Raw genomic sequence first — 115,343 nt, 5'->3', positions numbered from 1 at the left:
TAAAACTGGCCGTCACTATCCAGCATGACGTCTACGCGTCCCCAACCACTGCACCCCAAAACTTGCCAGGCTTGCAGCACTAAAGCCTGTAATTCTTGCTCGCGTTGTTCGATTAAACCGCCCGGGCAGAAATATTGTGTCTCATCAGAGAGATACTTCGCCTCATAATCATAGAAAATTCCAGCGGGTTGGATACGAATTGACGGTAATATTTCTTCGCCAACAATCGCAACCGTGTACTCAGGGCCACTGAGCCACTTCTCGATCAGAATTTCTTCGTCGTGTTCAAAGGCCAATTCAAGCGCTGCAGGCAGGGCTGAAACATTATCAACCTTAGACATACCCACGCTTGAGCCTTCACGGCTTGGCTTAACGATGACTGGCATCCCTAAGCCTGCAATTTGTTCTACTGTGGTTGCAGAAATACCGGCTTCGACATCACGGCGTGTGAGTGCAACCCACGGAGCGACAGGTAAATCTGCACCTTTCCACAACAATTTAGTGCGCAGTTTATCCATCGTGACGGCTGATGCCATGACGCCACTGCCGGTATAAGGCAGTTTCAGAAATTCGAGTAACCCTTGTAGGGTTCCGTCTTCCCCACCGCGACCGTGTAAGGCAATGAATACTTTGTCAAAACCCTGTGCTTTTAGCTCAGTGACTGGTGTGTCTTTCGGGTCAACTTCGTGCGCATCAATTCCAGCTTCACGCAGGCCTGCGAGTACCGCAGCCCCTGATTGCAATGACACCTCACGCTCAGCGGAAGCCCCGCCCAGCAGGACAGCGATTTTCTCAGCCATGTTGGTCTCCCTCCTTAGTGTGGGACTGCAATTTGCATTCAGCCAGGTTTCTGGCAACTTTCCCGACATTCCCCGCACCTTGCACCAGGATCAAGTCATTTCCTGACAAGATCGGAGACAACATATCAGCGATCTGGTTCGCATCCGGCACCAGAATGGGATCAACTTTTCCGCGTCCACGAATAGTACGGCACAATGAACGGCTGTCAGCGCCAGGAATAGCTGCTTCACCCGCAGCATAAACATCCAGCATCAACAATGAATCCACTTGTGACAACACGTTAGCAAAATCATCGTACAGATCACGAGTACGCGTGAAACGGTGCGGCTGGAATATCATCACCAGATTTTTATCCGGCCAACCTGCACGAGCGGCTTTAATCGTGGCATCAACTTCTGTCGGATGGTGACCGTAGTCATCCACCAGCATGGCACTGCCTTCTTTACCATTTACTGGCGCTAACGGATATTCACCGAGGAAATCAAAGCGACGCCCGGTTCCCTGGAAGCTCTCCAGCGCGCGCAGAATGTCCTCGTCATCAATGCCTTCTTCTGTTGCAACAGAGACCGCTGCCGCCGCGTTTAACGCGTTGTGGCGGCCCGGCGCATTCAGCGTCACATGCAGAGCAGGTTTATCCTGACGCACAATCGTGAAATGCCCTTGCGGCCCTTTCTGCTGGTAGTTTTCAATGCGAACATCTGCATCTTCGCTAAAACCGTAAGTGGTGATCTTGCGGCCCACACGTGGCAGCAATTCACGAATAACTGGATCGTCTACACACATCACAGCCAGGCCATAAAACGGCAGGTTGTGCAGGAAGTTAATAAACGTCTGCTTTAAATTCTCGAAGTCGCCCTGGTAGGTATCCATGTGGTCAGCTTCGATATTCGTTACCACTGAAACCATCGGTTGCAGATGAAGGAATGACGCATCACTTTCATCTGCTTCAGCAATCAGGTAACGGCTGTGACCCAGGCGAGCATGGGTTCCCGCGGCTTTAACCAGGCCACCGTTCACAAAAGTAGGATCAAGCCCTGCTTCTGCATAAATACTGGAAACCATCGCCGTAGTGGTTGTTTTGCCGTGCGTACCCGCAATAGCGATGCCGTGACGAAAACGCATCAACTCGGCCAGCATTTCAGCACGACGAATAACCGGGATACGCGCTTCATGAGCGGCAACAATTTCCGGGTTATCCATTGAGATTGCGGTGGATACCACCACAACGCTCGCATCCAACACATTTTCAGGGCGATGGTTGAAATAAATCGTGGCGCCCAGCGCCGACAACTGCTGAGTGACCGGGTTCGGTGCCAAATCAGACCCGCTGATTTGATAACCTTCATTAGCTAAAACTTCAGCAATACCGCCCATACCGGCGCCGCCGATGCCAACAAAGTGAATATGCCGGACGCGACGCATCTCGGGCACGATAGAACGCAGTTTCGCCAGTTGTTGTGTATTCATTCTCTAACCTGCAGCGTCAAACGCCATTACTTCAAATATTCATGGGCAACAGTCTGCCCACAATGATTACGCCAGTGCTGCGGCGCTCACTTCTTTTGCTACCCGCTCTGTGGCATCAGGAATGGATGCAGCGCGCGCACGCTCGGCCATTGCCAATAACGTCGCTCTGTCCCACCCGGCGAGAGTTTGGGTAACGGCATCCACGGTAAACTGCGGTTGCTCCAGTATTTTTGCCGCTCCAGCCTTTTCCAACGGCAGCGCATTCCAGTATTGCTGACGATCTTTGTGCTGGAAGGGAACAAACAATGCAGGTAAACCTGCGGCCGCGACTTCGCTGACGGTTAATGCGCCGGAGCGACAGACCACGACATCGGCCCACGCATACGCGGCAGCCATATCATCAATAAATTCGGTTACTTTGTGCTGAGGCTGTCCGGCGTCGGCATAACCTTGCTTAACAAACTCTTCGCCACCTTTACCTGACTGGTGCCAGATAGTAATGGCATCGCCCAAACGACCCGCCACTTGCGGCATTGTCTGGTTCAGCACACGAGCACCCTGCGAGCCACCTACCACTAAAACTCGCACTGGGCCTTCACGGCCAGCAAAACGTTCTTGTGGTAATGGCAGCGCTAATACATCAGTACGCACCGGATTACCCACTACGTCCGCATTCGGAAAGGCGCCAGGGAACGCCTGCATGACCTTTTTGGCAATTTTTGACAACCATTTATTGGTTAAACCAGCAATGCCATTTTGCTCATGCAATACCACCGGAATACCGAGTGACCATGCAGCAAGGCCGCCAGGGCCTGAAACATAACCACCCATTCCGAGTACCACATCCGGGCGATAGGCTTTCATGATGGCCCGCGCCTGACGCCAGGCGTTGAAAATACGCACCGGAGCCAACAACATTGCCTTCAGGCCTTTGCCACGCAAACCTGAAATACGAATAAAGTCGATCTCGATTCCATGCTTCGGAACTAAATCTGCTTCCATACGATCGGCGGTTCCGAGCCAGCGCACTTGCCAGCCCTGAGCCATTAAGTGATGCGCGACAGCAAGACCCGGGAACACATGCCCGCCAGTCCCGCCCGCCATCACCATTAACCGCCGGGTTTGATTACTCATCGCACACCCTTCGTAAACGCCTGAGCTTTAGCCAGACGTGTTTCATAGTCAATTCGCAGCAACATCATGATTGCTGTAGACATTATTAACAGGCTCGAACCACCGTAACTGATAAGCGGCAAAGTCAGGCCTTTGGTTGGCAACATACCTGCTGCCGCACCCACGTTTACCAGCGCCTGGAAACTAAACCAAACCCCAATTGAACAGCCCAAAAATCCCGCAAAACGCTGGTCCATTTCTAACGCGCGTTTACCAATGGACATCGCACGAAAAGCGACGAAGAATACCATCAATAAAGCCAGCACCACACCGATATATCCGAGCTCTTCTCCGATAATAGAGAAGATGAAGTCGGTATGTGCTTCCGGCAAATATTCGAGTTTTTGAACCGAATTACCTAACCCCTGCCCCCACAATTCCCCGCGACCGAATGCCATCAGAGATTGCGTCAACTGGTAGCCACTACCAAACGGGTCATCCCAAGGATTCCAGAAGGACGTTACGCGGCGGATACGATACGGTTCGGCAAGGATCAGCAGCACGACGGCAGAAATCCCCATGCCGATGATGGCAAGGAACTGCCAAAGCTTTGCCCCTGCCAGGAACAGCATTGCTAGTGTCGTCACAAACAACACAACAACCGTACCTAAGTCAGGCTGCGCCAGAAGCAGCACCGCTAATACCAGGATCACACCCATCGGTTTGAGGAAGCCGCGTAGGTTATTACGCACTTCATCTACCTTACGAACCAGGTAGTTGGCGAGATAACAGAACAGCGACAACTTGGTGAATTCTGCAGGCTGAATACGTAATGGGCCGAATGCAATCCAACGCGACGCACCGTTAACCGAGCTACCGACCACCAGTACAATCAATAACATCGCAATGGATAACAGCAGCATTGCAGTACTGTGGCGCTGCCAGAAATCCATCGGCAAACGCAGTGTGACCATCGCTAATGCAAACGCCAGGATGATGTACAAACCGTCACGTTTGGCAAACAGGAACGGATCATTCGCCAGACGCTGCCCTACAGGCATGGAAGCAGAAGTCACCATAATGAAACCAACAGCCGCCAGCCCGAAAGTCAGCCATAACATCGTGCGGTCATACATTACGATGTTATTTGAGTCGGCTTCTTTGGTGCCCATCACCCAGCCTTTAACTGCCGACGCCAGCCAGCTCAGGATGGCAAATCCTGGCACTCGGGGCATTCGCAGGCGAGGGAGAGATAAGCGCATCAGCCAAGCTCCTTCGCAAGTTGAGTAAACTGGTCGCCACGCTGTTCAAAGTTTTTGAACTGATCGAGGCTGGCGCATGCTGGTGATAACAGAACCATGTCACCGGGTTGAACACGGGCGGCAATCAATTTCATCGCCTCAGCCATGGTTTCAGTTTGTTCGGCAACATCAGGGCGCAGTGCCGCAAGTTCAGCTCCGTCGCGGCCAAAACAATACAGTCGAATTGCCGAGCCTTGCAGATACTGGCTGAGGGCCGAGAAATCAGCTGATTTACCATCGCCACCCAATAGCAGATGCAATGTACCTTCCACTTTCAAGCCGTTCAGCGCCGCCTCTGTGCTACCGACGTTGGTTGCTTTCGAGTCGTTAATCCAACGCACGCCGTTACGTTCCCATGCAAGCTGGAAGCGGTGCGCCAGACCTGTAAAGGTGGTTAATGCTTTTAGGCTGCTGGAGCGTGGGAGTTTCACGGCATCAGCCAGTGCCAGCGCTGCAAGTGCGTTGGTGTAGTTGTGTCGGCCCACGATTTTCATTTCTTTGGTGTTCAGCACTTTTTCGCCCTTCACACGCAGCCAGGTATCGCCTTGCTGATGATTCAGGTGGTAATCGCCGACATCCACACCAAAGCTAATGCAGCGTACATCTGCACCACGTACAGGCATCGTCAGTGCATCATCGGCATTCACCACGCAAACTGCGGCGTTTTCATACACGCGCAATTTAGCGGCACGATACTGTTGCAGCCCGAAAGGATATCTATCCATATGATCTTCGGTGACGTTAAGAATGGTCGCCGCAGCAGCTTTCAGGCTTGAGGTGGTTTCTAGCTGGAAGCTGGATAACTCAAGCACATAAAGCTCGCGAGCAGGATCAAGCAGCATCAACGCAGGCAGGCCGATGTTTCCACCTACGCCCACATTCACGCCTGCTGCTTTAGCCATTTCACCGACTAAAGTCGTGACGGTACTTTTACCGTTGGAACCGGTAATGGCCACAATCGGCGCTTGTGCTTCACGACAAAACAGTTCGATATCACCCACGATTTCAACGCCAGCGTCTGCCGCACGGCTAAGGGCTGGATGGGCGATAGCAATACCAGGGCTGGCAACAATCAAGTCAGCCGCTAACAACCAGTCTTCGTTGAGTGAGCCAGTATGTCGCTCGACCGATTCTGGCAATTTATCCAGTCCCGGTGGCGAGATGCGGGTGTCCATCACACGCGGTGTCACACCACGTGCGATGAAATAGTCAACACAGGACAGGCCGGTGAGGCCCAATCCAATAATGACGACTTTTTTACCCTGGTAATCAGTCATAGTTAACGCACCTTCAGGGTAGCCAGGCCGATCAGAACAAGCATCAGCGAAATAATCCAGAAGCGCACAATGACTCGCGGCTCCGGCCAACCTTTCAATTCATAATGGTGATGAATTGGGGCCATACGGAAAATGCGCTGTCCGCGCAATTTGAAGGAACCGACCTGCAAAATCACCGACAGCGTTTCAACCACAAACACGCCGCCCATGATCACTAACAGGAATTCCTGACGCAGCAGTACCGCGATGGTTCCGAGCGCGCCGCCCAGAGCCAGAGAGCCAACATCACCCATGAAAACTTGCGCCGGATAGGTGTTGAACCACAAGAAACCAAGCCCTGCGCCAACAATCGCCGTACAGACGATAACCAGCTCCCCTGCATGTCGAAGATAAGGAATATGCAAATATCCGGCGAACTTAATGTTACCCGTAGCCCAGGCGACCAGCGCAAAGCCCGCAGCCACCAACACGGTAGGCATAATCGCCAGGCCATCAAGGCCATCGGTCAGGTTAACCGCATTCCCGGTGCCAACGATGACGAAGTACGCCAGCAGCACATAAAACAGGCCAAGCTGCGGCATCACATCTTTAAAGAACGGCACAACCAGCTCGGTGGCTGGCGTTCCTTTTCCTGCGCTGTACATCGTGAAGGCTACCGCCAACGCGATAACGGACATCCAGAAATACTTCCAGCGAGCAATCAAACCTTTGGTGTCTTTACGTACGACTTTGCGATAGTCATCAACAAAGCCAATCGCACCGTAGCCGACCAGGACAAACAACACGCACCAGACGTACGGGTTTGACGGATAAGCCCACATCAATACGGAGATAACAATGGAGGTCAGGATCATAATCCCGCCCATGGTTGGCGTCCCGCGTTTGCTGAAATGGGATTCAGGACCGTCGTTACGCACAACCTGGCCGAAAGAAAGTTGCTGCAAACGAGCAATCATGCGCGGCCCCATCCATAACGAGATGAACAGAGCAGTCAGCAGGCTGACAATGGCGCGAAACGTCAGATACGAAAAGACGTTAAAGCCGGAATAATATTTGACCAAATGTTCGGCCAGCCAAACTAACATGTTCCATTCTCCTGTAATGCGCGTACTACCTGCTCCATAGCGGCACTACGTGAACCTTTCACTAAAATAGTTATCATTGAATGCTCGGCGATGAGCGCCTTCAGACGTACGATTAAAGAAGGCTTATCGGTAAAATGTTCGCCAACTTCAGAGGCTTGACTGATAATTTCACTCAGTGTGCCCACGCTTAAAACACAATCAATGCCTGATGCTTTTGCTGCCTCACCGACCTGGCGATGGCACTCAACAGATTCTTCACCTAATTCAGCCATATCGCCGACAACCATCACGCGAAAACCCGGCATTTCAGACAGCACCTGTGCGGCGGCAGTCATCGATCCCACGTTGGCGTTGTAGCTGTCATCAAGCAGAAGTTGGTTTTCAGAAAGTTGTATCGGGAACAGACGACCAGGAACCGCTTTAAGATCGGCAAGGCCAATTTTGACCGCTTCGAGCGTTGCACCCACAGCCATTGCAAGCGACGTCGCCGCCAGTGCGTTGGCGATGTTATGACGACCCGGTAGCGGTAAAGTCACGTCTATATCGCCAACCGGTGTTTTGATGGTGAACTCTGTGCCATGCACAGTGATATGCACGTTAGTCGCAGTAAAATCACTGCCCGTGGCATTGGGCGAGAAGCGCCAGGTTTTGCGTTCGCCAATCACTTCTTGCCAGTTCAGCCAGTCGTTATTGTCTGCATTGAGAATCGCGATACCGCTATCCGGCAGCCCTGCGAAAATCTCACCCTTTGCTTTCGCAACACCGGCAAGTGAACCAAATCCTTCCAGATGTGCCGCAGCGAGGTTATTGACCAAAGCCGCTTCCGGGCGGGTAAGATTCACCGTCCAGGCAATTTCGCCCTGGTGGTTAGCACCCAGCTCAATAACCGCAAATTCATATTCTGGCGTCAGACGTAACAACGTCATTGGCACGCCGATATCGTTATTGAGGTTGCCTGCGGTGTACAGCGTGTTGCCACACTGACGCAAAATTGCGGCGGTCATCTCTTTAACGGAGGTTTTGCCGGAAGAGCCTGTCAGCGCAACAATACGCGTTGGCACTTGCTGGCGAACCCATGCGGCCAGTTCGCCGAACGCCTGGTGCGTATCAGCAACCACAAGCTGTGGAACATTCACATCCAGCTTACGGCTAACCAACAACGCCCCTGCCCCACCGTTCACTGCATCTTGCGCAAAATCGTGAGCATCAAAACGTTCACCTTTCAGTGCAACGAACAGACACCCTGGCGTGAGTTTGCGCGTGTCCGTGGTGACATCAATAATGTCAGCATCTGCACCATGCAACTCTCCATTCAGGACAGTGGCAAGTTGGCTCAAGGAAACGCGAATCATGCCAAAACCCCCAACAAGCGAGCGGCGGTAATGCGGTCGGAGTAATCCAGGCGCTGCGTTCCAACAATCTGATAATCCTCGTGACCTTTGCCTGCCACCAGAACCACATCATTCTCTTTCGCCTGCATAATGGCGTTTGTTACCGCTTCAGCGCGCCCGGAAACCACATGAGCGCGGCCCGCATCCAGCATGCCAACCAGGATATCGGCAACAATGGCTTTCGGCTCTTCAGTACGCGGGTTGTCATCGGTAACGACCACTACATCCGCATATTGCTCGGCTATGCCACCCATAATTGGACGCTTGCCTTTATCGCGATCACCGCCGCATCCGAACACACACCACAGCTTGCCGCTGCAATGTAAACGAGCGGCTTGCAATGCTTTCTCAAGGGCATCCGGCGTGTGGGCATAATCCACCACCACTGTCGGTTTACCCGGAGCACTGAATACTTCCATTCGGCCGCAAACAGGCTGCAGGCTTGGTGCCGTTTTCAGCAATTCGTCGATTGGGTAATCAAGAACCAGCAGGGTCGCAAGCGCCAATAACAGGTTGCTGACGTTAAAAGCCCCCATCAGGCGGCTTTCAATTTCCCCGTCACCCCAGGAGGAACTGAACTGAACGGTCGCCCCGCCGTCGTGATAATGCACGTTGGTTGCTTTCAACCAGCGGCCACGACAGTCAGGCTGTAAATTATTTTCCATCGTAACGGCAACAGCGTCAGGCAAGCGCGCTAACCAATTGCGTCCGATTTCATCATCAGCATTAATAACGGCATGGCCGTAATCGTGTTCTGAAAACAGCAGCCATTTAGCCGCTTCATAGCCCGCCATATCGCCATGGTAATCAAGGTGATCGCGGCTCAGGTTAGTGAACACGCTAGCGGCAAATTTCAATGCAGCAACCCGGTGCTGAACCAGGCCATGGGAAGAAACTTCCATTGCGGCAAAGCTCGCCCCCTGTTCAGCCAGGTTAGCAAGTACTTGCTGTACATCGACGGCAGAGCCAGTGGTATTTTCGGTAGGTTTGACTTGACCCAGCAGGCCATTGCCCACGGTACCCATCACCGCACTGGTTTCGCCTAATAACTGGCTCCACTGCGCCAGCAATTGAGCCGTAGTGGTTTTGCCGTTAGTGCCAGTTACGCCAACCAGGCGCAACGCGCTCGAGGGCTGGTGGTAAAAACGCCCAGCCAGAGCAGAAAGACGTTGATGCAGTTGGCTCAGATAAATCACGGGCACACCGTGCATTTCACGGATTTCGCCGTCGGTTGCTTCGCCTTCAGCTTCAGCAACAACAGCGGCCACACCTTGCGCTATTGCCTGCGGGATATATCGACGCCCGTCCGCCTGATGACCGACTATAGCCACAAAAAGGTCGCCCGAAGCCGCCACGCGGCTATCGAGTGTCATTTCTCGCAGTACTCTCGAAGGCAACTCTGGCACCCACGGAGCGAGAAGGTCGCGCAAATTACGATCTGCCACCTGATCCCTCATTTTGATTAATTACAAATTCACTTTTTTCACCTGTCGCCAGAGCATCCGGTTCGATATTCATGGTGCGCAGAACGCCGCCCATGATGGCACCGAACACAGGTGCAGAGACGGCACCACCGTAATATTTCCCTGCTTGTGGGTCGTTGATCACCACAACCAATGCAAATCGAGGGTTACTCGCTGGCGCAACGCCTGCGGTGTAAGCAATGTATTTGTTAACGTATTTTCCATCCGGACCGACTTTTTTCGCCGTACCGGTTTTAATGGCGATGCGGTATCCCTTGATGGCTGCTTTCACGCCACCACCACCGGGTAATGCCACACTTTCCATCATATGGACGACGGTACGAACCAGCGATTCCGGGAAAATACGTTCACCAGGAACCGGTGGATCAACCTTCGTAATCGACAGAGGGCGATACACGCCGTAGCTGCCAATCGTTGCGTAGACTCGCGCTAACTGTAACGGGGTTACCATTAGCCCGTAGCCGAAAGAGAAGGTGGCCCTCTCTATGTCAGACCACCGTTGTTTTTGCGGATATAAGCCACTGCGTTCTCCGACCAGCCCCAAGTTGGTCGCTTTTCCCAATCCAAAACGTGAGTAAGTATCTACTAACGCTGAGGAGGGCATCGCTAACGCCAGTTTTGAAACCCCGACGTTACTCGACTTCTGTAGCACCCCGGTAAGGGTCAATTCGCTGTAGCGCGCCACATCTTTGATTTCATGACCATTGATGCGGTACGGTACGGTATTCAGAACGGTATTTTCACGTACTACGCCACGTTGCAGCGCGGTCATGACAACCATCGGTTTGACTGTCGAACCCGGCTCGAAAACGTCCGTGATGGTGCGGTTACGCATCACATCTTTTGGCGTGCCGCTCAGATTATTTGGGTTGTAAGACGGGCTATTTGCCATCGCCAGAACTTCACCGGTATTCACATCCACCAGCACCGCACTGCCCGACTCGGCTTTGTTAAAGGCCACGGCGTTGTTTAGCTCGCGGTAAACCAGCGCCTGCAAGCGTTCATCAATGCTCAACGCAAGGTTGTGAGCAGCCTGGCTGTCGGTTGAAGAGATGTCTTCAATCACGCGACCAAAGCGGTCTTTACGCACAATACGCTCACCCGGTTGCCCGGTTAGCCATTTATCAAAGCTCTTCTCAACGCCTTCAATCCCCTGACTATCGACGTTGGTGAAGCCAATGAGGTGAGCAGTTACTTCGCCTGAAGGATAGTAGCGACGAGATTCCTCACGAAGATGAATCCCCGGAAGTTTGAGTTTTTTGATGTAGTCGCCAATGTCCGGGTTTACCTGACGAGCCAGATAAATAAAGCGACCTTTCGGGTTGCTGTTAACGCGGGAGGCGAGCTGATCGAGAGGGATTTTCAGGGCATCCGCCAACGCTTTCCAGCGGTTATCCAGCGTAATGCCGCCTGCGTCGTGCAACTCTTTCGGGTCAGCCCAAATCGCCTTAACTGGCACACTGACGGCCAATGGGCGGCCTGCACGGTCACTAATCATGCCACGGGAAGTTGAGACTTCCTGCACACGCAAGGAACGCATATCGCCCTGGCGTACCAGCATGTCTGGCGCGATGATTTGCAGCCAGGCAACGCGCCCCAACAGGAAAACCAGCGCCAGCAAAATGCAACCGCAAAGCAACGCAAAACGCCAACTTACAAAGTTGGCCTGTTCTTCCTGGCGTTTCGGTTTAAGCGTTTTTGCCGCTGCTCTCATCTGCCACGCGATTCCTTATTGCTGAACTACAATGTTTTCCTGCGATGGGTCAACATGCTGCAATTGCAGCTTTTCCGTTGCGACCCGCTCCACCCGGCTATGATCGCCGAGTGCGTTTTCTTCCAGAATCAGGTTGCGCCATTCAATATCCAGCGCGTCACGCTCAACCACCATTTGCTCACGTTGCGCAGTAAGCAGGCGGGTATGGTGCGCGGTGGTAACGACAAAAATGGCGGTAACGATAATGGCGGTGAACAAAATCAGTGGCATTTTCCCATGACGCAATAAATCACCACCAATCACCGCAGGTAATGCATGGCGTTCGCCACTGCTCAATTGACCAGTAACTTTGCTTAGGGTTTCTGCCACTTTGTTAATCATGCGTTCGTCCTTTCAGCGATACGCAGTACCGAACTGCGTGCGCGTGGGTTTTCCGCCACTTCTTCATCACCTGGCATCATTTTGCCAATAGATTTTAAATATCTGCCGCCAAGCTTATTCAATTGAGCTTCAGTCATTGGCAAACCGGCCGGAACCTGTGGTCCACGGGTGTTTTCACGCATAAAGCGTTTAACAATTCGGTCTTCCAAAGAGTGGAAACTGATTATCGACAGGCGACCGCCTGGAGAAAGAGTGGGAATAGAGCCTTTCAGCGCCTTCTCAATCTCTTCAAGTTCGCTGTTGATCCAAATACGGATAGCCTGGAACGTGCGCGTTGCCGGGTGTTTGAACTTGTCTTTCACCGGCATTGCCGCTGCCACAACCGTCGCCAGCTCTTTGGTACGCGTCATGGGTTGTTCGCGGTTGCGCTCAATAATGGCGCGCGCGATACGCTTGCCGAATTTCTCTTCACCATAGGTTTTGATAACCCAGGCGATGTCCGCTTCGTCAGCGCTGAGCAACCATTGCGCGGCAGATTGACCACGAGTCGGGTCCATACGCATGTCCAGCGGGCCGTCACGCATAAACGAGAAACCGCGTTCGGCATCGTCAAGTTGCGGAGAAGAAACGCCAAGATCCAGCAGAATACCGTCAATTTTTCCCAGCAGATCGCGTTCACTGGCGTATTCGGCTAATTCAGAGAAAGGCCCGTGAATGATAGAGAAGCGCGGGTCATCGATGGCTTGGGCCGCTGCAATAGCTTGCGGATCGCGATCGATAGCCAGCAAGCGTCCTTCTGGTCCCAGTTGGGAAAGAATCAAGCGAGAATGGCCACCACGACCAAATGTGCCATCAATGTAGATGCCATCCTGACGAATGTTGAGACCATTCACGGCCTCATCAAGCAGCACCGAAGTATGTTTAAAATTTTCCATCATTATTTATAGTGACAAGTCCTGCAGCCTATCCGACAACGTAGTCGTCGTGGCCTGCTCAGCGTCGATGTCTTCCTTGACCTGTTGATGCCAGGTCGTTTCATCCCACAGTTCAAACTTATTGAACTGCCCAACCAGCATCACTTCTTTGGTTAGCCCGGCGTGTTGGCGCAAAACGGGTGCCAGCAACAATCGCCCGGCGCTATCCATCTGACATTCACTGGCATGCCCTAGTAACAGTCGCTGCACGCGACGCTCTACCGGGTTCATGCTCGACAGACGAGCTAGCTTTTGTTCAATAATTTCCCACTCGGGAAGGGTATAAAGCAGCAGGCATGGGTGATGGATGTCGATGGTACAAACCATCTGACCTTCAGAGGTTTCGACAAGCTTTTCCCGGTAACGGGTAGGTACGGCAAGCCGCCCTTTGCTGTCGAGATTGACTAATGTTGCCCCACGGAACATGCCAGCCTCACCCTTAAATTCCCCTTTCCACCACTTTGACCCACAAAATCCCACCTAAAGGAGTTTACGGAGCGGAGGAAAACCTTGTCAAGCAAGCTACAACGCTAATAGAAATAATTTCCATCTCCTAAGCGATTGATAAATGACTGGCGTGAAAAGGCGCTACATCCACGATGCAAAATTAACGTTATGAATATTTGAAAGAAAAAAGATCAATAAGCATAAATATCGTTAAATTGACTGAAAACCTGACAGGTAAAATATGAAGTGTTCAGTTTGCGACGCGGTCGGCATTTTAAGGTATTTCGCGGAAGGTTAACAGCGCCAGATGCAGGCGAAACGTGGGCTGGCGGGTTAGTTTGATTGGGGATGGTTAGCTATTGTTTAATTATCCGGCATTTTTACACTTTGCTGTGTAACAAAATAATTCAAGGGAGCGAAATTATATCGATTCCGTAATAAGAGTTCTTCAATTACTAATGAAAAATAATTACCTGTTTAAATAAGGGAATTAACACGGGAATAATCTTAATTAAGAATGGCAGCCGTAACTGCCATCACTTGTTAGCGGCGGCTCAAACTACCACGGCGATAAAGATTACGGCGAATACGCGTCAACCCGGCCTTCGGTTTGCGAGGCTCATCCAGACTTGCCAGAACCAGTTCAAGCACGCGCTCTGCGACATCACGGTGACGCTGGGCGACAGCCAGTACGGGGCATTGCAGGAAATCGAGCAGTTCATTATCGCCAAAGGTCGCTATCGCCAGTTCAGATGGCAGTTGCCCTTCACGACGCAATGTAACATCCATCACACCTTGTAATAATGCAAATGAAGTGGTGTACAACGCCTGCGGCATGGGGTGTGTTTCCAGCCATTTATCAAATAGCTGTGCTGCAGCTTCACGTTCGTAACTATTAGCGTATAAGAAATGCACTTCACGCGGGTCATCTTTCCACGCGGTACGGAAACCTTGTTCACGCAGGTAACTGACAGAAAGCTCCGGCAGCGCGCCGAGATAAAGTACGGTTTCCGCAGGGAAAGTACGCAGCTCGCTGGCCAGCATTTCTGCATCTTCCTGGTCTGCACCCACCACACTGATGAAGTTTTCACGGTCTAATGCTCTGTCGAGCGCAATAATGGGGAAAGGATCGTTTGCCCAACGTTGATAAAAAGGGTGTTCAGGCGGCAATGAGGTAGAAACGATGATCGCATCAACCTGTCGCTGCAAAAGATGCTCAATGCAACGCATTTCATTATCAGGCTGATCTTCGGAACAGGCTATCAGCAGTTGGTAGCCACGCTGGCGAGCCTGACGCTCAAGATAGTTAGCGATGCGGGTATAACTGGTGTTCTCAAGATCTGGAATCACTAATCCGATAGAACGCGTGCGCCCGGCACGTAGTCCTGCGGCCACCGCATTTGGGTGGTAGTTATGTTCGCGTACAACCGCCATGACTTTCTCAACGGTCTTATCGCTAACGCGATACTGCTTTGCCTTACCGTTGATGACGTAGCTCGCCGTGGTGCGCGAAACTCCAGCCAGGCGCGCGATTTCATCCAATTTCACAGTAGCCCCTTATTTAGGATTTCCATAACCATACCCTGGTCATGGTTTCATTTTTATCATCTAAGCGCAGAATAATACCTCGGGCAACCGCTTTTGCTGGCAGTTGCCGCGCAAATTGCAAAAAAAAACCCGGTTCAGGTTACCGGGTTAGTTTTTAGATGCCTTTCACAGGCTAGCGCATGATCTTATCGCCGCGGGATACGCCGACAATACCTGAGCGCGCCACTTCGACAATTTTGGCCACTTCACGGATGGTATTGAGGAAAGCATCCAGTTTGTCGCTGGTCCCCGCTAACTGAACGGTGTATAGCGTCGGCGTGACATCAATGATTTGCCCACGGAAGATTTCCGCATTGCGCTTCACTTCTTCACGCCCGTAGCCACTGGCCTGCACTTTCACTAGCATGATTTCACGTTCAACATGAGCGCCCTGCACCAGTTCGCTGACGCGCAGAACATCCACCAGCTTGTGAAGCTGTTTTTCAATCTGTTCCAGCACTTTTGCGTCGCCAACGGTTTGAATAGTCATGCGCGAAAGCGTGGGATCGTCAGTCGGTGCAACAGTCAAACTTTCAATGTTGTAGCCGCGCTGAGCAAATAAGCCAATAACCCGGGATAGCGCCCCGGACTCATTTTCGAGTAATACAGACAATATCCGGCGCATAATCAGGTTCTCTCCGTTTTGCTTAACCACATCTCATCCATACCACCGCCACGGATTTGCATTGGGTAGACATGCTCAGTGCCATCAACAGTGACGTCAACAAAGACCAGACGCTGATTACGCACCGCTTCTAGTGCTTCAATTAGTTTGCTTTCCAGTTCTTGCGGCTCGCTGATACGGATCCCGACATGCCCGTATGCTTCAGCTATACGCACAAAATCAGGTAATGATTCCATATAGGACTGGGAATGGCGGCCAGAATAAATCATATCCTGCCACTGCTTCACCATACCGAGATAGCGGTTATTGAGATTGAGCACCAGCACCGGCAAGCCGTATTGCAGCGCGGTTGAAAGCTCCTGGATATTCATCTGAATACTGCCATCGCCCGTCACACAAACCACGGTTTCTTCCGGCAAGGCCATTTTCACCCCTAATGCAGCAGGAAGGCCGAACCCCATCGTGCCGAGGCCACCCGAGTTAATCCAACGGCGAGGTTTATCAAAGGTGTAATAGAGTGCGGCAAACATCTGGTGCTGGCCGACGTCAGACGTGACATAAGCCTCGCCATTGGTCAGGCGATAGATCGTTTCAATGACCGCCTGGGGCTTAATTTTGTCGCTGGTTCTGTCAAACTCGAGGCACTGACGCGCACGCCATTGATCAATCTGCTGCCACCAGTCACGAATTTCATCACAGCCCTGCTGCAGCTCTTCTTGCGCCAGCAGATCCAGCATTTGCTGTAGAACTTGTCTGGCATCGCCCACAATCGGAATGTCGGCCCCCACTGTTTTGGAAATCGACGTCGGATCAATGTCGATATGCAGCACGGTAGCATTCGGGCAGTACTTCGCCAGATTGTTAGTCGTACGGTCATCGAAACGCACACCCACGCCGAAAATCACGTCGGAGTTGTGCATCACCATGTTGGCTTCGTAGGTTCCGTGCATCCCTAACATGCCAAGCGCCTGGCGATGTGTACCGGGGAATGCCCCCAGGCCCATTAAAGAGGAGACAACGGGAATATTGAGTTTCTGAGCAAGCTCGAGCAATTCATCATGGCAGGAAGAGGTAATGGCACCACCGCCGACGTACATAACTGGTTTTTTAGCTGCCAACAGCGTTTGCAATGCACGCTTAATTTGCCCTTTGTGCCCCTGAGTTGTGGGGTTGTAAGAACGCATGCTGACACTTTCAGGGTAACTATATGGCAGTTTGTTTGCCGGACTCATGATGTCTTTCGGCAAATCTACCACAACCGGGCCTGGCCGGCCGCTTGCCGCAAGCCAGAAGGCTTTTTTGATAATGCCGGGAATATCTTCAGCTTGTTTGACTAAGAAACTGTGTTTCACGATCGGGCGCGAAATCCCCACCATGTCGCATTCCTGGAATGCATCATAACCAATCAACGAAGTCGCGACCTGGCCTGATAGCACGACCATCGGAATTGAGTCCATATACGCGGTGGCAATGCCGGTGATTGCATTTGTGGCTCCAGGGCCAGATGTGACCAGCACAACACCAACTTCACCCGTCGCACGCGCCAGGCCATCAGCCATATGCACGGCTGCTTGTTCATGGCGTACCAGCACATGATCAATGCCGCCAATAGTATGAAGCGCATCGTAAATATCGAGTACAGCGCCTCCGGGATAGCCGAATACATACTTAACGCCCTGATCAATTAATGACCGGACGACCATCTCGGCTCCTGACAACATCTCCATGGTTTGCCTCCAGGCTTACGTGTTTGACCGACTGCAAAAGTCATTTCTGCGAGTCGTTGAGGCAGGTTGTTGCGCCCTGCATTTAATTTTAATAATCCGACTAACATAACCGTTGAAAATCAGGCAATCAATTGCCAATCTTCAGGCGCAGCAAGAGAGTTTGCCTGTGAATACTGCAAAACACTTTCCTGGCGGAGTTAAGCTCTGAGCATAAGCAAAAATTATGATTGAAAATGTTCTGAATGATAGCTTTGTAGGTTAAATCTAATTAACACAGGATTTATTGAACAAGCGGGGCGGGAAACTCGAAACCAACAACAGTGCAAAAAACTGCAAAAGACAAAAAATAAAGAATAACCGGATAGATTTCACTACCCGGCTTAAATTGATTATCAGACTGAATCTATTTACTGCATACCGTTGTAAGCAGCTTCTCCATCCACTGATGCCCTTTATCGCGTCCGGCTGCTTCATGCCAGGATAAATAGCAAGTTGAAACGTTATCTTTCAGGGGTAACGGGAATATTTGCAACTGCAGAGAGTCTGCAAACTCTTCTGCCAGCCAGCGCGGCGCGATAGCGACCAACTGAGTCTGCGAAACCACATTTAACACGCTCGTCATCGCCATTCCTTGATACGAAATGCAGGCTTGCTTCTCTGCGGTGAGATACCAGGGAGCACTAAAGGATGCGAAACGCTCAAGTGACACTACCGCATGCTTTTCGTTATAAATATCTTCTTCTGTAAGCGGTTTAATTAAGCGTGGATGTTTCTTACTGGCAACCAACACCATTTCATCTTCAAACAAGGGTACACAAGTAAATTCTGGACGACGGAATTCCGTATAGCTAATAACAAACTCCGTTTCCTGATAGCGTAATTGATGCTCAATATCTTTATTTAATGCCGACTTGAAGAGTAATTGAATACCAGGCGCAAAGCGCTTCATATTATTAAAGATGACGGATGTCAGCAAATTGTCTAACGGACTGCTGACGCAGATGTTAAATATTCGTTCGCTGCTGCCGGGTTCAAAACCTGCACCAGGGAGTTCGTTCTGGACTAATTGCAATGCCTGGCGTATCGAACCAAACAACTGGAAAGCACGCGCTGTAGGCTGAATGCCACGGCCATAGCGTACAAACAGTTCATCATTGAACATAATTTTCAAACGAGCGACCGCATTACTCACCGCAGGCTGGGACATTCCCAACGATTGAGCTGCGCGGGTAATATTCTGCACCTGCATAACAGCATCAAATACAGTGAGCAAGTTTAAATCCACAGAACGTAGTTGAGGTTTAAACCCATCATGAACTGCCGGTTGTTGTACATAATTATCAGACATGACTGACTCCACTAAGTTGTCGATTCCGTTTTTGCAGATAAGCGCTGCAAGTGATTTTTATTATTATTCGTTATTCAAGCACGTTGAATAATGGAATAAAAAACGTAATTTATATTGTTAAATATAAATTTAAGGAACTCATTTGCTCTGACGCACCGACACGCCGCCAGCGTCTCTCAGGCCAGCGAAAATATAAGGTGTTATATGTTTTATTCGTAATCAGTTGATTCCAGAAGCATGCTAATCAAATCACAAAATGACTTCGCACACAATGATTGGCCTAGTGAATAATATATTAAGTATGGATAACATCATCGTTTCAGAAACAAACGTTCTACCCATAATCAAACAATAAGAAAAGATGATAAATTCCTAAAATAGAACCAAAATGATGATTAACCCCCTCAAATCATAACCATGATGAATACAACGCTTATTAAATATATTATTTTTAATTGTTTCTGAGGATTTCAATTTTACCTGATCCAGTAAGAAGTCTTTTTTCATACTTCTTATATATATTATGAAACATGATTTCCTTAGCACAGATCGCTAAGACCCCCTCTAAGCTTTCGCCTCCAAAATGTACGCATAAAGCAATCGAGTGTTGACACTGCAAAGCAGATCAAGTACCAATAAATGCATAACGAAATTCACTTGGGGCTTGAAACATGATTCGCAGCAACCGCCTACTAGGTCTACTACTAAACGCAACTTCATTGCGCGGTAGGCTGGTGGGCGAAATCAAGCGTTGATTCAAGCCATCAGACAGAAAAAACCCGCGCCACTGCGCGGGTTTTTTTATGCTCGTAGCAAGGGCCCCTAAGACGAGAAAGGACCACAACATGAGCCAACAAGTCATTATTTTCGATACTACTTTGCGTGATGGTGAGCAGGCATTACAGGCAAGTCTGAGTGTAAAAGAGAAGCTGCAAATCGCAATGGCGCTGGAACGTATGGGTGTTGACGTGATGGAAGTCGGCTTCCCGGTATCTTCTCCAGGCGACTTCGAATCCGTACAAACCATCGCTCGCAATATCAAAAATAGCCGTGTGTGTGGCCTCGCTCGTTGTGTTGATAAAGATATTGATGTTGCTGCAGAAGCGTTGAAAATTGCCGAAGCCTTCCGTATTCATGTGTTCCTGGCCACTTCTACCATGCACATCGAAACCAAATTACGCAGCACTTTCGATGATGTCCTGGCTCGCGCAGTCAATTCCGTGAAACGCGCCCGCAACTATACCGATGACGTAGAATTCTCGTGCGAAGATGCAGGCCGCACACCAATCGACAACCTGTGCCGTATCGTAGAAGCAGCCATTGGCGCAGGCGCGACAACTATCAATATTCCAGACACCGTGGGTTACACCACACCGGTACAGTTCGGCGGCATTATTCAGACGCTGTACAACCGCGTACCAAACATTGATAAAGCGATTATTTCGGTCCATTGCCACGACGATTTAGGCATGGCAACCGGCAACTCAATTGCAGCGATTCAGGCGGGTGCGCGCCAGGTTGAAGGCACACTGAACGGTATCGGCGAACGTGCCGGTAACACTGCGCTGGAAGAAGTCATCATGGCCATTAAAGTTCGCGGCCAAATGTTGGACGTGCATACCAATATCAACCACCATGAAATCTACCGCACCAGCCAGATCGTCAGCCAGCTGTGCAACATGCCAATCCCTGCCAACAAAGCGATTGTCGGCTCGAACGCCTTCGCGCACTCCTCCGGTATTCACCAGGATGGCGTGCTGAAAAACCGCGAAAACTACGAAATCATGACACCGGAAACTATCGGTCTGAACCAGGTACAGTTGAACCTGACCTCCCGCTCTGGTCGCGCAGCTGTAAAACACCGCATGGAAGAGATGGGCTATAAAGAAGACGATTACAACCTGGACTCTTTGTACGACGCCTTCCTGAAACTGGCCGATAAAAAAGGCCAGGTCTTTGATTACGACCTGGAAGCGCTGGCGTTCATCGGTAAACAACAAGAAGAACCTGAACATTTCCGCATGGAATACTTCAACGTGCAGTCTGGCTCAAGCGTGATTTCTACCGCTTCTGTCCAATTGCAGTGTGGCGAAGAAACACAATCTGAAGCAGCAACGGGCAATGGCCCGGTCGATGCGGTCTACCAGGCGATTAACCGCATCACCAATTACGATGTTGAATTAGTGAAATACCAGTTGTCTGCGAAAGGCCAGGGTAAAGATGCATTGGGTCAGGTAGATATCGTTGTGACCCATAAAGGCCGCCGTTTCCACGGTGTAGGTCTGGCGACCGATATTGTTGAATCTTCTGCGAAAGCGATGATAAACGTGCTGAATAACATCTGGCGTGCGGGCATCGTCGAAAAAGAATTGCAACGCAAAGCTCATAATAAAGAAAATAATCAGGAAACCGTGTGACATGTCAAAAACTCATCATATAGCAGTATTGCCGGGTGACGGCATTGGCCCAGAAGTTATGGCTCAGGCGCTGAAAGTGCTGGATGCAGTTCGTACGCGCTTCGATATGCGCATTACTACCAGTCAATATGACGTGGGTGGCATTGCAATCGACCGTCACGGCAACCCATTGCCGCCGGTTACTGTTGAAGGCTGCGAGCAGGCAGACGCGATTCTGTTCGGCTCCGTCGGTGGCCCGAAATGGGAACATCTGCCTCCGGCTCAACAACCTGAGCGTGGGGCATTATTGCCGCTGCGTAAACACTTTAAACTGTTCAGTAATTTGCGTCCTGCTCGCCTGTATCAAGGGCTGGAAGAGTTTTGCCCGCTGCGTGCCGATATCGCCGCTAACGGTTTCGACATCCTGTGCGTACGTGAATTAACCGGCGGTATTTACTTTGGCCAACCGAAAGGCCGTGAAGGTTCCGGCATGCATGAGAAAGCCTTTGATACCGAAGTGTATTACCGCTTTGAGATCGAGCGCATTGCACGCATCGGTTTTGAATCTGCCCGCAAACGTCGCAGCAAAGTCACCTCGATTGATAAAGCTAACGTGCTGCAATCGTCGGTAATGTGGCGTGAAATTGTTGGCGAAATCGCTAAAGAATACCCGGACGTTGAGCTGTCACACATGTACATCGACAACGCCACCATGCAGCTGATTAAAGACCCGTCCCAGTTTGACGTGTTGCTGTGCTCCAACCTGTTTGGCGACATTCTGTCTGACGAATGCGCGATGATCACCGGTTCCATGGGCATGTTGCCTTCGGCAAGTCTGAACGAACAGGGTTTCGGCCTGTACGAACCTGCGGGCGGTTCCGCGCCGGATATCGCAGGTAAAAATATTGCTAACCCAATTGCGCAGATCCTATCTTTGGCTTTGTTACTGCGCTACAGCCTGGATGCTGAAGAGGCCGCTCAGGCCATCGAAAACGCTATCAACCTCGCGCTGGAAGAAGGTTTCCGTACCGGCGATTTGGCTCGTGATGGCAATGCAATCAGCACCGACGAAATGGGCGATACCATTGCTCGCTTCGTGGCAGAGGGGAAATAATCATGGCGAAAACGTTATATCAGAAGTTGTACGATGCCCACGTCGTTTACGAAGCAGTGGATGAAACGCCGCTGTTGTACATCGACCGTCATCTGGTTCACGAAGTGACATCTCCACAAGCGTTTGATGGCCTGCGTGCGCACAAGCGCCCGGTGCGCCAGCCTGGCAAAACGTTTGCCACCATGGACCACAACGTTTCTACGCAGACTAAAGACATCAACGCCTCCGGCGAAATGGCTCGCATTCAGATGCAAGAGTTGATGAAGAACTGCAAAGAATTTGGCGTTGAACTGTATGATCTGAATCACCCATTCCAGGGTATTGTCCACGTGATGGGCCCTGAGCAAGGCATTACATTGCCTGGCATGACCATTGTTTGCGGCGACTCCCACACCGCGACCCACGGCGCATTTGGCGCACTGGCGTTCGGGATCGGGACTTCTGAAGTTGAACACGTGCTGGCAACGCAAACCCTGAAACAGGGCCGTGCGAAAACAATGAAGATTGAAGTGACCGGCACCGCCGCACCAGGCATCACAGCCAAAGATATCGTGCTGGCAATCATCGGTAAAACCGGCAGCGCGGGCGGCACCGGGCATGTGGTGGAATTCTGCGGGAGCGCAATTCAGGCGCTGTCGATGGAAGGCCGCATGACGCTGTGCAACATGGCAATCGAAATGGGCGCTAAAGCGGGCATCGTTGCGCCAGACGAAACCACCTTTAACTACGTGAAAGGCCGTCTACACGCGCCGAAAGCCGCCGACTGGGACGAAGCCGTTGCCTACTGGAAGACTTTCAGCACTGACGAAGGCGCCAAATTCGATACGACTGTGACGCTGGACGCCGCAGAAATCGCCCCGCAAGTCACCTGGGGCACCAACCCAGGCCAGGTGATTTCCGTCACCGAAAACATTCCAAATCCAGATTCTTTCGCGGACCCAGTAGAGCGTGCTTCTGCTGAAAAAGCATTGGCCTACATGGGCCTGAAACCAGGTGTTCCTTTAACTGAAGTCGCGATCGATAAAGTGTTTATCGGTTCATGCACCAACTCGCGCATTGAAGATTTACGTGCTGCGGCGGAAATTGCTAAAGGCCGTAAAGTGGCACCAGGCGTGCAGGCGTTAGTGGTCCCAGGTTCCGGCCCGGTAAAAGCGCAGGCCGAAGCAGAAGGTCTGGATAAGATTTTTATTGAAGCAGGCTTTGAATGGCGTTTGCCGGGTTGCTCGATGTGCCTGGCGATGAACAACGACCGCCTTGAACCGGGCGAGCGTTGCGCTTCCACCAGCAACCGTAACTTCGAAGGTCGTCAGGGACGTGGCGGTCGCACGCATCTGGTTAGCCCGGCAATGGCCGCCGCTGCCGCCGTCTCCGGTCACTTTGCTGACATCCGCACGTTGAAATAAGGGAAAACACCATGGCAGAGAAATTTGTTCAACATACCGGCCTGGTCGTTCCGCTGGATGCCGCAAACGTTGATACCGACGCAATCATTCCTAAGCAGTTTTTGCAGAAGGTAACGCGCACGGGTTTTGGCGCTCACCTGTTTAACGACTGGCGTTTTCTGGATGATGCAGGCCAACAGCCGAACCCGGAATTCGTGCTGAACTTCCCGGAGTTTAAAGGCGCTTCTATTTTGCTGGCGCGTGAAAACTTCGGCTGTGGTTCTTCGCGTGAGCACGCGCCGTGGGCATTAACTGACTACGGCTTCAAAGTGGTTATCGCGCCAAGTTTTGCGGATATCTTCTACGGCAACTCATTCAATAATCAGTTGCTGCCGGTGACGTTGAGCGAAGCAGAAGTCGATGAGCTGTTTAAGCTGGTTGCGGCAAATCCGGGGATTAAATTCGTGGTCGACCTGGAAGCACAAACCGTGATTGCAGGTGAGAAAAGTTACTCGTTTAACATCGATACTTTCCGTCGACACTGCATGTTAGAAGGGCTGGATAGCATCGGTCTGACGCTACAACACGAAAGTTCTATTTCTGCTTACGAGCAGAAACAACCGGCGTTTATGCGTTAATAAACTGCAAATCTTATACCCAAGATAATTCGAGCTGCATCGCGGCGGCAAGTGTTCGAGGCCCAGGGAGCTTACATGAGTAAGTGACCTGGGCGAGAACATGCTGCCAACAAAGAGGCAGCTTGAAGTATGAAGGGTATTACTTCAGCGTTTCGACCAGCCCTTTGCGCTGCCCTTCTAGCGTCACCACTTTGCTACAAACATCACGGCCAAACTGCTCGAAATCTTTTTCCTGGTTCTTCCACTCGTTTTGAATCGAAGTCTGTAAACCACCGAGGCTACCCAGCACGCCTTGCAGCGGATTGCCGCCACCTTTCAAAACGGCTTTCGCACCCATCTCATTGATGCTGTCTTGCAATATGCCGCCCATCGCCTGATTCACCAGCTGTTGCCCTTCGGAGCGCACTTGATCAATGGCTTTGTAATGGAAGGTCAAACCATCCGGGCGAGTCTCGATAATTCGGTTCATCTGCTGCTTAAGTTGCGCGTCTAGTTTCGTCAGGCGACCGCGCATATTGCTGCTTTCACCCACTTCTTTAGCGATGATCTTATCCAGCGCAACACGCCCTTTCTCAACGCGAGCCAACGCGCCGTTGTTGATCCAAGGAAGATCGGTGCGCAACGCTTTCTGGTAATCCAGTGCCAACTGGCGCTGCGTTGCGTTTAATGTGTGTGGCTTGCCGTTAAATTGCAGGCTGCCATCCGGGGCAATAACCAGATTGCCATTTTCACCCACAACCTGAACGGACTGCGGATTAATAACCACGTCATCGCGAGGCGTGACGCTGCATTTATAGTCGGCCTGCGCCTGCATCGCGGTTAGCAGCAGAACGCCCATCAAAGCCTTACGAATCATAGTTACTCCTGAAAAAAAGGGCCGGTTTTCACCAGCCCATTTGTACTATTTCAATCAATCCCACCAGACATCAAACAGATCGCTGGTGCGAACGTCTTCAGCCTTGTGCTCTTCAAGCCATTTGCGCACCAGAGCTTGATGCTCTTCGGTGCATTTGCCGATTTCCTGCAGGCAAATTAAGCCTTCCCAGGAAAGGTGGCCGCCGCCATCAAAAGCCAGACCATTTTTATCAATAACTTCATCAATGAATTCATCAACGATTTTATCGATTTGTTCTTCGGAGGTGCCTTCCGGGAAACGCCATGCAACAGAGAACCCCACTTCCTGGAATTCGTCGATGTGCATTTTTTTACGCAAACGACGACTACGATTAATTGCCATTACTTTACCCTCTCGAACATTAAGTCCCATACGCCGTGACCAAGACGATGGCCACGTTGTTCAAATTTGGTCACCGGACGCGAATCCGGTCGCGGTACGTAGTCGTTACTCTCAGACTGGTTTTGATAACCATCAATAGAGGACATCACTTCGAGCATGTGTTCTGCATAAGGTTCCCAGTCGGTTGCCATATGGAACACACCGCCCAGTTTCAGTTTACTTTTCACGAACTCGGCAAACGGCACCTGAACGATACGGCGCTTATTATGACGCGCTTTGTGCCACGGATCAGGGAAAAAGAGCTGAACCATGGATAAAGAATTGTCAGGAACCATTTTTTGCAGCACTTCCACTGCGTCGTGACACATCACGCGCAAGTTCTCAACGCCCTCTTCATGAGCGGTTGCAAGGCATGCGCCCACGCCCGGCGAGTGCACTTCAATGCCTAAAAAGTTCTGCTGTGGATTAGCCTTTGCCATTGCCACCAGCGACGTACCCATGCCAAAACCGATTTCCAGGGTGACTGGCGCTTCGCGGCCAAACAGCTCGGTAAAATCGACAGGCGCGTCTTGATATTCAACGCCCATCACCGGCCAATAGTTTTCCAGTGCGAACTCCTGGCCCTTAGTCAGGCGGCCCTGGCGGCGCACAAAACTACGAATCCGGCGCATTGCGCGGCCTTCTTCATTAAATTCCGGTGAGATGACGTCATTTTTCATGGTGTTCAGGCTTTAGTTAGTGTTCGGGAAACGGGCATTATCCAAAGTTAATGGTGAGAAGCAAGCACCAGAAAGTTCCGGTTTACAGCACAGAGTCGTCTGTGCTGGAATCAGCCCCCTAATTCACACATTTATCGGATGGCCTGGCAACAATGACACAAGCGCCGCAATTCTCCCACCAGGTTCTCGACTGGTATCAAAAATACGGCCGCAAAACACTGCCATGGCAACTCGAAAAAACGCCTTACAAAGTATGGCTGTCTGAGGTGATGTTGCAACAAACGCAGGTTGCCACCGTCATTCCTTACTTTGAACGCTTTATGGCGCGCTTCCCGACCGTCACCGATCTTGCCAACGCGCCACTCGATGAAGTTCTGCATCTTTGGACGGGTCTGGGTTATTACGCCCGCGCGCGCAATCTGCATAAAGCTGCACAAATGGTCGCTAATCAGCACAATGGCGTGTTCCCGGAAACTTTTGAAGAAGTCGCCGCACTGCCGGGAGTGGGGCGTTCGACCGCGGGCGCGATCCTTTCTTTGTCGCTTGGTAAGCATTTCCCGATTCTGGATGGCAACGTCAAACGCGTGCTGGCCCGTTGTTATGCCGTGTCCGGTTGGCCGGGTAAAAAAGACGTCGAGAAAAAACTCTGGGACATCAGCGAGCAAGTCACCCCAGCCAATGGTGTGAGCCAGTTTAACCAGGCAATGATGGATCTTGGCGCAATGGTTTGCACCCGCTCGAAGCCAAAATGCGAGCTTTGCCCGGTGAATAATCTCTGCGTGGCCTACGCCAATAATAGTTGGGCGAGCTATCCTGGTAAGAAGCCGAAGGTGACAATTCCCGAGCGCACCGGCTATTTCCTGATGATGCAGCATCAACAAAGTATTTTGCTTTCTCAGCGTCCGGCTGTTGGCCTGTGGGGCGGGTTGTACTGCTTCCCGCAATTCACAACCGAACAAGAACTTCGCGACTGGCTGGCGCAACGTCAGATTCCCGCCGATAATCTCACGCAATTAAACGCCTTCCGCCATACATTCAGCCACTTCCATCTGGATATCGTCCCGATGTGGTTGCCAGTGCTTTCGTTTAGCGGGTGCATGGATGAAGGAACCGCTCTCTGGTATAACTTAGCGCAGCCACCGTCCGTAGGACTGGCCGCCCCTGTAGAGCGTTTGTTACAGCAATTACACGCCGAACCGGTGGTCGTTACCCAAAATAATTCGAGTTGCAGGAAGGCGGCGACGCAGTGAATCCTCAGGAACTTACTCTAGTAAGTGATTGAGGTGAGCGAGGAAAGCCAACGCACATGCAGCTTGAAGGATGACGGGTATAAACCCGGCAAGAGCCGTTGAAGAGGAATAACCATGAGCAGAACTATTTTTTGTACTTACCTGCAACGTGACGCAGAAGGCCAGGATTTCCAGTTGTATCCAGGTGAACTTGGCAAACGTATTTATAACGAAATCTCAAAAGAAGCCTGGGCTTTATGGCAAACAAAACAAACCATGCTGATTAACGAACGCAAAATGAGCATGATGAACCCGGAACATCGCAAAGAACTGGAAGCAGAAATGGTCAACTTCCTGTTTGAAGGCAAAGAAGTTCACATCGAAGGCTACACGCCACCAGAAAAATAAAATACAGGGGCCGCTGGCCCTTATGTACATCAAGCCCAACGCATACACGGAACGATGAAAAAATTTCTCGCGCTAGCTCTGGTTGTCCCGTTGCTCATCTCATGTTCGAGCAAAAAAGAAGATTCCTATAACGAGGCGTTTGTTAAGGACACGAATGGTTTTGATATTTTGATGGGGCAGTTTGCCCATAACATCGAAAATATCTGGGGCATAAAGGAAGTGTTGATTGCGGGTCCAAAAGACTACGTAAAATATACCGACCAATATCTGACCCGTAGCCACATCAACTTTGACGACGGTACGATTACCATCGAAACCATTGCTGGCACCGATCCCGCCGCCCATTTGCGCCAGGCGATCGTATCCACTTTGCTGATGGGTGATGATCCGGGTTCCATCGATCTTTATTCCGATGTTAACGACGTGCAGATCTCCAAAGAGCCGTTCCTGTATGGCCAGGTTGTGGATAACACCGGGCAGCCGATTCGCTGGGAAGGTCGTGCGTCTAAATTTGCTGATTACCTGCTGCAAACGCGCCTGAAAAGCCGCAGCACCGGGCTGAAGATCATCTACAGCGTGACGATCAACCTGGTGCCAAACCACCTGGATAAACGTGCGCACAAATATCTCGGCATGGTGCGCAAAGCGTCGAAGAAATACGGCGTAGATGAATCGCTGATTCTGGCAATTATGCAAACGGAATCGAGCTTTAACCCGTATGCCGTCAGCCATGCCGATGCCCTCGGCCTGATGCAGGTTGTGCAGCACAGCGCGGGCGTTGATGTCTTCAAATCTCAGGGGAAATGGGGCAAACCAAGCCGCAGCTTCTTGTTTGATCCAGAAAGCAATATCGATACCGGTACGGCTTACCTGGCGATTCTACAAGACAGTTACCTGAGCGGAATTGATAACCCAACATCGCGCCGCTACGCCGTTATCACAGCTTACAACGGGGGTGCAGGCAGCGTGCTTCGCGTGTTCAATAACGATAAGAACCGCGCTTACAACATTATCAACAGCATGACGCCGGGTGATGTGTATCAGACGCTGACCACTCGCCATCCTTCTGCGGAATCACGCCATTATCTGTACAAAGTGAATACCGCCCAGAAGAGCTATCGCCGCCGCTAACGCCTTTGTTTGACTATCTTCTGCCATCCGTTGTGGTGGCAGAAGATACCGCCCCTTCCTGATTTTCCCCGCCTGATTTGCAAAAATGTAACCAGCGTCACTATTCTCGAATGTAACCAAAAGATGTTTTCATTTATTTGCTGAATGTACCAAAAATTTCACCACAGCACTGCTAATGTTACGATCACAACATATATTGCCTTATATGTTAAAAAACTAACATCTGCTATTAACCTCTGTGAGGATATTTACATGAACCTTAAGCTGCAGCTTAAAGTACTTTCGTTTCTGCAGTTCTGCTTGTGGGGAAGTTGGCTGACGACGCTCGGCTCATACATGTTTGTCACCCTCAAGTTTGATGGTGCAGCCATCGGCGCTGTATACAGTTCATTGGGTATTGCTGCGGTATTTATGCCGACGCTACTCGGTATTATTGCGGACAAATGGATTAGTGCGCGCTGGCTCTATGCGGGTTGTCATGTGGTAGGTGCCATTACATTGTATTTTGCAGCCCAGGTGACTTCACCGAGTGCGATGTTTATCGTGATTCTGCTCAACTCACTGGCTTACATGCCAACGTTAGGGCTGGTGAACACGATTTCTTACTATCGCCTGCAATCGGCGGGAATGGATATCGTCAGTGACTTCCCACCTATTCGTATCTGGGGAACTATTGGCTTTATCTTCGCGATGTGGGGCGTGAGCTTCTCAGGCTTTGAACTCAGCCACATGCAGCTTTATATCGGCGCAATATTGTCAGTTGTCCTCGCCCTGTTCACTCTAACTCTGCCGCATATTCCGGTTGCTAATGCACAGAAAAACCAAAGCTGGAGCTCAATGTTAGGGCTGGATGCCTTCGCGTTGTTCAAAAACAAACGCATGGCTATCTTCTTCATCTTCTCAATGCTGTTGGGTGCCGAACTGCAAATTACCAATATGTTCGGTAATACCTTCCTGCACAGCTTTGACCAGAACCCGCTGTTTGCCAGTAGCTTTATTGTCGAACACGCGTCGGTGCTGATGTCTATTTCGCAGATTTCTGAAACCGTATTTATTCTGACGATTCCATTCTTCCTGATTCGATACGGTATCAAGAATGTGATGCTTATCAGTATCGTCGCGTGGATGTTGCGCTTCGGCCTGTTTGCTTTTGGCGACCCAACGCCGATGGGCACCATGCTGCTGGTGCTGTCGATGATCGTCTACGGTTGCGCCTTCGACTTCTTCAACATTTCCGGTTCCGTGTTTGTTGAAAAAGAAGTCAGACCAGAAATCCGTGCCAGCGCACAGGGCATGTTCCTGATGATGACAAACGGCTTTGGTTGCATTCTGGGCGGGATTGTCAGCGGTAAAGTGGTTGAGCATTACACACTGCAAGGTATCACCGACTGGCAAACCGTATGGCTGATTTTCGCCGGTTACTCGCTGGTGCTGGCCTTCGCCTTCGTCGCACTGTTCAAATATAAACATGTCAGAACGCCAGCGGCCATCCAGCCAGCAATCTGATTGATAATGTCTCCCGTTTCATTCAGAAGCGGGAGACATTGTTATTACGCCTTAATTACATATCCGTACAAGCGCTTAATTCCGTCAGCATCTGTTTCGCTATACACGCCCTGCAATTCCGGTGAGAAGCCTGGCAGCATATTCACACCCTCTTCAAGAGCCAGGAAGTAACGCAGCGCGGCACTGCCCCACACTTCGCCAGGGACTACGCACAACACGCCCGGTGGATACGGCAACGCGCCCTCAGCCGCGATACGCCCTTCCGACTGGCTCAGACGCACCAGCTCTACATTGCCACGAATAAACTCGCTATTAGCATCCTGCGGATTCATCGCGACTGCAGGCAGGCTGGCTTTGCGGAACATCGCTTTTTGCAGATCCTTCACTTCAAAGCTGACATAAAGATCGTGCATTTCCTGGCAAAGCTGGCGCAGCGTGTAGCCTTTATAGCGCTGTGAATATTTCTGATAGATAGTCGGCAGAACATCCGCCAGCGGCGTATCGTCTTCAATATGCTGTTCAAATTGCGCCAGCATCGCCACCAGATGCGCCATCTTTTCAGTGCTTTCGGCAGGCGTCAGTAAGAATAAAATCGAATTCAGATCCGATTTCTCAGGAACAATTCCGTTCTCACGCAGATAATTTGCGAGGATCGCCGCAGGCACGCCAAATTCAGTGTAATGACCGGTTTGCGGATCAATACCCGGCGTCGTCAGCAGCAGTTTGCAAGGATCGACAAAATACTCATCTTGCGCATACCCTTCAAAGCCATGCCATTTTTCGCCCGGTTCAAAGCTGAAGAAACGACGCTCCTGCGCGATGGTTGCAGTCGGATGATCCTGCCACGGCTTGCCCGCCACCACGGGTGGAATAAAAGGTTTGATCATCTTGCAGCTGGCGATAATGGCTTTGCGTGCTTCGATGCCCTGCACCACACATTCCGCCCACAGGCGGCGGCCACTCTCCCCTTCATGGATCTTCGCATTCACATCAAGTGCAGCAAATAACGGATAGAACGGGCTGGTTGAGGCATGCAACATAAAGGCATTGTTCAGCCGTTTATGCGGGCAAAAACGATCCTGGCCGCGCAGATGGTTATCTTTCTTATGGATCTGCGAAGTCTGCGAGAAGCCCGCTTGCTGTTTATGCACCGATTGAGTAACAAAGATCCCCGGATCGTTCTCGTTAAGATCCAGCAAAAGCGGTGAACAGTCCGCCATCATCGGGATGAATTGTTCGTAACCGACCCAGGCGGAATCAAACAGAATGTAATCGCAAAGATGGCCGATGTTATCCACCACCTGACGCGCGTTATAAACCGTGCCGTCGTAAGTCCCGAGCTGGATTACCGCCAGGCGGAACGGACGTTTTTCCTGCGCACGCTCTGGAGCCACCTCCGCAATAAGCTCACGCAAATATTTCTCATCGAAGCAATGCGCATCAATACCACCGATAAAACCAAACGGATTGCGAGCCGCCTCGAGATAAACCGGTGTTGCCCCCGCCTGGATCAGCGCCCCATGGTGGTTTGATTTATGATTATTACGGTCAAACAGCACCAGATCGCCACGCGTTAATAGCGCATTGGTGACGACTTTATTCGCCGCAGACGTGCCGTTCAGTACGAAATAGGTTTTATCCGCGTTAAACACTTTGGCCGCGAACTTCTGCGCATGCTTTGCCGAGCCTTCATGAATCAGCAAATCACCGAGTTTGACGTCCGCATTGCACATATCGGCACGGAACAAATTCTCGCCGAAGAATTCAAAGAACTGGCGGCCAGCCGGATGTTTTTTGAAAAACTCACCGTGTTGATGGCCAGGACAGGCAAAAGTGCTGTTTTCCATCGCGACATATTTCGTCAGCGTATCGAAGAAAGGCGGCAGCAAACTTTCTTCATAATCAACGGCCGCAGTTTCCAGCTCCAGATAATCCTGCGCATCACCTTTTATCAGCCCGGTAATGCCTTCTTGCTCGCCTGAGAGATTATCAGCCGCTAAAAAAACAGGAATCGAAAAGCCCGTGCGTTTGAGTAACGCCAGAATACCGCTGCGGCTATCCGCCGCAGAAAGTACGACGGCGGCAATATCAGTGAAATCAGTGCTATCAAGCGTGACGATTTCGCGATGTGTAGACAAAGTAGCAACCACATCGTGGCTGGCGGCAATTTTCAAAGATTTCATATGCACAAATCCCAGAGTTCAAGGATGAGTGAGTGCCATGTGGCACGGCAAAGGGAGTTTTCCCCGGCGAATGTGTCTTGATGGTCTGAAGTAGGATACCCACTCCGACCGCCAGACATCAGTAAAACCAGGTATCACCTGATTTTACTGTTGTCCTGCAGTGAGCGTGCGTTGCCCTCACCGCATGGTGAGCGAGGGTCTTCGGGATACGACAGAAAGGTGAACGAGCGCCATCGAGAGATGCCGGTGAACATTGACTTTAAACATCAATAAGCGCCCCGTTGCAGATGTGTAAAATTTCGCGCAATCATGGCACCTTCTTCCCCGTGGTTCAAGGCGATGCTGCCACACAGAGCACATTATTCGTGCAAACGCACGACTTATTAACACAAAAGCGTTGACGTCAAACGGCCTTTACGGTTTAATGCGCCCCGTTGCCCGGATAGCTCAGTCGGTAGAGCAGGGGATTGAAAATCCCCGTGTCCTTGGTTCGATTCCGAGTCCGGGCACCACTATTTAGAAAAACCAGCCTAATGGCTGGTTTTTTGCTTTCTGAGATACGGATTCTCCATACCTCCTTTCGCTTATTCACCACCTTCCCAACTCCCTGACCTTCCAACCAGCCATTAGGTATTAGCGCGCGTTACTCTCTTGTGGGCTATATATTTGGAGGTGTGATTTCAGGAAAAACCCCCATGATGCGACTCACCATGATTCTGCTTGGCGTTGATTTTCTGCGTTCTCACTGGCGCGGATTGCGACGTTTCGGCTGGATTACTCTGATTGCAGGCATAATTATTTTCATTGATGCGTTGGACGGTTCACTGTTCTTCCCAATCGAACCTTTCGCCTGTCTGCTTCTGTTCGAAGGCGGTGCAACGCTGATGGTTGCTCATAGCGGTATGGGTGGGCAGCGAATTTTGCGCTACGTAAAAGGCAGCGTCTTTAGCGCTGCGGCACTACTGATTCTGGCCGGTCAGCATGACGGCAATTTTGTACTGGCGATGATCTTCGGCATGCTGTTTTTGTTCGATGGCGCTCTACAAATTGCTTCTGCCGTCGTGGTGCGTTACCGGCGTTGGCGCCCGGCGTTATGGGGTGGGATCATCGAAATTGCGCTGGCAATATTCTTCTTCCAGCCCTGGCCTTCGCACTATTCAGGAACGGTTCCCTATTGTCTCGGCCTCGGCCTGGCGTTTGCCGGCTGGAATATGTTTATTCTCGCCAACCGCGTTAAACGCGCCGCAGCAAATCCAGGACTCAAAGGCGCGGTCTATATGGAAGAAGCGGATGTTCCTGAAGTCGTGGAGTGGGATGGCCCCCCAGCCGATGACGAAAAAGCGCTGACCGTGCATGTATGGACGCCCGCAGGATCGGCCCCCAGTGAAACCATTCCCCGCCCGGTGATTAGCCGCTATATCGCTGCCGTCGACCGCAACGGTGTTATCTCCACCGGGCACGCCGCTTTAGAATCACCCGGCGGTATTTACATCAGCCTCTACCCTGCGGAATTGATTGACCAGTCACCCGACGAATTTGCCCGCCTGTTGCGTGCCACACCGGAAAACAATGTTCCGGGGCGATTCCAGCCTGATTATGCAACCGAATCGGCAAAGTGGTGCCCTTCAACCAGAAAAGTGCGCATCCGCAATTACAGTGAAGAGCGCCTGAAAACATTTTGGGAAAGTTATCGCCAGAATGAGTCCTACAATCTGACCTATCGGAATTGCTCAAGCAGCGTAGCACGGGCGCTGGAAGCCGCTCTTGAAGGCTCAGTCGGCAGGCTTTGGCATAAACGAGGGTTCTGGATGGCAATGGGGAAACTGATGTCGACGCCTGAGCTTTGGGTGGCACTGCAAATACGCAAACGCGCGCAAACCATGGCCTGGACGCCCGGTTTAGTTCTCGATTACGCTCGCGCACTCAGCATGCTGGCCGACCCACGCCCTACCGGCTGGTTTAATACCACCAGCCGGGCACTGAAGAAAATGCTTCAGCGCCGTGTGGCCTGGGAAAAAGGTAAAAGCGGAGAAGAAACGGCTGAAGATTAACTTAAATATCCGCGACGAGTTTTTTTGCAGCCTTGCGGTGGCGAGAAATAAGTTCAGGCACATCCAGCCCAACAATATTGCCATCGATGACACGCCATTTGCCGCCAATCATCACATGTTCCGCCCTTTCCGCACCGCATAACAACAGCGCTGAAATGGGATCGTGACTGCCGCTAAAACGCAGTTCATCTTGCGCAAACAGCGCCAAATCCGCTTGCTTACCAACGGCAATTTCACAGATATCACTGCGCCCAATCAATTTCGCCGAGCCTTGCGTTGCCCAGCCGAGCACACGCTGAGGTGTTATGGCTTGCGCCCCGTATCGCAAACGTTGCAGATACAAGGCTTGCCGCGCTTCATACATGATATTTGACGCATCGTTCGACGCCGAGCCATCAACCCCCAGACCAATTGCTACACCCGCGTTCTCCAAATCCACCGTCGGACACATCCCAGATGCGAGGCGCATATTAGAAACCGGGCAATGGCAAACGCCCACTCCCGCACGCCCCAGGCGCTGAATTTCACTCTCATCAAAATGGATACCGTGCGCAAGCCAGGTTCTCTCATTAAGCCAGCCGACGCTTTCCAGATAATCTACGGTTCGTAGGCCAAAGCGTTGCAGGCAGAAATTTTCTTCATCAAGCGTTTCAGCCAGATGGGTATGCAAACGCACGTCTTCACGCTGCGCGAGTTGCGCGCTGTCACGCATAATTTCGCTCGTCACCGAAAACGGTGAGCAAGGGGCAAGTGCAATTTGCATCCACGCCCCTTCTCCGCGCTGATGGTAGCGTTTAATCAGCCGCTCGCTGTCGCGTAAAATCGTCTCGCCTTGCTGCACGGTATGGCGCGGCGGCAACCCACCGTCATCCTCGCCCAGGCTCATTGAACCCCGCGTTAACACAGCACGCATTCCCAGTTCACCCACCACATCTACCTGCACATCAATCGCCTCTTCCATACCCTGTGGGAAAAGATAGTGATGGTCAGTGGTGGTCGTGCAGCCAGAAAGCAGTAACTCCGCCATCGCGACTTTGCTGGCAAGCGCCAGAGCTTCAGCATCAAGGCGTGCCCAGACAGGATAAAGCTGCTTTAGCCACGGGAACAACGGCACGTTAACGACAGGAGCCCAGGCTCGGGTGAGCGTCTGGTAGAAGTGGTGGTGAGTATTAATCAGGCCGGGTAAAAGAACTCGTTCGCTGGCATCAAACACCGCATCACAGGAAAGGGTAGGTTCGCATCCTGCGGGGACTAATTCACGAATGACCGCCCCTTCAACCACCACGCCGCCAGCGGCGTCGTGCGAATTTGCGGTAAAAACTGCGCGGGGATTTTTGATCCATAAACGTTGTGCAGACATCACTGGCTCCTGTAAATGAAGATAAAGGGAAGCCAGCTCAGTTATGACCTGTCTGCTGATCCAGGCATTGCGCGGGGCAATTTTGTGATTCTAACCAGGAAAATGGCGCGCCATCATCGCGTTTTCTTATGGCGTATTTCCAATAAAAAAAACAGGCTTTGCTGAACGTGTCAGCAAAGCCTGTTATTTTTTAAAGATTACTTCGAACCCGTTTTTACAGCAGGTTTTTCCGCCGTTTTAAGAGTTATTTCCGGCACTTTGCCAAAATCCACTTTTGCAGTTTTTAGCTTTTGAGTCAGATCGGCAGTCACATCCAGCTCAGGTGCGACTGAAACTGCAGCCTGCATCGGCATAATGACAGCAATTTTCTTCTCACTACGATAGGTATCACTGGCCGTTTTGAGCGCTTTCATCACCACAATACGCGCAGCGTTTTGTTGTGCTTTCCACTGCTGCGCAATGACGTTCTTATCCGCCTGGCGAGCGACTTCAACTTTATCTGCAGGCAAATTGGCATAGCTCTTCTCTGCCAGTTGCATGCCTTTATGAAGATTTTCATTAACAGCTTTAAGATGCGCTTGTTCCTGTTGTACCAGGCCTGATTCAACTAATACTTTTTCCACATTAATAAACTTCATTTGTGCATCTCCTGCTGGTTTTGCATCGCAACCCACGAGCAAAGCGCCCGCAACCAGTGCGATCATGACTGTCCCTGCCACATGGCGAATTAAATTTCGTTTCATTTGATATTTAACCTGCTGAAATATAAAAGTGGGCTAACCTATAATTACGAGCGATATAATATTCTGATTGCATTCATAAAAAATATACACACATGCAAGCTGACAAACATACTATAAAAAATAGTTAGCGAAGAACAGACACAAAGTCTTAATTATGTTTACCCCATAACTTCTAATCGACGAGCCGTCTCATAATGTGTAACCCAATAACGGTTCGCCAGGGAGGATATTGTTACGCCTTCGCTGCTTGAGGCGTGAATGAATTTATTATCACCCACATAAACGCCCACGTGACGCATACCTGGAGAAGTTTTAAAAAAGACTAAATCACCCGGTTTTAATTGTTCTTTATTGACTTTCTCACCATTTTTAATTTGCTGTGTCGTGGTGCGGGGTAATGATTTATGGAAAGAGTCATTAAAAATATGTTGCATCAATGCCGAGCAGTCCACGCCTTTATGCGTCGTTCCACCCAGGTGATAGCGCGTTCCTTTCCAGTTTGAAAATTGCTCTAATATGGCTGCTTTTACTTCCGTGGAACTATTAGAGGATGCAGAGGTGGCATAATCTGTTTTTTCAAAGAACACTTCTTTTTTAGGTGTGTGGTGTTTTGTTGCAATCACCCTTGTTCCTAATGATGCAAATTCCTTTGGCATATTAAAAGCAAAGGAATTAGCACTAAAAATTAAAGGAGCAATAAATAAGGACAGAGTAATAAATTTTTTAAAATGAGGCATAGGAAATATCTTTCATCTACAAACACAGGCGAACAGGCCATTACCGATGTATTCAGTAATGGGATAAGCAACTCCTTTTGGGTGAGCAAATAATAGCCGATGAACAGAATTTAAACAGCGCAAAATTTGTCCAATTCTAGACTTGTATTTTTTGATTTAAAAAACAGTCTGATATCCCGCTTCGCTTAACTGAAAATGGCACTCATACGTTCGTGAGACAGACCTCCGGGCGCTGATAATGCGGCCACACTAACGCCACCAGCGTGGGATAAGCGTCATGGCTGAACTCATCGAAACACTGGCGCAAATTCAGCACTTCGATATCCGCAAAAGGAACTTTTTCGCCCTCCGCACAGCGCTTACGAAGGTTGTCGTAATAGCGATAGATGGCCGAGTTCAGATCACTACAACGCCTTTGCGCACTGAAAAGCACAGGGTTCGCGCTCAGTTCATCAACACTCATGCGTTTTATCGTGGCATGGGCAAAATCAACATATTCGTGACTCACCCGCCAATAATATTCCGGTGTAATTTTCAACATTAACTTTGCAAAGTAATCTTCGCGCTCGTCAGTTCCAGATAAATTTAATTTAGGGGAAGAGGGTGTGACAGTTTTTACTTTTGGCTGTATTGCCGAACGCATCAGAACCAATACCGCACACAGTGGGAGTAAGAATAAAATAATAGTGAAAATGACGCTCAACATTCGACGCTCCTGTTTTTTTTATAGTAATTTTGAGGCAAAATATTGTCAACGTAACGCTCTGTTATTGTGATAAACACTCCGTTGATATAAAAGGAAAATGTCATGCTGCCCAACAACCTGGTGCCCGCGATACTTCCGATACCGCCCAGGGAGGAGGATGCACTCACGGAAGGAGAACTCACTTTATCCACTGATATTAATGATGATTTTTCTCTTCTTGAGAAGACAATTCTCAATGCAAATGATTATGCGGGACAGGCGACGAACTCATTGCTTGAAGAAAACAATCGCCATTTAAAAGACCAATTATTTTGTGCAGTAAAGATTGAAGCAATCACAACCGTGCTCAATGAATTAATTGAACAGGAAAAAGTGTGTCCGGCCGATCTCCAGATGCTGATAGAAGATAAAGAATTGCAGATAAGTCAGCATTCGCAGCAGATCTGGATCAATCAGTTAACCCAGGAAAAAACCTGGCCGCTGTTTTATTCACTGGAAAATTAAAATAAATGTCACAGACGCCAGACCCAATTATCCCCCAGCCAACATTACCCGATGAAAGTGAAGCGAAGAAATTTACCTTAAGTGAAAATATTACCGCGCTGGTGCAGATTAAAAATGACAATATCGCTCGTCTTGCGCAGGGGAAAATTAATATCACCTCCGCATTGGTTGAGCAAAAATGGCATAACCGCCATCAAATTTATCCTTTTCGTGTGAAAGAAGAGATTTACGGCGCCGTACTCAGTGAAATTATCGCGAACCACCCAGGGTTAAAAAACCAGATTCTTGGGCGTCTGGAAGCGGTTTATCAACAGTTGAGAAATGAAGAAGCACAAACACTTTCGCGCACGCGTGCGCTGCTGGAAAACAGCTACAAAACACCGCACTTGTGAAATTAAGGCGCATGCTCAACTTTGCGCAAAGCGTCCGAACACGGCTCGCCTTCGGTAATAATTTCAGTCACATCCGCCCGCTCGCCGATCCGCACCTCACTGACACGATCAAATTTGCTCTTATCGATCAACAACAGTGACTGGGCCGAACGCTTGAGCAGCGCGGTTTTGTAATCCGCATTCCAGCTCCGCGTATCCCATAACGTTCCATTGCTATCCACGCCTTCGCAGGAAAAAAGGAACAGATCAATATCCAGTGATTTGAGCTGCGCCGCGAGTGGTGCATTGATATAGCAAGCATATTTACGCTGGAGCAATCCACCGGTGCTTATCAGTTGAATGTGCTCACGCTTAGCCAGCGCCTGGCAAATCCGCTCGCTGTTGGTAAAAACAGTCAGTGGAATATCAGGCAGCAAACGAGCCAGATACCAACAAGTGGAACTGGCATCCAGTGCAATCACCATTTCGGGGGCAATCCAGGCCAGCGCACGATGAGCAATATCGGCTTTGCTATTGAGATGGCTTTTCAGACGCGCGGCAAAAGGATCGCCACCATCATCGGCTCCACGATTAATACGTTTCGCCCGCCCATGCTGACGAACAATTTTCCCCTGCTTTTGCAGTAAACGCAGATCGCGCCGCACGGTTTCCTGGCTCACCTCTAACAAGTGGGCCAGTTGTTGCGTGGTGAGATTGTCATAGTGTTCGACAAGCTGAACCAGTTCCTGATGGCGTTCGGTTTTCATGGTGGCGTCTCCCGGCAATGCCCGGATATTAGGGGGTGACGCCCTTCTTTAACAAGATGTTGCCGTACTTCGCCCGCTCGCCTGTGATGACGATCGCAAAGGCGTGTTGGCGCGTTCATAAGATGAAAGACCTTATCGAGTGCGTAGGAGTCCCGGATGCCTTAAAAACGATTCGCGAACATTGTAGCTGGCGTGCGAAGTGGAAGTCATAGCGCGGTTGTATCTCACTACTCTGGCCATCGTCGACCCGGTGCCGGTACTGCCCGATGAAGAAATTGCCATTATTCTTGAGAAGTTCAAAAGCTACGGGCTGCGGATTGAAGAATAACTATAATTTCCAGCGCCCTAAAAACCGGCGCTGGAAATTATGCTAAAGGTGGATGATGCTAGAAAGTTCTTCGTAGGTCAGATAAGCGATAGCGTCATCCGACAAAACCTATTTAACCAGCTTTGGCAGCAGTGACTTCCTGCCCCACTAAGCCAATCTTCAAATACCCTGCCTGATGCAGCGTATCCATCACATTCATCATAGTTTCGTAATCAACCGATTTGTCTGCGCGGAAGAAGATTGTGGTGTCTTTCTTGCCTTCCGTCGCCGCCATTAGCGTGTTAACCATGTTCTCCTGAGTGACTTCATCGTTCCCAATAAACATAGTTTTGTCCGCTTTGACGGAGAGATAGATCGGTTTTTCAGGGCGCGGCTGCGGCTGGCTTGAAGACGCGGGAAGGTTAACCTTCACATCGACCGTCGCAAGCGGCGCTGCCACCATGAAGATAATCAGCAACACTAACATGACATCGATAAACGGCGTCACGTTGATATCATGCATTTCGCCGTTATCGTCGTGGTTTTCGTTAAAACTCATTGCCATGGGATCAACCTACACGCAGTTTCTGAGCTGTACGTACCGGGCGAGACTGAGAGCTTACAGCCAAATCCAGGTCACGACTTTGCAACAGCAGAACCTGAGCGGCGACATCACCCAACGAGGCTTTATAGCCGCCAATCACACGGGCAAACACGTTATAGATAACAACCGCTGGGATTGCTGCAACCAAGCCGATAGCCGTTGCCAGCAATGCTTCTGCGATACCCGGCGCGACGACCGCCAGGTTGGTGGTTTGCGACTGAGCAATACCAATGAAGCTGTTCATGATGCCCCAGACGGTACCAAACAGACCGACGAACGGGGAGATCGCACCGATGGTCGCAAGGAAGCCGTTACCGCGTCCCATGTGACGCCCTGCCGCCGCAACACGGCGCTCAAGACGGAAACCGGTACGCTCTTTAATGCCTTCGTTATCTTCACTGCCGGCGGAAAGCTCAAGCTCGTTTTGCGCTTCATTGATAAGCATGGTGCTGAGGCTTCTCGCATCAAACGCTTCAGCCATTTCACTGGCTTCATCCAGAGAGCGGGCATTAGCCAGTTGCTGCTGCTCGCGCTTAAGACGGCGCTTCTGCGAAGACAGCTCAACACTTTTGCTAAAGAAGATTGCCCAGGTGACGACAGAAGCCAGAATCAGGCCGATCATCACAATTTTTACCACGATGTCGGCATGCTGATACATGCCCCAGACAGAGAGGTCTGTCTGCATCAAATTATTCGTCACTCTTACTCTCCACCACGAAATAATACAAAAACTGGTCGTAATAATATCAAAACGGCATCGAATTGATAGTAGTTCTCATTAGTATTTAAAGAGTGCCTGAAATTGTCTATGCATTCCTTGCGCTTACGCAGCAAAAAGATGATAAGTTAAGTTTAGACATCCAGATGGTTAAACAGGGTAAAGTGAACATGACTGCGAAGAAGCACATCGAAACGGCGCTGGTTAATGCCGGGCGCGATAAAAAATTCACCCAGGGTTCGGTTAACAGCGTCATTCAACGCGCTTCCTCGTTGGTTTTTGAAACTGTAGAAGCGAAAAAACAGGCGACGGCTAACCGCGCAAAAGGCGAGCTTTTTTATGGCCGCCGCGGCACCCTCACCCATTTCTCTTTACAAGAAGCGATGTGCGAACTGGAAGGCGGTGCGGGTTGTGCGCTTTACCCTTGTGGCGCGGCAGCCGTTGCCAATGCGATTCTGGCATTCGTCGAGCATGGCGATAATGTGCTGATGACCGGTAGCGCTTACGAACCTAGCCAGGATTTTTGCACCAAAATTCTCGCTAAACTCGGCGTGACGACCACCTGGTTCGACCCGATGATTGGCGAAGGCATTGCAGAGCTGGTGAAGCCCAATACTAAAGTCGTATTTCTGGAATCGCCAGGCTCTATCACAATGGAAGTACATGACGTTCCAGCGATTGTTAAGGCGATTCGTCGCGTTGCCCCTGACGCCATTATCATGATTGATAACACCTGGGCTGCGGGCATTCTGTTTAAGGCACTGGATTTCGGCATCGATATTTCGATTCAGGCGGGCACCAAGTATCTGATTGGCCATTCCGATGCGATGGTGGGTACGGCAGTGTCGAACGCACGTTGCTGGGACCAGTTGCGCGAGAATTCATATTTGATGGGGCAGATGCTGGATGCCGACACGGCGTATATGACCAGTCGTGGTCTGCGTACCCTGGCGGTGCGCCTGCGCCAACATCATGAAAGCAGTTTAAAAGTTGCCGAATGGCTGGCGCAACATCCGCAGGTTGAACGCGTCAATCACCCTGCACTGCCCGGCAGCAAAGGGCATGAGTTCTGGAAACGAGACTTTACAGGCAGCAGTGGTTTATTCTCATTTGTGCTTAAAAAGCGCTTGAGTAATGACCAGTATCAACACTACCTGGACAATTTCCACTATTTTAGTATGGCTTATTCCTGGGGTGGCTATGAATCGCTTATTCTCGCCAACCAACCGGAAGAACTGGCGGAAATCCGCCCGGCAGGCGGAGTTGACTTCACCGGAACCTTAGTTCGCGTGCATATCGGACTTGAGAATGTTGACGATCTGATTGCCGATCTCGACGCAGGTTTCCAGCGTATTGCCTAAAATTGCCAGAAGTGGATGCCATAAAAGACAGTTTTTGCCGTTTTGAAATGATTTGTTGAGTCTGCGATCATGAAGTCGAAGGGGTTTTAGCGTTACACTATGACCACAAGATTAAGGCCCCTTTAACCGGGGCCTCAAATACTAAGGTGCGCCTAATCTTCATACTGTAGATTCACGCGTGCTCATTAAAGCAGTTCCACAGGATTTGCCATGGCTGTTATACACAATATCGTTCAGGCGCTTTGGCAACATGACTTTGCTGCACTCGCGGACCCTCATGTTGTTGGAGTGGTTTATTGCGTCATGTTTGCGACGCTATTTCTCGAAAATGGATTACTGCCCGCCTCGTTTTTGCCAGGCGACAGTCTGCTATTGCTCGCGGGAGCGCTGGTCGCGAAAGGCGTGATGGGGTTTATCCCGACAATCATTATTTTGACCGCGGCAGCAAGCCTCGGTTGCTGGTTGAGCTACGCGCAAGGTCGCTGGCTCGGTAATACCAAAATCGTGAAAAGCTGGCTCAAGCAACTCCCGCCGCAGTATCACCAGCGGGCAACGGTGATGTTTGACCGACACGGTTTATTCGCTCTGTTAGCCGGGCGTTTTTTGGCGTTTGTACGCACGCTTTTACCCACCATGGCGGGGATTTCCGGCCTCAGCAATCGTCGTTTCCAGGTGTTTAACTGGTTGAGCGGCTTATTATGGGTCGGCAGCGTGACCAGCCTCGGTTACGCCCTAAGCATGATTCCCTTCGTTAAACGCCATGAAGATCAGGTGATGACTTGCCTGATGATTCTCCCGATGGTGCTGCTGGTTGCAGGCCTGGTGGGGACGGTGTTTGTGGTTATCAGGAAAAAATTTAATCCTGCTTAACTTTTGAGTCGGTCGGGATAACATGACGTTTTCCCGGCCAACGCCATTCATGAATACCCTCTCATCTTTATCCCTCACCATAAATTATCCATGTGATGGATATAGTTAAATCTCATAATCAATCACAAATCCTCTTTTCCCCATTCAGACGAAAGAACTGATCTTCCTGATGACTTATAAATAAAAAGGCACCCCAACCTGATTATTTAGCTATTCGTCTTAATGGAGAAATATAATGCAATTAGATTTCACACTTAATATTAGCGACGACACATGGTATCCGACCGCTGACATCACTGGCTTCAAAGCCAAACCCGGCAACAGTATTGATATTAAAGAAAAACTTGTGGTGACATTTACCGCCCCAGGCAAAATAACCGAAGGCGACATTAATATTTCTTCCGACCCGTGGCTTGCTTTCAATACCAAAATTGAAGCAAGCGAAATTGGCGGTGGATTATTTGATATTAAGCTAACAATAACTTCTTCCGATGGAAGCCATATCGGCAATATCATTAATAATATTCATTTGGGCATTAATGCTTCCTCTGATTCCACCCCCGCCTGGTCGACGTTAAGCGATACTTTTACTATCGCAGCGGATGAAGATCCGAACGTGAGCGGGCAGTTGACGGTCAAATGCGCCACACCTCCCGCCGGGCTTGAAAATGAAACGGTAGAATTAAACCTGGTTCGCGGTGAAAAAACCGAACACATAACGCTGAAATTTGGCACGGCCACCTACAATATCGCAGCCGGTAACTATCAGGCTTCAGTCGCCGACCTGAAAAAAGCCGACGACACCCTTCGCGCACCGGCGCAGTTAAGCGCTTCCGAGTTGGCGATCGCCCAGGGTAAGACGACCACGCTCAACATCACTTTCGGCAAGGCAGAACGCAGCACCACCATCGATATTGCTCTCGATGTGGATAGCATTCCCGCCCTGCACAACGAAAGTTTCCACCTTGTTTATCAGGAAAATGGCGTTGAAGAAGGAAGCTGCGAATTACGCTCCGGCGAACAGCAGCGCCTGGATCAGCTGCCCGCCAGCGGCAAATTCATTCTGAGTATTGCCGAACGCCGACTGAACAATATTCATTACACCTTCGACAGCTTCACAGGCGATCTCAACGGCCAGTATCACGACCTGGTATTCAGGCAGGGGCAGGTTCATCAAAACGCCGATACGCCAGCCAACGCCGCGAAAGTGACGGTAAAAATCACGGCTGCAAAAGCCGCTGGCACCACGTTCAGCCTGCATTTGAAAGACGGCGCGACGCCGCCGCGCGAATATCGTTTTGAGAACCTGCCAGCTCAGCAAGGAAATTTAGAACAAGCGATTAAGGTTGCTCCCGGCACCTATACCGTTGAATCCAGCACCTTTATTGATGATGGTGTGCTGCATTATGTCGACGTAAGCCCTAATCCCTTCACGGTAAAAAGCAACACGCCAGCGCAACTGTCCGTGGCAATCACCGAAGGGGCAAACTTGCACGTTAAAGGTTTCCCGGAATTCCTCAGTTTCGGGGCATGTGCAGACATGTCGCCGACCAACGTTAACGATTTCGCCGAGGCGCGCGTGGCGTCGCTGTTCAAATATTCCGGCGATGACGGCATGGGTGACGCAGGCGGTTTCCTCGATCCGGCCAAAGAACCGACGGCCAAAATCATTGAAATGGCCCGCGACGTTTCCACAAAACTTAACGATTCGGTATTACCGGTGATGGTTTCTTACACCAGTAACCTGTCGTTAGGCGATGTGCCGAATATCATCGGCGATCCGGTGCGCCATAAATTTAGCTTCGCTAACTTTATCCAGGCTCTGAAAATGGCGCAGGAAGCCAAAGACGCCAGCCATCCGGTGCCTGCCGGTTTTATCGTTAACCCGGATTATCTCGGTGAATGTCAGAAATATGGTTTTACGCCGGACTACGCCATTCCGGTACGCAAACCACTGGGTGAAGCGCTCGCTCATCACGGTGTGAATGTGGCGATCCCCGCAGGGATCACCGACACGCTCAAAGGGTATATCAAAGGGGTGAACTGGCTGGTGCGCGTTGTCGCCCCGGATGTCGTGCTCGGCTGGCAGGTTAATCTGTGGAGCATCGGCGGTTCGCAATGGGTTTATAACGATTTCAGCTATGACGATGTGTTCGACCCTGTCGACGGTCAGAAAAAGAAAATGATCATCAGTCCGGAGCTTGCGGGGAAATTAACGGCGGAATATGCGCTGCTGGTTGGCGTGTTTGAAGAAACCGCCTATACCGATGCGAAAGGCAAAAACATCGTGGCTAAAGGTGCCGATTTTATGGCGGTCGACCGCTATGAAGCCGACGACTTTACGCTTCGCGCCTATATGAACGGCTACTGTTACTCGCCGTACGAATGGGATCGCACCTTTGATTACTGCGCATCGTTAAGCCGTCATTTGCGCCAGCCGGTGCTGCCATGGCAGATCCCGGCCAGCCGCCTGGCGACAAAATCCGAACAGGTTAACAATGTCACCACTGAATTTTGGGGCACCGGCGGCAGCTATCTGATGGGCCATGCAGAAATCGGCAACTCGGTGGATGCAATAAATGAAACGCTGCTGAATATTGAGTTTCCCAGCGTTCATGCCGGAATGATGGGTCGTAACCCGAGGGAGTTGTTCAACCGCCACGCGTGGGATGTGACGACGCCGAAGTATCTGGACTTCCCTTCGCGCGGCATTTTCCATGTGCAGGTAGGCGGCGGTGCGACAACAGGCGCGGTCAGCGCGGTAAATATGGATAGCAGTAAATGGATGCGTGCAAAACTCAAAGCGTATCGAGACAATCCGATTAAATTTAAAAGCTAACACGTTCGCTCGGTGCCCCTGATTCAGGGGCATTTTTTTAGATCACTCGCATACGCGCCGCATCTTCCCCCGGTGTCACGCCAAAATAGCGTTTAAACTCGCGGCTAAACTGCGAAGCACTTTCATAGCCAACTCGAATCGCCGCAGTGCTGGCTTTCATGCCGTCGTGCAAAATCAGCATCCGCGCTTTGTGCAGTCGATAACTCTTAAGATATTGCAGCGGTGAAGTGCTGGTGACCGACTTAAAGTTATGGTGGAACGCTGACACACTCATGTTCGCTTCGGCGGCCAGTTGGTCCACAGAAAGGTTTTCAGTGTATTGCGTTTCGATGCGTCTTAGCACGCGGCTAATCAGGCTGAAATGCGTTTGGCGACTGACCAGCGCCAGCAGCGCTCCACCGCACGGCCCAATCAAAATGTGGTAGAGGATTTCGCGGATTATCTGTATACCCAAAATACGCGCATCAAGCGGGTGTTCTAGCACGTCCAGTAAACGTTCGGCGGCACAAAGTATTTCTTCTGAAAGCTCCGCGGAGTTGATCCCAGTTGAACTGGTTTGCGGATGCGATAAATCATCTTCGCCTATGTCCATCAGTAAATCCTGAAGCTGCAAAATATCAATGTTAATGCGCACCCCAGCCAGGGGTGTTTCAGGCGTGGCAAAGGTTTCACATTCAAAAGGCAATGGCACCGTCAGCAGCAGATATTCGTTGGCGTCGTAGCGGAAAACGCGATCGTTCAAATAACCCGTTTTTTGGCCTGAAAAGAGAATAATGATCCCCGGCTCATACATTACCGGCGTGCGGGCATAAGGCTTAGTGCCATAGAGCAACGTGACATTTGGCACTGAGCACAAGCCACTATTTTCTTTTTCAATCAAATAATTAATCTTATTCGTTAATTGCTGACAAATCGCTTTCCGCTTCATCTTTTTCATCTCAACAGAGCTTTTGTGACCTTTTCAGTGTGCTACTAAATTTTCTATTTCTCCAGCTAGCAGTAGAAATAGGCAAGACAAAGGCAGGAATAAGCATTGAGAGATAACCCCTCGAAGCCGACAATGGCTACCATCAAATGAGTTAAGCAATGTCCCTCGTTATCCACACCACAGGAACCCATAATGAACAATTTCAACCTACATACTCCAACCCGCATCCTGTTTGGTAAAGGCGCTATCTCCGAACTGCGCGCACAAATTCCAACTGATGCTCGCGTACTGATTACTTACGGCGGCGGCAGCGTGAAGAAAAACGGCGTGCTGGACCAGGTTTACGCCGCACTTGAAGGCCTTGATGTGCTGGAGTTCAGCGGCATTGAGCCCAACCCAACTTATGAAACGCTGATGAAAGCCGTCGAGGTTGTTCGCCAGCAAAAAGTCACTTTCCTGTTAGCCGTCGGCGGCGGTTCTGTGCTGGACGGTACAAAATTCATTGCTGCTGCGGCTAACTATCCGGCTGATATCGACCCGTGGAATATTTTGCTGACGCACGGTAATGACGTGAAGAGCGCCATTCCAATGGGTTCTGTACTGACGCTGCCTGCTACCGGTTCTGAATCAAACAAAGGTGCGGTAGTTTCCCGCCGCGCAACCGGTGACAAACAGGCGTTTATGTCTGAACACGTACAGCCTGTGTTTGCGGTACTTGACCCGGTTTACACCTACACCCTGCCACCGCGTCAGGTTGCGAATGGTGTAGTTGATGCGTTTGTTCACACTGTTGAGCAATACATCACTTACCCGGTGAATGCCAAAGTACAAGACCGTTTTGCCGAAGGTATTCTGCTCACGCTGGTTGAAGACGGCCCAATTGCACTCAAAGAGCCAGAGAACTATGACGTTCGTGCCAACGTCATGTGGGCGGCGACCATGGCGCTGAACGGCTTGATTGGTGCTGGTGTGCCGCAGGACTGGGCGACGCACATGCTGGGCCACGAACTGACCGCGATGCACGGTCTGGATCATGCGCAGACTCTGGCGGTGGTTCTGCCTTCTCTGTTGAATGAAAAGCGTAATGAAAAACGCGGCAAACTGCTGCAATACGCTGAACGCGTGTGGAATATCACTGAAGGTTCTGAAGAAGAACGCATTGATGCTGCAATTGCCGCAACACGCAATTTCTTCGAGCAAATGGGCGCTCCAACCCGCCTGTCTGCATACGGTCTGGACGGCAGCACCATCCCGGCATTGCTGGTGAAACTGGAAGAAAAAGGCATGACCAAATTGGGCGAACGTCAGGACATTACTCTGGATGTCAGCCGTCGCATTTACGAAGCTGCCCGCTAAGTAATTTAGCCATTTGGTTCTCGTTTTTGAGGATTTGGTCCAGACTTAAACGCAATTGTTACACTGGGAGCCCTCTCCCAGTGAATCATTCATTAAGGAGGAATGCATGGGAAATCCAACCATAATCAAGCTCCAGGACGGGAACGTAATGCCGCAACTGGGCCTCGGTGTCTGGCAAGCCAGCAACGATCAGGTTCTGATAGCAATCGAAAAAGCGCTGGAAGTCGGCTATCGCTCCATTGATACCGCGGCGGCGTACAAGAACGAAGACGGTGTGGGTAATGCGCTAAAACACGCCGGTGTCCCGCGAGAAGAACTGTTCATCACCACCAAGCTCTGGAATGACGATCAACAACGTCCCCGCCAGGCGTTGGAAGATAGCCTCGATAAACTCCAGTTAGATTACGTTGATCTGTATCTGATGCACTGGCCGGTTCCCAGCAAAGATCATTATGTCGAAGCCTGGAAAGGCATGATTGAACTGCAAAAGCAGGGACTGGTGAAAAGTATTGGCGTGTGTAATTTCCAGCTTAACCATCTCCAGCGTCTGATTGATGAAACGGGCGTTTCACCCGTGATCAACCAGATTGAGCTGCATCCGCTATTGCAACAACGTCAGCTTCATTCCTGGAATGCGACACACAAAATTCAGACTGAATCCTGGAGTCCACTGGCTCAGGGCGGCGAAGGTGTGTTTGACCAGAAAATCATCCGGGATCTTGCGGATAAATATGGCAAAACTCCCGCGCAGATTGTCATTCGCTGGCATCTGGATAGCGGCCTGGTGGTGATTCCGAAGTCTGTTACGCCAGCACGAATCGCTGAGAACTTTGATGTGTTTGATTTCCGTCTCGATAAAGACGAACTGAGCGAGATTGCGAAGTTGGATAAAGGTAAGCGTCTGGGGCCAGACCCGGATGTGTTTGGCTCGTAAAACTGTTTCATAGTGTCGGATGGCGCTTGCGCTTTTCCGACCTACGAAAGATGTTTCAGGGCGGATGTCGTTTGCGACATCCGCCTTTTTTACGCCTTTATGCCTTAGCGGCTTTTTGCGCTCGTGATTTCACTGCTGGCTTCACCGCACCTTTTGGCGCAGGCTTTACCCCTGCCGCAGGTGCCGCTTTACGCTGATGCGTCATTGGCGTGTGTTTCGTCAATGCCGGGCGAGCGCCACGGTTGTAGCGACGCGCTTCACGCATCTCTTCAAGCGTTGGTGAAGGCACCAGGCACTCACGACGGCCACCAATCAGGTGCTTTTTGCCCATCGCTTCAAGCGCTTCACGAATCAACGGCCAGTTGGCTGGATCATGATAACGCAGCAACGCTTTATGCAAGCGACGCTGGCGATCGCCTTTCGGCACCACCACATCTTCACTCTTGTAGCCAATCTTACCCAACGGGTTCTTGCCGGTGTAATACATGGTCGTTGAGTTCGCCAGCGGCGACGGATAGAAGTTCTGCACCTGATCCAAACGGAAGCGGTTTTTCTTCAGCCACAGCGCCAGATTCACCATGTCTTCATCACGCGTACCAGGGTGCGCGGAGATAAAGTAAGGAATCAAATACTGTTCTTTGCCAGCCTGTTTGGAGTAGGTATCAAACAGCTCTTTAAAGCGCTGATAGCTGCCCATCCCCGGCTTCATCATCTTCGACAGCGGCCCTTCTTCGGTATGTTCCGGGGCAATCTTCAGATATCCACCGACGTGGTGGGTCGCCAGCTCTTTGATATAACGTGGATCTTCCACAGCGATATCGTAACGAACACCGGAGGCGATCAGGATCTTCTTAACGCCTTTAATCTCACGGGCGCGGCGATACAAGTTGATCGTCGGCTCATGGTTGGTGTCCATGTGCGGGCAAATATCCGGGTAGACACAGGACAGACGGCGGCAGGTTTGTTCTGCACGTGGTGACTTACAGCGCAGCATATACATGTTAGCTGTTGGGCCACCAAGGTCGGAAACCACGCCGGTAAAGCCTGGAACGGTATCGCGCATCGCTTCAATTTCGCTGATGATCGAATCTTCAGAACGGCTCTGAATAATGCGGCCTTCGTGCTCGGTAATAGAACAGAACGAGCAGCCACCGAAGCAGCCACGCATGATATTTACCGAGAAACGGATCATCTCATACGCCGGAATTCGCGCCTTGCCATAGGCAGGATGCGGAACACGTTTGTACGGCAGCGCAAAAACGCTATCCATTTCTTCGGTAGAAAGCGGGATCGCTGGCGGGTTGATCCAGATGTAACGATCGCCGTGTTTTTGCATCAACGCACGCGCACAACCTGGGTTGGTTTCGTGGTGCAAAATACGGGAAGCATGCGCGTAAAGCACTTTGTCGTTTTTGACTTTTTCGAACGACGGCAGCAATACGTAGGTTTTTTCCCACGGTTTCATCGGTGCAGGTTTCACCACGATAGCTTTCGCTTCGTTGATGGGCTTTTCCGGTTTACCGGTTTCTGCACACGGTAAATCTTCACCGTACGGATGTGGAATCGGGTCGATACGACCAGGCATATCCAGACGCGTAGAGTCCACACCAGACCAGCCTGGCATCGCTTCTTTACGCATCATTGCAGTGTTACGCACATCGCAGATTTGATCGATTTTCTCACCCATCGCCAGGCGATGAGCGACTTCCACCAGCGGGCGCTCACCGTTGCCGAAAATCAGCATGTCGGCTTTAGCATCCACCAGAATCGAACGACGAACGGTATCAGACCAGTAATCATAGTGTGCGGTACGGCGCAGGCTCGCTTCAATGCCGCCGAGAATGACAGGCACATCGCGCCAGGCTTCTTTACAGCGCTGGGTGTAGGCCAGGGATGCGCGATCCGGGCGTTTACCCGCCACATTATCCGGCGTATACGCATCGTCGTGACGCAATTTACGATCCGCGGTATAGCGGTTGATCATCGAGTCCATGTTGCCTGCGGTCACACCGAAGAACAGATTCGGTTTGCCAAGACGCATGAAGTCTTCTTTAGTATTCCAGTCTGGTTGGGCAATGATACCCACGCGGAAGCCCTGGGCTTCCAGCATACGGCCACAGATCGCCATACCAAAACTCGGATGGTCGACGTAGGCATCTCCGGTAACCAGAATGATGTCACAGCTGTCCCAGCCTAAATCGTCCATTTCCTTACGTGACATGGGTAAAAATGGTGCCGGGCCAAAACAGGCTGCCCAGTATTGTGGCCACGAAAAGAGTTCGCGATCGGGCTGGATCAAGCTTATAGAGCTCATAATGCTTCCGAAAAATGAATAAAAAATGATTTAAAAATAACCAAAGCCGGCGATTATACGCTGGTATGGGGTCAAAAATGAAGTGTTATTGCCATGTTAAAAATTAACGCCCTTCCGCTGATGGAAAGGGCATAAATTGAGTTACGGCGCAGGTTGTACTAACAATTGCCCAATAGAGCCACGATCTGCCATTTCCAGCGTCTGGCTGGAATAGAGGAACGGGAAATGTTCCCATGAAGGCTGGCCGAAATAGACCAGTAATTCGACCTGCCCATCCACCCAAACCGTATCTTTCCAGCCACGGTCTTCGCCAAACGGCGCTGCACCATTGACGTTTTTAATCAGGAAGCTCACGCCTTCAATATGGAAAGACTGCGGCATATCGGAACGCACCGTCCAGCGCTCCCAGGTACCTTGCTGAGTCTGGATATCAATACGTTTCATGTCCCAGAGCTGGCCATTAATACCAGGATCATCGCCCAGGGTAATTTCACGACTGCGTGCCGGGCTGCCATTGATAATCTCATCCGGCAGCAGGCGCATTGGTAATGTATCAGTCACTAACGGCAACAGGCCGGTTGCGCGTAACGTCAGAACCAGCGTGGAGATAAGAATGCTCGATGGCTCAAAGAAACCACGGATTCTGTCCATAATACCGGCAGCTTCCCCGCAGGTTATCGACACTTCTTTGCCGTCGCTCATATCCACCAGAATCTCGCGACGCTCGCCCGGTGCCAATGAAAGTTGCTTCACGGAAACCGGTGCTGGCAAGAATCCCTGGTCGCTGGAAATCACATGCATCGCGCGGCCATCGCTCATTTGCAGCAGATAGCGGCGCGAGTTAGAGGCGTTGAGTAAACGCAAACGCACCCAGCCACGAGAAACCTCGACATACGGTCCCTGCACGCCATTCACCAGCAGCGTATCACCAACAAAACCGCCACTGCCCGGCTCTTCGTATTCCGGAGCACCAAAGTTATCAAGGCGCTTATCCTGAATAATTATTGGGAAATCATCGACGCCGTAGTGGTTCGGGATCGGCAGATTTTTGCTGACTTCATCTTCGATAAGCCACATGCCAGCCAGACCCGCATAAACCTGCTTTGCCGTGCGATTCGGGGTGTTTGCGTGATACCAAAGCGTCGCCGCTTTCTGGCGAATCGGCAGTACCGGCGCCCAGTCAACGTTTGGTTGCATCATGCGTGCCGCTCCGCCCATTAACGGGCCAGGAACCTGTAAACCGGCAATCGTCATCGCGATGTTTTCTTGCAGACGATTGCTGTAAATCATTTTTACGTCATCGCCGCTCCATACGCGGATGGTCGGCCCAAGATAACGTCCGTTCAAGCCCCAGACTTGCGCCTTCGCGCCACCGGTAAATGACCAGTGCGCCCGCTGCAACGTCAGGAACAACGGCTGCCCACGGCGGGATTCGAGTAAAGGAGGAACGGGTAAAGGTTGCTGCTGTCCGGCAGCGTTTGCCCTCAGTGGCACCGAGCCTGCACAAAGTGCGACTCCTGATGCCTGTATGAACTGACGCCGACTGAGTGACATAATTGCTCCATGTGAAACTTAACAACGTGGGGCGGTACAAAACGTACCGCCAAAATAAAAGTGATTAGTTCGCCTGCTTCTTTTCAACTCGACCGGAAGCTTCACGTTCCGCGACTTCTTTATCTAACTCGGCGATTTTTTCTCTCATGATATCGCGGCAATGCGTAGCAAGTTTACGCGCCTGATCTTTGCCGTAATCACTGATATCAATGGGATCAAGCATTTCGACAATCACCAAACCGTTATTCCAACGGTTTAACTTAATTTTATTACTGGTATTGGAAACACACACCGGAATAATTGGGACACCCGCAGCAATTGCAGCATGGAATGCACCGGTTTTGAACGGCAACAGACCACGACCGCGACTACGCGTGCCTTCCGGGAACATCCAGACCGATATTTTACGTTTCTGAATCTGCGCCACCACCTGGGAAATGGTGCTCAGGGCTTTGGCGCGATTGTCACGGTCAATCAGCATATTTCCGGTTAACCAGTAGATTTGGCCAAAAAATGGAATCCACAGCAGGCTTTTTTTCCCGACGGTCACGGTTGGCGGCTGCACAATACTCGCCGCTGTCACCATGTCGAAATTATTCTGGTGGTTACAGATGTAAATCGCCGTCGGGTGATTTTCATACCCTTCCGGTAAACGGGTTTCGACTTTCAAACCGAACACCGGTGCCAAGCGCCCAAACAGATGACCAAAGGTCGCAACATGGCGCGGATTACGTGGGCTGAACAGGCAATAAATACAGCCAAAAATGCTGACCAGGATGCAATAAATGATAACGATAATAAAACGAACGATGGATAGCATAACAACCTCAAAAGCCTAAACCGCTGACAAGTATGACTTGCTTTAGCGCTTCTGGCAGCATCGCTGCTGCCAGATTTCAATTACTCTTCGCTGTCACCCGCATTCGCGCGAAGCGGAGAATCAACTTCAACACGATCAATACGTTGCAGGCCGCGCATCAGCGTACCGCGACGACCGCGTTCACCGGTTATTTTCTGAAGCTCTTCCGGGCGAAGTTTAATTTTACGTTTGCCAACGTGCAAAGTGACGGTGCTTTGTGGCGGCAGAACAAACAGATGAGCCAGTTTATCCTCGCCTTTCGCCGCTTCAGCAGACGGAATCGAAATGATTTTATTCCCTTTGCCTTTAGAAAGCTGCGGTAAATCACCCACCGGGAACATCAACATACGGCCTGCGGCAGTAATCGCCAACAGCATGTCATCCACGCTAGAGATTTCCATCGGTGGCATGACTTTCGCATTTTCCGGCAAGGAAATAAGCGTTTTGCCCGCACGGTTACGCGCCACTAAATCGTTAAAGGTGCAAACGAAACCGTAGCCTGCATCAGATGCCATCAACAGTTTCTGGTCGTCCGGCGCCATTAATACGTGCTCAACGACAGCCCCCGGCGGCGGCGTCAGTTTACCGGTCAAAGGCTCGCCCTGGCCACGTGCCGAAGGCAACGTTATCGGGTCGAGCGCATAGCTGCGCCCGGTGGAGTCGATAAACGCCACAGGCTGATTGCTCTTACCTTTGGCGGAGCCAAGGTAGCTATCGCCTGCTTTGTAGTTTAACCCTTGCGCGTCAATATCATGGCCTTTGGCGCTACGCACCCAGCCCATTTGCGACAACACAATGGTGACAGGCTCAGACGGAGTCATGTCATGTTCGCTCATGGCTTTTGCCTCGCCACGTTCACGCAATGGTGAACGGCGATCGTCGCCATAAGCGTCAGAATCAGCCTGCAACTCTTTCTTCAGCAAGGTATTCATTTTGCGTTCAGACGCCAGAATGCCCTGCAACTGGTCACGCTCTTTCTCCAGCTCGCCCTGTTCGCCGCGAATCTTCATCTCTTCGAGTTTCGCGAGATGGCGCAATTTCAGCTCGAGGATAGATTCAGCCTGAGTTTCGCTTAATTCGAAGCGCGACATTAACACCGGCTTCGGCTCATCCTCAGTACGAATGATATGAATCACTTCGTCGATATTGAGGAACGCCACCAGCAAACCTTCAAGAATATGTAGGCGTTTGAGCACTTTTTCGAGACGGTAGCTAAGACGGCGGCGCACCGTTTCGCGACGGTAAACCAGCCACTCAGTCAGAATTTGCAGCAGGTTTTTCACCGACGGACGGTTATCCAGCCCAATCATATTGAGGTTGATGCGATAGCTTTTCTCAAGATCGGTGGTGGCAAACAGGTGGTTCATCACCTGCTCTACGTCGATACGGTTGGAACGTGGGACAATCACCAGGCGCGTTGGGTTTTCGTGATTCGACTCATCGCGCAGGTCTTCAACCATCGGCAGCTTTTTAGCGCGCATTTGGTTGGCGATTTGTTCAAGTACACGCGCACCAGACACCTGGTGTGGCAATGCGGTGATGACAACATCGCCATCTTCTTTTTTCCACACTGCACGCATGCGCACAGAGCCACGACCATTCTGGTAGATTTTGCGAATCTCTTCACGCGGGGTGATGATTTCGGCTTCGGTCGGGTAATCCGGTCCCTGAACAATATCTAACAGTTCGTCGAGCGTGGTTTTCGGTTGGTCAATCAGGGTGATTGCCGCTTTCGCTACTTCACGCAGGTTGTGCGGAGGAATATCCGTGGCCATACCCACGGCGATGCCGGTGGTGCCGTTGAGCAGAATATTCGGCAGGCGCGCAGGCAGCATTTTCGGCTCCTGCATGGTGCCGTCAAAGTTCGGCACGTAATCGACCGTTCCCTGCCCTAATTCACCCAGCAAGACTTCAGCATATTTCGACAGGCGTGATTCGGTATAACGCATCGCGGCGAAGGATTTCGGATCATCCGGCGCACCCCAGTTGCCCTGGCCATCAACCAGCGGGTAACGATAGGAGAACGGCTGCGCCATCAGCACCATCGCTTCATAGCAGGCGCTGTCGCCGTGTGGATGGTATTTACCCAGCACGTCACCGACGGTACGAGCAGATTTTTTGAATTTAGCGCTATTGCTTAATCCCAACTCCGACATCGCATAGACGATACGACGCTGTACGGGTTTTAAACCATCACCAATGAACGGCAGGGCGCGGTCCATGATGACGTACATAGAATAGTTGAGATACGCATTTTCCGTGAATTCGTGCAGCGCAAGGCGTTCTGCACCATCATGAGTTAAATCACTCATTAATTATTCATCCTCAAACTGACGAGCCGAATGTTGCCACATACGGCGTAATTGCCGCCGATAGTACCTTATCTGGCAGTTTTAGTCACAGAGGAGTGCGTATCTTAGGTGAAGTGCCATGAGACAAAATGAGCCGCTAACAGCGGCTCATTTCGGGGAGGTTATTTAACTTTAGTAATTTGCTTCACGTCGATTTCAACCGAGTTCCAGTCTTTGTCGACTTCGCCCTGAATTTCAACGGTATCTTGCGGGGTAATGGTCTGGCCGTTCCAGCGTTTATGGTCGATATCTACGTTTACCGTACCAGATGCGTCACGGAAGATGTAATGGTCGCCGCCGATACGGGATTCAATCTTACCGCGCAGAGTGACCCAGGTATCGTCAGACAGTGATTTGGCCTTTTCTGCCGTGGAGTTGCTGCCACTTGGGCCAACAAAACCACCCGCAGACTGGGTTTGCGTTTGCGCGGCTGGCGCATTGGGATCCTGGAATCCACCTTGTTGCGCAGCGATAGCCGGTGCTGCGGTGATAGCGAGAATAGTCATAATAGCGGCTAATTTTTTCATCGTTAATGTTCCCTTTATACATGAATATTTTAGTGCCCGGATGAATCAGCGTTCAGGGCGGTATGAGAACTATTTAACCTGACAGATCTTAACGCGATCTTAATTCCTCCATCAAAAATCGCTTTTTTTAGTAAATTGCGCACCGTGCCGAAGCATCGTATTTTTCCCCTGTACACTCCCACTCAAAAGTTATTAACTTCCCGCAAATGGGCAGTAAGGGAAAACACCATGCGCATATTACTAATTGAAGATGACAAGCTCATCGGCGACGGATTAAAAGCCGGGCTAACCAAGATGGGCTTTAGCGTAGACTGGTTTACCGACGGGCTACAAGGTCAGTCTGCATTAAGCCTGGCTCCCTACGACGCAGTGATTCTGGACTTAAGCCTACCGGGAACCGACGGGCTGGATATCTTAAAATACTGGCGTCGTAATGGTCGCACTGAACCGGTGCTTATTCTAACCGCCCGTGAAACACTGGAACAACGGGTTGAGGGTTTACAACTCGGAGCCGATGACTATTTGTGTAAACCTTTTGCGTTAATAGAAGTTGCCACCCGGCTTCAGGTTTTAATTCGCCGCAATCATGGGCAAGCGCAATCCGTTCTTCGTCATGCCGGAGTGGAACTCGATCCCATTAAATTGGCCGCCACCCGTGATGGTGAAACATTATTGTTAAAGCCTAAAGAGTTTGCCTTGCTGGAATTATTAATGCGCAATGCCGGGCGCGTATTACCGCGCACCATGATTGAAGAGAAACTTTATAGCTGGGACAACGAAGTTTCCAGAAACGCGCTGGAAGTGCATATCCACCATTTACGCCGCAAACTCGGCAGCGGTTTTATTCGCACGGTGCACGGCATCGGTTATACCCTGGGTGAAGAATGATAAAAGCCCTGACTCAAAGTTTACGGGCAAGATTAATCGCCGGATTTATTTTGCTGACGCTGATTGCATGGATTAGCGCGAGTATTGCCGCCTGGCAGCAAACCACTAAAAACCTCAATAAGCTGTTTGATACACAGCAGGTGCTGTTCGCTAAACGTCTGAGCGTTCTGGATCTCAACTCGGTACGGGGTGAACCGCAACTCCCGCGCACTAAAAGCATGATTTCGCACCATCGTGGTAAGCAAGATGATGACACGCTGGCGTTCGCCATTTATAGCGCTGACGGAAAACTGCTGCTCAATGATGGCGATAATGGTCGTAATCTCACTTATAGATACCAGCGTGACGGATTTACTGACGGCAAACTTGCGGGTGACGATGACATGTGGCGCATGGTCTGGGTCACGACACCCGACGGCAAATACCGCATCGTGGTCGGCCAGGAGTGGGAATACCGCGAAGACCTGGCGCGAGATATCGTTTTGTCCCAGCTCACACCGTGGCTTATCGCCTCCCCGATAATTCTGCTGTTGTTGGTCTGGCTGGTGAGCCGCGCCCTTTCCCCTCTGCACAAGCTGGCGCGCCAGTTACGCAGCCGTAAACCCGACGACGCAAGCGAACTGCCCACCGCAACGCTGCCACAAGAAGTCCGTCCGATGGTGGTTGCCCTTAACCAGCTATTTACCCGTACCGGCGAGTTTATGCAGCGCGAGCGGCGTTTTACCTCGGATGCCGCCCATGAACTGCGCAGCCCACTGGCAGCGCTGAAAGTGCAGGCCGAAGTCGCCCAGCTTGCGCAAGATGACGCACCGATACGCGACCACGCATTGAATAATCTGAGTGATGGAATTGACCGCGCCACACGCCTTGTCGATCAATTGCTAACATTATCGCGCCTGGATTCGTTAGCCGGGCTGGATGACATCCAGGAAGTGGCGTTCCAGCCATTGCTGCAAAATGCGGTGATGGATGCGTATCACGAGGCATCACGCGAGGGCGTTGATATCCGTCTTGATATCAAAGACGCCAGCGTGAAACGCCAGGGGCAACCGCTGCTGCTCAGTTTGATGGTCAGAAATGTGCTCGATAACGCCGTGCGTTACAGCCCGCGTGGCAGCGTCGTTACAGTAGTTTTGCAAAGCCACGAGATAATCATTACTGACAACGGTCCCGGCGTCAGCCCGGAGTTTTTAAACTCACTTGGGGAACGATTTTTCCGCCCGCCAGGGCAGGAGAAAACCGGCAGCGGCCTGGGTTTATCCATCGTCCGCCGTATAGCTGCTTTACACGGTATGCAGGCGCTGTTTATGAATGCCACCCATGGTGGATTCGAAGTTCGGATTCGCTGGTAAAAATTCCTGAGCGACTCGGATTATTGCGTTTTAAGCAAAAGTCTTTGCCCGTTTTTAGCATTTAACCGTGATAGCGATCACGGTAGACTTCGCGCCAGACGCAATTATTCGAGGACTAACTATGAGCAACATTCTGATTATCAACGGCGCGAAAAAATTCGCCCACTCTAACGGCCAACTTAACGACACCCTGACCGACGTCGCGGAAAGCTTTTTGCGCGACCTCGGGCATGATGTTCAGGTCACTCGTACCGACAGCGAGTACGACGTAAAAGAAGAAGTGGCAAAATATCTGTGGGCCGACACCGTGATTTACCAGATGCCAGGTTGGTGGATGGGCGCGCCGTGGACCATGAAAAAATACATTGATGACGTGTTCACCGAAGGCCACGGTTCACTGTATGCCAGCGATGGCCGTACCCGTTCAGACGCTGAGAAAAAATACGGTTCTGGCGGTCTGATTCAGGGCAAAACCTATATGCTTTCCCTGACCTGGAATGCTCCGCTGCAAGCCTTTGAAGACAAAGAACAGTTTTTCCATGGCGTCGGCGTTGATGGTGTTTATCTGTCATTCCACAAAGCTAACCAATTCCTCGGAATGGAAGGTCTGCCGACCTTTATCGCCAATGACGTGATGAAAGTACCTGATGTTCCGCGTTTTATCGCAGAATACCGCGAGCATCTGGGCCGAGTTTTTGCTTAACTGTCTTATGTCGACAACAAGGAGTTGAACATGATTACTGTTATAGCTGAAATTCGTACTCGTCCAGGTATTCACCATCGCCAGGCGGTTTTGGATGCATTCGCAAAAATTATTCCAACCGTGCTCGAAGAAGAAGGCTGCTTTGGTTATGCGCCTCTCATCGACCATAACGCTCAGGTTGCGTTCCAGACTACCGCGCCCGATTCCGTGTTTATGCTGGAGAAATGGGAAACCGTTGCTCACCTGGAAGCGCACCTGCAAACCAGTCATATGAAAAACCACAGCGTAGCTGTAAAAGACGATGTGCTGGATGTTCATATCCATATTCTGGAAGACGCCATTAAGTAATTCAGAATTATGATCCGGCGGGTGGGCGATGCTTACCCGCCCGGCTCTTCTGATTCCCGGCTTCCTCCCTATTTCACAAACGCTGCTAAGCTACTCTTTATTCAATGCGCGCGGTGTGAAGGGTATGAAAACAACCACTGTTTCCGATAAAGTTCTTAAACTTGCCAGTTTTAATCTCAATTTACTGACTACCTTCTGTTTAATCTATTCCACGCGCAGCATTACAGAGGTCTCGGAGATTCTGGATGTTACCCCGCCATCTATAAGTCATTCACTACGCAAACTTCGCCTGCATTTTGAAGATCCTTTATTTATTCGTCACGGCAACACTATTTCCCCGACGGTATTTGCTGACGACCTATACACACAGCTTAAACATACACTTGAAATAATGAGTGATTCGGTGGGCCGAAGTAAACAGACGAATAATCGGGAAACGTTGGTTATCTATTCCCCATTTTCAGTCGCAGTGCATAGTTTATCTTCCAGCATATTAAAAATTAAATCTGAGAATCTGAATTATAAAATCAAATATATAGAAACGAATCTCGGCATTCCTGATGCGTTAGAATTGCTTAATTTACGCAAAGCCGATATTGTTTTCTCCGCAGCTCCTGTCATCAGTGCCGCATTAAAATGCGTATTGCTTCGTGAATTACGCCCGATACTGGTATGCCGTAAAGATAACCCCTTTCAGAAAACCTCAGTCAGTATCGAAGAGTTACAATCGCTCGATTTAGTCAGCCATTTAACGGCAGACCAGGTGATTTACCAGAAAAAACAATCACTGATGGCAATGCTAAACAAAACGCATGTCTCTTTTGAAACGAATTCATTAATGATGCTGATGACGCTGCTGTCGGAAACAGATTGCGTGGGTTTTATCACTGAGGAAGGGTTTGATCGCTACCAGCAAGTCTTCGGGTTGCGGAAGCTGGACCTGCAATTTCCTGTACAGCAGCTGAACGTGTATCTGACCTATCGAAAAGAGATGGAACAAAAATCCAGTTTCATGTTATTTCTCAACAGCATTCTTGGTAATTAAATACACGTACAATAAAACTAAATCCGCATTTAACGTTGAGTAATAGGCTGCTCAAATTTCATCTGTATGCTTATCGAACGCACAAGGCAGTTAAATAATATTACACTGTATTTATATTCCTGCTCCGTCACTCAGTTATTTATTTCACCACCACTCCCTGACGAATTAACTGCCTCTGCGATAATATCCACAATCTGAGGCAAGTTATGAAAATCATTAAAATACCCCACCCCCATATTCATTATAACCATCATAAAATAATACTGAAAACATCCGCTGGAATAGTGGCTGGCGTTCTGAGTTTTGGTTGTGCCGATGCGAGTACGGAAAGACTGGTAACGAGTGTAGGTTCCGTAGGGATTTCCGTTCGCGGTTCGTACTTTGATGAAACAATAAAAATGAGTGCCGCAAATACGTCGGGAATAAAAATCGCAGATAGCGAAACCGTTACCCTAACCCGTGGGGTGATAAAAAATAATGCGACGGCTGCCGCAGGGGCAAAAGGCCAGACCGGGGTATTTATCTTAGGCAATAGCAGAGTGGATCTTGTTGATTCCATTATTACTCTCGAACCACTGACGGCGGCGAGCGCCATTGTCACTGCCAGTGATATGACCGGCGTGCTCGTTGAGAACGGAAAGCTGAGTCTCGAAAACAGTAGCGTCACGATAGGCGGCGGTACGAAGGGAATCAACAACCGTGGGATTGTTGCAACGGGCGACAATTCCCTGGCAGCGCTTAATCGCTCAAGCGTAAAGACATCTTCTTCCAGCGGCGTAGGTATCTGCGCGAAACAAGGCGGCAAAGTCGATTTGATAGAGACGTCGGTTGAAACCTCGGGTAACTACAGTCATGTGCTACTGGCAAGCGATGACAACTCGTCTATTAACGGCGAGGGCTCGCAACTTACCACGTCAGCCATTGGCGCCAGTGCTGCCAGAGCAGAAAATAAAGGTGAGATCTCCCTTAAAAACAGCCTGATAACAAGTACTGGCGCAGCTACCAGCACCATCACAACCGCCGCTCTTCATGCCTTGTCTGGTGCAACCATAACCGGAACGGGGCTGACGATGTCAGTGACCGGTACAAATCAGGGAGGAAGCCGCGCCGAAGGCAATAACAGCGCAATTTCCCTCGCTAACAGCACGGTCTTCGTCAGCGGTGCGGGGAATGCCGTGCACTCAAGTTCAGCCGCTCGGGCAATTTCAGGTGCATCTGTTTCCGTAAGCCATTCCACCATGACCACCACCGGGAGCCAAAGCCACGGCGTCTCCGTGGAAGGTGCTGGATCTCACGCGCAGATCGGCAATACAACGATTGAAACGCGTGGCGCACGCAGCTCAAGTGTGAATATCAATGACGGTGCCAGCGCTGATATTATCAGCAGCAAAATGACCACTACCTCAGCCCCCGGCATAAGTGGGCCATGGTCGCCGGGGATCCTGCTTCAGGGTGCCGGTTCTTCGCTAATTCTGAAAGACAGCGAAATTATCACTACGGAAAACCCTGCCAGCGGTATCAGTGCCATCAACAACAGCCAGCTTGAAGTGAATACCACCAGAATTACCACTTCCGGCAATTACGGCGCCGGGATTGGTGTTGCCAACAGCACGGCGGTCATTACCAACAGCCATATCAATACATCAGGCAACGATAATGCCATGGGGATTGTGGCGAATATCGGCGCCACCGTGACGGTAGCGGGAGGAAGTGTCACCACGACTGGCAACGGCTCTCCGGTGGCGTCCAATCTCACCTTTCCGCACGCAGTCGCCTCTCGCAGTGCAGGCGCGATGCTGACAGTGGATGGAACCACACTGGTGACGAAAGGTTCTCAGGCCTACGGTGCTACTGCCGATGACGGCGGCAGTCTCATTCTGAAGAATTTGTCGGTGAAAACGTTGGGTGATAACTCAGTGGGTTTATATGCCGGTATTGGCGCGGCAAAACCGGGCGATGTGAATCTTTCAGCGACGAACGTTTCTGTTGAAACGCTGGGAGATAATGCGACCGGTGCGTTTGTTGGCCGAAAATATAAATCTGAAACCGCTCAGATGGCGCTTAATAACGTGGCGCTGGCGACTCATGGCGATAATTCACGCGGCCTGTGGGCTGAAGCCGGAGCCGAGCTGATGGCAAAAAACACCGTTGTTTCCACCGATGGTGAGTTGTCACACGGCATTCTGGCGAGCAATGGCGGGCAGGTTCTGGCGAATAATGTGGTGGCTACAACGCACGGCGACGGTGCGGCGGCGCTGGCTGTTCAGGGTTCTCAGGCCTGGCGCGGGCAGGCAAATTTAACCAACGCGACGCTGACAAGCGAGCGCGGCCACGGTATCCAAACCACGGGTTATGCCGATATCGAGATACAGAACAGCCGGGTGACGGGCGAAAGCCAGTGGTTGCAGGCAAACAACGGCGTCGGTAATTTGCCAGGCAACGCCCACATCAACCTGTCCGGGAGCATTGCAACCGGGGCGGCGCTAACAGCAGCCAATGCGTATTCCGAAGTGGCGCTAAACAACACCAGCTTGTGGTTTTTAACCGGCAATTCAGTGCTCAGTACGCTCAACAATAATCAAAGCCTGATCAATTTCAGTGCCCCCGAAAACCACCAGTACAAAACGCTGACGGTGAATAACTATCACGGCGATAACGGGACGATTGCGTTAAATACCCATCTGCATGATGACAATTCCCCCTCCGACCAACTGGTGATTAACGGCGGTCATGCCGATGGCGCAACCAACCTTAAAATCACCAACACCGATGGCAGTGGCGCACTGACGCGCGGCAACGGGATCAAAGTGGTCGATGCGATTAGCGGGGCGACCACCGACACACAAGCATTCAGCCTGCTCAACAAAGTGAAGGCCGGGCCGTATGAATATTCGTTGTACCGTTCCAGCGTCGATGACAGCAATGAAGAAGCCTGGTATCTACGCTCGAACAAACAGCCGGAAAGAGTCGTTGAAGACCTGGATCCCCCTGCGTCACCACCAGCAAAACCCGATCCCGATCCAACGCCTGGTGAGAAGCCCGTTGAGAAGCCTCCGATGGATGACGTTAAACCGTCCGCACCTACCGAACCACCGGCTGCTATACCGAATTACCGGGCGGAAACCTCTCTGTATCAGGACATTCCTCAGCTCGCGCTGCTCTATGGCCGGATGTTGGTTGATAGCCTGCATGAACGCACCGGGGAGCAGTTCGCCAGCCCGGAAAAAATCACTCAGGCGACTGAATCGCCGCATATGAGCTGGGGACGGTTTATCTACAAGCAGGGCAAGTCTGATTTTGACGGGCCGCAGTCACGCTTTTCGCTCAGTGCAATCCAGCTTGGCATTGATTTGTATCGCGAAAGCAAAGATGACGGCAGTTCAAATTTTGCCGGGGTGCTGGGAAACATAGGCAAAATAAACAGTAAGGTCACACATACCGACGGCGAGAATGCCGGGGGCAATACCCTGAAATCATGGGGCGTTGGCGGCTACTGGACGCACTTTACACCTGCGGGAAGTTATCTCGATGTGGTCGCTCAGTACAACCGCTTGTATGTGGAGTCCAGCCCGACCGATCTTAGCCCGATGAAAACCAAAGGTTACGGGTTAAGCGCATCTGCCGAGACGGGTTATCCGTGGCAGCCTGACGAAGACGTTCAGCGTTTTATTGAGCCGCAGGCGCAACTGATTTACTCGACGGTGAAACTGGACAACACCCGCGACCGGGCGTCTGGAGTGAAGTTTGATCGGGCCGACTCACTCACCGGACGGGTCAGCGTGCGTGTTCATCAAACCTGGAATCACGAGGATTCGCAAAACAACAAGGCGGATAAAACCCGCACCACCGCCTGGATTCGCCCCGGCATTTTGCATGAATTTAAAGGTGAGTCTAAAACCGAGTTTTCTTCGCAGGACGGTTACATTCCCTTCGCTACCAATAGTGGCGGCACATGGGGGCAGTTGAATGCAGGCGTGGACCATCAACTAAATCAGTCAGTGTCACTTACCGGATCGTTGAGCGTTGAGAAGTCGTTTGAAGGTAGTAGCGTGAATTACGGCGGGATTGCGGGGATAAAAATTAAGTTCTGACCAAAACGGAAGGCTCTATTTTCATAGAGCCTTCCATCCATTACATCAGGAAGTCAGCTTTACGGAATGCCTGCAATGCGTCTTGTTTTTGTTGTTCAGTCATCGGGCGAAGCGGACGACGCGGATCGCCAACATCAATACCATGAAGTTTCATCGCCACTTTACCAGCAGCCACGCCACCGTACTGAACCAGCACACGGATGATGGCGATGACTTTATCCATGCACGCCGCCACGTCTTGTTGATCGCCGCGATTAAAGCTATCGATCAGGCGGTGATATAACGGTGCCGCATAGTTGTAGGTGCTGCCAACCGCGCCCACAGCTCCACACGCCAGGCCCGCGGGTAAAAACTCATCGACACCAAATGGGATATCAAACTGACCATTGTTCACGCGCACGCAGCGCTGATATTCGTACATGTCGCTGGAGTTGAATTTCATTCCGGTCAGGTTCGGAATGCGGTCTGCGGCCACGAGCAAGAATTGCTCCATATCGAGATTCACACCCGACATCCCGGAATGGTAATAGTAGAAGCCTTTAGACGGCGCGGCAGCGGCGTTGATGCGACAGTATTCCACCAGGTCATCAATGTTGCCGGGTTTGAAGAAGCATGGGCCAATCACCGAAGTGGCAAAAATATCCAGAGTTTCAGCGTGGCGGCTCAGTTCGAGGGAATCGGCAATGCTCAGTGCGCCGGTGTGCAGGGTAATACTCAGTTTGCCGTCGCTGGCACTCACCCAACGTTCGGCAATTTTTTTACGTTCCTCAACCGAGCAATGGATGCCTTCGCCGGTGGTCCCGCAGACATAAGCCCCTTTCACCCCCTGCTGAATCAGATGTGCGGCAATCTGGTCAATAACCGGATAATTGACACTTCCATCAGCGGTAAATGGGGTATGTGGCGCGGCGATTAAGCCCGTTAACTTTTCCATGCAAGCCTCTCTGGAGTTTTACTTCTAATGATTTTCGATAATGAAGTTTAACTCTATATTAAGGCGACAAATGGAGTGATGCAACCATCACCACGGACGGGAAAGGCTAAATACGTTGAACTGTGATCAATGCCGCTAATACGGCATTATTTTGCGATATTCAGTGCGTCCATAGTGCGCAATTTGCTTTCGCGCGCCTGCTCCGGGGCGGCCTGAACCAATAAGGTATAGAGTAAATCGAGCACAAAGAGCTGCGCCGTTTTGGTGCCAATCGAGTCACCTTGCAGCATGCCCTGGCGGTTGCCGTTAATCAGACTAAAGTCTGCGACATCGATTAATGGAGAGCCAAGATTATGGGTCAGCGCGACCGTGGTGGCTCCCGCCTCTCTGGCGAGTTTGAGCGCGTGGACGGTTTCTGGAGAAGTCCCGGTGTGGCTTATCGCAATCGCGACATCACCGGCTTTTAGTAATGTGGCCTGCATATACATGAAGTGGTTATTGGTGACGGCATCGACCCGTAATCCAATGCGCATCAGCTTATGTTTCATGTCTTCTGCGGTTATTCCCGAAGAACCGACGCCGAAGATATAAACCGAGTTGCTGGTACGTAGCGCGTTAACGACCTGAATAACCTGGTTCATATCCAGCAGGTTAAGGGTTTCAGATAACACATTGTTTATCGTGCTTTGCAGTTTTAAACCGATGGTATGCGCATCGTCAGATTCACTGATTTCGCCATCCAGCAACGGGCTGTTGTTGTCCGGTTCCGTCGTGGCAAGTTCAATGGCCAGGTCCATTTTAAAATCCTGGAACCCCTTATAACCCAGAGTGCGGCAAAAGCGGATGACGGTGGCCTCGCCCGCCTGCGTTTCACGCGAAAGCTCGGCGATAGAAAGCTGAGTGACCTGCTGCGGAGAAGTCAGAATGAACTGCGCGATACGCTGGGAAACGCGCGTCAGGCTATTTTGCATCGCCCCTAATGTGTCGAGGATTTTTCCAGGTTTAAGGCGTAGCGCTTGAGGCTCCATAAATTTCCTGCTCTGTAGGGCGAAAGGTGGCAAAAAGCCTGCAATATCGAATGGGTCAAAGCGTAGCAAGTCTGTGGCGGTAAAAAAAGCGCGATGTCAGCATAGGGGGTATGCCGCATCGCGCCGTCAAAGAAAAACAGGTTTGTTAACTCATTTTATTATGACGTAAAACTTTCGCTCCCTAAGCAACGGTAGCTCACCTTAATCACGGCCTTGCTGATCGCTTGTGCCGTTTCGCTGATACAACCCGGCTTGTGTGGCTCGCCCGGCAGAAATATGGCGAACATTCCCGGCTGCAAGTGCAATGTCTGACGCGGCGAAACCGCATCGCACAGCAGGTAATCGTCGTCTTCATGATAAATATCGGGCGCGATTGCTGCGCCGAGCGGGCCAAAATCAATCCGTTCCTGGCCGTTGAGTAACACCTGTATATCAAGATATTCGCGATGCTGCTCGTAACGCTTACTCTCCGGCTCGGCTGTCTCAAATGTCATGACATTCATAAAAATATCATCACCGTCTATCTCATGACGCCCGGTACTGAGCGTTTCCGGACGCAGTGCCAGCGCCTGTTTGATAATGGCCAGCAGTTGAGGTGCAATCCCGCTCTGCGCGCTGAGTTCTGTCACTTTCCCTAAAATCATGGTTTCACCTTTTACTCACGTGATTCATCAAGCGTCAGTGGCGGCGCTGAAGCAAATAATGGCGCGAAAATAACGCCGCTGATAACCACACTCAGCGAGCCAATCACACCGTAGAAGAAGAAGTTCAGGTCAGTGGCATAGCGCGCGGCTAATACAGCCACAATACTTACCACGATACCGAGTGCCGCACTGCCGGCATTGGCACGTTTGCAGAAAATACCCAGCATAAACAGGCCGGTCATTGGGCCGCCCATCAGGCCAATCAGGCTGTTAAACGCATCCCAGATTTCTGATTCATCCGCCATCACCAGCCAGACAGTCGCAGCGCTGCTGAGTATTCCCGCAATCAGGATGACCAGCTTGGCCATGCGCATGCTGTTTTCCGGCGTTCTTTTCTGACGGCTCAGTCGCTGGTAAATATCAGAGTTAAAACAACTGGAGATGCTGTTCAGGCTGCTTGAAATACTGGACTGCGCGGCGGCAAAAATTGCGGCAATAATCAGACCAGCAATACCCGGTGGCATTTCTGTCACGACGAACAGCGGTAAGATGCCGCCAATGTTAAAGCCCGCCGGTAACAACGTTGGGTTTTGCTGGTAGTAAACAAACAGCGCCGAACCAATCGCGAAGAAGAAGATAGGGACTACGGCGACCAGTTTGGCGTTGGTGAGCAGCGTCTTTTTGGTTTCTTCAATGGAGTCGGTGACGATATAACGCTGAACCACATCCTGACTGGCGGTAAATTGCTGAATATTGGCAAACAGGAAACCAATCATCAGCACAGGCACTGTGCTTTCAGTCCAGCTCCAACGGAACTGTGAGGCGGGGAAGAATTTATCGGCATGCTGAGTGACCGTGAAGATTTCACCGACGCCGCCCTGCACTTTGAAGCAAATCACCACGAAAATGAGAACGGCACTTCCTGAGAGCAATAACCCCTGAATCACATCCGTCCAGATAACGCCTTCGATACCGCCCATCCAGGTATAAATAATGCACATCACGCTAATCAGCAGCACCAGAACGACCGGATCTATGCCGATAAACGGGCGCAGGGCCAGCACGGTTAAGAAGGTAATAATGGCGATGCGGCCAATGTGAAACAGCATAAATGAGACGCTGGCAAACAAGCGGCTGCGCACATCAAAGCGGGCTTCCAGATATTCGTAAGCGGAAGTGACTTTTAACTTACGGAAGAAGGGAATGTAGAAGTAAAACACCAGAGGCAAAATCGCTATCGCCAGATATTGGCCGAGGATAAACGTCCAGTCCGACGTAAAGGCTTTGGCTGGGATCGACATAAACGTAATCGAACTTAGTGTAGTGGCAAACACGCTGACACCCGCAGCCCAGCCTGGGATGCGGCCACCGCCACGGAAATAATCATCAGCCGTTTTCTGGCGCTTTGAGAAGTAAACGCCGACTAGCATCATAGCCAGTAAATAGCCGAAAAGAACAAGGTAGTTAAAGATGCCGAAAGAGTGAGTCATGATGACACTTTCCTGCTTATGGTTATTGTAGGGATGAGGGTGCTTTCTGAATTTGATGTTTTATAAATGTTCAGACAGCGAGATGTTCAGACCAGAGGGCGGCCCCCATTAATCCTGCATCGTGTTGATAATGCGCGGAGTAAACGGGAACCCGGAATGCCAGTGGAAGTTGCGCGAGCTGATGTTCAACCTGCTGGCGATAACCCTCTGCCAGACCCACACTTCCGCCAAGCACGATACATTCGGTGTCGAGTAGCGCTTTAAGATTGGCGATTAACTGGCAGATGGCCTGCGCCGATCGCGCGACTCGCTGCTGTGCCTGTAAGTTGCCCGATTGAGCCTGAGCAAAAATTTCGCGGGCATTTCTACCCTCGAGTTCTTGAGTGGCTCCCGCCGCGATGGCACGCCCGGAAGCAATAGCTTCAACACAACCCACGCGCCCGCATCCACAACGTGGGCCATTCGGATCGGCCTGAATGTGGCCGATATGACCTGCAAAGGCATGTGGACCGATTAATAACTCGCCATTGATGACGATGCCGCCACCGACGCCGGTAGAAACGGTGATAAACGTGACGTGCTTGAATTGTTCCGACAAATGACAATATTCAGCCCACGCGGCGGCTTGGGCATCGTTGAGCACAACGCATGGCAGGCCGGTATATTTTTCTACAATGGCCTGCAATGGGAAATGGTTCAGCCCGCCAAGGTTATCTGGGTTCAGCGCAGTGAGAATACCCTTATCAATGATACCGGTTGATGCCACCGCCACACGCTGCGCTTTCCCTTGATAAGCCTCAACTAATTGCGCTAATGCCTGCTCCAGCGCTTGTGGTTCCGCGTTCGCAGGCGTTGGGGTTTCCATGCGCTGCGAGATTTCCAGAGCTGAGTTAATGAGTGCCGCAGCCAGTTTGGTGCCGCCGATATCAATGGCAAGTGTGTTCATTGTTTTCTCCGGTTTAGCGCTTAACGGCATCACTGAACCAATGGCAAATATGTTCAATACGCGTGATGGCAGAACCGACAGTCACAGCCCATGCACCGTGGTCGATAGCCTGGGCGGCCAGTTCAGGGGAGTTATAGCGTCCTTCTGCAATCACGCGGCAGCCTGCGTTGCTCAGTTCAGACACCATCACCAAATCGGGTTCGTGTGGCGTCACCGCGCTGGTATAGCCAGACATGGTAGTACCAATGATTTCAACACCTTGCTGCTGGCAATTCAGCCCCTCTTCAACCGTTGAGCTATCTGCCATCGCGAGTAAACCGTGGTGGTGAATACGCGCAATGAGTTCGTCGATAGCCACCGGGCGCGGGCGGAAAGTGGCATCAAACGCGATAATATCCGCCCCCGCTTTCGCGAGAGCATCCACATCCTGCAAGAAAGGCGTGATACGTACAGCAGAGTCCTCCAGGTCGCGTTTGATAATGCCGATGATGGGAACAGAAATCAGTGGGCGCACCGCATTGAGATTTTCGATGCCTTCAATGCGAACGGCGACCGCACCTGCATTCACCGCAGCCTGCGCCATTGCAGCTACAATTTCAGGGCGGTCCATCGGACTGCCTGGAACTGGCTGGCAAGAGACAATAAGTCCGCCACATTCACGCACGCTGTTATCTAATTTTGCTAGTAGTGACATTCTGCTCCGCCTTTCACATCAAAATGAAGTTTAACTCCAAAAAAGAATAGCGGATGGAGTATTACTATTTCAAGCGACAATCAGGAAAAATGTGAAGGGAGTCATAACGCGGGGGAGAAAGAACTTCAGGCAAAAAAAAAGGATCAACGCTTTGCAGCAGTTGATCCTGATTTCCGGGAGCGATGATTAAACTTCAATATCCGCCATATCGCCTTTATCTTGCAGCCAATTGCGACGATCTTCGGAACGCTTTTTCGCCAACAGCATATCCATGATGGCCATGGTTTTGTCGTTGTCTTCATCATCAATGGTGAGCTGCACCAGGCGACGAGTGTTTGGATCGAGCGTGGTTTCACGTAATTGCAGCGGGTTCATTTCGCCCAGCCCTTTAAAGCGCTGCACGTTTGGCTTCCCTTTTTTACGTTTAAGTTGCTCGAGCACGCCCGCTTTTTCTTCTTCGTCCAGAGCGTAATAAACTTCTTTGCCCAGATCGATACGGTACAACGGCGGCATCGCAACATAAACGTGTCCACCACGAACCAGCGATCGGAAGTGGCGCACGAAAAGGGCGCACAGCAGAGTGGCGATGTGCAAACCATCGGAGTCCGCATCCGCAAGGATACAGACTTTGCCGTAGCGCAATTGGCTCAGATCTTCGCTGTCTGGATCGATACCGATCGCCACAGAAATATCGTGCACTTCTTGCGAGGCCAGAACTTCGTCGGAAGAAACTTCCCACGTATTCAGAATCTTACCTTTGAGCGGCATGATCGCCTGATATTCACGGTCGCGAGCCTGTTTCGCCGAGCCGCCTGCGGAATCCCCTTCCACGAGGAACAGTTCAGTACGGCTCAAATCTTGCGCCGAGCAGTCGGCCAGTTTGCCAGGCAGTGCCGGGCCGCTGGTCAGTTTTTTACGCACCACTTTTTTGGCGGCACGCATGCGGCGCTGGGCGCTGGAAATCGCCAGTTCTGCGAGTTGTTCCGCAATCTGGATATTCTGGTTCAGCCACAAGCTGAAGGCATCTTTGACAACGCCAGAAACGAACGCTGCGCACTGGCGCGATGACAGACGCTCTTTGGTTTGCCCGGCAAACTGCGGATCCTGCATCTTCACGGAGAGCACGTAGGCACAGCGTTCCCAGATATCTTCCGCTGAGAGTTTGACGCCACGTGGCAAAATATTGCGGTATTCGCAAAACTCGCGCATCGCATCAAGCAGGCCCTGGCGCAAACCGTTGACGTGTGTGCCGCCCTGCATGGTTGGGATCAGGTTGACGTAGCTTTCCGTCAACAGCTCGCCACCTTCTGGCAACCATAACAGCGCCCAGTCTACTTGCTCAACGTCACCAGCAAAGTTGCCGACAAATGGCTTTTCCGGAAGCGTAGGCAGGCCGTTTACCGCTTCGCACAGATAGTCTTGCAGACCATCCTGATAACACCAGCGTTGCTCGGTGTTGTTCACTTTGTCGGTAAAGGTGATTTCCACGCCCGGGCAAAGCACCGCTTTAGCTTTCAATAAATGGCTTAAACGGGAAACCGAGAAACGTGGGCTGTCGAAGAACGAAGCGTCTGGCCAAAAGTGAACGCTGGTGCCGGTGTTGCGTTTACCGCAGGTGCCGATGACCGCCAGTTCTTGTACTTTGTCGCCGTTTTCAAACGCGATGCTGTAAACCTGCGCGTCGCGGCGTACGGTGACTTCAACACGTTTGGACAAGGCGTTAACCACAGAGATGCCGACGCCGTGCAAGCCGCCAGAGAACTGGTAGTTTTTGTTGGAGAATTTACCGCCCGCATGCAGGCGACAAAGAATAAGCTCGACCGCCGGAACGCCCTCTTCCGGGTGGATATCAACCGGCATACCGCGCCCGTCATCAATGACTTCTAATGACTGATCGGCATGGAGAATAACATCAACACGCTTCGCATGGCCTGCCAGCGCTTCATCCACGCTGTTATCAATGACTTCCTGGCCCAAATGGTTTGGACGGGTGGTGTCGGTGTACATCCCGGGACGGCGGCGAACAGGCTCAAGCCCGGTGAGTACCTCAATGGCATCGGCGTTATAACTGGATTGCGTCATGGTTTATTCGTTCAGATTGCGAAACAAGAATCCGACATCAGGCCTCAGTGCAGGCCAAGGAAGTCGACTATCTGTGTGAAATAATCTTCGAAGCCTACAAAGGCGTGATTGCCACCGGATTCTACCGTCTGGCGACAGGGGGTGTAGTATGCCACCGCCTGGCGATAATCAAGCACTTCGTCACCCGTTTGTTGCAATAACCAGATGAGATCTGGCGCTTCTAACGGGTCCACTTGCATGACTTTAAGATCGTAAATATGGCGTGACTCTAGCACATATTGCTGCCCGGTGTAGGGGTTCTCGTTGGTGCCGAGATAATCGACCAGCAATTCAAAAGGCCGTACTGCCGGGTTGACCACAACCGCTGGCAGCATGAAACATTGCGACAGCCAGGTGGCGTAATAGCCGCCCAAAGAGGAACCGACAACGCCCAGCGGCTCGCCGCCGTGTTCCAGCACCAGCGACTCCAGCAATTCTGCTGCATCGGCAGGATATGGCGGGAGTTCCGGTATCACCATGTTGATATGCGGGTGATGGTGCGCAAGCCACGCTTTAAAGCTGGTGGCTTTGGCTGAACGCGGCGAACTGTTGAAGCCGTGGAGATAAAGTAGCGTAGACATCAATACCCTTCTGAAGCGGTATCTGGGTTAAACACCGCTCCTTTCAGGCGGCAAACCTCAGTCGTCACCTCACCGTTTGGATGAAGTTCAAGCCAGCGCCAACCAGGCTCAATGGTGTCGAGGGTGAAGTTCGCGCAATGAGGCTTAAACTGGACGCAAGTCGATGGCGTTGCCAGCATCCGGCGGCCATTCCAGTCGAGATCTAACTCCTGGTGAATGTGACCACACACCAACGTTTTCACTTTCGGGAATTTCTGCAGCACGTTATCCAACTCTGCGGCATTACGCAGGCTGTGTTGATCCAGCCAGCTACAGCCTGCCGGAACCGGGTGGTGATGCAAAAGTAAGAGAGTATGGCGCTCAGGCGCTCCGGCGAGCTTACGCTCCAGCCAGTCGAGTTGATAATCGCTCAGTTCACCATGCGGAACCCCAAAGACCTGGCTGTCGAGCATGAGAATCTGCCAGTTATCCCCGAGGAAAACCTGTTTCGCAGGTGAAATTCCCGCTTCCAGCAACGAGCTGAACATCGCGGGTTGGAAATCATGATTGCCCGGCAACCAAACACAGGGCGCAGGGATCTCCGCAATGCCTTCAACAAAATGTTGGTAGGCTTCCGCGCTGTGATCCTGGGCTAAATCCCCAGTGGCAACAATAAGATCATAATGACGCTGCTCGGCGAGGATGGCGTCAATAACCGCCTGATAACTCATCCAGGTATTGATACCAAGCAGCGTTTCGTCCTTTCCAGAGAACAGGTGGGTATCTGTAATTTGCAAGATCCTGATCTGGCCCCCACCGGCCACAGGAAGATTTAACAGGCTTTCCAAATGGTGTCCTTAGGTTTCACCCTCACTAACAAACCGGAACCGCCATCGCTCCATGCGCTAAACAATACCGCAGCCAATCGGCCAGAAACTGGTTAATTTGATGCTTTTCGTCGCGTTGATGCAACTTTTTATTAGGATAATCATAACGTGCTTTGAAACGAAAGATCTGCTGACTTGAACACACTTCCGCGACCATAGCGTCATGATAGAGCCTGACGGACATTGACGGCAGGCTCCAGTAGCTTATCGCCGGGACGGTTTGTTCAATTTGCACAAGCGTTGTGTAACGTGTCGACTCAAGAATAGTGAGCCGATACTGGGCGCTACTGACCTGATATGTGACCTTTTCTCCCACCTCGTCAAGACGAGGAAGCAGGCGTCGAAGTTGCGCAAAATTGGTTTCGCACAGGCGCATCATTTCAGGGAAGTCAGGTGTGTAGCGCTTCATGTTTATTTCTTCCACTCTTCTCTTAATTTCTTATGATGCAATTGCAGCCAAAGCAGTGCGATGACTGAAGCCGCGTTGTCGATTTTCCCTTCTTCTACTAACTGATAAGCCTGTTCCCGGCTCACGACATGAACCCGAATATCTTCGTTTTCATCTGCCAGACCATGTATGCCCGTAGCGGTTGTCGAATCGACTTCCCCAACGAGAATAGATAAACGTTCGCTGGTGCCACCCGGGCTTGCCAGGTAGTTGATAACCGGTTTTGTACGACCAACAGACAGCCCGGCTTCTTCTACGGCCTCACGGCGCGCAACGTCTTCGACGCTTTCACCTTCTTCAATCATTCCGGCCACCAGCTCCAGTAACCATGGGCTTTCGCTGGTGTCATACGCTGCAATCCGAATCTGTTCTATCAATACAACTTCGTCTCGCACAGGGTCATAGGGTAGCAGTACTGCGGCATGCCCGCGTTCTAAAATTTCACGTCGGACTTCACCACTCATTTCGCCATTAAACAAGCGATGGCGGAATCGATAAAGATCCAACGAAAAAAAACCGCTATAAAGCGTTTCCCGTGCAATAATTTCAACATCGTTTTTCCCTAACGTGACAAGTTGAGGGTTTTGCTCAGTCATAGTAATTTCCTGATTTTTTATGGTCACGAGTGCGTAATTTCAAGCCAGTTTGACTGCCGTTTCATTTGCTATGTGGTAGATTGATGAAAATTAAGGGCAGATGGCACATTACGCCAAGCAGCCCAGCTGGCAGACTCTGCTAGAATCGGCGATCATTTTCGGCTCTTGTCAGCGCTAACAAACAATATTCTGCTTCACAACAAGGAATGCAAATGAAGAAACTGCTCCCAATTCTTATCGGTCTGAGCCTAACGGGTTTCAGTGCCATGAGCCAGGCAGAAAACCTGATGCAGGTTTATCAGCAGGCACGTGTAAGCAACCCGGACCTACGTAAATCCGCTGCTGACCGTGATGCCGCATTCGAAAAAATTAACGAAGCACGTAGCCCGTTACTGCCACAACTTGGCCTTGGTGCTGATTATGAATACACCAATGGTTTCAATGATTCGAATGGCATCGACTCCAGCCAAACCAGTGGCTCTTTGCAGTTGACGCAAACTATTTTTGATATGTCAAAATGGCGTGCGCTGACCCTACAAGAAAAATCTGCCGGTATTCAAGACGTCACTTATCAGACCGATCAACAAACGCTGATTCTGAATACTGCGACGGCCTATTTTAATGTGCTGAGCGCCATTGATGCACTGTCCTTCACTGAAGCGCAGAAGCAGGCTATTTACCGCCAGTTAGACCAAACGACTCAACGCTTTAACGTTGGCCTGGTTGCTATTACCGACGTGCAGAACGCCCGTGCGCAATACGATAGCGTATTAGCAGACGAAGTGACTGCGCGTAACAACCTGGATAACTCAGTAGAAACGCTGCGCCAGGTGACGGGTAACTACTATCCGTCTCTGGCTTCGCTCAATGTTGATGGCTTCAAAACCAATAAGCCTGATGCGGTGAATAATCTGCTGAAAGAAGCAGAAAAGCGTAACCTGGCCTTGCTGCAAGCTCGTCTGTCTCAAGACTTAGCTCGCGAGCAAATCCGCTACGCAGAAACCGGCCATATGCCAACCGTGGGCTTAACCGCTTCTACTGGCGTATCTGATACCACTTATAGTGGTTCTAAAACCACCACCAGCAGCCAGGCATATAACGACAGCAACATCGGCCAGAATAAAATCGGTCTGAACTTCTCGCTGCCACTGTATAGCGGCGGTTCGGTGACTTCCCAGGTGAAACAAGCGCAATACAACTTTGTTGGTGCGAGTGAGCAACTGGAAAGCGCACACCGTAGCGTGGTGCAAACGGTTCGTTCTTCGTTTAACAACGTGAACGCGTCTATCAGTACTATCAACGCTTACAAACAAGCGGTTGTCTCTGCCCAAAGCTCTTTAGATGCCTCTGAAGCAGGCTATTCCGTGGGTACGCGTACCATCGTTGATGTGTTGGATGCGACCACTACGCTGTATAACGCAAAACAACAGCTCTCCAGCGCTCGTTATAACTACCTGATCAACCAGCTGAACATTAAGGCTGCATTGGGTACGCTTAACGAACAGGACCTTGTTGCGTTGAACAGTGCATTGGGTAAACCAGTGCCAACGACCGCAGAAAGTGTTGCTCCAGAAACACCAGACCAGAATGCGCGTGCTGATGGTTATACTGCTGACACAGCAGCGACCACTGAGACTGCGATGCCTGCAAAAGCGACTCCAGCTTCAGCAACAAGCAAAAAATCAGCTAACCCATTCGCTAACTGATCATAGTTCTCGGGGGTATGACAACATGCCCCCGTCACAACTTACGCACGCGAACGTAAGGCAAAGTAAAGATCTCCCTCCAAACGGCCGTCATCGCTTTAATTTCAACCATTCATCCCCTATTCTAAGCACCATAACCACTGGGCTCAGGACAGAATAATGAAACGGACAAAAATCATAAATCACGCATCGTTCCGCAAAAGCTGGAACGCACGCCATTTGACGCCGGTCGCACTGGCAGTTACCGCTGTGTTTATGCTTGCCGGTTGCGAACAAAATGACGAAACAGTCTCCATGTATCAAAATGCGGATGACTGCTCACAAGCTAATCCAGGCAAAAGTGCCGAATGTACAACCGCGTTTAATAACGCAGTGAAAGAAGCAGAACGTACTGCTCCTAAATATGCATCGCGCGAAGAATGTATCGCTGAGTTTGGCGAAGGCCAATGTCAGCAGGCTCCAGCTCAAGCGAGCATGGCGGGTGAGCAAGCTCAGGCGCAGCCACAGCAAAGCGGCAGTTTCTGGATGCCGTTAATGGCAGGTTACATGATGGGTCGCCTGATGGGCGGCGGTGCAGGCTTTGCACAGCAACCTCTGTTCACCTCCAAAAACCCGGCAAGTCCGGCTTACGGCAAATATGCTGATGCCAGCGGCAAGAGCTATGGCGCAGCAACGCCAGGCCGCACCGCGACCGTCCCTAAAACAGCGATGGCACCAAAACCTGCGACTACCAGCACGGTGACTCGTGGCGGTTTCGGTGACTCCGTAGCCAAACAATCGACGATGCAACGCAGCAACAGCGCAACAGGTTCTTCTCGCTCCATGGGTGGCTAAAAAATTATGGAAAGAATTGCGATTACTGAGCGCCCGGACTGGCGCGAGAAAGCCACAGAATACGGTTTCAACTTCCACACCATGTATGGCGAGCCGTACTGGTGTGAAGACGCTTATTACCAGCTGACGCTTCCACAGGTTGAACGCCTGGAAGAAGTGACTGCTGAACTGCATCAAATGTGTCTGAAGGTTGTCGAAAAAGTCGTGAGTAGTGATGAGCTACTGGCTAAATTCCGCATCCCTAAACACACCTGGGAGTTTGTGCGCCAATCATGGCGTACCCAGCAGCCATCACTTTACTCGCGTCTTGATATCGCGTGGGATGGCGTGGGCGAACCTAAACTTCTGGAAAATAACGCCGATACGCCAACCTCTTTGTATGAAGCGGCATTCTTCCAGTGGATCTGGCTTGAAGATCAAGTTCAGGCTGGGAATCTCCCGGCAGGAAGCGATCAGTTCAACAGCCTGCAAGAAAAGCTGATCGAGCGTTTTGCTGAGTTAAAACAACAGCACGGCTTTAATCTGGTGCATTTTGCCTGCTGCCAGGACACCGTAGAAGATCGCGGTACCGTCCAGTATTTGCAAGACTGCGCAGCCGAAGCAGAAGTGGCGAGCGAATTCGTCTACATGGAAGACATCGGTTTAGGCGAGAAAGGCCAGTTCACGGATTTGCAGGATCAGGTTATCAGTAACCTCTTCAAGCTCTATCCGTGGGAATTCATGCTGCGTGAGATGTTCTCCACCAAACTCGAAGATGCTGGCGTTCGCTGGCTGGAACCTGCCTGGAAGAGCATTATCTCCAACAAAGCATTACTGCCAATGCTGTGGGAAATGTTCCCGGACCATCCCAACTTGCTGCCTGCTTATTTCGCCGAAGATAACTATCCGCAGATGGATAAGTATGTCGTGAAGCCTATCTTCTCTCGCGAAGGGGCAAATGTGAAGATCATCGAAAACGGCGAAGAAATTGCCCGTGTCGATGGCCCATACGGCGAAGAAGGCATGATCGTCCAGCAGTTCTATCAGTTGCCTAAATTTGGCGATAGTTATGTGCTGATCGGAAGCTGGCTCATCAACGATCAACCGGCGGGGATCGGCATTCGTGAAGATCGCGAATTAATCACTCAGGATCTATCACGTTTCTATCCGCATGTGTTTGTAGAGTAATAAGTTAAAGGCGCGAAATTCGCGCCTTTAACTACCCTATCTGAACTGAAAGCATACTTAACGATCCCATCTCAATACCGTCTGTCGGCAGCGTAATCGGCTCTTTGCCATCCCATGCCCCGAGAACATACAATAACGGCAGGTAGTGATCCGCTGTTGGGTTAGATAACGATCCGCCTTCATGCTGGAGATAGTTCACCAACGGGTGTTCAGCGACTGGCCCAAGCCATGTGAGATTATCTTTCACGTACTGGTTAAACGACTCAGCCCATGGATACGGCGTGTTTTCACCGTGCCAGCGTGCAGTGCGCAGGTTATGAACCACGTTGCCACTGGCAATCAGCATGATGCCCTGATCGCGCAGCGTCGCCAGCTTGCGGCCTATTTCAAAATGCCATGCGGCTGGTTTCGTGCTGTCGATACTGAGCTGCACCATGGGAATATCAGCATTCGGGTACATTTTAATCAGCACGCCCCAGGAGCCATGGTCAAACCCCCAGGCTTCTTTATCCTGCATGACCGGAACAGGAGCCAGTAAGTCGACTAACTGCTGGGCAAGCTCAGGCGAACCGGGTGCCGGATAATGAGTATCGTAGAGAGCCTGCGGGAAACCACCGAAATCATGGATGGTTTTTGGCGTTTCCATTGCCGTCACACCCGTGCCTTTAGTGAACCAGTGCGCAGATACCACCACAATTGCTTTCGGGCGCGGTAAGGTCTCTCCCAAATGGTGCCATGCCTGGGTATATTGGTTATCTTCCAGCACGTTCATTGGGCTACCGTGTCCGAGGAACAGCGCAGGCATTCGTTGAGTTGTCATGGTGGTGTCCTTTAATCAGGTCATTCAGTTTATGAAAACTACAGTACGCGTTTTTGCGTTATGAAGAACTCAGATAAGCATGATGAAGATCTTCAGGAAATTTGAATGTAAGCGATGTGTAAAGCTTCTCAACTGGCTCTCGATTTTTATCACGTCGCCCATTAATATGAATGAGAATCATTATCAAAAGGAGTGATAAATGTCAGTACCCTTGATCCTGACCCTATTAGCCGGGGGAGCCACTTTCATAGGCGCTTTTCTTGGCGTGCTTGGCCAGAAGCCATCAAACCGTGTGCTGGCATTTTCCCTCGGTTTTGCAGCCGGCATAATGCTGCTTATCTCGTTGATGGAGATGCTGCCTGCCGCGCTTCACACCGAAGGAATGTCGCCTGTGTTGGGCTACGGTATGTTCATGGTGGGCCTGTTGGGCTATTTCGCCCTTGACCGCGCCCTGCCCCATGCACATCCGCAAGATTTAATGGACAGCAAACCGCAGCCTCGCAATTTGCGTCGCACGGCGCTGTTGCTGACACTCGGCATTAGTTTGCATAACTTCCCGGAAGGCGTTGCAACCTTCGTGACGGCCAGCAGCAATCTGGAATTAGGAATGGGGATAGCACTTGCCGTAGCGTTGCACAATATTCCTGAAGGTTTAGCTGTTGCAGGCCCGGTTTACGCGGCTACCGGTTCGAAACGAAAAGCCATTTTCTGGGCGGGAATTTCAGGACTTGCGGAAATTCTCGGTGGTGTACTGGCCTGGTTGATTTTAGGCCCGATGGTTTCGCCGGTTCTTATGGCTGCCATTATGGCCGCAGTGGCAGGTATTATGGTTGCGCTGTCGGTGGATGAACTGATGCCGCTTGCCAAAGAAATAGACCCGCACAACAACCCGAGTTATGGCGTGCTTTGCGGTATGGCAGTGATGGGGTTTAGCCTGACGTTATTGCAAACCAATGGGATTGGTTGAAAAAAAGCCCGGTGTAGAAACCGGGCTTTTTGCTTTTTAGCTTAACTTTCTTAGATAAAAGTTAGCTGGCTTTGCGTTCATGAGCCTGACGGTATTCCACCAGATCTTCAATCGTCACCACAGCCATGTTGTGCTCACGGGCAAAGGTGATGCACTCAGGTGCACGCGCCATGGTGCCATCATCATTGGTCAGTTCACACAGCACACCGGCAGGCTTGAAGCCAGCAAGCGTCACTAAATCGATAGTCGCTTCAGTGTGGCCACCGCGAGTTAACACGCCACCAGGCTGAGCACGCAGCGGGAATACGTGTCCCGGGCGGTTCAGGTCGCTTGGTTTTGCGCCATCAGCAATGGCGGCACGAACAGTGGTAATACGGTCTGCGGCAGAAACACCGGTAGTCACGCCGGTTGCAGCTTCGATAGTCACAGTAAACCCGGTGCCATAGGCACTGGTGTTGTTCTCAACCATCATTGGCAATTCGAGTTGTTTACGGCGTTCTTCAGTCAGGCACAGGCAAACAATACCGCTACCGTGGCGAATGGTCAGAGCCATTTGCTCAACGGTCATGGTTTCCGCAGGGAAAATCATGTCGCCTTCGTTCTCGCGATCTTCATCGTCAAGAACCATAACCCCGCGGCCATCACGTAGTGCTTCAAGAGCGTGTTCTACGCGCTGTGTAGGGTTGCCAAATGCAGAAAGGAGCGTCTGATTCATGGTAAAAAAACCTCATTAAAATTATGGTTACCAGAATCAGGGCAGTCTTAGGAGCTATAAAAATAACGTGAGCAGGCTTAAAAGCTTGAGCTTAGTCGTTACTCTCTCCCATCCGGACTATAACCGTCGGCTCCGGAATTACACCGGATCTGCTGACCTCCAGATTGCTCTGGAGCGCTCGCGGGCTTTCAGCGTTCGCTGATTTACCGCCGGTGGGGAGTTACACCCCGCCCTGAGAATAAGCAGACTTACTATAACGCCGATGATTTTCTCTGGCAACGCCAAACCTTAGAACATTTCGGGTTTCTAAGGAGGCTCTCAGGCATTACAATTAATGCTAATACCGTAAGACAATCCCGTAAGATTATGGAAGCCGCTATGATTGACCCGAAAAAAATTGAACAGATAGCTCGCCAGGTCCACGAGTCAATGCCGAAAGGGATTCGTGAATTCGGGGATGATGTCGAGAAGAAAGTTCGCCAGGTTTTACAGTCACAGTTAACGCGTCTGGACCTGGTTAGCCGTGAAGAATTTGATGTGCAGACGCAAGTGCTGCTGCGCACTCGCGAAAAACTGGCATTACTGGAACAGCGTTTGAGCGAGCTGGAAAGCCGTAACGTTCAGACTCCGGATATCCCACCGCCAACAGAACCACAGATGTAAAAAACGCCCCGGCTGGGGCGTTTTACTTTGCGTGGTAGAGACTCAATTTCGTGGCTTACGCCTCGTGGCTCTGAATCTTTTTAATGATGTTGGTGGTTGAACAACCATCTTCAAAGTTCAGCACCATCACCTCACCACCGTTAGCCCAGACTTCTTTACTCCCGGCGATATCATCCGGTTTGTAATCGCCACCTTTAACCAGCAAATCAGGCAACACTTCGCCGATTAAACGCTGCGGTGTGTCTTCTTCAAACAATACGACCCAATCCACGGCTTCCAGCGCACCTAACACGATCATACGTTGATCCTGCGGGTTCACCGGGCGGGTTTCGCCTTTCAGGCGACGGGTAGAAGCATCGCTGTTGACCGCAACAATCAGGCGGTCGCCAAGCTTGCGAGCATTTGCCAGATAAGAAACATGACCTGCGTGAAGAATGTCAAACACGCCATTGGTCATCACGACTTTCTCACCGCGTTTACGTGCATTCGCCACAGCGACTTTCAGCTCTGCTTCGGTCATTACGCCAAAACCTGAATCGGCACGCCCACGCACAGCGTTTTCCAGCTCAATTGGCGAAACCGTAGAAGTCCCCAGTTTGCCAACGACTACGCCTGCTGCCGCATTTGCAAAGAAACACGCTTCTTCGAGCGAATTACCCGCAGCAAGCGTTGCCGCCAACACGCCGATCACGGTATCACCCGCACCGGTCACATCGTAAACTTCCTGGGCCTGAGTCGGCAGATGGAACGGCTTGATACCCGGCTGCAATAACGTCATACCGTGTTCAGAACGCGTGATCAGCAGAGCAGAAAGATCGTACTCAGCAATCAGCTTCATACCACGTTCTACCAGCTCTTCGTCGCTCTTACACTTGCCGACGACCGCTTCAAATTCAGAGAGATTTGGTGTCAGCAGCGTTGCACCGCGATAACGATTGAAATCAGTCCCTTTCGGGTCAATCAGCACAGGAACGTTTGCCGCACGCGCAAGGCAAATCATTTGCTGCACGCTTGCTAATGCGCCTTTGGCGTAGTCAGAAAGCACCAGCGCACCAATGTGCGGCAACGCCTGGCTGATACGTTCATGCAGTGGCTCTGGATCAACCCCCTCAAAACCCTCTTCGAAGTCGAGGCGAATCAGTTGCTGATTGCGGGAAAGTACACGCAGTTTGGTGATTGTCGGATGAGTCGGCACAGATACGAAATCGCATTTAACGTTGACGCCCGCCAGCGTTTGGCTGAGCGCACGCGCTGCATCGTCGATGCCCGTCAGGCCCACCAGGCGCGAATTGGCCCCCAAAGAAGCAATGTTCATCGCCACGTTGGCTGCACCACCTGGACGTTCTTCAATGGTATCGACTTTCACGACCGGTACCGGCGCTTCCGGGGAAATGCGGCTTGTAGGGCCATACCAGTAGCGATCCAGCATCACATCACCAACTACCATGACGCCTGCACGGCTGTATTCGGGCAGCGTTACTTTCATTCCTGACTCTCCAGAGAGGGATAAAATTTTGTCGCGGATAATATCACAATTAATCTTATGCGCGTGTTTGCGGCTCACTCAGCCACGTGTGCCAGCTTCTCAGAACCTGTTCGCGTTCCTGAGTGAAAGTCTCCATGGCCACGTTTCCTGGTAGCTCCTGCAACGCAAGGTGGTGAAGCTCATCGCGTAGCGTGACATAAGCATGCGTCAGCGCTTTCGCTTCGTCATCACTCATGATGTCGTTTTGCGCCATTAATTCCAGAATGCGCACATTATCAGACCAGCGTGTCAGTTTTGGGGCCAGTGCCGCATAACGTAACACCAGATATTGGGTAATAAATTCGATATCAGTAATTCCACCTTCATCGACTTTAATATCAAAGCGTTCACGAGTTTTGCCACCCAGATGTGCGCGCATTTTTTCCCGCATTTCCCGCACTTCGGTCTGGAGCTTTTCGCCTTCGCGTGGAACACATAAAATCTTGCGGCGAATGGCATCAAATTCCTGTTTCAGTTGCGGATCGCCATACACGATACGCGCCCGCACCAGGGCCTGATGCTCCCAGGTCCAGGCTTCATTTTGTTGGTAATCAGCGAAGGCTTCAGCGGTAGTCACCAGCATGCCCGCCGCACCAGACGGGCGCAAACGCGCGTCGACTTCATACAAAATGCCCGATGAGGTTCGTGTGCTGAACAGGTGCATGATGCGTTGCGCGAGGCGCAAATAGAACTGACGGCCGTCAATTTCGCGTTCGCCATCTGTCATTACATCTGACGGGCAATCGTGCAGGAATACTAAATCCAGATCGGAACTGTAACCCAGTTCCCAGCCGCCAAGTTTGCCGTAACCGACAACAGCAAAACCGCGCCCTTCACGGTTCTGTAGATGTTTTGGCTGGCCGTAACGCCCAACCATCTGCACCCACGCTTGTTGCACAACGGCATCAATCATGGCTTCAGCAAGCCAGGTCAAATGGTCGCTGACTTTCATCACTGGCAAGGTGCCGGTGATATCGGCGGCTGCTACGCGCAGCAACTGCGCCTGCTTGAACTGGCGCAAGGCTTCGAGCTGCTGTTCTTCGTCGTCATCAGGCACGCGCAGCAAATACTGCCGTAGTTCGTCGCGATAGGCATCGGTGGCGGTAGGTTGGTACAGCGTGTTCGGGTCGAGCAGTTCGTCGAGCAGCAACGGGTAACGCGCTAACTGGCTGGCAATCATCGGCGAGGCGGCGCACAGCGTAATCAGGTGTTTCAGCGCCCCAGGGTATTCCGTCAGCAGCTCAAGATAAGTGGTTCGCGTTACAATGCCGAGCAGCAGCGGCGTCAAGCGCGATAACGGCAATGGAGCATCGCTGCGCGAACAGGCTTCGCAGAGCAGACGCGGCATCAGTTGATCCAGAACCTGGCGGCCACGCGGGCCAATGGTGCGCTTATCGGTATCCTGGCGGAAATCACTCACCAGGCGTAACACTTCGGCACGCGCATCTGGCGTTAAATGCTCAAGTACGGGCGTACTGGCATCTGCATCCAGCGCATCCTGCCACAGCTCGCGCCACGCTTCAGCGAGTTTATCCTCGCCCGGTTCCGGCTCATCGTCGCCAATCAAGTCGTTAAATACCTGACGCACCGCACTCATATGGCGTTGCAGTGTTTCTTGCAATTCATTCCAGGTCTGCGCGTTCATGCCCCACGCCAGCCGCGCACGGTTCAGCTCATCGCCCGGCAATGTTTGAGTCTGTTCGTCATTGATGCTTTGCAGCAAGTTTTCGAGGCGACGCAGATACAAATACGCCTCTTTCATTTTGGCCGCATCGCCTTCTGGCAACAGGTGCAATTGTTGGATCGCTTCAAGCGTGGGTAGCAAAGAACGAGACTGCAACGACGGTTCTCGCCCACCGCGAATCAACTGGAATACCTGGACGATAAACTCGGTTTCACGAATGCCGCCCGCGCCAAGTTTGATGTTGTCAGTCAGCCCTCTGCGACGGACTTCGCGGGCAATCATCCCTTTCATATTACGCAGCGACTGAATGACGCTGAAATCGATGTAGCGACGGAAAACAAAAGGCCGCAGCATGTTACGCAGCTCCTGGCTCCAGACGTCATCGTTATCGCCCATAATACGGGCTTTGACCATCGCGTAGCGTTCCCAGTCGCGGCCTTGCTCCTGGTAATAATCTTCCAGTGCGGCATAGCTCACCACCAATGGGCCACTGTCACCAAACGGGCGCAGGCGCATATCAACGCGGTAGACAAAGCCGTCTTGCGTGGGTTGGTCGAGAACTTTAATCAGCCGTTGGCCGAGGCGGGTAAAGAACTGCGCGTTATCGAGTTCACGCCGCCCGCCTTGTGTGGAGCCGTTTTCAGGCCAGGAAAAAATCAGGTCAATATCAGAGGAAAAGTTCAGCTCACCGCCGCCCAGCTTGCCCATCCCAAGGATCATGAGTGGTTGCGCCACCCCGGCCTGGTTACAAGGCGTGCCAAACTCGCGGCAGCATGCGGCATACAGCCAGTCACGAGCAGCAATAATCAGCGTTTCTGCTAACACACTCAGTTGCTTCAGCGAGCTTTCTGTCGGGAGTTGTTGTAGAGCCTGCGCCCAGGCAATTCTCACCATCATGCGGCGACGGAACAGGCGCAGTGCGGCCATTAGCGCGGGTTCGCTATCGACCCCCTGTAACTCTTGTTGCAACCAGGCCGCATAGTTCTGCCATTCATCGGCCAGCGGAGGTGATTGTTCAAGCTCCGCTATCCATGCGGGATGAGCCGCCATGCTGTCACAAACAAAATCACTAAACGCCAGCACAGCCTGAGCTTCTGGGCTTAGTGTCTGGCGGTCAATCTCGTGTGGCAGACGCGCCAGCGCCGCCTGCAAATGCTGCTGTAATAGTGGCGCTTGCGACATCATGGTCGTATCCCTAAGAAACGATGGTGACTATTTACCGCTATGCAGCCAGAACGGAGCCTGCGAAATAGCTTCATTACGGTAATGTTCGATTTCAACTTGTTGGCGAGTGGCAATGGCGTGACGCAGCCCTTGCCAGTTATCAAGCCACGGTTGAGTTTTCGCGTCGTCATAGACGCCTGCCAGCAAGCGGATAGAGCCGGTTTCACGTGCCAGGCGCGGCAACTGATCGGCGTAGCTATCGCCCAACGGACGCTGGAAAGTTTCTTTCAGTTCTGCGGCGTGGCGCGAAAGATGAGTATCCGCAAAACGCTTAAACGAACCAGCCAGTTTAACGTTGGCTTTTTCGTCAGTAAATTTCTGCCATTGGCGTCCAACCAACCACTCGGTCAGAGCCAGTTTTGCCTGGCTACTTTCGGCGCTGAATGCCAGTTCAGGCGCTTTGAGATCTGTCGCCAGCATCGCTTCGTAAGTTGCCGCCAGCTCACGCAATTGTGTGCTCGCCTTGCGCGGGATAACGCCGCCAAACAATGCCAGGGCATGACGCACAAGGCCAACCGCTTCCAGAACCTGAGCTTTCGCTTTGCCGTTGCCGCGCAGCCACAACTCTTCGTGATATTGCCAGTGAGAAAGAACCAGTTCGAGTGAGCCTTCCAGCCCCTGTTCTACCGTCGCTTTTGGTGCAACACGCAGGACGGTTAACGGTTTGATTTCACGCTCGGCATTACCGTGTACCAGGTGATAACCGCGCGCAGCTTTGCTCAGGCTACCCTGGCGCAGACCCGGCTGTGCAACCAGTTGTTTAGCAAAATCCAGAACATCCGCGGTTTCACCTTCCAGCAGCTCAAGCTCCAGCTCACATAAAGGCTCAACCTGTTCACCCGCTTTTACTTCACCTAAATCCAGTGCCAGTTCGATACGGCTTTTACCGTGCATAACGACCCATTTTTCACGGGCAAAATCTGTGCTGAATAAAGGATTAAGCTGTGACTGTATTTCGTCCGGGGAAATACCTTCCGGCCAGACTTCTGCCGGGAACAGCGCGAGTGCCAGTTCCGGTGATGTCAGCTCAACGTTATATTCCGGGCGTTGATGCAGCCCGCCAATGACACGGCCTGCGATTTTCATTGTCATTTCATAGCGGCCATTATCACCGCGAATGCGCAGCCCCATATCGTGACGACGCAGCAGATTGTCCGCCGTTTCATAATAGATATTGAGCAACTGGCGAGGTTCGCTGTGCTGGCTTTCGAGTGCGTTTAAGGTGTTACGAAGAGAATCCAGGGCAACGGGATTCACAATAAATTTGAGTTCGATTTCTTGGGTCATCGTCTTTTTACTTTTAGTTGGGTCACATCGGGCGAAAGCCCGGAGAACTTAATCGTATGATGGTTGTCAGTAGATAATATTTTTCGCCAAATTACCATGAGTGGCGCGTATTTTGACGGGCCATTTGCCGCGAGTAGTTGGTCAAATTCACACCAGGATGATTCCCATTCAGGTTTACGGATTGCGCCGTCAGACTGATGCCACTACTATCGTTCCACTATTTATGACAATAACGACGAAATCATGCACAAATTCCGCCTAATTTGCCTTACTTTGCTCTCTCTTAGCGTTTCTGTTGTGGCTCATGCCGATGAAAAACGTTACGTATCTGATGAATTGAATACTTGGGTGCGTAGTGGTCCTGGGGATAATTATCGCTTGCTTGGCACCGTCAATGCGGGTGAAGAAGTGACTCTGCTTTCCAGTAATGAAGAAACCAAATACGGCCAGGTTCGCGATGCGAATGGTCGCACTTCCTGGATCCCACTGGCGCAACTTAGCACCACACCAAGCCTGCGCACTCGTGTGCCTGACCTTGAAAACCAGGTCAAAACGCTGACTGACAAACTCACGAATATTGATACCACCTGGAATCAGCGTACTGCGGATATGCAGCAAAAAGTGTCGCAAAGCGACAGCGTGATTGCCGGTCTGAAAGAAGAAAACCAACAGCTTAAAAATCAGTTGATCGTGGCGAAGAAAAAAGTGGATGCCGCCAACGTACAGCTCGATGACAAACAACGCGCCATTATTATGCAATGGTTCATGTATGGCGGCGGTGTCGCTGGTTTCGGTTTACTGCTCGGCCTGCTGTTGCCACACATGATCCCAAGCCGTAAGAAGAAAGACCGCTGGATGAACTAATCTTCAACCCTGTATCCTACACTTAGATATTATCGTAATTGGATGCAGGGGCATTAAAGCGTGAAGATTTATCTGGTCGGTGGGGCAGTGCGTGATGGGTTGTTGAACATACCGGTCAAAGATAAAGATTGGGTCGTGGTTGGAGCAACACCGCAAGAAATGCTGGATGCAGGCTTCCAGCAGGTTGGGAAAGATTTCCCGGTGTTTCTGCATCCTAAATCGCGTGAAGAATATGCGTTAGCGCGTACCGAGCGTAAATCAGGCCAGGGATACACAGGTTTTACCTGTTATGCCGCGCCTGATGTCACGCTTGAGCAAGACTTGCTGCGCCGCGATTTGACCATCAACGCGATTGCCCAGGACGAACACGGCGAGTATATCGACCCGTACAATGGGCGAGCAGATATCGAAAAACGCCAGTTGCGTCATGTTTCCCCTGCTTTCAATGAAGATCCGTTGCGCGTGTTACGCGTCGCGCGATTTGCTGCACGTTACGCCCATCTTAATTTCCAGATTGCCCCGGAAACCCAGGCACTGATGTCCTCAATGGCCGCCAATGGCGAACTTGAGCACCTCACACCAGAACGCGTCTGGAAAGAGACGGAAAATGCGCTCACCAGCCGTAACCCTCAGGTTTATTTCGATGTGCTGCGCAAATGTGGCGCACTGAAAGTGTTGTTCCCGGAAATCGACGCGCTGTTTGGCGTCCCTGCGCCAGAAAAATGGCATCCGGAAATTGACACTGGCATTCATGTATTGATGACGCTATCGATTGCCGCGCAGCTTAGCCCGGAAGTTGACGTGCGCTTTGCCACGTTATGCCATGACCTCGGTAAAGGTTTAACGCCCAAAGAGTTCTGGCCGCGCCATCACGGGCATGGCCCAGCGGGTGTGAAACTTGTCGAGCAATTGTGCCAGCGTATGCGCGTGCCCAATGAAATCCGCGACCTTGCCAAACTGGTTGCCGAGTATCACGACCTCATCCATACAATTTCCATTTTGCAGCCGAAAACTATCGTTAAATTGTTCGATGCTATCGATGCATGGCGTAAACCCCATCGCGTTGAGCAAGTCGCATTAACCAGCGAGGCTGACGCGCGTGGGCGCACCGGTTTTGAAGCCAGCGATTACCCTCAGGGCAGATTGCTACGAGCAGCATGGGTCGCAGCGAAAAGTGTGACCAATAAAGAAGTGCTCGATGATGGGTTCAGCGGCCCGGCGATTCGCACTGAGCTGAATCGCCGCCGTATAGCCGCTGTTGAAGCATGGAAAAAAGAAGCTGGACTGACAACCCCTGCGGCTAGCTGATTGCCGGTGGTTGGCGCATTTTCAGGCCAACCCCCATCAACACTAAGTACCCCGCACAAGGCAGTAAAAAACTTAACCGCAAGCCGATGACGTCCACCATCCAGCCTTGCAGGAACGGCAGTATTGCGCCGCCAATTCCTGCCATAATCAGAAAAGCAGAAGCGAGGCTGGTTTTATCACCCAGATTGCGCACGCTCTGGGCGAAAATCACCGGGTACATCAGCGAATTCATTAAGCCCACCAGCAGTAAACACACGCCTCCCCACAGGTTTGCGAACCCTATAGCAGCGATCACCAGGATGCCAGCCATGACGGTCGCAATGCGGAATGCGCAGATAGCATTCACGCGATGCGCAACCAGGCCGTACAACATTCTCCCGGCAAGCGAACCGCCCCAGTAAATTGCAATCAGCGAAGTCGCCTGTTGCAAATCGAGGCTCCCGAGCGACTTGTCGCTGAGATAACTCAGGGCGGTCGTCCCAATCGCTACCTCCACGCCAACGTAGGTGCCAATCGCCAGCAACCCCATCACAAAGTGAGACTCGCGGAATAACGCCCTGGTGCGCTGGCTCAATCGCTGCATCTGTAACTGACGAAAATCAGGCAGATGGCGGGTATACAACACGACCATTAATCCGCATGTCAGAGCGGCAAGCCCCAGGAAAAGCCAGCGTACTGGCTCCTGATGCGCACCCAGACTCACCGGGAAGATGACCAACAGGCTTGCCACCAGCAGTGGCGCAACCGTGGTTCCTGTGGAGTTAATCGCCGAGGCCAAACTCAACCGTCCCGCCGCCGTTTCTTGCGGCCCTAACCGCGTGACGTAGGGATTCGCCACCACCTGCATTGCTGCGACCCCCATGGCCAGGATGAATATCGCCGCCAGCACCAGCGAAAACGTCACCATCCACATCGCCAACGCCATCAGCAAACAACCCAGAGCGGCAAACCCCACGGCCAGTATCAGCGTCATGTTGTAACCCAGACGCGCCATGAGTGCCGAGCAAGGCAAACACGCCACGAAGGGAGCCAGATAGAACGCCACGTTGACCAGCATCGCATCACGGTAGGTCAGTGAAAAGTAGTGATAGAAAAACGGAATCAATACACTGTTGATGCTGGTCAGGCAGCCCCAAAGGAAAAAGGCGCACGCCAGAACGGCCAACGGCTGGCGGTGGCTTTGTGTTGCATCCGGTAAAGGGGTGGTTAGGGTCATTTCAACATCGTCCGTTAAAAATACAGTCCGTTAAAGTGCCAGCTCAGCCGATAAAAGCTCGGTGATCGCAGAGGCATCTGACAGCATTTGCAACTGTTCACGGAAGTCGCTATGCATCAGTTTCCGGGCCAGGCGCGAGAAAATCTTCATGTGATTATCCTGCTCCTGATCATTCACCGTCAGCATGATAACCATTTGCACATCAACACCTTCGCCCCAACTCAGCGGCGATTTTACGCGCAAAAGGGAAATACTACTGTGCAAAACATGTGGCGATTTACAGTGCGGAATTGCCACGGAAAAACCGAGAGCCGTGGAGAATACGGCCTCACGTTCCCAGATGGCCCGTTCAGCCAACGCGCCCGAAACGACCCGCTGCTGCACTTCCAGGTTATCGGTCAGCAATTTGATGGCTTCTTCTTTGCTGCTTACTGATTCATCCAGCAACAGCAACTCCTTCGCCAATACGGGTTTGTGCGACTGTGCTCGCATGAAATGCTCGACGCATTCTGTGACCTCCTCGCTGGTGTCACAGCCTATCGCCGTTTCAAGCAACTGCCGGCATTGCTGCACATCCAGCACTTTGAGCGCTTCCTTACATGGCGTGATGGCGCTGGCCGCCATGCTCAATTGCGTCAATCCCATGCCGACTAACAGCGGTAACATTTGTTTATCTGCTGCCATTTCACCACACAGGCTTATCGCCAATCCTGCCGCCTGCGCACGGTGCGTGATATCTCGCATCAACGCTAAAAATGTTGGATTACGATAGTCATACAGATGCCGGACGTAAGGGTTCCCGCGATCGCAAGCGAGAAAATACTGCGCCAGGTCATTGCTGCCGATAGAAACAAAATCGAGATAGTTAGCGGCTTTTTCCAGAAGATAGAGCGTAGAAGGCACTTCAACCATGATGCCAAGATGCCATTCACCAATCGGAATATCTTCCTGCTGCAAGGTTTGCGCAACATGAGCAAACTGACTGTGCAGCCATTGGATTTCTGCAAGTGTCGCTACCATCGGCACCATAATATTCACTGGCCCGACGGCGCTCGCTCGAAGTAATGCGCGTGCCTGAGTGGTGAAAATCTCGTGGAATTGCGGGTACATGCGCACGGCGCGATAGCCCAAAAAGGGGTTTTCCTCTTTCGGTAAATCGAGGAAATCACAGGGTTTATCGCCGCCAATATCCAGTGTACGAATGGTGATTTTTTTACCCTCAGCACTTTTCAATACTTCGCTATACGCTTGATATTGTTCTTCTTCATCGGGTGGCAGGCTGCGTTCACAGAACAACATTTCCGTGCGGAACAGTCCCACACCATCGGCACCGTGGGCGAAGACGCTTTGCGCTTCAACGGCCAGCGCAATATTCGCCAGCACGCTAAAGGTTGTCCCATCTGAAGTCGCGACTCGCTGTTCACGCAGCGGTGCGCTCCGCCGTGCAATCGCCTGCTGTTTTTGTGTTTCCAGCCGATACCAGTTTTCCATCGTCGCATCCGGGTTTGCCACCAGCACACCGTAGCGACTGTCGAGGAGCAGCATGCTGGCAGTGCGCGTCAGTTCTTCACTCTGGGTTACACCACACAACAAGGGAATACCGTAGGAACGCGCCAGAATTACGGTGTGCGAAGTTTCCCCGCCGTCGCCCATCACGATGCCTTTAAGATGCGGATTACGCAGCCGCAGGAATTGGCCGGGCGTCAGCGTACCGTTGCAGATAACAATGCTGTCCTGTGTCAGCGTCATTTGCGCCTCCAGCGGTCTGCCCAGCAGATTAGCGGCAATTCCCTGACAGAGGTCGCGAATGTCGATAACCCTCTCGCGCAGATACTGGCTGCTGCTGTTGAGCAACGGCTGGCTCAAAGCCTGTGCCGTGAGCGCAATCGCCTGTAATGCGTTACGTGCGCTGGCGTGCGAGAGCAGGCATGATTTGAATGCCGGATCGCTGAGCAATTTAAGCTGAGCCGCCAAAACCTGTGCGGAACCGGGATCCGCGCTATTCAGGTTTTTTTGCGTTAGCGCCCAGGCCTCAAGCAATTGTTGCTGCTGGTGGAGAATGTCTGTTTCAGCCTCTTGGCGCGATAGTTCATGGAGATCCACGGAATCAATATGTAAAGGGACACCACGTCCAATCCCTTTGCTGACGCCATTGCCACGGAGGTAAACCGGTTGTGCGTGCTCAATAAATACCGGTAGGGGCTGGTTATGCGTTTCCGGTGAGAGTGCCCGCGGTTCGTCGCAATCAGCAAACTCATTTTGCATAAACGCTTCCAGGCACTCAAACGCGACCTGTTGATCGTCGCCCTCAATCAGAAACTGGCACGAATCACCCTGAGTGATATCCGCACCAATCATCTCCAGCACGCTTTTCGCATCGACCTGAGTCTTTTTGCTCCGGTTAATCAGCGTAATAGCTGCATTGAATCGTTGCGTACGCTGTTCAATTTCACTGGCCGGACGCGCATGAATACCGTTGGGTAACGTACAAATAAAGTCGAGGGTTAGCATGTTTTCACCCCTTCAAAATCGATGATGAAAGTGACTGGCGCACAGCCTGATACCGTGTCCTGCGGGGTTTTCAGCGGTGTTTCTGCAAGCGTTGCGGATGTGACCTCGCCATTTGTGCTGATAACTCCGCACGCTTGAGTTTGTGTCGATGGGCTCCAGCCGCGCACCACCAGCGCATCGCTCTGTTGCGCCTTTTTCAGAGTGCTGAAATGCAGCTCGGTATCCCAGTTTAAGACGCTGTAATGCGACGGGAAAACGCGGCCGTGTGGATTAGTACGAAAACGTGACCAGCCGGTAGCAAGCCAGGCGTGAAGATTGCCGCGGGCGCGTTCAACGTCACGCCAAAAAACGCTATCTGCGCCGTTATTCATAGCCAGTATGCTGAGTTTGAAATGGTGCATGCCCTGGATTTGCGAATCAGGCGACGGCAAAACCATGCCGGACGCGCGACCTGGACGATAAGGCATATTCGCCTGTCCGAGCCAGCCAACGCTGCGTAGCAACGTCACCGCGATAACATCCTGGCGGTCCTCAGGAATTTGGTATTCACGCAACCCTTTGGTCACCGTACATAATCCGCGTTGCGCGTCGTGCATCATCACCTGACTTTGCATCGGATAGAGCGCAACCGGTGCTTCGGTCCACTGTTCATCCTGCCAGACCGCCATTTCTGGGGGCAGGTTTGGACGCTCAATCAGCCCAAATGGCTGATCGGCAAAGTGCACGTGCTGGGCAACGCCTGTCGGGAGCAATACTTGCACCCGGTGATCGCAAACGGTGTTATTGACGCTGATCTGCACATCCAACCAGGCATTGCTGTGTGCCAGCGTGACGATCATCGTGATATCGAGTTCAGCATTGGCGCAGCGTTCTTGACGAGCGGCTAAATTCTGCGGCACCGCCATCTGCCAGTTGAGCGTCAGGCTACTTTGCAACGGCCCCTGTACACCATGGAGCGACGTCAGGAATTCATCGCTATTGATAAGCCAGTCTTCAAACGGTGGTGAATAGTTGTAGTTATCGCCCGCGTCGCCGCCATCAACCAGTTGCAAAATGTGAGGGTAAATTTGCTGACTGCGTTTGTCGGTAAGCGTCAGGATCCCTTTCTTATTCGCTTCCAGCCGCAGCCATTCATTTTCCAGTTTTACCACCGGTTGAGTCTGCTGGAGGAAGCCTGCGCGAACGCCCTCTTGTAGATAAAAAGTCTGATATCCGCACGCCGGAATATCGGTCACTTCGAGCAGTAACAGGCATTTGCGATACCAGGTGGTTTCAGTGCTGTTCGATAGCTCCTGAACAATGATCGACATATCCTGACCGCTTTCTTCGACGATTTGCCAACGGCACTCTTTGCCTTCGCTATCGACCACGCGGAAATTTTGCTCGGGTGTGAAAATGGTCAATTCAACCAAGCCATGACTTCTTTGCGGACGCGCGTTAAAAATGATGATTTTCTTGCCGTCCTGCTGCGCCGTAATCCCTTCGGCTAGCATTTTCATATTCAGGTCAATAAGTTGGTTAGCCATTTCCAGGCCGGACTCAAGACGGTTTTTGACCATCGCATTCACACGGTCTGAGTTACAGCCTCCGATACTGTCGTGAGCATGGGATTTCATCGCTTCGCGCCAGATACTCTCGACCGCACTTTGTGGATACGGCAGGCCAAGCCGCCAGTTAACAGCCAACAATGGCTCGAGATGCTGGCTGAGTGTCTGTTCGAGTTGCGCATTCAGCTGTTTGATATCCACGCGGGTTGAGAAAATACCGCGGTGAATACGCATATATTTCGGGCTGATAAGCTCGCCCTGGTACAGCGGCAGAGGGACGTTAGTCTTTTCCAGCGCCTGGAAAAACTGGCTGAAACTGCTGCGTACAAAACGATATTCATCCTGCTGCTGATTGAGCTGCTCCAACATCGCTGGCACGCGGTATTCAAACGGCGACTGATCATTGCCATTGGGCAGCAAAACGTGGTCGGTCAGTGAAAAACGAGTCTGTTTCGCCAGAATAGGTTCCAGCGCTTTTAGCCCGGCGCAAGGCTCTTCCGGCAGCCATTTCGCGCAGCCGTATCCCCACGGAAGCACGGCGGTAGTGACTTTGCTGCCATCAGCGGCCTGCCAGCTAAACTCACTGTGCGGCACATTAAATTCGCTCCAGCCGCGCCAGATGACCGCGTAGTCAATAGCGAACTGTTGCAAAAACATCGGTAACTGCGCACTTTGACCAAAAGAATCAGGCACATAACCAATTGGCATCTTGCCCCCAAAACGCTGGCAATCGGCCTGCCCAAGCAGTAAATTGCGGGTAATTGATTCAGCCCCCACCACCAGAAAATCGCTCTGCGTATACCACGGGCCTGTCACGATTCGCCCCTGTTCGATTAATTTCCGCAACCGGGTTTCCTGATGAGGCGCGACACTTAAATAGTCTTCAATAACGACGGTTTGCCCATCCAGAACAAATGGCCCTAACGTTATATCTTCTTCAAGGCGCTGTAATAAATCGTCCATAAAATAATAAAGTACGGCTTTTGAATCATTCTCAGTAAAATACCACTCACGGTCCCAGTGAGTATGTTGCACCAGATGAACAGTTTTCATATATCGACCTTAACGAAATGCTGGAAATAATATTTTCCGCTGCATCACATCTTTATTTTAAATGTAGAAACCCCTGAGACTCAGCGGCCCCATTTATATTCACTCACGCACCATTCAATAAGCCGTTAGCGGCTAACTTTAAATTTTGGTGCGGGAGCCACAGATTTTTCTTCTTTGGTATTAGTAATATTGGACTGACGAAACACCAGCAAAGAACCTAGCGCCACTATCGCGGAACCTACGGCTATCGACAGGATATAAATCGGCCAGCCATCGACCGCCAGCCAACCATAAAAACCAGAGATTGGCGCGTGGTTTACCGCCCCTAAACCGACCGCCATTGCCGCGCCCGTCGCGGTGCCAACCACATTGATAACAATGATTTTTGGATTCGCCAGTGCAAAAGGAATCGCCCCTTCTGAGACGCCAATCAAGCCCATCAGCGTTGAGGCTTTACCCGCTTCCTGCAATGATTCCGGGAAGCGATGTTTCCAGATGAGTGAAGCCACGCCAAGGCCAATGGGCGGAATGATGATCGCCACCTGAGCCGCCGTGTTCGGGTCGTAAATACCGGATGCCAGCAGTGCCATGGCGGTAGTCACTGCCGCTTTGTTGACCGGGCCGCCGAGGTCGAAACCAACCATGCCACCGACCACCGCCGCGAGAATAATTTTGTTAGTGCCAGACATCGCCAGTAGCCACGCCTCCATGCCTCGGTTCAGCGCTGCCAGCGGCGTGCCAATCACAAAAGCCATGATGATGCAGGTCAGTAACGTGCCGCCCACGGGCAGAATAAAAATCGGCCCTGCCGAGGCCAGCGAGCGTGGGAGCTTCACTTTTGCCGTCAACAATCGCACCACATAACCTGCCACAAAACCGGCCGCCAGCGCGCCAAGGAAGCCGGTTCCAAGATTGCTTGCCAGCAAGCCACCCACCATACCCGGAGCAATGCCGGGTTTATTAGCAATCGCAAAGCTGATGTAACCCGCGACAATCGGCAGCATCAAGGACAGTGCTAAACCGCCAAAGCCGTCGAATTTATGCAGCATCTGTACGACAAGGCTCGCAGCCTGTTCATGGCTGGCATCCCATATGTTATCAATGCCATACATCGAAGCCCCGATGCGGGCAATGCCCATAATTACCGCCCCTGCAATGACGAAAGGCAGCATGTACGACACGCCCGTCATGATGGCGTTTTTCACTTCGGTGCCCGTCGAGGATTTCGCTCCGCCACCCTGAAATTTAGCCATGATTTATCTCCTGCTCGATGGCTTCAAAGACGGCCTCACCGAATTTGATCGGGTCTGCCACGCTGCATTCCAGTTTTAACATGCCGTCAAAGCGCTCTTTGTTGTTGATGGCGACATCTGCGGCGATGATCACGCCATCTGCACGCGCCAGATCTTCTGCGGTAATTTCGTTTTCTGCTCCCATACTGCCCTGGGTTTCGACTTTGATTTCATGTCCGCGGCTTTTGCCGGTGATTTCCAACGCTTCAGCGGCCATGAAGGTATGGGCGACGCCCGTTGGGCATGCAGCTACACAAACGATATACATAATGGTTTCTCTCTCGGGTCGGATTTGGACAATAAAAAAAGCACAATGGCGGTGAGGCGCATTGTGCTTTTTAAGCAATAAAGCAATGGGTTATGAGAATCTGAATTGGCATCTGACTCGCCACTCAAACGATGGCAAACCAGCAATTGATGCACACTGCGGGTGGTGAAGCTAAACGCTAATTCATGGCGAAGTTGTGCAACCAGACGAGCCTGAATAGTGGTCTTTACGGTGTTGGAAGCATTCGGGATCGGCAGACGTTGAGCGGAGGAAAAAAGACTCTCACCGGCACAATCCCACAAACGGGACCAACCACCGGAAAACTCATCTTCGGTATTTTCCTGAGAAGATTCGTCAGCAACACTCAATGACTGAACCGAGTTGAAACAGCAAAGTCCGCTCAGCAACGACTTCACGCTGCTGAATTTCCCCAGCAGACAGAAGAAGCAATAACTGATAAATCGGCGGACTATGGCTGACATATTTCCTCCAGAATAGAGCGTGTGATAATAGTCAGTAAATAGGTAACGTAATGTGATTGCTCGCACAATTTTTTACATTACAACGCCCATGAAGAGGAAATAAAAAACCACTCTAAGTGAGTGGCTTTTATTATTAATTATTAATGCTTAACGTTAAAAGAATACGAAATAAACTACCGCGGCGACAACGAAACGGTAAATCGCAAATGGAATAAAAGAAATACGTTTGATAAGTTGCAAGAAAGTTTTAATTGCAATCAGCGCCACAATAAAGGCGGTAATAAAACCAACGGCAAACATAGGCAAATCGGCCATGCTCAAAAAGCCGATGCTCTTATAAACATCCAGAACCGTCGCGCCCATCATCATCGGCACGGCCAGCAGGAACGAGAATTCTGACGCGGCATAACGGCTAATGCCCATCAGCATGCCGCCGGAAATTGTCGCACCTGAGCGTGAAAAACCCGGCCACAGCGCTAAGCACTGGAAGCAACCAATCATAAATGCCTGGCGATAAGTAATGTCGTCAACGCCAACCGCACGCGGCTCTTTCGGTTTCAAAAGTTCAGCCGCAATCAGCAACACACCGCCAACGACTAACGCGTACATCACATTTACAGGATTAAAGAGCGACTTGATGGTGTCGTGGAAAATCAGCCCCAGAACCACCGCAGGCACCATACCCAGCAGAATATGGATTAGCGTTAAACGGCCTTTACCTTCACCTTCATGCTGCGGACGACCAAAGTGAATTCCGATAAGCCCAAACAGGCGACGCCAGAACATCACGACAACCGCCAGGATAGAACCTAACTGGATAACCACTTCAAAAGTTTTTGCCTTATCACCCTCAAAACCCAACAGATGACCGACGATGATCATATGGCCGGTGGATGAGACAGGTAAAAACTCCGTAAGCCCTTCAACAACACCAAGAATCGCAGCAATAGCTAGCGAGTGCAGATCGCTCATTAATAAATCCTCTAACCCCTAAAACAAACATAAAAAATGCGGCAGCTGCCGCAAAAAGATGACAGTTATGACCAGCCCAGGCACATTTGGTTTAACAAATATGAATGAACTAATCGGCTTTCAGATTACTGCCACGCTCAATCACAACCCCTACGTTTGCCGCCTGTGCAACAGCGCCTGGCTTGCTGACTTTTAAACGCACCCACGGTGAGTTAAAGCGGGTTAGCAGCAATTGCGCCACTTCTTCGGCGACACGCTCCACAAGAGCAAAACGGCCACCTGATACATGATTGATAACCGCTTCGCTGACATCAGCGTAGCTCAGGCAATCATTTACATCATCGCTGCTGGCCGCCTGGCGGTTGTCCCACGCCATTTCGATATCGAAGACTAGCTTCTGAGAAATGGTTTGTTCCCAGTCATAAACACCAATGGTGGTGATTACAGTCAGTTGCTCTATAAATACAATGTCCATCACGCCCTGCCCGGTTTTTAGTCACGCCAGATACCACTTCCGGCGAAATATGCGTATTATCCACAGATGCAGAGAATACAACGACACTTTCAAAATGGAACAGCGTTATGAGTGCAATCGCGCCCGTCATGATCCTGCTTGCGTATCTTTGCGGCTCCATTTCTAGCGCCATTCTGGTCTGCCGAGTTGCCGGTTTGCCCGATCCCCGGCTTAACGGTTCCGGCAATCCAGGTGCGACCAATGTCTTGCGACTAGGCGGTAAAGGTGCAGCCGTAGCGGTACTGATTTTTGATGTTCTCAAAGGAATGTTACCCGTCTGGGCAGCTTACGAACTTGGCGTGACCCCGTTCTGGCTAGGTCTTATTGCTATCGCCGCGTGTATTGGTCATATCTGGCCGGTATTCTTCAACTTTCATGGCGGTAAAGGTGTAGCGACAGCTTTTGGTGCTATCGCTCCCATCGGCTGGGATTTAACCGGCGTGATGGCGGGAACCTGGCTGTTGAGCGTGTTACTGAGCGGCTATTCATCCCTTGGCGCTATTATCAGTGCGCTGATTGCCCCGTTTTATGTCTGGTGGTTCAGACCAGAATTCACTTTCCCGGTCGCGATGCTTTCCTGCCTGATCCTGATGCGTCACCATGACAACATTCAGCGTTTATGGCGCGGCCAGGAAACTAAAATCTGGAAGAAGCTGCGCAAAAATAAAGACAAAAAAAAGGAGTGATTTCTCACTCCTTCTCGACTGATTCTACAAAGTTATTACGCTGCAGGTAACTCTGCCAGCGGCCAGCGTGGACGCACCGTCACACTCAGCTCTCCTGCCGTTCCTGCTTTAAGTCGAATCATGCCCGCATAGGCAATCATTGCGCCGTTGTCGGTACAGAACTCAGGACGCGCGTAGAAAACTTCACCCCGGCGCTTTGTCATCATTTCTTCCATGCGCACACGCAGAGTGCGGTTAGCACTTACGCCACCCGCCATCACCAGACGTTTAAAACCGGTTTGATCCAGAGCGCGTTTGCACTTGATCATCAGCGTATCAACGACCGCGTCTTCAAATGCGCGAGCGATATCGGCGCGGGTTTGTGGGTCGGCATCATTGCCACGAATAGTGTTCGCCGCAAAAGTTTTCAGGCCAGAGAAACTGAAATCAAGACCAGGACGATCTGTCATTGGACGAGGAAAAACAAAACGACCTGCTGCACCCTGAGCCGCCATTTTTGACAGCATTGGCCCACCAGGATAATCCAGCCCCAACAGTTTGGCTGTCTTATCAAAGGCTTCACCGGCAGCGTCATCAATTGATTCGCCCAGCAGCTCGTACTGACCGATACCAGTGACACTAATCAACTGTGTATGCCCGCCGGAGACCAGCAGTGCCACAAACGGGAACTCAGGTGGATTGTCTTCCAGCATCGGCGCTAATAAATGCCCTTCCATATGATGAACCGGCACGGCAGGAACATCCCAGGCAAACGCCAGCGAGCGGCCAATTGTTGCGCCCACTAATAACGCTCCGACCAAACCTGGCCCTGCGGTATAGGCGACACCGTCAATATCTTTGGCGGTTAATCCGGCTTCTTTAAGAGCCGCCTGAATCAATGGCACGGTTTTACGCACATGGTCACGGGAGGCAAGCTCCGGCACCACGCCGCCGTAGTCAGCGTGTAATTTCACCTGACTATACAATTGATTAGCTAATAACCCATTTTCATCGTCATAAATGGCGATGCCGGTTTCATCACAGGATGTCTCTATACCCAATACGCGCATGGCTTTCTCTACCTCACAGTCTTGCGGCGAAGTTTATGCTTACGGGCTGTCAATGTAAAACTTTGCTCACCTATTGGCCGCAGGTGGTGTATAATCCGCACCCCTGGAAGATTCCGGCCTTAAAAGCCAGGTTTCTGGTTGTCCGGTGCTTTACAAAGCAGCAGTAGTTGCAGTAAAATTCCGCACCATTTTGAAATAGCTGACGCCTAAGTCAGCGGCAAACCGAATTTATCAAAGGTGAGAGTTAATGCCGGTAATTAAAGTACGTGAAAACGAGCCATTCGACGTAGCACTGCGTCGCTTCAAGCGTTCTTGTGAGAAAGCAGGTGTTCTGGCGGAAGTTCGTCGTCGTGAGTTCTATGAAAAACCGACTACCGAACGTAAACGCGCTAAAGCTTCTGCTGTGAAACGTCACGCGAAGAAACTGGCTCGCGAAAACGCACGCCGCACTCGTCTGTACTAATATCCTGGAGGTTCGCACCTCCGGAACAGACCAGTAGTAGTTGTAAAGGCCGTGCTTCCGAAAGGAATGCGCGGCTTATTTTCGTTCATGAACTGACATACTTCCTGCTCTTTCAATTTGCAGCTTTATCGCAAAACAGAAAGAAAGCGAGTACCAAACGGGGCCTATGGCTGGACGAATTCCACGTGTATTCATCAATGACTTGCTGGCTCGCACCGACATCATCGATCTCATCGATGCGCGTGTTAAGCTCAAAAAGCAGGGCAAGAACTATCATGCGTGCTGTCCGTTCCATAACGAAAAAACCCCCTCTTTCACCGTAAACGGTGAGAAACAGTTTTACCATTGCTTCGGCTGTGGGGCGCACGGCAACGCCATCGATTTTTTAATGAACTATGACAAGCTTGAGTTTGTCGAAAGCGTTGAAGAATTGTCAGCGATGCACAATCTCGAAGTGCCTTACGAAGCGGGTAATGGACCGAGCCAGATTGAGCGTCATCAACGGCAAAGTCTTTATCAATTGATGGATGGCCTGAACGCCTTTTATCAGCAATCCCTGGCTCAACAATCAGCTGAACCTGCTCGCCAGTACCTGGCACAGCGCGGGTTAAGTTCTGAGGTTATTCAACACTTCGCCATCGGCTATGCCCCTCCCGGTTGGGATAACGTATTAAAGCGTTTTGGTGGCAATAGCGAAAACCGTCAGGCTTTGACGGATGCGGGGATGTTGGTTACTAACGATCAGGGGCGCAGTTACGACCGCTTCCGCGAAAGGGTGATGTTCCCCATCCGCGACAAGCGTGGCCGGGTGATTGGTTTTGGTGGCCGTGTGCTGGGCGATGCCCTGCCGAAATACCTGAACTCCCCGGAAACCGACATTTTCCATAAAGGCCGCCAGCTCTATGGCCTGTATGAAGCTCAACAGAGTCAGCCAGAACCGGCTCGTTTGCTGGTTGTGGAAGGCTATATGGATGTGGTGGCGTTGGCGCAATACGGCATTTCTTATGCTGTTGCCTCGCTGGGCACCTCAACGACTGCCGACCATATCCAGTTGCTGTTCCGTGTTACCGATACCGTTGTCTGTTGTTATGACGGGGATCGCGCAGGTCGAGACGCCGCATGGCGCGCGCTGGAAACTGCGCTACCTTATATGACGGACGGGCGTCAGTTGCGCTTTATGTTCCTGCCGGACGGTGAAGACCCCGATACGCTGGTGCGTAAAGAAGGGAAAGAAGCATTTGAAGCGCGTATGGAACATGCCATGCCGCTTTCTACGTTTCTTTTTAACAGCCTGATGCCACAGGTCGATTTGAGTTCACCAGATGGCCGTGCTCGCCTGAGCACTCTTGCATTACCCCTGATAACTCAGGTACCTGGCGAAACACTGCGTATTTATCTGCGCCAGGAACTGGGAAACAAACTGGGTATTCTGGACGATAGCCAGCTTGAAAAGCTGATGCCAAAGCTTGCTGAAAACAGTACGCCGCGCCCGGCTCCACAGCTAAAACGCACAACCATGCGTATACTGATAGGATTGCTGGTCCAAAATCCAGAACTGGCACCAAGCGTGCCACCGCTTAGCGGACTGGAAGAGGCGAAATTGCCAGGGTTGAAACTCTTTATCGACCTGGTGAATACCTGTCTGGCGCAACCGGGTTTAACTACCGGGCAGCTTTTAGAGCTATATCGCGGCACAAATGAAGCCGCAACCCTTGAAAAACTCTCTTCGTGGGACGATATAGCAGATAAGGACATTGCAGAAAAAACGTTCAACGACGCACTTGAACATATGTTTGATTCGGTGCTGGAGTTGCGGTTTGAAGAATTGATGGCACGTTCCAGAACGTCAGGGCTAACCCCTGCGGAACGTGAGGAAGTCCGCGTGATAACAGAATCACGCGCGAAAAAGTAAATACTATCGGCTTAACTGCCGAACATTCGTCGGGTAAACCCGAACGCCGCAAGGATGGGCAGCGGCAATAAAATAAGTCAGCCCTCGTTACGTTATTGTTGGCGGTTTCGCCGACCGACACCAACCCTAATACTGAAGTGTGGATACCGTCTTATGGAGCAAAACCCGCAGTCACAGCTTAAACTTCTTGTTACCAAGGGCAAGGAGCAAGGCTATCTGACCTATGCCGAGGTCAATGACCATCTGCCGGAAGATATCGTCGACTCCGATCAGATCGAAGACATCATCCAAATGATCAATGACATGGGCATTCAGGTGATGGAAGAAGCACCTGACGCCGATGACCTGTTGCTTGCTGAAAACTCAAACAACACAGACGAAGATGCGGAAGAAGCTGCCGCACAGGTTCTGTCCAGCGTAGAATCCGAAATCGGGCGTACCACTGACCCGGTTCGCATGTATATGCGTGAAATGGGTACCGTTGAGCTGTTAACCCGTGAGGGTGAAATCGATATCGCTAAGCGTATCGAAGACGGTATCAACCAGGTGCAGTGCTCCGTTGCCGAATATCCGGAAGCGATCACTTATCTGCTTGAGCAGTACGACCGCGTTGAAGCAGAAGAAGCACGTCTGTCTGACTTGATCACCGGATTTGTTGATCCGAATGCAGAAGAAGATCTGGCCCCTACCGCCACTCACATTGGTTCTGAGTTAACCACAGAAGAAAATAGTGATAGTGACGAAGAGGAAGATGACGACGACGACGCGGACGATGACAACAGCATCGACCCTGAACTCGCTCGTGAGAAATTCGGCGAACTGCGCACGCAGTACGAACGCACTCGCGACACCATCAAAGCGAAAGGTCGCGCTCATGCTGATGCTGCCGCTGAGATTCAGCAACTGTCTGAAGTTTTCAAACAGTTCCGCCTGGTACCGAAGCAATTCGATTACCTGGTAAACAGCATGCGCGTCATGATGGACCGTGTTCGTACGCAAGAACGCCTCATCATGAGATTGTGTGTTGAACAGTGCAAAATGCCGAAGAAAAACTTCATCACACTGTTCACCGGCAACGAAACCAGCGAAACCTGGTTCAACGCTGCAATCGCAATGAACAAGCCGTGGTCTGAAAAACTGCATGACGTTGCTGACGACGTGCATCGCAGCTTGCAGAAACTACAGCAAATTGAAGAAGAAACCGGCCTGACCATCGAGCAGGTTAAAGATATCAACCGTCGTATGTCCATCGGTGAAGCGAAAGCTCGTCGTGCGAAGAAAGAGATGGTTGAAGCAAACTTACGTCTGGTTATTTCTATCGCCAAGAAATACACCAACCGTGGTCTGCAATTCCTCGACCTGATTCAGGAAGGTAACATCGGCCTGATGAAAGCGGTTGATAAGTTTGAATACCGCCGTGGTTATAAGTTCTCAACTTATGCAACATGGTGGATTCGTCAGGCTATCACTCGCTCTATCGCCGACCAGGCGCGTACCATCCGTATTCCGGTGCATATGATTGAGACTATCAACAAACTCAACCGTATTTCGCGCCAGATGCTGCAAGAGATGGGCCGCGAGCCAACGCCGGAAGAGCTGGCTGAACGCATGCTGATGCCGGAAGACAAAATCCGCAAAGTGCTGAAAATTGCTAAAGAGCCAATCTCCATGGAAACGCCAATCGGCGACGATGAAGATTCGCATCTGGGTGATTTCATCGAGGATACTACCCTCGAGCTGCCGCTGGATTCTGCAACGTCTGAGAGCCTGCGTAATGCAACGCACGACGTTCTGGCTGGCCTGACTGCGCGTGAAGCGAAAGTCCTGCGCATGCGTTTCGGTATCGACATGAATACCGACCATACGCTGGAAGAAGTGGGTAAACAGTTCGACGTAACCCGCGAACGTATCCGTCAGATTGAAGCGAAGGCATTGCGCAAACTGCGCCACCCGAGCCGCTCTGAAGTTCTGCGTAGCTTCCTGGACGACTAATCACATCGCCCTTCTAAAAGCCCTCCTCGCGAGGGCTTTTTTATATCTGCAACTCTGCTGACTATCTACCTCTGGCCTTAAGCGAAAGATCCAACGCTCGATAAGACTCGACGAGATCATCAAGAGTGGCTCGGTTCAAACCGCTGGGATTGGGCAAAATCCACACTTCAGTATCCCCAATGCTAATATCCTGTCGTCCCCATTTCGCCCCACGCTGGCTAAAGGCTTGCTCAAACGCCTGCTTACCCAACACGGCAAGAGCCATCGGCTGATAATCCTGCATTTTAGTCACCAGCTCACGCGCACCAGAGCGAAGCTCTTGCAGCTTAACTTCGCTTGCCTGAACCGTCGGTCGTTCGACTAACATCGTGATACCGCAGCGCGTATCAAGCAAATGCTGCTCTTCTTCAGGTTTGAGTTGTCGATCGGTAAAACCAGCTAGATGTATCACCTTCCAGAAGCGATTTCCGGGATGCGCAAAGTGGAATCCCGTATGCGCTGATGACCTACCTGGATTAATGCCGCAAAACACAACCCGCAATCCGGGTTGCAGGATATCGCTAATCATTACATTTCCTATAGTGATAGATTAAGAAGCAAACATAAGGGATTGATTCATCATTGTTTATAAAAACAGCAGATGTCACGCAATGACTGGATTGAAGCCCAAAGTTACATTATAATCCTGCGCCACGGCCCCTTAGCTCAGTGGTTAGAGCAGGCGACTCATAATCGCTTGGTCGCTGGTTCAAGTCCAGCAGGGGCCACCAAATAAAACAAGGACTTGCAAGAAATTGCAGGTCCTTTTGCTTTTCCGGGTGTATAGAGAATATTTTCAGTAAGTCAGCATCGAAACCAATGATTTATAAACAACCACATATCTCGGCTAAAATCGCCCATGATGTTCTTTGCAAAACGCAAAATGGTTCAGAGCGTGCGGAATACCTGTGAAAGATTGAATTTTTTATAATTCACTCGGCTTATGCTCCCGGTGGAAATCCTTTCATTCATTTCTTTTACAAAGTAATCGATATCATCACATCTATTATTATCAGGCAGATCGGTGTAACGATAATCCCACCATTTTAATTTTAATAATTCATTGATTACCTCTTGTTCGAATCTATATTTTATTACTTTTGCAGGAACCCCGGCGACTACTGAATAAGGTGGTACATCTTTAGTCACAACTGAATTAGCAGCGATAATCGCACCATCCCCGATAATTATTCCACCTTTAAGAACAACATCATTTCCAATCCATACATCATGGCCTATCACAGGATTTTTTGGCGCGGTGTTAAAAGGCTTCAATTCCCACTCACTACCAAACTCAGCATTTGCAAACTTATCAAAATTACCATTATATGTGAGCATGTGCGTTGTGAATCTGTTCATGGGGTGATCTCCCCCTATAATCTTCACATTGTTTGCAATGCTACAAAACCTGCCGATGTTTACGTTACCAGTAAAATGACAAGTTGGAAAAGAGAATGCCCCAACGCTCGAAAAATTTTTATGGGGCATCGTCGAATATTGTTCAGCAACAACATCTTCTTCAATTGTAACTTTCTCACCTTTGCTGAAAGTTAGAAAGTTCCGTTCTTTATATATTTTCTTACCTCTGTGATTAAGGAAAATATCATTATCCAGGCAATACTCGTAATGCCTTTTAGTCCACCTGAACGTGTACTCTTTTTTATTATCTTCTATAAAATCAAAAAGTTTTATTTTCATATGGTTTAATATTTTTTATATAAAAAGGTAAACAATTATAATACTTAAGTTTAATATCCTGATATAAGCGACAATAACATGCGCCCGGCCGCAGCTTCAAGCCCGGAAAAGTAGTCAGTTACGTCCGAAAGTTGCATAAAACATAGTTCATTTCACATTCCCTGAGGCAACCAATACTGATAATCCTCTTTGCTTTTACTCCATTAAGATCAATGCTAATGGTTGCTGATCAACTGGATCAATGAGGGTTTATCGAGAATGACGACTCAAGCATCTCCATCTACAAATACGACGTTCACCACAGCCAGCATGCAATTCCTGAACAAGCTCGCGCAAAACAATTCGCGCGAGTGGTTTAAAGACCATCAGGATGAATACGAACATGTTGTCAGAACTCCTGCCCTGCGGTTCATCGAGCAAATGCAGCCAGGCATTCTTGCCATTTCTACAAAACTCACGGCGGTACCAAAAAAAGTGGGTGGCAGTCTTATGCGTCCCCAGCGAGACAGCCGTTTCAGCAAAGATAAAACACCCTACAAAACCAATGTTGGCATCCAGTTTCGTCATTTCCAGGGGAAGGATGTCCATGCCCCAGGATTTTATCTGCATATTGCTGAGGAAGGTTGCTTTATTGCCGCGGGTATCTGGCATCCGGAGTCAAAAGCTTTAAATGCAATTCGAGCCTGTATTGATGAAAATCCTAACGCGTATCAAAAGGCGTTAAAAACACTGCAAGACCATGGGTTTATCATGGATGGGGATAGTTTAATTCGCCCGCCAAAGGGCTATGAAAAAACGCATCCCCTATTAACTGAATTGAAACGTAAAGACTTTATCGCCGTCAAAAATATCGATTTTGAAGAGCTATGCAAACCAGGCGCTATCAATTTTTGCACTGAGCAATTTCAGTATTGTGCACCGCTGATGGCATATCTGTGTTTTGCCCTTGATCTGGATTTTTAGATTACTGCGAAAAAGTTGCCAAAACGTTAAATGCGTCACACTTACGGTGCTACACTACGCGGCTAAATTTAAAATCGCGCCGGGTGGAAAAATGAGTGAGCACATAGATGGGATAAATGAACCACGGGCCGTCACGCGGCCTAATTGGTCAGCGGTATTTGCCGTAGCATTTTGCGTGGCATGTCTGATTACCGTGGAGTTTTTGCCCGTCAGTTTGCTAACGCCAATGGCACAAGAACTGGGAATATCCGAAGGTGTTGCCGGGCAGTCCGTTACGGTCACCGCTTTTGTCGCGATGTTTGCCAGTCTCTTTGTCACAAGCGTTATTCGTTCAACCGACCGCCGCTTCGTGGTGTTTCTGTTCGCCATCCTGCTCACCCTCTCCTGCCTGCTGGTTTCGTTTGCTGAAAACTTCACGATGCTGCTGATTGGCCGAGCCTGTCTGGGTGTTGCGCTAGGTGGTTTTTGGGCGATGTCTGCCTCATTAACTATGCGCCTGGTTCCAGCTCGCACGGTGCCAAAAGCGCTGTCGGTTATCTTTGGCGCTGTGTCCATCGCGTTGGTGATCGCCGCACCGTTAGGTAGTTTCCTGGGGGGAATTATCGGCTGGCGTAATGTGTTTAACGGCGCTGCATTGATGGGTGTGGCCTGCATTATTTGGGTGTGGAAGGCGCTACCGTCGCTACCTGGCGAGACGACGCAACAGAAGCAAAATATGTTTGGCCTGCTTAAACGCCCCGGTGTTCTGGCAGGCATGGCCGCTATTTTTACTGCTTTTGCGGGTCAGTTTGCCTTCTTCACTTATATTCGCCCTGTCTATATGACACTAGCCGGATTCGACGTCGACGGTTTGACACTAGTGCTGCTGAGTTTTGGTATCGCCAGTTTTGTCGGCACCTCACTTTCAGCGGTATTTCTCAAGCGCTCACTGAAAGCCGCACTGGCTATCGCACCGCTGATTCTGGCATTAAGCGCAATCACGCTAGTGTTGTGGGGTTCAGATAAAATTGTCGCTTCCGCTATCGCCATTATCTGGGGCTTCGCCTTTGCTCTGATTCCGGTTGGCTGGTCAACATGGATCACCCGTTCGCTTTCGGATCAGGCAGAAAAAGCAGGGTCGATTCAGGTCGCTGTCATTCAACTGGCAAATACCTGTGGCGCCGCGATTGGCGGCCTGGCGTTGGATAATCTCGGCCTGCTTTCACCATTAGTCCTGTCAGGCAGTTTAATGTTGTTAACAGCATTGTTAGTCGCCACGAAAGTGCGCGTGAAGTAAGGGTTTTGGGTGGCGCAACGCCACCCTGAAAATCGCATTATCCCCGCCAGAAAGGCTTGTCCCCTAAAATCGTCGCACGATGCATGATGCGGCGAGCCGGAAGATAATCGGCGTTCGCGTAATGCTGCGTGACTCGGTTATCCCAGATGGCAATGTCATTTTCCTGCCAACGCCAGCGCACCTGGAACTCGGGTTTTGTAATGTGCGCGAAAAGGAATGAGAGCAGCGCATCACTCTCTTTTTGCGAGAGATCGACAATCCGCGTTGTGAATCCTTCATTCACAAACAGCGCCTGCTTGCCGCTTACCGGATGTGTTCGTATCACCGGATGCTGTAGCGGAGGATTTTTGACTACGGCTTCGCGCCAGCGCTGATGCTCTTCTTCGCTATCGAGATGTTTATACTCCGGGAATGATTTGCGGAAATCATGTTCTGCCTTCAGCCCTGAGAGCAAGCGCTTGAACGGTTCTGAAAGTGCCTCGAATGCGGCAATGCCACTGGTCCACAATGTATCACCACCAAATTCTGGAAGCTGCTTTGCCGCCAGTATCGCACCGGCTGGCGGCGTTTCGATAAAGGTCACATCGGTGTGCCAGTTATCGTTATCAGGCGGGTTATCGTTGTGCGTATCCAGCACGATAATCTCTTCCACGCCTTGCGCATGCGGATAAACCGGGTGGATATGCAGATCGCCAAACCGCTGCGCCAGTGTACGCTGTTGAGCTGGCGTAATCGGCTGGTCACGCAGGAATAACACCTGATGGCGGATTAGCGCGTGATAAATCTGCTCAAACTGGTTATCGGTCAAACCGCGGCTCAGCGTGACACCAGTCACCTGCGCGCCAATGTATGTCCCCAACGGCAAAATATTCACTTTTTCACTCATTGCCCTTCTCCATGCCATGGGGTTAAACGGCGCTGCAATGCGCGTAAACCCAGTTCTAAACAAAATGCGATAACTGCAATCACGCCGATGCCTGCAATCACTACGTCAGTTGCCAGGAATTCACCGGCGGACTGAACCATAAAACCTAATCCACGTGTGGCGGCGATAAGTTCAGCCGCAACCAGGGTTGACCAGCCAACGCCAAGCCCGATACGAAAACCGGTCAGAATTTCTGGCAGCGCGCCGGGCAAAATCACATGCCAGACTACCTGAAGGCGTGATGCGCCTAGTGTTTCGGCTGCCCGAACGCGTACCTGTTTCGCACTGCGCACGCCAGCCATCGTTGACATCGCAACCGGCGCGAATATCGCCAGGTAAATCAGCAAGATTTTTGATGTCTCCCCGATGCCAAACCAAATCACCATCAGCGGCAGATAAGCCAGTGGCGGCACCGGGCGATATAACTCAATTAACGGGTCGAGAATGCCGCGCACCGTTGGGCTAAGCCCCATCGCAATGCCGACCGGAATGCCTATCAGCACCGCCGCCAGCAACGCGGTAAGAATGCGAAACAGGCTTGCGGCAAGGTGCTGCCAGAGCGTGGCATCCATAAAACCTTGCGGCCCGGCGATGCTAATGAGTTTTGTCAGCACCTGGCCTGGAGGTGGTAAAAATAGTGGGCTAATCCACTGCTCAGCCGCGACCCACCACCACAACAAAATGATGGCGGTGAGTGTCGCAAGGCTTAGCGTAAGCTGGCGCGAGAACGGCCAACGCAACGCCAGCCGTGTGCGGCGGGCCTTATCCTGAATAACGATGCTCATAAAAAGCCCTCGCGTTGTTCAAATACCCGGCTCAGCACGTACTCACGCTTCGCGATAAATTCAGGGTCGGATTTGATGCTGCGGCATGGCTCGCCTTCCGTAAATCGACGGCCAAAATCAAGCGGCAAACGTTCCAGCACGCACCCAGGCCCAGGAGAAAGCAGCACCAATTCGGTCGCCAGGAAAACCGCTTCTTCAATATCATGTGTAATCAGCAGTACCTGACGGCGGCTTTCATGCCAGAGTTTTAGTAACAGTGTCTGCATCTGCTCGCGGGTGAATGCATCCAAAGCTCCAAAGGGTTCATCGAGCAATAAAAGTTGCGGACGAGTGGCGAGTGCGCGAGCAATTCCCACGCGCTGGCGCTGCCCGCCAGAGAGTTGCCAGATGGCACGTTTCGCCTTATCTTCCAGACCCACTTTGCGCAACATATCGAGGGCAATTTCCTCACGCTGCGACCTCGACTGCCCGGCAAGTTGCAGGCCAAACGCGACGTTATCCAGCACCGTGCGCCACGGTAGCAACCCTTCATGCTGGAACACTACACCGCGCTCAGCGCCTGGCCCCGTAACCTGTTTACCCGCAAGCGTAATATTGCCTGAGTGGTAAGGTACAAAGCCTGCTATCAGGTTTAGCAGCGTAGTTTTCCCACAACCGGACGGACCAAGGACCACCATCAACTCACCCTCATCCACCGTCAAATTGATATCATTAAGAACGGTTTTTCCGTCGTAATCTGCGCTTAAATGCGAAACCTGTAACATGTCTAACTCCTTACTGCGCCAGAGTTTTCACAAAACGGTCGGTGACGAATTGACTGTAATCCGCTTCCACCGCCGGGACTTTACCCTGCGCTTTCAGGAACTGCGCGGTGTCGACAATCGCTTTATTTACCGGGCCGCTGAGCTGCTCAGTTTGCTGGCTGGCGGTGAGGTAGGTATTACCCTTCACCAGTACCGGAACGTCGCTTTCTGGCACGCCACTCAGACGAGAGAGTTTGCTCAGGTTGTCCGGCTGCTTCAGCCATTCATCAGGGTTATCGATATAGCTTTTCTGGGCAGCGAGAGCGCTTTTAGCAAAGGCTTCCACCACTTCCGGATGCTGCTGCGCGAAATCTTTGCGCACTACCCAAACATCCAACGTTGGCGCGCCCCATTTGCCCACTTGCGCGGAGTCGGTCAACACAGTGCCATCTTTCTCCAGCTCGTTGACCGCCGGTGCCCAGACATATGCTCCGTCGATATCACCGCGCTGCCAGGCGGCAATTATTGCCGGTGGCTGAAGGTTCAGAATTTCAACCTGGCCGGGTTTTATTCCCCAGTGTTTCAGTGCTGCCAGCAGGCTGTAATGCGTGGTGGAAATGAACGGCACGGCAATACGCTTGCCAATCAAATCTTTCGGGTTGGTGATGCCTTTCTTTACAACCAGCGCTTCGGAGTTACCTAACTGCGAGGCAAGCAGGAACACTTCGATCGGCACTTTTTGGCTTGCTGCCACCGCAAGTGGACTGGAGCCGATATTGCCAATCTGTACATCGCCCGACGCCAACGCACGCACAACACTTGCGCCGCTGTCGAACTTACGCCATTCCACTTTTGCGCCGCTATCTTTGGCAAAAGCGTTATCAGCCTGCGCGACTTTGGCGGGTTCAGCGGATGTTTGATACGCCACGGTGACATCCACCGCGAAGACCGGCGTTGCGATAAGGGCTAGTGCTGCCAGCCAGAGAGAATGTCGTTTCGCTACCATGATGAGTGCTCCTGTATTTTTGATAGGAGCAGTATTTCTAATGGCGAGAATTAGATAAAAGAATTAAAAATTATCGCTAATGCGTTTATGTTTTTAGATGAATTTTGGGGAAGGATAGTTGGGGGATGGGAATCGAAATGGGGTGGTGTTCAGGAAAAAGATACGGGCCAAAAGGCCCGTAGTGATCATGTATTCACTCAGACTTATCAGTTATGTATCGCCGTTTTGATTGCAGCAACGTCTATTTTCTTCATCGACATCATCGCTTCAAACGCGCGCCTGGCAGTGTCTCCGCCCGTGGCCAAAGCTTCGGTCAACACGCGCGGGGTGATTTGCCAGCTAATACCCCATCTATCTTTGCACCAGCCGCATTCGCTTTCCTGACCACCGTTGTCGACAATTGCGTTCCAGTAGCGGTCCGTTTCTGCCTGATCTTCTGTCGAAATCTGGAAGGAAAAAGCTTCGCTATGTTTGAAATGTGGTCCGCCGTTGAGGCCGATGCATGACACACCCGCAACGACAAACTCGACAACGATTGTGTCTCCAGCTTTTCCATCCGGATAGTCGCCGGGGGCTGGGATAACGGCACCTACGCTGCTGTCTGGAAAGGTTGCAGCATAGAAATGAGCGGCGGCTTCCGCATCATGGTCGTACCAAATACAGATAGTATTCTTAGCCATAAGTTAGCCTGCTTGTCATGTTCTCAGTTCCGATAACCGTACCCGCAGTGCCTTATTAGCATTGCGCCTTTTATGTTTTACCATCCATAAGTATGTACCGGATCTGATTCATGTGGCTGAAAGAGGTGTGTTCTGTGCTCTGTATCGCTTAACGGATTTGCATATATCGCAGACAGCAAAAAGCCCTGTACGTCAGTACAGGGCTTTACACTTATTTGGAGCCTGGCAGTTCCCTACTCTCGCATGGGGAGACCCCACACTACCATCGGCGCTACGGCGTTTCACTTCTGAGTTCGGCATGGGGTC

Annotated in this window: 100 protein-coding genes, 2 tRNA genes, 1 rRNA gene, 2 pseudogenes and 1 riboswitch (1 of these 106 running past the window's edge); of the genes and pseudogenes, 38 read left to right on the top strand and 67 right to left on the bottom strand. The window is 51.1% G+C overall.

Annotation, left to right across the window (positions count from 1 at the left end):
- The 16 genes from M2371_RS19235 to leuO all read right to left on the bottom strand — a co-directional run.
- On the bottom strand, positions 1-800 hold the 5' portion of the coding sequence (locus M2371_RS19235; RefSeq protein WP_259268479.1) for a D-alanine--D-alanine ligase. The gene continues 121 nt to the left of window position 1, outside the view; 800 of the gene's 921 nt are visible here — the first part of the coding sequence; its start codon is at positions 798-800; its stop codon lies beyond the left edge, outside the window.
- Complete coding sequence (gene murC / locus M2371_RS19230) at positions 793-2,268, bottom strand: UDP-N-acetylmuramate--L-alanine ligase (RefSeq protein WP_172895536.1); 1,476 nt, start codon at positions 2,266-2,268, stop codon at positions 793-795. Before murC ends, M2371_RS19235 begins: the two co-directional genes overlap by 8 nt.
- Positions 2,269-2,334: 66 nt before the next feature.
- A complete protein-coding gene (gene murG, locus M2371_RS19225; RefSeq protein ID WP_259268478.1) occupies positions 2,335-3,402 on the bottom strand; it encodes an undecaprenyldiphospho-muramoylpentapeptide beta-N-acetylglucosaminyltransferase in 1,068 nt (355 codons plus the stop codon).
- Entirely contained in the window at positions 3,399-4,643 is a 1,245-nt protein-coding gene (ftsW, locus tag M2371_RS19220) for a cell division protein FtsW (RefSeq protein WP_034493362.1), read from the bottom strand. Before ftsW ends, murG begins: the two co-directional genes overlap by 4 nt.
- Positions 4,643-5,959: a UDP-N-acetylmuramoyl-L-alanine--D-glutamate ligase gene (murD, locus tag M2371_RS19215; protein WP_259268477.1), complete on the bottom strand. Its 1,317-nt coding sequence runs from the start codon at positions 5,957-5,959 to the stop codon at positions 4,643-4,645. Before murD ends, ftsW begins: the two co-directional genes overlap by 1 nt.
- A gap of 2 nt (positions 5,960-5,961) precedes the next feature.
- A complete protein-coding gene (gene mraY, locus M2371_RS19210; RefSeq protein WP_034493359.1) occupies positions 5,962-7,044 on the bottom strand; it encodes a phospho-N-acetylmuramoyl-pentapeptide-transferase in 1,083 nt (360 codons plus the stop codon).
- Positions 7,038-8,396 (bottom strand): UDP-N-acetylmuramoyl-tripeptide--D-alanyl-D-alanine ligase, encoded by a 1,359-nt coding sequence (murF, locus tag M2371_RS19205; RefSeq protein ID WP_259268476.1) that lies wholly within the window; start codon positions 8,394-8,396, stop codon positions 7,038-7,040. The genes mraY and murF overlap by 7 nt, the downstream gene beginning before the upstream one ends.
- Complete coding sequence (gene murE / locus M2371_RS19200; protein ID WP_259268475.1) at positions 8,393-9,880, bottom strand: UDP-N-acetylmuramoyl-L-alanyl-D-glutamate--2,6-diaminopimelate ligase; 1,488 nt, start codon at positions 9,878-9,880, stop codon at positions 8,393-8,395. The genes murF and murE overlap by 4 nt, the downstream gene beginning before the upstream one ends.
- The gene (locus M2371_RS19195; RefSeq protein WP_172895540.1) at positions 9,867-11,633 is read right to left on the bottom strand and encodes a peptidoglycan glycosyltransferase FtsI; all 1,767 of its coding nucleotides are present in this window, start codon (positions 11,631-11,633) and stop codon (positions 9,867-9,869) included. Before M2371_RS19195 ends, murE begins: the two co-directional genes overlap by 14 nt.
- A 15-nt stretch (positions 11,634-11,648) precedes the next feature.
- A complete protein-coding gene (gene ftsL / locus M2371_RS19190) occupies positions 11,649-12,014 on the bottom strand; it encodes a cell division protein FtsL (protein ID WP_034493352.1) in 366 nt (121 codons plus the stop codon).
- Positions 12,011-12,952, bottom strand: a complete 942-nt coding sequence (rsmH, locus tag M2371_RS19185) for a 16S rRNA (cytosine(1402)-N(4))-methyltransferase RsmH (RefSeq protein ID WP_172895541.1) — start codon at positions 12,950-12,952, stop codon at positions 12,011-12,013. The genes ftsL and rsmH overlap by 4 nt, the downstream gene beginning before the upstream one ends.
- Positions 12,953-12,955: 3 nt before the next feature.
- Positions 12,956-13,414 carry a division/cell wall cluster transcriptional repressor MraZ gene (gene mraZ / locus M2371_RS19180; RefSeq protein WP_034493348.1) on the bottom strand — a complete coding sequence of 153 codons (459 nt, stop codon included), beginning with the start codon at positions 13,412-13,414 and terminating at the stop codon, positions 12,956-12,958.
- Between the two features lie 564 nt (positions 13,415-13,978).
- Complete coding sequence (gene cra / locus M2371_RS19175) at positions 13,979-14,983, bottom strand: catabolite repressor/activator (RefSeq protein ID WP_034493346.1); 1,005 nt, start codon at positions 14,981-14,983, stop codon at positions 13,979-13,981.
- A 172-nt stretch (positions 14,984-15,155) separates the two neighbouring features.
- Positions 15,156-15,647, bottom strand: a complete 492-nt coding sequence (gene ilvN, locus M2371_RS19170; RefSeq protein ID WP_034460956.1) for an acetolactate synthase small subunit — start codon at positions 15,645-15,647, stop codon at positions 15,156-15,158.
- Positions 15,648-15,649: 2 nt separating this feature from the next.
- A complete protein-coding gene (gene ilvI, locus M2371_RS19165) occupies positions 15,650-17,374 on the bottom strand; it encodes an acetolactate synthase 3 large subunit (protein ID WP_172895542.1) in 1,725 nt (574 codons plus the stop codon).
- A gap of 403 nt (positions 17,375-17,777) precedes the next feature.
- The gene (gene leuO / locus M2371_RS19160; RefSeq protein ID WP_172895543.1) at positions 17,778-18,722 is read right to left on the bottom strand and encodes a transcriptional regulator LeuO; all 945 of its coding nucleotides are present in this window, start codon (positions 18,720-18,722) and stop codon (positions 17,778-17,780) included.
- Between the two features lie 845 nt (positions 18,723-19,567).
- Here leuO and leuA point away from each other — a divergent pair.
- The 4 genes from leuA to leuD are packed head-to-tail and all read left to right on the top strand — an operon-like array spanning position 19,568 to position 24,252.
- On the top strand, positions 19,568-21,139 hold the full coding sequence (leuA, locus tag M2371_RS19155) for a 2-isopropylmalate synthase (protein WP_034460961.1): 1,572 nt from the start codon (positions 19,568-19,570) through the stop codon (positions 21,137-21,139).
- 1 nt (position 21,140) lies between these two features.
- On the top strand, positions 21,141-22,232 hold the full coding sequence (gene leuB / locus M2371_RS19150) for a 3-isopropylmalate dehydrogenase (protein ID WP_034493341.1): 1,092 nt from the start codon (positions 21,141-21,143) through the stop codon (positions 22,230-22,232).
- 2 nt (positions 22,233-22,234) lie between these two features.
- Positions 22,235-23,635, top strand: a complete 1,401-nt coding sequence (leuC, locus tag M2371_RS19145) for a 3-isopropylmalate dehydratase large subunit (protein WP_172895544.1) — start codon at positions 22,235-22,237, stop codon at positions 23,633-23,635.
- A gap of 11 nt (positions 23,636-23,646) precedes the next feature.
- Complete coding sequence (gene leuD / locus M2371_RS19140; RefSeq protein ID WP_034493337.1) at positions 23,647-24,252, top strand: 3-isopropylmalate dehydratase small subunit; 606 nt, start codon at positions 23,647-23,649, stop codon at positions 24,250-24,252.
- Between the two features lie 139 nt (positions 24,253-24,391).
- Here the strand turns inward: leuD and M2371_RS19135 are convergent, their stop codons facing one another.
- From M2371_RS19135 to trmB, 3 genes are read right to left on the bottom strand one after another with little or no spacing between them, the layout of a single operon-like run.
- Positions 24,392-25,108 carry a DUF2884 domain-containing protein gene (locus M2371_RS19135; RefSeq protein ID WP_034493335.1) on the bottom strand — a complete coding sequence of 239 codons (717 nt, stop codon included), beginning with the start codon at positions 25,106-25,108 and terminating at the stop codon, positions 24,392-24,394.
- Positions 25,109-25,162: 54 nt separating this feature from the next.
- Positions 25,163-25,489, bottom strand: a complete 327-nt coding sequence (locus M2371_RS19130; protein ID WP_034493333.1) for a YggL family protein — start codon at positions 25,487-25,489, stop codon at positions 25,163-25,165.
- Positions 25,489-26,208 carry a tRNA (guanosine(46)-N7)-methyltransferase TrmB gene (gene trmB / locus M2371_RS19125; protein WP_034493331.1) on the bottom strand — a complete coding sequence of 240 codons (720 nt, stop codon included), beginning with the start codon at positions 26,206-26,208 and terminating at the stop codon, positions 25,489-25,491. Before trmB ends, M2371_RS19130 begins: the two co-directional genes overlap by 1 nt.
- 152 nt (positions 26,209-26,360) lie before the next feature.
- On the opposite strand from trmB, the gene mutY reads away from it, so the two are divergent.
- From mutY to M2371_RS19105, 4 genes are all read left to right on the top strand, one after another.
- Positions 26,361-27,458, top strand: coding sequence for an A/G-specific adenine glycosylase (gene mutY, locus M2371_RS19120; protein WP_259268474.1), 1,098 nt, complete (start codon positions 26,361-26,363; stop codon positions 27,456-27,458).
- Positions 27,459-27,572: 114 nt separating this feature from the next.
- Positions 27,573-27,845: an oxidative damage protection protein gene (locus tag M2371_RS19115; protein ID WP_034493327.1), complete on the top strand. Its 273-nt coding sequence runs from the start codon at positions 27,573-27,575 to the stop codon at positions 27,843-27,845.
- 54 nt (positions 27,846-27,899) lie between these two features.
- Positions 27,900-28,976: a membrane-bound lytic murein transglycosylase MltC gene (gene mltC, locus M2371_RS19110; protein ID WP_172895547.1), complete on the top strand. Its 1,077-nt coding sequence runs from the start codon at positions 27,900-27,902 to the stop codon at positions 28,974-28,976.
- A gap of 252 nt (positions 28,977-29,228) precedes the next feature.
- A complete protein-coding gene (locus tag M2371_RS19105) occupies positions 29,229-30,482 on the top strand; it encodes a nucleoside permease (RefSeq protein ID WP_259268473.1) in 1,254 nt (417 codons plus the stop codon).
- A 44-nt stretch (positions 30,483-30,526) separates the two neighbouring features.
- On the opposite strand, the gene M2371_RS19100 is transcribed toward M2371_RS19105, so the two are convergent.
- Positions 30,527-32,665 (bottom strand): ornithine decarboxylase, encoded by a 2,139-nt coding sequence (locus M2371_RS19100; RefSeq protein WP_259268472.1) that lies wholly within the window; start codon positions 32,663-32,665, stop codon positions 30,527-30,529.
- Positions 32,666-33,101: 436 nt separating this feature from the next.
- Between M2371_RS19100 and M2371_RS19095 the strand changes: the two genes are divergently transcribed.
- Together M2371_RS19095 and M2371_RS19090 are read left to right on the top strand one after the other, a co-directional pair.
- Positions 33,102-33,177 (top strand) — tRNA-Phe (locus M2371_RS19095).
- Positions 33,178-33,360: 183 nt separating this feature from the next.
- Positions 33,361-34,716: an HdeD family acid-resistance protein gene (locus M2371_RS19090; protein ID WP_259268471.1), complete on the top strand. Its 1,356-nt coding sequence runs from the start codon at positions 33,361-33,363 to the stop codon at positions 34,714-34,716.
- A gap of 1 nt (position 34,717) precedes the next feature.
- Here the strand turns inward: M2371_RS19090 and M2371_RS19085 are convergent, their stop codons facing one another.
- The 4 genes from M2371_RS19085 to M2371_RS19070 form a co-directional block, all read right to left on the bottom strand.
- On the bottom strand, positions 34,718-36,076 hold the full coding sequence (locus M2371_RS19085; RefSeq protein ID WP_259268470.1) for an 8-oxoguanine deaminase: 1,359 nt from the start codon (positions 36,074-36,076) through the stop codon (positions 34,718-34,720).
- 197 nt (positions 36,077-36,273) lie between these two features.
- On the bottom strand, positions 36,274-36,819 hold the full coding sequence (locus M2371_RS19080; protein WP_259268469.1) for a hypothetical protein: 546 nt from the start codon (positions 36,817-36,819) through the stop codon (positions 36,274-36,276).
- A 158-nt stretch (positions 36,820-36,977) separates the two neighbouring features.
- On the bottom strand, positions 36,978-37,556 hold the full coding sequence (locus M2371_RS19075; RefSeq protein WP_259268468.1) for an NlpC/P60 family protein: 579 nt from the start codon (positions 37,554-37,556) through the stop codon (positions 36,978-36,980).
- Between the two features lie 202 nt (positions 37,557-37,758).
- The gene (locus M2371_RS19070; RefSeq protein ID WP_259268467.1) at positions 37,759-38,262 is read right to left on the bottom strand and encodes an ESA_00282 family adhesion-associated protein; all 504 of its coding nucleotides are present in this window, start codon (positions 38,260-38,262) and stop codon (positions 37,759-37,761) included.
- A gap of 102 nt (positions 38,263-38,364) precedes the next feature.
- Between M2371_RS19070 and M2371_RS19065 the strand changes: the two genes are divergently transcribed.
- Together M2371_RS19065 and M2371_RS19060 are read left to right on the top strand one after the other, a co-directional pair.
- Entirely contained in the window at positions 38,365-38,766 is a 402-nt protein-coding gene (locus M2371_RS19065) for a hypothetical protein (protein ID WP_259268466.1), read from the top strand.
- Between the two features lie 5 nt (positions 38,767-38,771).
- The gene (locus tag M2371_RS19060; RefSeq protein WP_259268465.1) at positions 38,772-39,158 is read left to right on the top strand and encodes a cytoplasmic protein; all 387 of its coding nucleotides are present in this window, start codon (positions 38,772-38,774) and stop codon (positions 39,156-39,158) included.
- Between the two features lie 2 nt (positions 39,159-39,160).
- On the opposite strand, the gene fucR is transcribed toward M2371_RS19060, so the two are convergent.
- Positions 39,161-39,904 carry an L-fucose operon activator gene (gene fucR, locus M2371_RS19055; protein ID WP_172895556.1) on the bottom strand — a complete coding sequence of 248 codons (744 nt, stop codon included), beginning with the start codon at positions 39,902-39,904 and terminating at the stop codon, positions 39,161-39,163.
- Between the two features lie 28 nt (positions 39,905-39,932).
- Positions 39,933-40,013, bottom strand: a pseudogene (locus M2371_RS19050) (RbsD/FucU domain-containing protein); the annotation flags it as partial.
- A 78-nt stretch (positions 40,014-40,091) separates the two neighbouring features.
- Here M2371_RS19050 and M2371_RS19045 point away from each other — a divergent pair.
- Positions 40,092-40,232, top strand: a pseudogene (locus M2371_RS19045) (L-fuculose phosphate aldolase); the annotation flags it as partial.
- Positions 40,233-40,344: 112 nt separating this feature from the next.
- Here the strand turns inward: M2371_RS19045 and exbD are convergent.
- Together exbD and exbB are read right to left on the bottom strand one after the other, a co-directional pair.
- Positions 40,345-40,776, bottom strand: coding sequence for a TonB system transport protein ExbD (exbD, locus tag M2371_RS19040; protein ID WP_034493298.1), 432 nt, complete (start codon positions 40,774-40,776; stop codon positions 40,345-40,347).
- Between the two features lie 4 nt (positions 40,777-40,780).
- Positions 40,781-41,515 carry a tol-pal system-associated acyl-CoA thioesterase gene (gene exbB, locus M2371_RS19035; RefSeq protein WP_259268464.1) on the bottom strand — a complete coding sequence of 245 codons (735 nt, stop codon included), beginning with the start codon at positions 41,513-41,515 and terminating at the stop codon, positions 40,781-40,783.
- Positions 41,516-41,679: 164 nt separating this feature from the next.
- Between exbB and metC the strand changes: the two genes are divergently transcribed.
- The 3 genes from metC (at position 41,680) to M2371_RS19020 (ending at position 46,603) form a co-directional block, all read left to right on the top strand.
- Positions 41,680-42,894, top strand: coding sequence for a cystathionine beta-lyase (metC, locus tag M2371_RS19030; RefSeq protein ID WP_259268515.1), 1,215 nt, complete (start codon positions 41,680-41,682; stop codon positions 42,892-42,894).
- Positions 42,895-43,104: 210 nt separating this feature from the next.
- On the top strand, positions 43,105-43,764 hold the full coding sequence (locus tag M2371_RS19025) for a DedA family protein (RefSeq protein ID WP_259268463.1): 660 nt from the start codon (positions 43,105-43,107) through the stop codon (positions 43,762-43,764).
- A 235-nt stretch (positions 43,765-43,999) separates the two neighbouring features.
- Entirely contained in the window at positions 44,000-46,603 is a 2,604-nt protein-coding gene (locus tag M2371_RS19020; protein ID WP_259268462.1) for a hypothetical protein, read from the top strand.
- A 37-nt stretch (positions 46,604-46,640) separates the two neighbouring features.
- On the opposite strand, the gene M2371_RS19015 is transcribed toward M2371_RS19020, so the two are convergent.
- Positions 46,641-47,531, bottom strand: a complete 891-nt coding sequence (locus M2371_RS19015; protein ID WP_259268461.1) for an AraC family transcriptional regulator — start codon at positions 47,529-47,531, stop codon at positions 46,641-46,643.
- A 192-nt stretch (positions 47,532-47,723) separates the two neighbouring features.
- On the opposite strand from M2371_RS19015, the gene yqhD reads away from it, so the two are divergent.
- A complete protein-coding gene (gene yqhD, locus M2371_RS19010; protein WP_259268460.1) occupies positions 47,724-48,887 on the top strand; it encodes an alcohol dehydrogenase in 1,164 nt (387 codons plus the stop codon).
- Positions 48,888-48,993: 106 nt separating this feature from the next.
- Positions 48,994-49,821 carry a 2,5-didehydrogluconate reductase DkgA gene (gene dkgA, locus M2371_RS19005; protein WP_034493288.1) on the top strand — a complete coding sequence of 276 codons (828 nt, stop codon included), beginning with the start codon at positions 48,994-48,996 and terminating at the stop codon, positions 49,819-49,821.
- Between the two features lie 97 nt (positions 49,822-49,918).
- Here the strand turns inward: dkgA and M2371_RS19000 are convergent, their stop codons facing one another.
- The 5 genes from M2371_RS19000 to M2371_RS18980 all read right to left on the bottom strand — a co-directional run bounded on the left by M2371_RS19000 (position 49,919) and on the right by M2371_RS18980 (position 57,426).
- A complete protein-coding gene (locus tag M2371_RS19000) occupies positions 49,919-52,135 on the bottom strand; it encodes a YgiQ family radical SAM protein (RefSeq protein ID WP_259268459.1) in 2,217 nt (738 codons plus the stop codon).
- 141 nt (positions 52,136-52,276) lie between these two features.
- On the bottom strand, positions 52,277-53,689 hold the full coding sequence (gene ftsP / locus M2371_RS18995; protein ID WP_172895558.1) for a cell division protein FtsP: 1,413 nt from the start codon (positions 53,687-53,689) through the stop codon (positions 52,277-52,279).
- Positions 53,690-53,753: 64 nt separating this feature from the next.
- Entirely contained in the window at positions 53,754-54,509 is a 756-nt protein-coding gene (locus tag M2371_RS18990; protein WP_172895559.1) for a 1-acylglycerol-3-phosphate O-acyltransferase, read from the bottom strand.
- An 80-nt stretch (positions 54,510-54,589) separates the two neighbouring features.
- Entirely contained in the window at positions 54,590-56,860 is a 2,271-nt protein-coding gene (gene parC, locus M2371_RS18985; protein WP_259268458.1) for a DNA topoisomerase IV subunit A, read from the bottom strand.
- Between the two features lie 161 nt (positions 56,861-57,021).
- Complete coding sequence (locus tag M2371_RS18980) at positions 57,022-57,426, bottom strand: YgiW/YdeI family stress tolerance OB fold protein (protein ID WP_259268457.1); 405 nt, start codon at positions 57,424-57,426, stop codon at positions 57,022-57,024.
- Positions 57,427-57,654: 228 nt separating this feature from the next.
- On the opposite strand from M2371_RS18980, the gene qseB reads away from it, so the two are divergent.
- From qseB to M2371_RS18950, 6 genes are all read left to right on the top strand, one after another.
- Positions 57,655-58,314 (top strand): quorum sensing response regulator transcription factor QseB, encoded by a 660-nt coding sequence (gene qseB / locus M2371_RS18975; protein WP_172895562.1) that lies wholly within the window; start codon positions 57,655-57,657, stop codon positions 58,312-58,314.
- Entirely contained in the window at positions 58,311-59,666 is a 1,356-nt protein-coding gene (gene qseC, locus M2371_RS18970) for a quorum sensing histidine kinase QseC (protein WP_259268456.1), read from the top strand. The genes qseB and qseC overlap by 4 nt, the downstream gene beginning before the upstream one ends.
- A gap of 121 nt (positions 59,667-59,787) precedes the next feature.
- Positions 59,788-60,369, top strand: a complete 582-nt coding sequence (locus M2371_RS18965) for an NAD(P)H-dependent oxidoreductase (protein WP_034493267.1) — start codon at positions 59,788-59,790, stop codon at positions 60,367-60,369.
- A 30-nt stretch (positions 60,370-60,399) separates the two neighbouring features.
- Positions 60,400-60,717: a putative quinol monooxygenase gene (locus M2371_RS18960; protein ID WP_259268455.1), complete on the top strand. Its 318-nt coding sequence runs from the start codon at positions 60,400-60,402 to the stop codon at positions 60,715-60,717.
- Between the two features lie 28 nt (positions 60,718-60,745).
- Positions 60,746-61,762 (top strand): LysR family transcriptional regulator, encoded by a 1,017-nt coding sequence (locus tag M2371_RS18955; protein WP_259268454.1) that lies wholly within the window; start codon positions 60,746-60,748, stop codon positions 61,760-61,762.
- A 284-nt stretch (positions 61,763-62,046) separates the two neighbouring features.
- The gene (locus tag M2371_RS18950; protein ID WP_259268453.1) at positions 62,047-65,853 is read left to right on the top strand and encodes an autotransporter outer membrane beta-barrel domain-containing protein; all 3,807 of its coding nucleotides are present in this window, start codon (positions 62,047-62,049) and stop codon (positions 65,851-65,853) included.
- A 40-nt stretch (positions 65,854-65,893) separates the two neighbouring features.
- On the opposite strand, the gene M2371_RS18945 is transcribed toward M2371_RS18950, so the two are convergent.
- The 11 genes from M2371_RS18945 to nudF all read right to left on the bottom strand — a co-directional run bounded on the left by M2371_RS18945 (position 65,894) and on the right by nudF (position 76,201).
- Positions 65,894-66,787, bottom strand: a complete 894-nt coding sequence (locus M2371_RS18945; protein ID WP_034493260.1) for a dihydrodipicolinate synthase family protein — start codon at positions 66,785-66,787, stop codon at positions 65,894-65,896.
- Positions 66,788-66,933: 146 nt separating this feature from the next.
- Positions 66,934-67,815, bottom strand: coding sequence for a MurR/RpiR family transcriptional regulator (locus M2371_RS18940; protein ID WP_034493258.1), 882 nt, complete (start codon positions 67,813-67,815; stop codon positions 66,934-66,936).
- 158 nt (positions 67,816-67,973) lie between these two features.
- The gene (gene nanQ, locus M2371_RS18935) at positions 67,974-68,459 is read right to left on the bottom strand and encodes an N-acetylneuraminate anomerase (RefSeq protein WP_259268452.1); all 486 of its coding nucleotides are present in this window, start codon (positions 68,457-68,459) and stop codon (positions 67,974-67,976) included.
- Positions 68,460-68,470: 11 nt separating this feature from the next.
- On the bottom strand, positions 68,471-69,952 hold the full coding sequence (locus M2371_RS18930) for a sodium:solute symporter (protein WP_034493253.1): 1,482 nt from the start codon (positions 69,950-69,952) through the stop codon (positions 68,471-68,473).
- Between the two features lie 67 nt (positions 69,953-70,019).
- Positions 70,020-70,895 (bottom strand): N-acetylmannosamine kinase, encoded by an 876-nt coding sequence (locus M2371_RS18925; RefSeq protein WP_259268451.1) that lies wholly within the window; start codon positions 70,893-70,895, stop codon positions 70,020-70,022.
- 13 nt (positions 70,896-70,908) lie between these two features.
- A complete protein-coding gene (locus M2371_RS18920; protein ID WP_172895570.1) occupies positions 70,909-71,589 on the bottom strand; it encodes an N-acetylmannosamine-6-phosphate 2-epimerase in 681 nt (226 codons plus the stop codon).
- 186 nt (positions 71,590-71,775) lie between these two features.
- Positions 71,776-73,671 carry a DNA topoisomerase IV subunit B gene (gene parE, locus M2371_RS18915; protein WP_034493246.1) on the bottom strand — a complete coding sequence of 632 codons (1,896 nt, stop codon included), beginning with the start codon at positions 73,669-73,671 and terminating at the stop codon, positions 71,776-71,778.
- A 44-nt stretch (positions 73,672-73,715) separates the two neighbouring features.
- Positions 73,716-74,291: an esterase YqiA gene (gene yqiA / locus M2371_RS18910; protein ID WP_034493243.1), complete on the bottom strand. Its 576-nt coding sequence runs from the start codon at positions 74,289-74,291 to the stop codon at positions 73,716-73,718.
- Positions 74,291-75,118 (bottom strand): 3',5'-cyclic-AMP phosphodiesterase, encoded by an 828-nt coding sequence (cpdA, locus tag M2371_RS18905; RefSeq protein WP_172895571.1) that lies wholly within the window; start codon positions 75,116-75,118, stop codon positions 74,291-74,293. The genes yqiA and cpdA overlap by 1 nt, the downstream gene beginning before the upstream one ends.
- A 25-nt stretch (positions 75,119-75,143) precedes the next feature.
- Positions 75,144-75,566, bottom strand: a complete 423-nt coding sequence (locus tag M2371_RS18900) for a DUF1249 family protein (protein ID WP_034493238.1) — start codon at positions 75,564-75,566, stop codon at positions 75,144-75,146.
- A 2-nt stretch (positions 75,567-75,568) separates the two neighbouring features.
- Positions 75,569-76,201: an ADP-ribose diphosphatase gene (gene nudF, locus M2371_RS18895; protein WP_172895572.1), complete on the bottom strand. Its 633-nt coding sequence runs from the start codon at positions 76,199-76,201 to the stop codon at positions 75,569-75,571.
- Between the two features lie 206 nt (positions 76,202-76,407).
- On the opposite strand from nudF, the gene tolC reads away from it, so the two are divergent.
- From tolC to M2371_RS18880, 3 genes are all read left to right on the top strand, one after another.
- Positions 76,408-77,907 carry an outer membrane channel protein TolC gene (gene tolC, locus M2371_RS18890; RefSeq protein ID WP_310473327.1) on the top strand — a complete coding sequence of 500 codons (1,500 nt, stop codon included), beginning with the start codon at positions 76,408-76,410 and terminating at the stop codon, positions 77,905-77,907.
- 159 nt (positions 77,908-78,066) lie between these two features.
- Positions 78,067-78,741, top strand: coding sequence for a DUF1190 family protein (locus M2371_RS18885; protein WP_120063101.1), 675 nt, complete (start codon positions 78,067-78,069; stop codon positions 78,739-78,741).
- A 6-nt stretch (positions 78,742-78,747) separates the two neighbouring features.
- On the top strand, positions 78,748-79,908 hold the full coding sequence (locus M2371_RS18880) for a glutathionylspermidine synthase family protein (RefSeq protein WP_034493231.1): 1,161 nt from the start codon (positions 78,748-78,750) through the stop codon (positions 79,906-79,908).
- Between the two features lie 31 nt (positions 79,909-79,939).
- Here the strand turns inward: M2371_RS18880 and ygiD are convergent, their stop codons facing one another.
- Positions 79,940-80,728: a 4,5-DOPA dioxygenase extradiol gene (ygiD, locus tag M2371_RS18875; protein ID WP_259268449.1), complete on the bottom strand. Its 789-nt coding sequence runs from the start codon at positions 80,726-80,728 to the stop codon at positions 79,940-79,942.
- 199 nt (positions 80,729-80,927) lie between these two features.
- Here ygiD and zupT point away from each other — a divergent pair, with 199 nt between their 5' ends.
- Entirely contained in the window at positions 80,928-81,695 is a 768-nt protein-coding gene (zupT, locus tag M2371_RS18870) for a zinc transporter ZupT (protein ID WP_034493227.1), read from the top strand.
- A 61-nt stretch (positions 81,696-81,756) separates the two neighbouring features.
- Here the strand turns inward: zupT and ribB are convergent, their stop codons facing one another.
- Positions 81,757-82,410, bottom strand: a complete 654-nt coding sequence (ribB, locus tag M2371_RS18865; RefSeq protein WP_259268448.1) for a 3,4-dihydroxy-2-butanone-4-phosphate synthase — start codon at positions 82,408-82,410, stop codon at positions 81,757-81,759.
- Between the two features lie 96 nt (positions 82,411-82,506).
- Positions 82,507-82,654, bottom strand: a riboswitch (FMN riboswitch).
- A gap of 134 nt (positions 82,655-82,788) precedes the next feature.
- Between ribB and ubiK the strand changes: the two genes are divergently transcribed.
- Positions 82,789-83,073: a ubiquinone biosynthesis accessory factor UbiK gene (gene ubiK / locus M2371_RS18860; protein WP_259268447.1), complete on the top strand. Its 285-nt coding sequence runs from the start codon at positions 82,789-82,791 to the stop codon at positions 83,071-83,073.
- 55 nt (positions 83,074-83,128) lie between these two features.
- Here ubiK and hldE read toward each other — a convergent pair whose 3' ends face one another.
- The 3 genes from hldE to M2371_RS18845 are packed head-to-tail and all read right to left on the bottom strand — an operon-like array spanning position 83,129 to position 88,793.
- On the bottom strand, positions 83,129-84,559 hold the full coding sequence (gene hldE, locus M2371_RS18855) for a bifunctional D-glycero-beta-D-manno-heptose-7-phosphate kinase/D-glycero-beta-D-manno-heptose 1-phosphate adenylyltransferase HldE (protein WP_034493221.1): 1,431 nt from the start codon (positions 84,557-84,559) through the stop codon (positions 83,129-83,131).
- Between the two features lie 55 nt (positions 84,560-84,614).
- Positions 84,615-87,464, bottom strand: a complete 2,850-nt coding sequence (gene glnE, locus M2371_RS18850; RefSeq protein ID WP_259268514.1) for a bifunctional [glutamate--ammonia ligase]-adenylyl-L-tyrosine phosphorylase/[glutamate--ammonia-ligase] adenylyltransferase — start codon at positions 87,462-87,464, stop codon at positions 84,615-84,617.
- Between the two features lie 30 nt (positions 87,465-87,494).
- Complete coding sequence (locus tag M2371_RS18845) at positions 87,495-88,793, bottom strand: inorganic triphosphatase (protein WP_259268446.1); 1,299 nt, start codon at positions 88,791-88,793, stop codon at positions 87,495-87,497.
- Positions 88,794-89,036: 243 nt separating this feature from the next.
- Here M2371_RS18845 and M2371_RS18840 point away from each other — a divergent pair, with 243 nt between their 5' ends.
- Together M2371_RS18840 and M2371_RS18835 are read left to right on the top strand one after the other, a co-directional pair.
- Positions 89,037-89,657, top strand: coding sequence for a TIGR04211 family SH3 domain-containing protein (locus M2371_RS18840; protein WP_259268445.1), 621 nt, complete (start codon positions 89,037-89,039; stop codon positions 89,655-89,657).
- Between the two features lie 60 nt (positions 89,658-89,717).
- On the top strand, positions 89,718-90,965 hold the full coding sequence (locus M2371_RS18835) for a multifunctional CCA addition/repair protein (protein WP_259268444.1): 1,248 nt from the start codon (positions 89,718-89,720) through the stop codon (positions 90,963-90,965).
- Here the strand turns inward: M2371_RS18835 and M2371_RS18830 are convergent.
- From M2371_RS18830 to folB, 8 genes are all read right to left on the bottom strand, one after another.
- A complete protein-coding gene (locus tag M2371_RS18830; protein WP_259268443.1) occupies positions 90,958-92,181 on the bottom strand; it encodes an MFS transporter in 1,224 nt (407 codons plus the stop codon). The two genes, M2371_RS18835 and M2371_RS18830, sit on opposite strands and share 8 nt — an antisense overlap.
- A 30-nt stretch (positions 92,182-92,211) precedes the next feature.
- The gene (gene ptsP / locus M2371_RS18825; protein ID WP_259268442.1) at positions 92,212-94,692 is read right to left on the bottom strand and encodes a phosphoenolpyruvate--protein phosphotransferase; all 2,481 of its coding nucleotides are present in this window, start codon (positions 94,690-94,692) and stop codon (positions 92,212-92,214) included.
- On the bottom strand, positions 94,686-97,292 hold the full coding sequence (locus M2371_RS18820; RefSeq protein ID WP_259268441.1) for a glycoside hydrolase family 38 C-terminal domain-containing protein: 2,607 nt from the start codon (positions 97,290-97,292) through the stop codon (positions 94,686-94,688). The genes ptsP and M2371_RS18820 overlap by 7 nt, the downstream gene beginning before the upstream one ends.
- Positions 97,293-97,417: 125 nt before the next feature.
- Positions 97,418-98,545, bottom strand: coding sequence for a PTS fructose transporter subunit IIC (locus M2371_RS18815; RefSeq protein WP_259268440.1), 1,128 nt, complete (start codon positions 98,543-98,545; stop codon positions 97,418-97,420).
- Entirely contained in the window at positions 98,538-98,852 is a 315-nt protein-coding gene (locus M2371_RS18810) for a PTS fructose transporter subunit IIB (RefSeq protein WP_034493201.1), read from the bottom strand. Before M2371_RS18810 ends, M2371_RS18815 begins: the two co-directional genes overlap by 8 nt.
- Positions 98,834-99,334, bottom strand: a complete 501-nt coding sequence (locus tag M2371_RS18805; RefSeq protein ID WP_259268439.1) for a hypothetical protein — start codon at positions 99,332-99,334, stop codon at positions 98,834-98,836. Before M2371_RS18805 ends, M2371_RS18810 begins: the two co-directional genes overlap by 19 nt.
- 153 nt (positions 99,335-99,487) lie before the next feature.
- Positions 99,488-100,306 (bottom strand): undecaprenyl-diphosphate phosphatase, encoded by an 819-nt coding sequence (gene bacA / locus M2371_RS18800; RefSeq protein ID WP_034493195.1) that lies wholly within the window; start codon positions 100,304-100,306, stop codon positions 99,488-99,490.
- Positions 100,307-100,415: 109 nt separating this feature from the next.
- A complete protein-coding gene (gene folB, locus M2371_RS18795) occupies positions 100,416-100,781 on the bottom strand; it encodes a bifunctional dihydroneopterin aldolase/7,8-dihydroneopterin epimerase (RefSeq protein WP_034493194.1) in 366 nt (121 codons plus the stop codon).
- A gap of 107 nt (positions 100,782-100,888) precedes the next feature.
- On the opposite strand from folB, the gene plsY reads away from it, so the two are divergent.
- Positions 100,889-101,506, top strand: a complete 618-nt coding sequence (gene plsY / locus M2371_RS18790) for a glycerol-3-phosphate 1-O-acyltransferase PlsY (RefSeq protein ID WP_034493193.1) — start codon at positions 100,889-100,891, stop codon at positions 101,504-101,506.
- 35 nt (positions 101,507-101,541) lie between these two features.
- Here the strand turns inward: plsY and tsaD are convergent, their stop codons facing one another.
- Positions 101,542-102,555, bottom strand: a complete 1,014-nt coding sequence (gene tsaD / locus M2371_RS18785; RefSeq protein ID WP_172895585.1) for a tRNA (adenosine(37)-N6)-threonylcarbamoyltransferase complex transferase subunit TsaD — start codon at positions 102,553-102,555, stop codon at positions 101,542-101,544.
- A gap of 247 nt (positions 102,556-102,802) precedes the next feature.
- Between tsaD and rpsU the strand changes: the two genes are divergently transcribed.
- From rpsU to rpoD, 3 genes are all read left to right on the top strand, one after another.
- Positions 102,803-103,018 (top strand): 30S ribosomal protein S21, encoded by a 216-nt coding sequence (gene rpsU / locus M2371_RS18780; RefSeq protein ID WP_001144069.1) that lies wholly within the window; start codon positions 102,803-102,805, stop codon positions 103,016-103,018.
- Positions 103,019-103,184: 166 nt separating this feature from the next.
- Positions 103,185-104,930, top strand: coding sequence for a DNA primase (gene dnaG, locus M2371_RS18775; protein WP_259268438.1), 1,746 nt, complete (start codon positions 103,185-103,187; stop codon positions 104,928-104,930).
- 153 nt (positions 104,931-105,083) lie between these two features.
- Positions 105,084-106,922: an RNA polymerase sigma factor RpoD gene (gene rpoD / locus M2371_RS18770; protein ID WP_034493187.1), complete on the top strand. Its 1,839-nt coding sequence runs from the start codon at positions 105,084-105,086 to the stop codon at positions 106,920-106,922.
- A gap of 61 nt (positions 106,923-106,983) precedes the next feature.
- Here the strand turns inward: rpoD and mug are convergent, their stop codons facing one another.
- Positions 106,984-107,490 (bottom strand): G/U mismatch-specific DNA glycosylase, encoded by a 507-nt coding sequence (mug, locus tag M2371_RS18765; RefSeq protein ID WP_259268437.1) that lies wholly within the window; start codon positions 107,488-107,490, stop codon positions 106,984-106,986.
- A gap of 126 nt (positions 107,491-107,616) precedes the next feature.
- Here mug and M2371_RS18760 point away from each other — a divergent pair.
- Positions 107,617-107,692 (top strand) — tRNA-Ile (locus M2371_RS18760).
- A 157-nt stretch (positions 107,693-107,849) separates the two neighbouring features.
- Here M2371_RS18760 and M2371_RS18755 read toward each other — a convergent pair.
- Positions 107,850-108,659 (bottom strand): CatB-related O-acetyltransferase, encoded by an 810-nt coding sequence (locus M2371_RS18755; protein WP_259268436.1) that lies wholly within the window; start codon positions 108,657-108,659, stop codon positions 107,850-107,852.
- Between the two features lie 258 nt (positions 108,660-108,917).
- Here M2371_RS18755 and M2371_RS18750 point away from each other — a divergent pair, with 258 nt between their 5' ends.
- Together M2371_RS18750 and nepI are read left to right on the top strand one after the other, a co-directional pair.
- The gene (locus M2371_RS18750) at positions 108,918-109,622 is read left to right on the top strand and encodes a DUF2461 domain-containing protein (RefSeq protein WP_259268435.1); all 705 of its coding nucleotides are present in this window, start codon (positions 108,918-108,920) and stop codon (positions 109,620-109,622) included.
- Between the two features lie 91 nt (positions 109,623-109,713).
- Positions 109,714-110,898, top strand: coding sequence for a purine ribonucleoside efflux pump NepI (nepI, locus tag M2371_RS18745; RefSeq protein ID WP_259268434.1), 1,185 nt, complete (start codon positions 109,714-109,716; stop codon positions 110,896-110,898).
- 37 nt (positions 110,899-110,935) lie between these two features.
- On the opposite strand, the gene tauD is transcribed toward nepI, so the two are convergent.
- From tauD to rrf, 6 genes are all read right to left on the bottom strand, one after another.
- Entirely contained in the window at positions 110,936-111,784 is an 849-nt protein-coding gene (tauD, locus tag M2371_RS18740; protein WP_259268433.1) for a taurine dioxygenase, read from the bottom strand.
- A complete protein-coding gene (gene tauC / locus M2371_RS18735; RefSeq protein WP_259268432.1) occupies positions 111,781-112,608 on the bottom strand; it encodes a taurine ABC transporter permease TauC in 828 nt (275 codons plus the stop codon). The genes tauD and tauC overlap by 4 nt, the downstream gene beginning before the upstream one ends.
- On the bottom strand, positions 112,605-113,372 hold the full coding sequence (gene tauB / locus M2371_RS18730) for a taurine ABC transporter ATP-binding subunit (RefSeq protein WP_259268431.1): 768 nt from the start codon (positions 113,370-113,372) through the stop codon (positions 112,605-112,607). The genes tauC and tauB overlap by 4 nt, the downstream gene beginning before the upstream one ends.
- Positions 113,373-113,382: 10 nt before the next feature.
- Complete coding sequence (gene tauA / locus M2371_RS18725) at positions 113,383-114,357, bottom strand: taurine ABC transporter substrate-binding protein (RefSeq protein WP_404979411.1); 975 nt, start codon at positions 114,355-114,357, stop codon at positions 113,383-113,385.
- A gap of 206 nt (positions 114,358-114,563) precedes the next feature.
- Positions 114,564-115,037 (bottom strand): VOC family protein, encoded by a 474-nt coding sequence (locus tag M2371_RS18720; protein ID WP_259268430.1) that lies wholly within the window; start codon positions 115,035-115,037, stop codon positions 114,564-114,566.
- Between the two features lie 220 nt (positions 115,038-115,257).
- Positions 115,258-115,343, bottom strand: a 5S ribosomal RNA gene (gene rrf, locus M2371_RS18715); the annotation flags it as partial.

The organism is Buttiauxella sp. BIGb0471 (genome assembly GCF_024807715.1).
Taxonomy (GTDB): domain Bacteria; phylum Pseudomonadota; class Gammaproteobacteria; order Enterobacterales; family Enterobacteriaceae; genus Buttiauxella; species Buttiauxella agrestis.
Note: the sequence above shows the minus strand (reverse complement) of the source record. Positions and strands in the feature narration are given on the sequence as shown.

Coding starts and splice junctions, on each gene's coding strand:
- M2371_RS18880 (WP_034493231.1), top strand. CDS start 78,748: ATGGAAAGAATTGCGATTACTGAGCGCCCGGACTGGCGCGAGAAAGCC.
- tauB (WP_259268431.1), bottom strand. CDS start 113,372: ATGTTACAGGTTTCGCATTTAAGCGCAGATTACGACGGAAAAACCGTT.
- M2371_RS18940 (WP_034493258.1), bottom strand. CDS start 67,815: ATGGAGCCTCAAGCGCTACGCCTTAAACCTGGAAAAATCCTCGACACA.
- M2371_RS19135 (WP_034493335.1), bottom strand. CDS start 25,108: ATGATTCGTAAGGCTTTGATGGGCGTTCTGCTGCTAACCGCGATGCAG.
- tsaD (WP_172895585.1), bottom strand. CDS start 102,555: ATGCGCGTATTGGGTATAGAGACATCCTGTGATGAAACCGGCATCGCC.
- hldE (WP_034493221.1), bottom strand. CDS start 84,559: ATGAAAGTAACGCTGCCCGAATACAGCCGTGCAGGCGTCATGGTAGTT.
- M2371_RS18750 (WP_259268435.1), top strand. CDS start 108,918: ATGACGACTCAAGCATCTCCATCTACAAATACGACGTTCACCACAGCC.
- mraZ (WP_034493348.1), bottom strand. CDS start 13,414: ATGTTCCGTGGGGCAACATTAGTCAATCTCGACAGCAAAGGGCGGCTT.
- tauA (WP_404979411.1), bottom strand. CDS start 114,357: ATGGTAGCGAAACGACATTCTCTCTGGCTGGCAGCACTAGCCCTTATC.
- M2371_RS19000 (WP_259268459.1), bottom strand. CDS start 52,135: ATGAGCTCTATAAGCTTGATCCAGCCCGATCGCGAACTCTTTTCGTGG.
- M2371_RS18720 (WP_259268430.1), bottom strand. CDS start 115,037: ATGGCTAAGAATACTATCTGTATTTGGTACGACCATGATGCGGAAGCC.
- M2371_RS18805 (WP_259268439.1), bottom strand. CDS start 99,334: ATGTCAGCCATAGTCCGCCGATTTATCAGTTATTGCTTCTTCTGTCTG.
- folB (WP_034493194.1), bottom strand. CDS start 100,781: ATGGACATTGTATTTATAGAGCAACTGACTGTAATCACCACCATTGGT.
- ptsP (WP_259268442.1), bottom strand. CDS start 94,692: ATGCTAACCCTCGACTTTATTTGTACGTTACCCAACGGTATTCATGCG.
- M2371_RS18990 (WP_172895559.1), bottom strand. CDS start 54,509: ATGCTATCCATCGTTCGTTTTATTATCGTTATCATTTATTGCATCCTG.
- M2371_RS19060 (WP_259268465.1), top strand. CDS start 38,772: ATGTCACAGACGCCAGACCCAATTATCCCCCAGCCAACATTACCCGAT.
- mug (WP_259268437.1), bottom strand. CDS start 107,490: ATGATTAGCGATATCCTGCAACCCGGATTGCGGGTTGTGTTTTGCGGC.
- M2371_RS19075 (WP_259268468.1), bottom strand. CDS start 37,556: ATGCCTCATTTTAAAAAATTTATTACTCTGTCCTTATTTATTGCTCCT.
- M2371_RS18900 (WP_034493238.1), bottom strand. CDS start 75,566: ATGAAGCGCTACACACCTGACTTCCCTGAAATGATGCGCCTGTGCGAA.
- M2371_RS18925 (WP_259268451.1), bottom strand. CDS start 70,895: ATGAACACACTTGCCATTGATATCGGCGGCACCAAACTGGCTGCGGCA.
- rpoD (WP_034493187.1), top strand. CDS start 105,084: ATGGAGCAAAACCCGCAGTCACAGCTTAAACTTCTTGTTACCAAGGGC.
- parE (WP_034493246.1), bottom strand. CDS start 73,671: ATGACGCAATCCAGTTATAACGCCGATGCCATTGAGGTACTCACCGGG.
- exbD (WP_034493298.1), bottom strand. CDS start 40,776: ATGGCAATGAGTTTTAACGAAAACCACGACGATAACGGCGAAATGCAT.
- M2371_RS19020 (WP_259268462.1), top strand. CDS start 44,000: ATGCAATTAGATTTCACACTTAATATTAGCGACGACACATGGTATCCG.
- M2371_RS19065 (WP_259268466.1), top strand. CDS start 38,365: ATGCTGCCCAACAACCTGGTGCCCGCGATACTTCCGATACCGCCCAGG.
- fucR (WP_172895556.1), bottom strand. CDS start 39,904: ATGAAAACCGAACGCCATCAGGAACTGGTTCAGCTTGTCGAACACTAT.
- dnaG (WP_259268438.1), top strand. CDS start 103,185: ATGGCTGGACGAATTCCACGTGTATTCATCAATGACTTGCTGGCTCGC.
- M2371_RS18845 (WP_259268446.1), bottom strand. CDS start 88,793: ATGACCCAAGAAATCGAACTCAAATTTATTGTGAATCCCGTTGCCCTG.
- M2371_RS19130 (WP_034493333.1), bottom strand. CDS start 25,489: ATGGCAATTAATCGTAGTCGTCGTTTGCGTAAAAAAATGCACATCGAC.
- mltC (WP_172895547.1), top strand. CDS start 27,900: ATGAAAAAATTTCTCGCGCTAGCTCTGGTTGTCCCGTTGCTCATCTCA.
- M2371_RS19090 (WP_259268471.1), top strand. CDS start 33,361: ATGATGCGACTCACCATGATTCTGCTTGGCGTTGATTTTCTGCGTTCT.
- M2371_RS19100 (WP_259268472.1), bottom strand. CDS start 32,665: ATGAAATCTTTGAAAATTGCCGCCAGCCACGATGTGGTTGCTACTTTG.
- parC (WP_259268458.1), bottom strand. CDS start 56,860: ATGAGTGATTTAACTCATGATGGTGCAGAACGCCTTGCGCTGCACGAA.
- rsmH (WP_172895541.1), bottom strand. CDS start 12,952: ATGATGGAAAATTTTAAACATACTTCGGTGCTGCTTGATGAGGCCGTG.
- leuC (WP_172895544.1), top strand. CDS start 22,235: ATGGCGAAAACGTTATATCAGAAGTTGTACGATGCCCACGTCGTTTAC.
- ribB (WP_259268448.1), bottom strand. CDS start 82,410: ATGAATCAGACGCTCCTTTCTGCATTTGGCAACCCTACACAGCGCGTA.
- ubiK (WP_259268447.1), top strand. CDS start 82,789: ATGATTGACCCGAAAAAAATTGAACAGATAGCTCGCCAGGTCCACGAG.
- yqhD (WP_259268460.1), top strand. CDS start 47,724: ATGAACAATTTCAACCTACATACTCCAACCCGCATCCTGTTTGGTAAA.
- leuB (WP_034493341.1), top strand. CDS start 21,141: ATGTCAAAAACTCATCATATAGCAGTATTGCCGGGTGACGGCATTGGC.
- nanQ (WP_259268452.1), bottom strand. CDS start 68,459: ATGATTTTAGGGAAAGTGACAGAACTCAGCGCGCAGAGCGGGATTGCA.
- dkgA (WP_034493288.1), top strand. CDS start 48,994: ATGGGAAATCCAACCATAATCAAGCTCCAGGACGGGAACGTAATGCCG.
- nepI (WP_259268434.1), top strand. CDS start 109,714: ATGAGTGAGCACATAGATGGGATAAATGAACCACGGGCCGTCACGCGG.
- plsY (WP_034493193.1), top strand. CDS start 100,889: ATGAGTGCAATCGCGCCCGTCATGATCCTGCTTGCGTATCTTTGCGGC.
- leuO (WP_172895543.1), bottom strand. CDS start 18,722: ATGTCTGATAATTATGTACAACAACCGGCAGTTCATGATGGGTTTAAA.
- qseC (WP_259268456.1), top strand. CDS start 58,311: ATGATAAAAGCCCTGACTCAAAGTTTACGGGCAAGATTAATCGCCGGA.
- ftsP (WP_172895558.1), bottom strand. CDS start 53,689: ATGTCACTCAGTCGGCGTCAGTTCATACAGGCATCAGGAGTCGCACTT.
- M2371_RS18820 (WP_259268441.1), bottom strand. CDS start 97,292: ATGAAAACTGTTCATCTGGTGCAACATACTCACTGGGACCGTGAGTGG.
- M2371_RS18965 (WP_034493267.1), top strand. CDS start 59,788: ATGAGCAACATTCTGATTATCAACGGCGCGAAAAAATTCGCCCACTCT.
- ygiD (WP_259268449.1), bottom strand. CDS start 80,728: ATGACAACTCAACGAATGCCTGCGCTGTTCCTCGGACACGGTAGCCCA.
- trmB (WP_034493331.1), bottom strand. CDS start 26,208: ATGAAAAATGACGTCATCTCACCGGAATTTAATGAAGAAGGCCGCGCA.
- M2371_RS19195 (WP_172895540.1), bottom strand. CDS start 11,633: ATGAGAGCAGCGGCAAAAACGCTTAAACCGAAACGCCAGGAAGAACAG.
- rpsU (WP_001144069.1), top strand. CDS start 102,803: ATGCCGGTAATTAAAGTACGTGAAAACGAGCCATTCGACGTAGCACTG.
- M2371_RS18885 (WP_120063101.1), top strand. CDS start 78,067: ATGAAACGGACAAAAATCATAAATCACGCATCGTTCCGCAAAAGCTGG.
- tauC (WP_259268432.1), bottom strand. CDS start 112,608: ATGAGCATCGTTATTCAGGATAAGGCCCGCCGCACACGGCTGGCGTTG.
- leuA (WP_034460961.1), top strand. CDS start 19,568: ATGAGCCAACAAGTCATTATTTTCGATACTACTTTGCGTGATGGTGAG.
- tolC (WP_310473327.1), top strand. CDS start 76,408: ATGCAAATGAAGAAACTGCTCCCAATTCTTATCGGTCTGAGCCTAACG.
- murD (WP_259268477.1), bottom strand. CDS start 5,959: ATGACTGATTACCAGGGTAAAAAAGTCGTCATTATTGGATTGGGCCTC.
- M2371_RS19085 (WP_259268470.1), bottom strand. CDS start 36,076: ATGTCTGCACAACGTTTATGGATCAAAAATCCCCGCGCAGTTTTTACC.
- mraY (WP_034493359.1), bottom strand. CDS start 7,044: ATGTTAGTTTGGCTGGCCGAACATTTGGTCAAATATTATTCCGGCTTT.
- mutY (WP_259268474.1), top strand. CDS start 26,361: ATGACACAAGCGCCGCAATTCTCCCACCAGGTTCTCGACTGGTATCAA.
- nudF (WP_172895572.1), bottom strand. CDS start 76,201: ATGACTGAGCAAAACCCTCAACTTGTCACGTTAGGGAAAAACGATGTT.
- tauD (WP_259268433.1), bottom strand. CDS start 111,784: ATGAGTGAAAAAGTGAATATTTTGCCGTTGGGGACATACATTGGCGCG.
- metC (WP_259268515.1), top strand. CDS start 41,680: ATGGTTAAACAGGGTAAAGTGAACATGACTGCGAAGAAGCACATCGAA.
- M2371_RS18755 (WP_259268436.1), bottom strand. CDS start 108,659: ATGAAAATAAAACTTTTTGATTTTATAGAAGATAATAAAAAAGAGTAC.
- M2371_RS18945 (WP_034493260.1), bottom strand. CDS start 66,787: ATGGAAAAGTTAACGGGCTTAATCGCCGCGCCACATACCCCATTTACC.
- bacA (WP_034493195.1), bottom strand. CDS start 100,306: ATGAGCGATCTGCACTCGCTAGCTATTGCTGCGATTCTTGGTGTTGTT.
- M2371_RS18830 (WP_259268443.1), bottom strand. CDS start 92,181: ATGACCCTAACCACCCCTTTACCGGATGCAACACAAAGCCACCGCCAG.
- M2371_RS18960 (WP_259268455.1), top strand. CDS start 60,400: ATGATTACTGTTATAGCTGAAATTCGTACTCGTCCAGGTATTCACCAT.
- M2371_RS19080 (WP_259268469.1), bottom strand. CDS start 36,819: ATGAAACGAAATTTAATTCGCCATGTGGCAGGGACAGTCATGATCGCA.
- M2371_RS19070 (WP_259268467.1), bottom strand. CDS start 38,262: ATGTTGAGCGTCATTTTCACTATTATTTTATTCTTACTCCCACTGTGT.
- qseB (WP_172895562.1), top strand. CDS start 57,655: ATGCGCATATTACTAATTGAAGATGACAAGCTCATCGGCGACGGATTA.
- ilvN (WP_034460956.1), bottom strand. CDS start 15,647: ATGCGCCGGATATTGTCTGTATTACTCGAAAATGAGTCCGGGGCGCTA.
- murF (WP_259268476.1), bottom strand. CDS start 8,396: ATGATTCGCGTTTCCTTGAGCCAACTTGCCACTGTCCTGAATGGAGAG.
- leuD (WP_034493337.1), top strand. CDS start 23,647: ATGGCAGAGAAATTTGTTCAACATACCGGCCTGGTCGTTCCGCTGGAT.
- glnE (WP_259268514.1), bottom strand. CDS start 87,464: ATGTCGCAAGCGCCACTATTACAGCAGCATTTGCAGGCGGCGCTGGCG.
- M2371_RS19105 (WP_259268473.1), top strand. CDS start 29,229: ATGAACCTTAAGCTGCAGCTTAAAGTACTTTCGTTTCTGCAGTTCTGC.
- M2371_RS18810 (WP_034493201.1), bottom strand. CDS start 98,852: ATGTATATCGTTTGTGTAGCTGCATGCCCAACGGGCGTCGCCCATACC.
- M2371_RS18920 (WP_172895570.1), bottom strand. CDS start 71,589: ATGTCACTACTAGCAAAATTAGATAACAGCGTGCGTGAATGTGGCGGA.
- ilvI (WP_172895542.1), bottom strand. CDS start 17,374: ATGGAGATGTTGTCAGGAGCCGAGATGGTCGTCCGGTCATTAATTGAT.
- M2371_RS18840 (WP_259268445.1), top strand. CDS start 89,037: ATGCACAAATTCCGCCTAATTTGCCTTACTTTGCTCTCTCTTAGCGTT.
- M2371_RS18815 (WP_259268440.1), bottom strand. CDS start 98,545: ATGGCTAAATTTCAGGGTGGCGGAGCGAAATCCTCGACGGGCACCGAA.
- M2371_RS19115 (WP_034493327.1), top strand. CDS start 27,573: ATGAGCAGAACTATTTTTTGTACTTACCTGCAACGTGACGCAGAAGGC.
- yqiA (WP_034493243.1), bottom strand. CDS start 74,291: ATGTCTACGCTACTTTATCTCCACGGCTTCAACAGTTCGCCGCGTTCA.
- murG (WP_259268478.1), bottom strand. CDS start 3,402: ATGAGTAATCAAACCCGGCGGTTAATGGTGATGGCGGGCGGGACTGGC.
- M2371_RS19025 (WP_259268463.1), top strand. CDS start 43,105: ATGGCTGTTATACACAATATCGTTCAGGCGCTTTGGCAACATGACTTT.
- M2371_RS18980 (WP_259268457.1), bottom strand. CDS start 57,426: ATGAAAAAATTAGCCGCTATTATGACTATTCTCGCTATCACCGCAGCA.
- M2371_RS18955 (WP_259268454.1), top strand. CDS start 60,746: ATGCTTACCCGCCCGGCTCTTCTGATTCCCGGCTTCCTCCCTATTTCA.
- murC (WP_172895536.1), bottom strand. CDS start 2,268: ATGAATACACAACAACTGGCGAAACTGCGTTCTATCGTGCCCGAGATG.
- ftsL (WP_034493352.1), bottom strand. CDS start 12,014: ATGATTAACAAAGTGGCAGAAACCCTAAGCAAAGTTACTGGTCAATTG.
- zupT (WP_034493227.1), top strand. CDS start 80,928: ATGTCAGTACCCTTGATCCTGACCCTATTAGCCGGGGGAGCCACTTTC.
- ftsW (WP_034493362.1), bottom strand. CDS start 4,643: ATGCGCTTATCTCTCCCTCGCCTGCGAATGCCCCGAGTGCCAGGATTT.
- M2371_RS19015 (WP_259268461.1), bottom strand. CDS start 47,531: ATGAAGCGGAAAGCGATTTGTCAGCAATTAACGAATAAGATTAATTAT.